The organism is Myxococcus qinghaiensis, from assembly GCF_024198215.1.
Classification (GTDB): domain Bacteria; phylum Myxococcota; class Myxococcia; order Myxococcales; family Myxococcaceae; genus Myxococcus; species Myxococcus qinghaiensis.
In genome coordinates this window covers 1-112,145 of sequence record NZ_JAKCFA010000029.1, presented here as the reverse complement: position 1 = coordinate 112,145, position 112,145 = coordinate 1, and the positions used below count along the sequence as shown (strand labels likewise).

The 112,145-nt window shown below is 69.5% G+C and carries 101 protein-coding genes and 1 pseudogene (1 of these 102 running past the window's edge); 46 read left to right on the top strand and 56 right to left on the bottom strand.

The genetic code is table 11. From position 1 onward, the window contains the following. Positions 1 to 445, bottom strand: the start of a protein-coding gene (locus LZ199_RS39350; protein WP_253998945.1) for a glycosyltransferase family 4 protein. It extends 782 nt beyond the left edge of the window; only the first 445 of its 1,227 coding nucleotides appear in the window; it begins with the start codon at positions 443 to 445; the stop codon falls past the left edge of the window. A gap of 113 nt (positions 446 to 558) precedes the next feature. On the opposite strand from LZ199_RS39350, the gene LZ199_RS39345 reads away from it, so the two are divergent. The 4 genes from LZ199_RS39345 to LZ199_RS39330 are packed head-to-tail and all read left to right on the top strand — an operon-like array spanning position 559 to position 3,549. Continuing rightward, entirely contained in the window at positions 559 to 1,488 is a 930-nt protein-coding gene (locus LZ199_RS39345) for a hypothetical protein (protein WP_253998944.1), read from the top strand. After that, entirely contained in the window at positions 1,485 to 2,138 is a 654-nt protein-coding gene (locus tag LZ199_RS39340; protein ID WP_253998943.1) for a hypothetical protein, read from the top strand. The genes LZ199_RS39345 and LZ199_RS39340 overlap by 4 nt, the downstream gene beginning before the upstream one ends. After that, positions 2,135 to 2,512, top strand: a complete 378-nt coding sequence (locus LZ199_RS39335) for a hypothetical protein (RefSeq protein ID WP_253998942.1) — start codon at positions 2,135 to 2,137, stop codon at positions 2,510 to 2,512. Before LZ199_RS39340 ends, LZ199_RS39335 begins: the two co-directional genes overlap by 4 nt. Beyond that, the gene (locus LZ199_RS39330) at positions 2,512 to 3,549 is read left to right on the top strand and encodes a hypothetical protein (protein WP_253998941.1); all 1,038 of its coding nucleotides are present in this window, start codon (positions 2,512 to 2,514) and stop codon (positions 3,547 to 3,549) included. Before LZ199_RS39335 ends, LZ199_RS39330 begins: the two co-directional genes overlap by 1 nt. Here the strand turns inward: LZ199_RS39330 and LZ199_RS39325 are convergent. Then, a complete protein-coding gene (locus LZ199_RS39325) occupies positions 3,539 to 3,922 on the bottom strand; it encodes a serine/threonine protein kinase (RefSeq protein ID WP_253998940.1) in 384 nt (127 codons plus the stop codon). The genes LZ199_RS39330 and LZ199_RS39325 overlap by 11 nt on opposite strands. 282 nt (positions 3,923 to 4,204) lie before the next feature. Between LZ199_RS39325 and LZ199_RS39320 the strand changes: the two genes are divergently transcribed. The 3 genes from LZ199_RS39320 to LZ199_RS39310 all read left to right on the top strand — a co-directional run bounded on the left by LZ199_RS39320 (position 4,205) and on the right by LZ199_RS39310 (position 7,447). Beyond that, entirely contained in the window at positions 4,205 to 5,695 is a 1,491-nt protein-coding gene (locus LZ199_RS39320) for an ATP-binding protein (RefSeq protein ID WP_253998939.1), read from the top strand. 100 nt (positions 5,696 to 5,795) lie between these two features. Beyond that, positions 5,796 to 6,401 (top strand): hypothetical protein, encoded by a 606-nt coding sequence (locus LZ199_RS39315; protein ID WP_253998938.1) that lies wholly within the window; start codon positions 5,796 to 5,798, stop codon positions 6,399 to 6,401. A 56-nt stretch (positions 6,402 to 6,457) separates the two neighbouring features. Next, a complete protein-coding gene (locus tag LZ199_RS39310; protein ID WP_253998937.1) occupies positions 6,458 to 7,447 on the top strand; it encodes a LysR family transcriptional regulator in 990 nt (329 codons plus the stop codon). Between the two features lie 53 nt (positions 7,448 to 7,500). Here LZ199_RS39310 and LZ199_RS39305 read toward each other — a convergent pair whose 3' ends face one another. The 3 genes from LZ199_RS39305 to LZ199_RS39295 are packed head-to-tail and all read right to left on the bottom strand — an operon-like array spanning position 7,501 to position 10,074. After that, entirely contained in the window at positions 7,501 to 8,442 is a 942-nt protein-coding gene (locus tag LZ199_RS39305; RefSeq protein WP_253998936.1) for a pirin family protein, read from the bottom strand. A gap of 60 nt (positions 8,443 to 8,502) precedes the next feature. After that, a complete protein-coding gene (locus LZ199_RS39300; protein ID WP_253998935.1) occupies positions 8,503 to 9,432 on the bottom strand; it encodes a LysR family transcriptional regulator in 930 nt (309 codons plus the stop codon). Positions 9,433 to 9,483: 51 nt separating this feature from the next. Next, positions 9,484 to 10,074 carry a TetR/AcrR family transcriptional regulator gene (locus tag LZ199_RS39295; RefSeq protein ID WP_253998934.1) on the bottom strand — a complete coding sequence of 197 codons (591 nt, stop codon included), beginning with the start codon at positions 10,072 to 10,074 and terminating at the stop codon, positions 9,484 to 9,486. 190 nt (positions 10,075 to 10,264) lie between these two features. Here LZ199_RS39295 and LZ199_RS39290 point away from each other — a divergent pair, with 190 nt between their 5' ends. The 3 genes from LZ199_RS39290 to LZ199_RS39280 all read left to right on the top strand — a co-directional run bounded on the left by LZ199_RS39290 (position 10,265) and on the right by LZ199_RS39280 (position 12,891). Next, positions 10,265 to 11,272 (top strand): NAD(P)-dependent oxidoreductase, encoded by a 1,008-nt coding sequence (locus LZ199_RS39290; RefSeq protein WP_253998933.1) that lies wholly within the window; start codon positions 10,265 to 10,267, stop codon positions 11,270 to 11,272. Positions 11,273 to 11,306: 34 nt separating this feature from the next. Further along, complete coding sequence (locus tag LZ199_RS39285) at positions 11,307 to 12,320, top strand: Rossmann-fold NAD(P)-binding domain-containing protein (RefSeq protein WP_253998932.1); 1,014 nt, start codon at positions 11,307 to 11,309, stop codon at positions 12,318 to 12,320. A gap of 151 nt (positions 12,321 to 12,471) precedes the next feature. After that, positions 12,472 to 12,891, top strand: a complete 420-nt coding sequence (locus tag LZ199_RS39280; RefSeq protein WP_253998931.1) for an ATP-dependent helicase HrpB — start codon at positions 12,472 to 12,474, stop codon at positions 12,889 to 12,891. Here LZ199_RS39280 and LZ199_RS39275 read toward each other — a convergent pair whose 3' ends face one another. From LZ199_RS39275 to LZ199_RS39265, 3 genes are all read right to left on the bottom strand, one after another. Continuing rightward, complete coding sequence (locus tag LZ199_RS39275) at positions 12,892 to 13,392, bottom strand: MarR family winged helix-turn-helix transcriptional regulator (protein ID WP_253998930.1); 501 nt, start codon at positions 13,390 to 13,392, stop codon at positions 12,892 to 12,894. It abuts the gene before it with no gap. 57 nt (positions 13,393 to 13,449) lie between these two features. Continuing rightward, on the bottom strand, positions 13,450 to 13,833 hold the full coding sequence (locus LZ199_RS39270; RefSeq protein ID WP_253998929.1) for a response regulator: 384 nt from the start codon (positions 13,831 to 13,833) through the stop codon (positions 13,450 to 13,452). Positions 13,834 to 13,910: 77 nt separating this feature from the next. Beyond that, positions 13,911 to 14,264, bottom strand: coding sequence for a helix-turn-helix domain-containing protein (locus tag LZ199_RS39265; RefSeq protein ID WP_253998928.1), 354 nt, complete (start codon positions 14,262 to 14,264; stop codon positions 13,911 to 13,913). Between the two features lie 272 nt (positions 14,265 to 14,536). Here LZ199_RS39265 and LZ199_RS39260 point away from each other — a divergent pair, with 272 nt between their 5' ends. From LZ199_RS39260 to LZ199_RS46845, 3 genes are all read left to right on the top strand, one after another. Continuing rightward, on the top strand, positions 14,537 to 15,982 hold the full coding sequence (locus LZ199_RS39260) for an SGNH/GDSL hydrolase family protein (RefSeq protein ID WP_407667326.1): 1,446 nt from the start codon (positions 14,537 to 14,539) through the stop codon (positions 15,980 to 15,982). Further along, entirely contained in the window at positions 15,979 to 18,204 is a 2,226-nt protein-coding gene (locus tag LZ199_RS39255; protein ID WP_253998926.1) for a serine hydrolase, read from the top strand. Before LZ199_RS39260 ends, LZ199_RS39255 begins: the two co-directional genes overlap by 4 nt. Positions 18,205 to 18,342: 138 nt before the next feature. Then, positions 18,343 to 19,227, top strand: coding sequence for a YIP1 family protein (locus LZ199_RS46845; RefSeq protein ID WP_253998925.1), 885 nt, complete (start codon positions 18,343 to 18,345; stop codon positions 19,225 to 19,227). A gap of 13 nt (positions 19,228 to 19,240) precedes the next feature. Here LZ199_RS46845 and LZ199_RS39245 read toward each other — a convergent pair whose 3' ends face one another. The 3 genes from LZ199_RS39245 to LZ199_RS39235 form a co-directional block, all read right to left on the bottom strand. Continuing rightward, entirely contained in the window at positions 19,241 to 19,666 is a 426-nt protein-coding gene (locus LZ199_RS39245; protein WP_253998924.1) for a low affinity iron permease family protein, read from the bottom strand. 83 nt (positions 19,667 to 19,749) lie between these two features. Beyond that, a complete protein-coding gene (locus LZ199_RS39240) occupies positions 19,750 to 20,850 on the bottom strand; it encodes an SMP-30/gluconolactonase/LRE family protein (protein WP_253998923.1) in 1,101 nt (366 codons plus the stop codon). Positions 20,851 to 21,033: 183 nt separating this feature from the next. Then, a complete protein-coding gene (locus LZ199_RS39235) occupies positions 21,034 to 21,510 on the bottom strand; it encodes an amidohydrolase family protein (protein WP_253998922.1) in 477 nt (158 codons plus the stop codon). Positions 21,511 to 21,629: 119 nt separating this feature from the next. Here LZ199_RS39235 and LZ199_RS39230 point away from each other — a divergent pair, with 119 nt between their 5' ends. Then, positions 21,630 to 22,457: a trimeric intracellular cation channel family protein gene (locus LZ199_RS39230; protein ID WP_253998921.1), complete on the top strand. Its 828-nt coding sequence runs from the start codon at positions 21,630 to 21,632 to the stop codon at positions 22,455 to 22,457. A 152-nt stretch (positions 22,458 to 22,609) separates the two neighbouring features. Here the strand turns inward: LZ199_RS39230 and LZ199_RS39225 are convergent, their stop codons facing one another. The 7 genes from LZ199_RS39225 to LZ199_RS39195 form a co-directional block, all read right to left on the bottom strand. Continuing rightward, a complete protein-coding gene (locus LZ199_RS39225; protein ID WP_253998962.1) occupies positions 22,610 to 23,368 on the bottom strand; it encodes an SMI1/KNR4 family protein in 759 nt (252 codons plus the stop codon). 38 nt (positions 23,369 to 23,406) lie between these two features. Then, positions 23,407 to 24,741: a DUF4150 domain-containing protein gene (locus LZ199_RS39220; protein ID WP_253998920.1), complete on the bottom strand. Its 1,335-nt coding sequence runs from the start codon at positions 24,739 to 24,741 to the stop codon at positions 23,407 to 23,409. A gap of 12 nt (positions 24,742 to 24,753) precedes the next feature. Then, positions 24,754 to 25,794 (bottom strand): 3-oxoacyl-ACP synthase, encoded by a 1,041-nt coding sequence (locus LZ199_RS39215; RefSeq protein ID WP_253998919.1) that lies wholly within the window; start codon positions 25,792 to 25,794, stop codon positions 24,754 to 24,756. After that, positions 25,791 to 26,813, bottom strand: a complete 1,023-nt coding sequence (locus LZ199_RS39210) for a DUF2169 family type VI secretion system accessory protein (RefSeq protein ID WP_253998918.1) — start codon at positions 26,811 to 26,813, stop codon at positions 25,791 to 25,793. The genes LZ199_RS39215 and LZ199_RS39210 overlap by 4 nt, the downstream gene beginning before the upstream one ends. Positions 26,814 to 26,834: 21 nt before the next feature. After that, complete coding sequence (locus LZ199_RS39205) at positions 26,835 to 28,103, bottom strand: TIGR02270 family protein (protein WP_253998917.1); 1,269 nt, start codon at positions 28,101 to 28,103, stop codon at positions 26,835 to 26,837. Between the two features lie 327 nt (positions 28,104 to 28,430). Next, entirely contained in the window at positions 28,431 to 28,571 is a 141-nt protein-coding gene (locus LZ199_RS39200) for a hypothetical protein (RefSeq protein WP_253998916.1), read from the bottom strand. Between the two features lie 62 nt (positions 28,572 to 28,633). Then, positions 28,634 to 29,746: a Kelch repeat-containing protein gene (locus LZ199_RS39195; protein WP_253998915.1), complete on the bottom strand. Its 1,113-nt coding sequence runs from the start codon at positions 29,744 to 29,746 to the stop codon at positions 28,634 to 28,636. A gap of 131 nt (positions 29,747 to 29,877) precedes the next feature. Between LZ199_RS39195 and LZ199_RS39190 the strand changes: the two genes are divergently transcribed. Next, the gene (locus LZ199_RS39190) at positions 29,878 to 30,858 is read left to right on the top strand and encodes a LysR family transcriptional regulator (RefSeq protein WP_253998914.1); all 981 of its coding nucleotides are present in this window, start codon (positions 29,878 to 29,880) and stop codon (positions 30,856 to 30,858) included. 121 nt (positions 30,859 to 30,979) lie between these two features. Next, entirely contained in the window at positions 30,980 to 31,435 is a 456-nt protein-coding gene (locus LZ199_RS39185; RefSeq protein WP_253998913.1) for a DoxX family protein, read from the top strand. On the opposite strand, the gene LZ199_RS39180 is transcribed toward LZ199_RS39185, so the two are convergent. Both LZ199_RS39180 and LZ199_RS39175 read right to left on the bottom strand, forming a co-directional pair. Further along, entirely contained in the window at positions 31,402 to 32,742 is a 1,341-nt protein-coding gene (locus LZ199_RS39180) for a nicotinate phosphoribosyltransferase (RefSeq protein ID WP_253998912.1), read from the bottom strand. The genes LZ199_RS39185 and LZ199_RS39180 overlap by 34 nt on opposite strands. Positions 32,743 to 32,790: 48 nt before the next feature. Then, positions 32,791 to 33,243: a thioredoxin family protein gene (locus tag LZ199_RS39175; RefSeq protein WP_253998911.1), complete on the bottom strand. Its 453-nt coding sequence runs from the start codon at positions 33,241 to 33,243 to the stop codon at positions 32,791 to 32,793. A gap of 257 nt (positions 33,244 to 33,500) precedes the next feature. On the opposite strand from LZ199_RS39175, the gene LZ199_RS39170 reads away from it, so the two are divergent. The 4 genes from LZ199_RS39170 to LZ199_RS39155 all read left to right on the top strand — a co-directional run bounded on the left by LZ199_RS39170 (position 33,501) and on the right by LZ199_RS39155 (position 36,980). Continuing rightward, positions 33,501 to 34,520, top strand: coding sequence for a 2-hydroxyacid dehydrogenase (locus LZ199_RS39170; protein ID WP_253998910.1), 1,020 nt, complete (start codon positions 33,501 to 33,503; stop codon positions 34,518 to 34,520). A 58-nt stretch (positions 34,521 to 34,578) separates the two neighbouring features. Beyond that, positions 34,579 to 35,871 (top strand): universal stress protein, encoded by a 1,293-nt coding sequence (locus tag LZ199_RS39165; RefSeq protein ID WP_253998909.1) that lies wholly within the window; start codon positions 34,579 to 34,581, stop codon positions 35,869 to 35,871. Positions 35,872 to 36,071: 200 nt separating this feature from the next. After that, complete coding sequence (locus tag LZ199_RS39160; RefSeq protein ID WP_253998908.1) at positions 36,072 to 36,656, top strand: superoxide dismutase; 585 nt, start codon at positions 36,072 to 36,074, stop codon at positions 36,654 to 36,656. 54 nt (positions 36,657 to 36,710) lie between these two features. Further along, entirely contained in the window at positions 36,711 to 36,980 is a 270-nt protein-coding gene (locus tag LZ199_RS39155; RefSeq protein WP_253998907.1) for a hypothetical protein, read from the top strand. 18 nt (positions 36,981 to 36,998) lie between these two features. On the opposite strand, the gene LZ199_RS39150 is transcribed toward LZ199_RS39155, so the two are convergent. The 4 genes from LZ199_RS39150 to LZ199_RS39135 all read right to left on the bottom strand — a co-directional run bounded on the left by LZ199_RS39150 (position 36,999) and on the right by LZ199_RS39135 (position 42,991). Next, complete coding sequence (locus LZ199_RS39150; protein ID WP_253998906.1) at positions 36,999 to 37,670, bottom strand: hypothetical protein; 672 nt, start codon at positions 37,668 to 37,670, stop codon at positions 36,999 to 37,001. Between the two features lie 131 nt (positions 37,671 to 37,801). Next, the gene (locus LZ199_RS39145) at positions 37,802 to 38,860 is read right to left on the bottom strand and encodes an SMP-30/gluconolactonase/LRE family protein (protein ID WP_253998905.1); all 1,059 of its coding nucleotides are present in this window, start codon (positions 38,858 to 38,860) and stop codon (positions 37,802 to 37,804) included. Positions 38,861 to 38,956: 96 nt separating this feature from the next. After that, entirely contained in the window at positions 38,957 to 39,754 is a 798-nt protein-coding gene (locus LZ199_RS39140; RefSeq protein WP_253998904.1) for an alpha/beta hydrolase, read from the bottom strand. A 114-nt stretch (positions 39,755 to 39,868) separates the two neighbouring features. Further along, a complete protein-coding gene (locus tag LZ199_RS39135; protein ID WP_253998903.1) occupies positions 39,869 to 42,991 on the bottom strand; it encodes a sensor histidine kinase in 3,123 nt (1,040 codons plus the stop codon). A gap of 423 nt (positions 42,992 to 43,414) precedes the next feature. Between LZ199_RS39135 and LZ199_RS39130 the strand changes: the two genes are divergently transcribed. Beyond that, the gene (locus LZ199_RS39130) at positions 43,415 to 43,648 is read left to right on the top strand and encodes a hypothetical protein (RefSeq protein WP_253998902.1); all 234 of its coding nucleotides are present in this window, start codon (positions 43,415 to 43,417) and stop codon (positions 43,646 to 43,648) included. A gap of 208 nt (positions 43,649 to 43,856) precedes the next feature. Here the strand turns inward: LZ199_RS39130 and LZ199_RS39125 are convergent, their stop codons facing one another. The 3 genes and pseudogenes from LZ199_RS39125 to LZ199_RS39115 all read right to left on the bottom strand — a co-directional run. Then, a complete protein-coding gene (locus LZ199_RS39125; RefSeq protein WP_253998901.1) occupies positions 43,857 to 44,315 on the bottom strand; it encodes a hypothetical protein in 459 nt (152 codons plus the stop codon). Between the two features lie 50 nt (positions 44,316 to 44,365). Further along, on the bottom strand, positions 44,366 to 44,833 hold the full coding sequence (locus LZ199_RS39120; RefSeq protein WP_253998900.1) for an NUDIX hydrolase: 468 nt from the start codon (positions 44,831 to 44,833) through the stop codon (positions 44,366 to 44,368). Then, positions 44,830 to 45,075: pseudogene (locus LZ199_RS39115) on the bottom strand (DUF2380 domain-containing protein); the annotation flags it as partial. The pseudogene LZ199_RS39115 and the gene LZ199_RS39120, both read right to left, overlap by 4 nt. Positions 45,076 to 45,102: 27 nt before the next feature. On the opposite strand from LZ199_RS39115, the gene LZ199_RS39110 reads away from it, so the two are divergent. From LZ199_RS39110 to LZ199_RS39090, 5 genes are all read left to right on the top strand, one after another. After that, entirely contained in the window at positions 45,103 to 45,432 is a 330-nt protein-coding gene (locus tag LZ199_RS39110; protein ID WP_253998899.1) for a CHRD domain-containing protein, read from the top strand. 34 nt (positions 45,433 to 45,466) lie between these two features. Continuing rightward, positions 45,467 to 45,925 (top strand): ribosomal maturation YjgA family protein, encoded by a 459-nt coding sequence (locus tag LZ199_RS39105; RefSeq protein ID WP_253998898.1) that lies wholly within the window; start codon positions 45,467 to 45,469, stop codon positions 45,923 to 45,925. 51 nt (positions 45,926 to 45,976) lie between these two features. Continuing rightward, positions 45,977 to 47,578 carry an LVIVD repeat-containing protein gene (locus LZ199_RS39100; protein WP_253998897.1) on the top strand — a complete coding sequence of 534 codons (1,602 nt, stop codon included), beginning with the start codon at positions 45,977 to 45,979 and terminating at the stop codon, positions 47,576 to 47,578. A gap of 221 nt (positions 47,579 to 47,799) precedes the next feature. Next, entirely contained in the window at positions 47,800 to 48,906 is a 1,107-nt protein-coding gene (locus LZ199_RS39095) for a hypothetical protein (RefSeq protein WP_253998896.1), read from the top strand. Between the two features lie 176 nt (positions 48,907 to 49,082). Then, the gene (locus LZ199_RS39090; protein ID WP_253998895.1) at positions 49,083 to 49,823 is read left to right on the top strand and encodes an SDR family oxidoreductase; all 741 of its coding nucleotides are present in this window, start codon (positions 49,083 to 49,085) and stop codon (positions 49,821 to 49,823) included. A 36-nt stretch (positions 49,824 to 49,859) separates the two neighbouring features. Here the strand turns inward: LZ199_RS39090 and LZ199_RS39085 are convergent, their stop codons facing one another. Next, positions 49,860 to 50,528, bottom strand: coding sequence for a metallophosphoesterase (locus LZ199_RS39085; RefSeq protein ID WP_253998894.1), 669 nt, complete (start codon positions 50,526 to 50,528; stop codon positions 49,860 to 49,862). Between the two features lie 100 nt (positions 50,529 to 50,628). After that, positions 50,629 to 51,528: a transcriptional regulator gene (locus LZ199_RS39080; RefSeq protein ID WP_253998893.1), complete on the bottom strand. Its 900-nt coding sequence runs from the start codon at positions 51,526 to 51,528 to the stop codon at positions 50,629 to 50,631. 225 nt (positions 51,529 to 51,753) lie between these two features. Between LZ199_RS39080 and alr the strand changes: the two genes are divergently transcribed. Next, the gene (gene alr, locus LZ199_RS39075) at positions 51,754 to 52,974 is read left to right on the top strand and encodes an alanine racemase (RefSeq protein ID WP_253998961.1); all 1,221 of its coding nucleotides are present in this window, start codon (positions 51,754 to 51,756) and stop codon (positions 52,972 to 52,974) included. A 6-nt stretch (positions 52,975 to 52,980) separates the two neighbouring features. Here alr and LZ199_RS39070 read toward each other — a convergent pair whose 3' ends face one another. After that, positions 52,981 to 53,982: a lysophospholipid acyltransferase family protein gene (locus LZ199_RS39070; RefSeq protein ID WP_253998892.1), complete on the bottom strand. Its 1,002-nt coding sequence runs from the start codon at positions 53,980 to 53,982 to the stop codon at positions 52,981 to 52,983. A 92-nt stretch (positions 53,983 to 54,074) separates the two neighbouring features. Between LZ199_RS39070 and LZ199_RS39065 the strand changes: the two genes are divergently transcribed. After that, positions 54,075 to 56,831, top strand: coding sequence for a M1 family metallopeptidase (locus LZ199_RS39065; RefSeq protein WP_253998891.1), 2,757 nt, complete (start codon positions 54,075 to 54,077; stop codon positions 56,829 to 56,831). 81 nt (positions 56,832 to 56,912) lie between these two features. On the opposite strand, the gene LZ199_RS39060 is transcribed toward LZ199_RS39065, so the two are convergent. Continuing rightward, positions 56,913 to 57,668, bottom strand: a complete 756-nt coding sequence (locus LZ199_RS39060; RefSeq protein WP_253998890.1) for an enoyl-CoA hydratase — start codon at positions 57,666 to 57,668, stop codon at positions 56,913 to 56,915. A 116-nt stretch (positions 57,669 to 57,784) separates the two neighbouring features. Then, the gene (locus LZ199_RS39055; protein ID WP_253998889.1) at positions 57,785 to 58,681 is read right to left on the bottom strand and encodes a ribose-phosphate diphosphokinase; all 897 of its coding nucleotides are present in this window, start codon (positions 58,679 to 58,681) and stop codon (positions 57,785 to 57,787) included. Between the two features lie 142 nt (positions 58,682 to 58,823). On the opposite strand from LZ199_RS39055, the gene LZ199_RS39050 reads away from it, so the two are divergent. The 3 genes from LZ199_RS39050 to orn all read left to right on the top strand — a co-directional run bounded on the left by LZ199_RS39050 (position 58,824) and on the right by orn (position 60,973). Then, complete coding sequence (locus tag LZ199_RS39050; RefSeq protein WP_253998888.1) at positions 58,824 to 59,510, top strand: phosphoribosyltransferase; 687 nt, start codon at positions 58,824 to 58,826, stop codon at positions 59,508 to 59,510. 84 nt (positions 59,511 to 59,594) lie between these two features. After that, positions 59,595 to 60,287 carry a dienelactone hydrolase family protein gene (locus tag LZ199_RS39045; RefSeq protein WP_253998887.1) on the top strand — a complete coding sequence of 231 codons (693 nt, stop codon included), beginning with the start codon at positions 59,595 to 59,597 and terminating at the stop codon, positions 60,285 to 60,287. A gap of 134 nt (positions 60,288 to 60,421) precedes the next feature. After that, positions 60,422 to 60,973 (top strand): oligoribonuclease, encoded by a 552-nt coding sequence (gene orn / locus LZ199_RS39040; RefSeq protein ID WP_253998886.1) that lies wholly within the window; start codon positions 60,422 to 60,424, stop codon positions 60,971 to 60,973. 23 nt (positions 60,974 to 60,996) lie between these two features. On the opposite strand, the gene LZ199_RS39035 is transcribed toward orn, so the two are convergent. Next, a complete protein-coding gene (locus tag LZ199_RS39035; protein WP_253998885.1) occupies positions 60,997 to 61,389 on the bottom strand; it encodes a response regulator in 393 nt (130 codons plus the stop codon). Between the two features lie 157 nt (positions 61,390 to 61,546). Then, complete coding sequence (locus LZ199_RS39030) at positions 61,547 to 63,091, bottom strand: AMP-binding protein (protein WP_407667324.1); 1,545 nt, start codon at positions 63,089 to 63,091, stop codon at positions 61,547 to 61,549. Between the two features lie 170 nt (positions 63,092 to 63,261). Between LZ199_RS39030 and LZ199_RS39025 the strand changes: the two genes are divergently transcribed. The 10 genes from LZ199_RS39025 (at position 63,262) to LZ199_RS46550 (ending at position 80,366) form a co-directional block, all read left to right on the top strand. Then, a complete protein-coding gene (locus tag LZ199_RS39025) occupies positions 63,262 to 64,842 on the top strand; it encodes a DUF5722 domain-containing protein (protein ID WP_253998884.1) in 1,581 nt (526 codons plus the stop codon). Positions 64,843 to 65,030: 188 nt separating this feature from the next. Next, positions 65,031 to 66,275: an HlyD family secretion protein gene (locus tag LZ199_RS39020; protein WP_253998883.1), complete on the top strand. Its 1,245-nt coding sequence runs from the start codon at positions 65,031 to 65,033 to the stop codon at positions 66,273 to 66,275. Beyond that, the gene (locus LZ199_RS39015) at positions 66,272 to 67,039 is read left to right on the top strand and encodes an ABC transporter ATP-binding protein (RefSeq protein WP_253998882.1); all 768 of its coding nucleotides are present in this window, start codon (positions 66,272 to 66,274) and stop codon (positions 67,037 to 67,039) included. The genes LZ199_RS39020 and LZ199_RS39015 overlap by 4 nt, the downstream gene beginning before the upstream one ends. Positions 67,040 to 67,125: 86 nt before the next feature. Further along, the gene (locus LZ199_RS39010; RefSeq protein ID WP_253998881.1) at positions 67,126 to 69,546 is read left to right on the top strand and encodes an ABC transporter permease; all 2,421 of its coding nucleotides are present in this window, start codon (positions 67,126 to 67,128) and stop codon (positions 69,544 to 69,546) included. A 12-nt stretch (positions 69,547 to 69,558) separates the two neighbouring features. Further along, the gene (locus LZ199_RS39005) at positions 69,559 to 71,976 is read left to right on the top strand and encodes an ABC transporter permease (RefSeq protein ID WP_253998880.1); all 2,418 of its coding nucleotides are present in this window, start codon (positions 69,559 to 69,561) and stop codon (positions 71,974 to 71,976) included. A gap of 7 nt (positions 71,977 to 71,983) precedes the next feature. Further along, a complete protein-coding gene (locus LZ199_RS39000; protein ID WP_253998879.1) occupies positions 71,984 to 74,392 on the top strand; it encodes an ABC transporter permease in 2,409 nt (802 codons plus the stop codon). 17 nt (positions 74,393 to 74,409) lie between these two features. Next, positions 74,410 to 75,087: an ABC transporter ATP-binding protein gene (locus LZ199_RS38995; protein ID WP_253998878.1), complete on the top strand. Its 678-nt coding sequence runs from the start codon at positions 74,410 to 74,412 to the stop codon at positions 75,085 to 75,087. 22 nt (positions 75,088 to 75,109) lie between these two features. Next, positions 75,110 to 77,515 carry an ABC transporter permease gene (locus LZ199_RS38990; RefSeq protein WP_253998877.1) on the top strand — a complete coding sequence of 802 codons (2,406 nt, stop codon included), beginning with the start codon at positions 75,110 to 75,112 and terminating at the stop codon, positions 77,513 to 77,515. Positions 77,516 to 77,556: 41 nt separating this feature from the next. Next, positions 77,557 to 78,996, top strand: a complete 1,440-nt coding sequence (locus LZ199_RS38985) for a sigma-54-dependent transcriptional regulator (RefSeq protein ID WP_253998876.1) — start codon at positions 77,557 to 77,559, stop codon at positions 78,994 to 78,996. Then, positions 78,993 to 80,366, top strand: coding sequence for a sensor histidine kinase (locus LZ199_RS46550; protein WP_323390211.1), 1,374 nt, complete (start codon positions 78,993 to 78,995; stop codon positions 80,364 to 80,366). Before LZ199_RS38985 ends, LZ199_RS46550 begins: the two co-directional genes overlap by 4 nt. A 61-nt stretch (positions 80,367 to 80,427) precedes the next feature. Here the strand turns inward: LZ199_RS46550 and LZ199_RS38970 are convergent, their stop codons facing one another. The 3 genes from LZ199_RS38970 to LZ199_RS38960 all read right to left on the bottom strand — a co-directional run bounded on the left by LZ199_RS38970 (position 80,428) and on the right by LZ199_RS38960 (position 82,038). Continuing rightward, entirely contained in the window at positions 80,428 to 80,697 is a 270-nt protein-coding gene (locus tag LZ199_RS38970) for a hypothetical protein (RefSeq protein WP_253998875.1), read from the bottom strand. A gap of 149 nt (positions 80,698 to 80,846) precedes the next feature. Continuing rightward, the gene (locus LZ199_RS38965) at positions 80,847 to 81,368 is read right to left on the bottom strand and encodes a hypothetical protein (RefSeq protein ID WP_253998874.1); all 522 of its coding nucleotides are present in this window, start codon (positions 81,366 to 81,368) and stop codon (positions 80,847 to 80,849) included. A 223-nt stretch (positions 81,369 to 81,591) separates the two neighbouring features. Further along, positions 81,592 to 82,038 carry a methyltransferase family protein gene (locus LZ199_RS38960; RefSeq protein ID WP_253998873.1) on the bottom strand — a complete coding sequence of 149 codons (447 nt, stop codon included), beginning with the start codon at positions 82,036 to 82,038 and terminating at the stop codon, positions 81,592 to 81,594. 87 nt (positions 82,039 to 82,125) lie between these two features. Here LZ199_RS38960 and LZ199_RS38955 point away from each other — a divergent pair, with 87 nt between their 5' ends. Then, positions 82,126 to 82,710 carry a Crp/Fnr family transcriptional regulator gene (locus tag LZ199_RS38955; RefSeq protein WP_253998872.1) on the top strand — a complete coding sequence of 195 codons (585 nt, stop codon included), beginning with the start codon at positions 82,126 to 82,128 and terminating at the stop codon, positions 82,708 to 82,710. On the opposite strand, the gene LZ199_RS38950 is transcribed toward LZ199_RS38955, so the two are convergent. Beyond that, positions 82,681 to 85,071, bottom strand: coding sequence for a P-loop NTPase fold protein (locus LZ199_RS38950; protein WP_253998871.1), 2,391 nt, complete (start codon positions 85,069 to 85,071; stop codon positions 82,681 to 82,683). The two genes, LZ199_RS38955 and LZ199_RS38950, sit on opposite strands and share 30 nt — an antisense overlap. Positions 85,072 to 85,946: 875 nt before the next feature. Beyond that, on the bottom strand, positions 85,947 to 88,691 hold the full coding sequence (locus tag LZ199_RS38945) for a YncE family protein (protein WP_253998870.1): 2,745 nt from the start codon (positions 88,689 to 88,691) through the stop codon (positions 85,947 to 85,949). Between the two features lie 273 nt (positions 88,692 to 88,964). Here LZ199_RS38945 and LZ199_RS38940 point away from each other — a divergent pair, with 273 nt between their 5' ends. Continuing rightward, positions 88,965 to 91,493, top strand: a complete 2,529-nt coding sequence (locus LZ199_RS38940; protein WP_323390210.1) for a glycoside hydrolase family 15 protein — start codon at positions 88,965 to 88,967, stop codon at positions 91,491 to 91,493. 109 nt (positions 91,494 to 91,602) lie between these two features. On the opposite strand, the gene LZ199_RS38935 is transcribed toward LZ199_RS38940, so the two are convergent. From LZ199_RS38935 to LZ199_RS38920, 4 genes are all read right to left on the bottom strand, one after another. Next, positions 91,603 to 93,873, bottom strand: a complete 2,271-nt coding sequence (locus tag LZ199_RS38935) for a zinc-dependent metalloprotease (protein WP_253998868.1) — start codon at positions 93,871 to 93,873, stop codon at positions 91,603 to 91,605. 193 nt (positions 93,874 to 94,066) lie between these two features. Further along, positions 94,067 to 94,666: a hypothetical protein gene (locus LZ199_RS38930; RefSeq protein ID WP_253998867.1), complete on the bottom strand. Its 600-nt coding sequence runs from the start codon at positions 94,664 to 94,666 to the stop codon at positions 94,067 to 94,069. A gap of 99 nt (positions 94,667 to 94,765) precedes the next feature. Beyond that, positions 94,766 to 96,058: a hypothetical protein gene (locus LZ199_RS38925; protein WP_253998866.1), complete on the bottom strand. Its 1,293-nt coding sequence runs from the start codon at positions 96,056 to 96,058 to the stop codon at positions 94,766 to 94,768. A 1-nt stretch (position 96,059) separates the two neighbouring features. Next, entirely contained in the window at positions 96,060 to 98,822 is a 2,763-nt protein-coding gene (locus LZ199_RS38920) for a TonB-dependent receptor domain-containing protein (RefSeq protein ID WP_253998865.1), read from the bottom strand. A 267-nt stretch (positions 98,823 to 99,089) separates the two neighbouring features. Between LZ199_RS38920 and LZ199_RS38915 the strand changes: the two genes are divergently transcribed. From LZ199_RS38915 to LZ199_RS38905, 3 genes are all read left to right on the top strand, one after another. Further along, positions 99,090 to 100,205, top strand: a complete 1,116-nt coding sequence (locus LZ199_RS38915; RefSeq protein WP_253998864.1) for a GRAS family protein — start codon at positions 99,090 to 99,092, stop codon at positions 100,203 to 100,205. Positions 100,206 to 100,222: 17 nt separating this feature from the next. After that, positions 100,223 to 100,741 (top strand): CinA family protein, encoded by a 519-nt coding sequence (locus LZ199_RS38910; RefSeq protein WP_253998959.1) that lies wholly within the window; start codon positions 100,223 to 100,225, stop codon positions 100,739 to 100,741. A 114-nt stretch (positions 100,742 to 100,855) separates the two neighbouring features. Then, positions 100,856 to 101,245 (top strand): hypothetical protein, encoded by a 390-nt coding sequence (locus tag LZ199_RS38905; protein ID WP_253998863.1) that lies wholly within the window; start codon positions 100,856 to 100,858, stop codon positions 101,243 to 101,245. An 8-nt stretch (positions 101,246 to 101,253) separates the two neighbouring features. Here LZ199_RS38905 and LZ199_RS38900 read toward each other — a convergent pair whose 3' ends face one another. The 13 genes from LZ199_RS38900 to LZ199_RS38840 all read right to left on the bottom strand — a co-directional run bounded on the left by LZ199_RS38900 (position 101,254) and on the right by LZ199_RS38840 (position 112,004). Beyond that, positions 101,254 to 102,582 carry a TIGR02270 family protein gene (locus tag LZ199_RS38900; protein WP_253998862.1) on the bottom strand — a complete coding sequence of 443 codons (1,329 nt, stop codon included), beginning with the start codon at positions 102,580 to 102,582 and terminating at the stop codon, positions 101,254 to 101,256. Further along, the gene (locus LZ199_RS38895; protein WP_253998861.1) at positions 102,579 to 103,397 is read right to left on the bottom strand and encodes an immunity 49 family protein; all 819 of its coding nucleotides are present in this window, start codon (positions 103,395 to 103,397) and stop codon (positions 102,579 to 102,581) included. Before LZ199_RS38895 ends, LZ199_RS38900 begins: the two co-directional genes overlap by 4 nt. 11 nt (positions 103,398 to 103,408) lie before the next feature. Beyond that, the gene (locus LZ199_RS38890; protein WP_253998860.1) at positions 103,409 to 103,996 is read right to left on the bottom strand and encodes an imm11 family protein; all 588 of its coding nucleotides are present in this window, start codon (positions 103,994 to 103,996) and stop codon (positions 103,409 to 103,411) included. Positions 103,997 to 104,005: 9 nt separating this feature from the next. Continuing rightward, positions 104,006 to 104,776: an AHH domain-containing protein gene (locus LZ199_RS38885; protein WP_253998859.1), complete on the bottom strand. Its 771-nt coding sequence runs from the start codon at positions 104,774 to 104,776 to the stop codon at positions 104,006 to 104,008. A gap of 39 nt (positions 104,777 to 104,815) precedes the next feature. After that, the gene (locus tag LZ199_RS38880; protein ID WP_253998858.1) at positions 104,816 to 106,006 is read right to left on the bottom strand and encodes a hypothetical protein; all 1,191 of its coding nucleotides are present in this window, start codon (positions 106,004 to 106,006) and stop codon (positions 104,816 to 104,818) included. A gap of 21 nt (positions 106,007 to 106,027) precedes the next feature. Then, positions 106,028 to 106,492, bottom strand: coding sequence for a DUF4150 domain-containing protein (locus LZ199_RS38875; protein ID WP_253998857.1), 465 nt, complete (start codon positions 106,490 to 106,492; stop codon positions 106,028 to 106,030). A 75-nt stretch (positions 106,493 to 106,567) separates the two neighbouring features. Beyond that, positions 106,568 to 107,086 carry a DUF6484 domain-containing protein gene (locus tag LZ199_RS38870; RefSeq protein WP_253998856.1) on the bottom strand — a complete coding sequence of 173 codons (519 nt, stop codon included), beginning with the start codon at positions 107,084 to 107,086 and terminating at the stop codon, positions 106,568 to 106,570. A 95-nt stretch (positions 107,087 to 107,181) separates the two neighbouring features. After that, on the bottom strand, positions 107,182 to 107,646 hold the full coding sequence (locus tag LZ199_RS38865; protein WP_253998855.1) for a DUF4150 domain-containing protein: 465 nt from the start codon (positions 107,644 to 107,646) through the stop codon (positions 107,182 to 107,184). Between the two features lie 100 nt (positions 107,647 to 107,746). Beyond that, a complete protein-coding gene (locus LZ199_RS38860) occupies positions 107,747 to 108,784 on the bottom strand; it encodes a hypothetical protein (protein WP_253998854.1) in 1,038 nt (345 codons plus the stop codon). A 16-nt stretch (positions 108,785 to 108,800) separates the two neighbouring features. After that, positions 108,801 to 109,874, bottom strand: coding sequence for a hypothetical protein (locus LZ199_RS38855; RefSeq protein ID WP_253998853.1), 1,074 nt, complete (start codon positions 109,872 to 109,874; stop codon positions 108,801 to 108,803). Positions 109,875 to 109,878: 4 nt separating this feature from the next. Further along, positions 109,879 to 110,697: a hypothetical protein gene (locus tag LZ199_RS38850; protein ID WP_253998852.1), complete on the bottom strand. Its 819-nt coding sequence runs from the start codon at positions 110,695 to 110,697 to the stop codon at positions 109,879 to 109,881. Between the two features lie 27 nt (positions 110,698 to 110,724). Continuing rightward, entirely contained in the window at positions 110,725 to 111,315 is a 591-nt protein-coding gene (locus LZ199_RS38845) for an imm11 family protein (protein ID WP_253998851.1), read from the bottom strand. Further along, positions 111,312 to 112,004 carry an AHH domain-containing protein gene (locus tag LZ199_RS38840; protein WP_253998850.1) on the bottom strand — a complete coding sequence of 231 codons (693 nt, stop codon included), beginning with the start codon at positions 112,002 to 112,004 and terminating at the stop codon, positions 111,312 to 111,314. Before LZ199_RS38840 ends, LZ199_RS38845 begins: the two co-directional genes overlap by 4 nt. Positions 112,005 to 112,145: the final 141 nt, after the last annotated feature.

Sequence of the window (112,145 nt, the reverse complement as noted above, 5' to 3'; positions counted from 1 at the left end):
CCAGCTTGAGCATCAGCTCCGCGTCCTCCGCCACATCCGGGTGGTGATACTTCAGCTCAATCGACGGCAGCCCGTTCACCTCGAACACCAGCGCGTCCGTCAGCGCTTCCTTCCTCCGCGCCACCGGATAGCCCTCGAAGATGGAGCGCACGTGGACCACCTGGGCCCGGGGTCTGTTCCTCCACCACGCCGCCAGGTGCGTGCGGAACGACAGCGCCTGCGCCACCAGGTCCCGACCCCGCGCGTCCAGCGGGTGATACGTCACTCCCTCCACGAGTGGATGCGGGGCCGCGCTCGCGGTGGGGCCGTCCCGGAGTGCCAGCAGGTCCACATCCCCGAAGGCCGCGCCCAAGGCCTCCACGAAGGCCCGGATGTGCACGGCGGCTCCCTTGGGAGCAGGGAAGCGGTCAAAAGAGGCGTAGATGATGCCGGACGCGGAGGCCACGCCCGCGTGGTATCGCGGCTCACCCGGCTCGGCAAACCGGACGGTTTGCCCCGCCCCTCGCCGACCCATACACTCCGCGCTCGTTCCGTGGCTCCGAGGGGGAGCTTCCCGCCGTGACCTTCGACATCGACCGCTTCCGTGTGGAGAAGCGCTACCGCAACACCGCGCCCGTCTCCGAGCTGATGGAAGACCTGGGTGTCCTCACGGTCTTCGACGCGGAGATGAACGTCTTCAAGCATCGCTGGCAGCGGCGGGCCTTCATCGTGGGCGGCGTGGGCGCGGGCCTGTTCGTCCTGTCGAAACTCCTCGACAACGTCCTCGACTCTGAACTCACCCCAAAATTGACGGACGGCTTGCTGCTCGCGAGCATCGGCCTGCTCGTCGTCATGGTCGTCTTCCTGGTCAGGGCCTCCCGGTTCGGCCGGTGCGACCTGGAGAACCGCCGCTACGAACTGCCTTCCTCATTGCTGCGACGGCTGGGCCGCGACATCGCTCCCGAGGAGCCCGTGTCGCTGGAGCTGGACTTCCAGCCCATCGACCACAAGGCCAAGTGGACGCGAAAGGGCATGGCGGGCACGTGGACGACGAATGAGTTCGAGGACCCCTGGCTGTCGCTCCAGGCCCGCCTGCGCGACGGCACGCACCTGCGCCTGTCGATGACCGAGTGGCTCCAGAAGCGCTCTCGCACCCGCAGCAATGGCCGAGGCAAGTACAAGACGAAGTACAAGCAGAAGAGCGGCACGTACCTCCAGGCCCAGCTTCGCGTGAAGCCCGAGCGACACCCCGGGCTCGGTCAGCTCGAGAAGGCGGCCCGCGAGGCGGTGAAGCTCCCTCCCACAGTGGCGCTCACCCGGCTGGAGGTGTCCGACGACCGGCTCGGCCTGCGCGCCCGGATGGACTCCGACTGGGAGGCGAATGCGGACGTCGAGTCTCCCGGGCAGGATGCGACGCGCACCTGTCTCATGATGCTGCTGAGCCTCTACCAGGTGCTCAACTTCTCCACCTCCCAGCGCAAGCAACTCCCCGCGAGGGCCTCCCGATGATGTTCCGCGCGCTCCTGCTGAGCCTCCTCCTCGTCACGGCCTGTTCGCGTCCGTCGGGCTCCGAGGCCCCGTCCTCCCAGGCGCAGTCCGCCACCGCGGGCGACGAGGTCCCCCTTCCGGGCAAGCTCAAGTTCAAGGACGCCGACGACCGCGAGCGCTTCTCCCTCAAGCCCAAGGACGACGGCGCCAAGCTGGTGGACGGCGAGGACCGCGAGCTGGCCCGCTTCAAGTGGAAGGGCACTGCCCTCAAGGTGTCCGGCCCGGATGACACGGCGCTGGGCTACGTCGTCGGCTCCGCGGGCGGCGCGCTCACCGTGAGGGACGGCGAGCAGCGGCAGGTGCTCTACACCCTCGCGCGACAGGGCTCCGGCTGGCGGCTCACCGACGCGAAGGGCGCGCTGCTCTACACCGTGTCCTCGGACAACGAGGGCGCGCGCATCGAAGATGCCTCCGGCACCGAAGTGGCTCGCGTGAAGGTGCGCGAGGGCAAGGTGTCCCTCCGCGAGCCCGGCGGCAAGACGCTGCTCGCCACCAAGTCGCTGGTGAGCGCGGACGCGGCGGCATGCCTCGCCTTCGAGAAGCTGGACCTGCCCTTCCGCGTGGCGCTGCTCCACCAACTCCAGACGCCGCCGTCCGAGTCCGCGCCATGAGTCCCTTCTCCACCGACGGCTGCGAGGTGAGCACGGGCTTCCTGTTCTCCCACCCGTGCGGCCTGCCCGCCGGCGCGCTGTGCCCGCGCTGCGGCAAGAGCGTCTGTGACGCGCACCTCTCGTCGAACCAGGAGGGTGCGCTCGTCTGCACGAGCTGCGCGGCCGCGGGTGACGACGACTCCGAGGGCGACGACTCGACGAACGAGGACTCCGAGGACCCGAGCTCCTACTACGAGGACTACGGCTACTACGGCTCGGGCTCCTCGTGGTCTCGTGGCTCCTCGAAGGACCCGCACGACTTCACCGAGGCCGACGGCGAGAGCCTGCGGCACGAGCAAGATGCCTCCTTCGAGGAGGACCTGGGCGGAAGCTGATGGGCACGCGCTGGCTCATCTACGCGTTGGGCGGAGGCATGGGTCACTTCACCCGCGCCTGTGGACTCGCGCGCGTGGCGGCCCGACGCGGACACCGCGTCACCGTGGTGACGAACAGCGTGTTCGCTCCGGCTGTCCCGCTGGAGGACGTGCTGGGCGCGGGGGCCCATGTGCACCGGCTCAACCCGGACCTGGCCAAGGCCGCGGTGCGCGAGGCGGTGGAGTGCCTGCTCGACGGCGTGCGTCCCGAGGTCCTCGTGGTGGACACCTTCCCTCGGGGACTCGCGGGGGAGCTGGCGCCGCTGTTGCCCGGGCTGCGCATGGGCAAGGTGCTGGTGCACCGGGACTTGAACCCCACGTACGTGGAGCGCTTCAACGTCGCGGCGGCGGTGGAGGACTTCGACCTGCTGCTCGTCCCCGGCGAGGACGCGCCCTTCTCCCAGCACCCTCGCGCCGTGCGCACCGCGCCCTGGCTCCTGCTGGAGCGTGACGAGTGGCTGGGCCGCGCGCAGGCGAGGCAGCAGCTCGGCGTGGACCCGGAGGACGCCCGGCCGCTGGTGGCGGTGATGGGCAGCGGCAACGCGGAGGAGGTGGCGGAGGCGGGCGCCATCGCCACGCGGCTCCAGGCGCGGCTCGGGGCTTCGGCGCCGGTGCGGTGGCTGGCGCCTCCCGGACCCTGGTTCCCCGTGCGACCCGCGAAGTCCGGCGCGCCCGCGCGAAACATGCTCCAGCCCGTGCGCGTGTGGCCGGCGCTGGCGGTGATGCCGGGGGTGGACATCCTGGTGGGCGCCGGCGGGTACAACACCGTGCAGGAGGCGCGCGTGACGGGCACTCCGCTGGTGGCCCTGGCGCGGGCCCGACGCTACGACAGGCAGGCGGTGCGGCTGCGTCCGGAGGAGCTGGCCCGCACCGAGGCGGAGCTGATGGAGCGAGTCGTCGCGCTGGTGGGCCCTCGCGTCGCGCGCGCGCCGGAGACGTACTCCGGGGGCGCCAGGGACGCGGTGGCGCTCATCGAGCGCACCGTGCTCAGTGCTTGAGGTCCTTGTGGCCCGGCGCCGGGTCGATGCCGTGCGCCATGATGAAGTGGTAGACGACCTGCGGGTCCTCCTTCGGCCCGCTCATCAGCTCCACCAGGAAGTGGCCCTGCGTGCCCGAGTCCGGGTCCGGCGCCACGTTCACCTCGGTGACTTCGCGGCCCGCTATCACCAGCTCGCCCACGAGCACCTTGCCCTTGAGGACCTGGATGATGTGCTGGCGGTCCTCTTCCAGGAGCAGCCAGTGGAAGTCGTCGTGGTCATACAGCATCGCGTCGACGGAGCCGCACCGGAGGATGCATTGGGTGTGTTCCTGGAGCCAGCGCCAGAAACCATCGAACTTCAGGGTACGTACCGGCTGGGGGAGCATGTCCATGGTGGCCTCGCACGCGGCCAGGGGAGCTCACGCTCGCCCGCCACGTCCGACCTTCCCTAGCACGATTGCCCTCTCCCGGCGCTGATGCCGTGCGGGGAACCCCCCCCACCACGCCCGGTTGCTGTCCACCCGGTGAATCCCCATCGTCCTGTCCTTGTTCCTCCAGTCATGAAGGGGGCGTTCCATCCACACCGCCCCCGGCTTCAGCGAGGTCCCAACCGTGAGCTTCCCCGCCCAGAGCCAGGTCCTTCGCGGCGTCCGTCCGACGCACCCGGAGGCGACATGAGTCTGCGCGCCTGGCTTGCCGCCATCATGGGTGGCCTCGCCCTGCTGACGCTCGTGGCCGCCACCGCGCTCATCGTCCTGACGAACGCGCAGAACCACTCGGCGAACACGCTCGGCAACTCCGTGGAGGGGCTCCACCTGGCGGAGGAGCTGGAAATCGACCTGCTCATCCACTTCCGGCTCAGCGGCGTGGCGGCCCCCGTGGAGGCGACGTCGACGCTCATCCGGGGACGGACACTCGAGAGCATCGAGGCCTCGTTCCCTCGCCTGCTGGACGGCCTCAACAGCACGGCCTCCAGCACCGCCGAGCAGGGGCTCATCCGGGAGGTGGACCAGCATTTCGAAGCGTACCTCGCCGCCCAGCGCGAGGCCGCCGAGCTGCCCCAGCGTCAGCGCGCGCAGCGGGCCATCCCCGCGCTGGACGCCGCGCTGGACTCGCTGGAGCGCCTGGTCCAGCTCAACGTGGAGGAGGCCCGGTCGGCACGGGAGTCCTCGGCGGACCTCAACCGGATGGGCAACGCCGTGGGGCTGGTGCTGTGCGGCCTGCTGCTGGTGAGCCTGGTGACGGGCACCTTCCTCTTGCGCCGTATCGCCTGGCAGCCCCTGCGCGACATCAGCCAGGCCATGCGCCGCTTCGGCGCGGGCCGCAAGCGCACCCGCGCGCCGGTGGCGGGGCCCACGGAGCTGCGCGACATGGCGCGCACCTTCAACGAGATGGCCAACAGCCTCACGCACCAGCAGGAGCAGCAGCTCGCCTTCCTCGCCGGCGTGGCCCATGAGCTGCGCAATCCGCTGTCCGCGCTGAAGCTGTCCACCGCCCTCACCGAGCGCAGCCGCGCGCAGCTCACGCCGGAGCGCATGCAGCGCACGCTGGCGCTGGTGGGACGGCAGGTGGAGCGGTTGGACCGGATGGTGGGTGATTTGCTCGACTCCACCCGGATTGAGGCGGGCAAGCTGGAGCTGCGGCCGGAGGTGCGCGACTCGCGCGAGCTGGCGCGGAACGTGGTGGAGCTGTACCGCTCCAGCGACAGTGGACACGTGTTGCAGCTCGACGTGCCGGAGGCGCCCCTGCTGGTGCGCGGGGACCCGGACCGGCTGGAGCAGGTGATGGCCAACCTGGTCAGCAACGCGCTGAAGTACTCGCCGGCCGGCAGCCGCGTGGAGGTGGGGGTGCGCCGCGAGGCGGACGACGTGCTCCTGTTCGTGAAGGACCAGGGCATCGGCATCACCGAGGACGAGAAGAGCATGCTGTTCGCCCCCTTCCAGCGACTGGGGGATGCCCGGAGCAAGCGCGCGCCGGGCGTGGGGCTGGGGCTGTCCGTCGCGCGGCGCATCGTCGAGGCCCATGGCGGGCACATCGAGGTGGAGAGCACGCCCGGCGCCGGCTCCCTGTTCTGTGTCCGGCTGGCCCTCGCCTCTTCGGAGGCGGGGGGCGCCGTGGAGCCTCGGGAAGAGGGGGGCGTGGTGCCTCCGGACGCCCTGCACTAGACGCAAAGCGTTGCGTCCCGTGCTTCCGTCGGAGTCTCTGGGTGCGCCAGGGAGGCGTCGGACGTACCTTCCGGGCTCCATGACAGGAGTCGCCTGGAACATGAAGATTTCGCGCCGAGTCGCGCCACTCGCCATCCTGCTGTCCGTGGGGGGACTGGGGGCGTGTGCCTCCCGCCAGCCGGCGCCCGAGGCCCAGGCCGCGAAGCCTGCCTCCGCCAAGCCCGCCTCTGTCGTCCAGTCCACGGAGGGCGGCTTCTCCGTCGCGCTGCCGGGGCCGGTGAGCGAGGAGCGCCGCTCCCAGCTGACGGATGTGGGCGAGGTGACACTCCACACGTTCATCGCCGTCCGTCCGGAGTCGGACACGGCGTACTACGTCTCGTACACGGACTTCCCCGCGGCGGCGGTGTCGCAGGCGAAGCCGAGTGACGTGGTGTCCCGCGCCAGCCTGGGCGCGCTGGAGGCCCTGGGCGCCACGGGCGTCTCCTCGAAGCCGCTGACGCTGGAGGGCTTCCCGGGCTGGGAGGTGGAGGGTGTCTCCGGGCCGCGCCGGCTGCGAGGCCGCTTCTACCTGGTGGGCCCCCGGCTCTATCAGCAGCTCCTCCTGCACCCGGAGGGCAAGCCGCCCCAGGACGCGGAGGGCTTCTTCGAGTCGTTCCGCCTGGACCCACAGGTGGCGGCCATGCTCTCGGGCGCGCAGCGCTCCTGAGCGCGGGTGGGCCCCAGGTGTCCCGGTGAGGGCGGGTGCGGTATGCCAGCCCCGCCATGAATCTCTCGGCCATCGACCTCAACCTGTTCCTCGTGCTGCACGCGGTGCTGGAGACGGGGAGCGCCACGGGCGCGGCGCGGCAGCTCCACGTCACGCAGTCGGCGGTGAGCAACGCGCTGGCGCGGCTGCGGGAGCTGTTGGGAGACCCGCTGCTGGTGCGGCAGGGCAAGGGGCTGGTGCCCACGCCTCGCTGCGAGGAGCTGAGGCCGCTGCTCGTCAACGCGGTGGCGCAGCTCCAGGTGGCCGTGGATGGCCAGCGCTTCCTGCCGGAGGAGAGCACGCGCCGCTTCACGCTGGCCTGCGGTGACAACCAGGACGTCTGCGACGTGCCCCGGGTCGTGGAGGCCTTCGCGCGCCGCATGCCGCTGGCGCAGCTGCGCGTGGTGAGCATCGACTTCCTCGTCGCATCGGATGGCCTGGCGACGGGCGAGGTGGACGTCGCGCTGGGGCCTCGGCTGGTGGCCACGCGGGAGGGCTTCTGCGCGGAGGACCTCTACCTGGAAGAGGTGGCCTTCGTCGTCCGAAAGGACCACCCGCTCATCCCCGGGACGGTGCTGACGCGGGAGGCGTTCAACGCCTGCAAGCACATCGACATCGTCATCACCCAGGGCCGTCCAGGCGTGGGGCGCTCCATGTTCGAGCGGTTCCGCAAGGAGAACGGCCTGGAGTACAGCTCGGCGCTCGCCGTCTCCCACTTCATCGCCGCGGGCATGGCCGCGACCCGCACGGACTACATCGCGGGCATGCCGGGACGCACCGCGGAAGTCCTGTGCGCCATGCTGCCCTTGAAGCGCCTGCAGTTCATGCCCGTGCCTCCGCCCATGACGATGTCGCTCATGTGGCACACCCGCACGGACGCGGACCCCGGCTCGCGCTGCTTCCGGCAGCTGCTGCTCGACGTGCTGAAGGACCTGCCGCCGACTCGAGCGGAGCCGCGCGCGAAGGCCCCATCGTCGGGACCCTCGCGCCGAGCGCGGAGCCGCTGACACCCGCTGGACTCGGGGGTCCAGGGGCGTCAGCGCGCTTTCTTCTCACCTCGTCACGGGGACGCGACGGGGGCGTCCTCGGGGATTTCGCCGAAGCCGCCGGACTCGAAGTCGTGGATGGCCTGGAACACTTCGCGCTGGCTGTTCATGACGAACGGGCCCATGTGGAAGATGGGCTCGCGGAGGGGCTCACCCGCGAGGATGATGAAGTGCGTGTCCGCTTCGGCACGCAGGGACAGGAACTCGCCGTCGTTGGCGAAGAGGGCGAGCTCCCCCTCGGTGGCCGTCTCACCACCGGACGACACGCGGCCGGAGGCGATGAGGACGATGGCGTTGTGGTGCTTCGGCAGGGGGACTCGGAGGTCCGTCCCCGCGCGCAGCCGCACGTCCAGCAGGGAGATGGGCGTGAAGGTCCGCGCGGGCCCCTGGGTGTCGTTGAAGCTGCCCGCGATGACTCGCACCGAGCCGCCCTCGACGGGGACGGTGGGAATCTGGGCCGCGGTGATGGGCTGGTAGCCCGGGGCGGCCTTCTTGTGGGCGCGGGGCAGGTTCACCCAGATTTGAAGCATCTCGAAGACGCCACCGCGTCGGGAGAAGGCATGCTCATGGTACTCCTCGTGGAGGATGCCGGACGCCGCCGTCATCCATTGCACGTCGCCCGGGCCGATGACGCCCGCGTGGCCCGCGTTGTCGCGATGCGCGACGTTGCCTTCGAACGCGAGCGTGACGGTTTCAAAGCCGCGATGCGGATGCCAGCCGACGCCCCGCTGACCCTTCGCGAGGGGCGGGTAGTGATGCGGCGGATGGTGGTCCAGCAGCAGGAAGGGGCTGACGCGCTCCTGAGGCAGGCCCCCGCTGGGGACGAGCGTCTTGACGCGGAAGCCGTCACCGACCCAGTGGAAGGGCCCGCCGCCGTGGACGCTCTCGAGCGTCCGCGCACGGGGAGTCGCGTGGGGAACGGTGGGGGGAGTCAGTGTCTGGGTCGTGGTGCTCATGACTCAGAACGTAAGGGCCAGGGCGGGTGTGTAAATCGCTCCCGCGCATGATGCTTATCATCACGTCGTGTGATGGTCCGCGAGCGCGAGCTGGCAGAGCGAGGTGAGCCGGTTGGAGGCCCACGTCGCCACCGGGCCCAGCGGTGTGCCCTTGCGGCGCAACAGGGCGAGGGGACGCTGGGGTGGAGGCCCGCCCTCATAGGCCGCGAGCCGCAAGCGCACCAGCCTCCCCGCCGCCAGGTCCTCGCTCACCAGGTGCTCGGGCTCATGGCCCCAGCCGAGCCCACCGAGGATGAGGGCATGTTTCGTCATCAGGTCCGCGACGCGCCAGCTTTTCGCCGAGAAGACGCCGCGGTCCGCCGTGCCCGTCTTTCCGGTGGGCAGCCGCTCGCTGAGGACGAGCTGCGTGGTGGTGGCGAGGTGCTCGTCGGTGATGACGCCCTTCACCTTCGCGAGAGGGTGTGACGGCGCGGCGACGGGGAGCATGCGCAGGAGCGCGATGGGACGCTGCTCCAGGCCGGTGAGGTCCAGGTCCGCGCCGGCGATGGCGAGCGTGGCCTTGCGCTCGCGCAGGCGCTCCGTCACGGCCGCGAGCAGCTCCACCTCCAGCGTCAGCTCCACCTCCGGGTGCGCCTGTGCCAGCTCCTTCACGAAGGACAGCAGCGCGGCCGTGGGGAACATGGCGTCGACGACGAGCGCGAGCTTGGTCTCCTCGCCGCTCTTGAGGCGGCCGACGACGGTCTGGAACGTCGCGAGGTCGTCATGCAGTCGCTGCGCGGCGGCGACCACGGCCTCGCCCTTCATCGTCAGGCGGGGGACGCGGCTGCTGCGGTCGAAGAGGCGCAGGCCGAGCTGCTTCTCCAGGCGCTGCATGGCCTGACTGACGGCGGGTTGTCCCTGGCCCAGGCGCCGGGCCGCCGCGGAGAAGCTGCCTTCTTCGGCCACCGCGCGGAGCGTCCGGAGCTGGTCGATGGTGACGCTGTCGAGCACCGCGCGACTGCATCACATCGACGCGGGCGTTGCACGCGTGGCGGGCTGGCCCTACTTGCGCGCGGACAGCCAGGAGACGATGAGCGAGCTCAGCGCCGAGGCGGCGGAGCTCTCGGAGATGGCGCCCCGGAGCATGTCGCGGGAGAGCGCCTCCGCCGCGCCGATGATGCCCACGCAGCGCAGGCGCAGCGTCTCCTTCGGCAGCTCGCAGTAGGGCGCGAGCGTGTCCCGGTAGAAGTCCACGTAGCCGTCCAGCACCCCTTGATGGAAGTTCTCCATCTGCCCGTCGCCCTTGAGCGCGGCGGTGATGGCGTGCTGCTCGGGGCCGAGCGTCGCATAGCAGTTCATGTACGCGCCGCTCATCACCTTGGCGACGTCCTCCAGCTTGCGCCGCGTGCGCTGGAGCGCCTCCTGGAGCTGGGTGACCTGCTTCGCGTCGAGGCGCTCATACAGGGCCATCAACAGCCCGGCGCGTGACTGGAAGTGCTCGTAGGGGATGGGCTTGCTGACGCCCGCGCGCTCGGCGAGGTGACCCAGCGTCAGCGCATCCGTGCCTTCCTCCCTCACCACGGCCAACGCCACGTCGAGCAGCTGCTCGCGTCGCTGGGCCTTGGGAAGCTTCTTGGAGGTGGGCTCACTCATGGGACGTCGCGGCGGCACCCTGAGGGCTTAGCCGCCTCGACACGCACGCGCAACCGCACCCCCGCCTCGTCGAAATCGTGGCGAACCTACTTTTGGTAACTTACTTTGAGTAGGGTCAACGCAGCGCCATTTCCGCCGGCCCGCCGGCACCCTCAACCACTGCCCCCTGGGGCAGGGGAGCGCACCCGTCATGTCTTTGAACCCTCGGAAACCCGTCCTCATCATTGGTGGCTCGGGCGTCGTCGGCTCCCTGGCCGCCAAGGCCCTGCGTCGGCTGCAGCCGGACCTGCCGCTCACGATTGGCGGCCGGGACTTGTCCCGCGCCCAGGCCGTGGCTCGCGAAGTCGGCCTCGCCGACGCGGCGACGGTGGACCTGTCGCGGCCCGATTTGGGCCAACCCGCGAGCCGCGCCTACAGCGCCGTCGTCCTGTTCGTGAAGGACGACACGCTGAACTCGCTGCGGTACGCGCAGACACACGGGCTGCCGTACCTGGGCATCTCGACGAGCTTGTTCGAGGTCGCTCCCGAGGTCGCCCTCTACATGCACCAGCCCACGCGCTCGCCCATCCTCCTGGGCAGCTCCTGGCTGGTGGGCACGGCCACGCTGCCCGTGCTCCAGTTCGCTCGGGAGTTCCGCGCGCTGGAGTCCATCGCCATTGGCGCCGTGCTCGACGAGCAGGACGTGGGCGGGGCCGCCGCGTACGTGGACCTGGACCGGCAGAAGGCCGCGCCCAACAACCTCATCCTGGAGGACGGACAGTGGCGCTGGGTGGGCGGCGCCGCGGCGCTGCGCACCTTCCGCGACACCGAGGGGAATGACCTCCAGGGCCAGGCATATTCGCTGATGGACGCCCCGAGCCTCGCCGCCGCGACGCAGGCGAAGTCCATCCGCTTCGATGTCGCCATCGGCACCACCGCGCCGCGCCGCCGTGGCGAGCCCTTCTCCACCGAAATCATCTTCGAGCTCGAAGGCACGCTGCACGACGGAACCCGGGCGCGCGTGCGCCACGAGCTGCTGCACCCGGAGGGGCAGGCTCCGGTGACGGCGGTGGGCGTCGCCGTGGGTGTCGAGCGGTTGCTCGGCCTCGCGGGAGGCGCGCCCGTCGCACCGGGGCTCTACCTCCCCCATGTCCTCATCGAGCCGGAGTACCTGCTGCGCCGACTCCAGGAAGCCGGCACCCGGCTTCGTCGCGCGTGACGTCCCCCCTTCTTCTCCCCACAGGAGTCCCCACATGAACGCATCCAACCTGAAGCCCGTCCTCGTCATCGGTGGCTCCGGCGTCGTCGGACGCCGCGCCGTGAAGGCCCTTCGCGAGCTGCACCCTGAATTGGTCCTCCATCTCGGAGGACGTGATGTGAACAAGGCCGCGGCGCTCGCGCGGGAGCTGGGCCGTGCGGAGGCCGTGCGCATCGACCTGGAGCGCGAGGACCTGGGGCTGCCACCGGATGCCGCCTTCAGCGCGGTGGTGGTGCTGCTCAAGGACGACTCGCTGCGCACGATGAAGTACGCGCAGGGCAAGGGCGTGCCGTACGTCTCCTTCTCCGACTTCGTCTTCGACATCGGCCCGGAGGTCGCCCTCCACATCCAGCACCCCACCGCCTCGCCCGTGCTCTTCCTGGGGCACTTCCTGGGCGGCACCGTGGCCCTGGCCACCCTCCAGTTCGCGCGCGAGCTGAAGAAGGTCCACGCCATCCAGATTGGCGCCGTCTTCGACGAAGATGACGTGGGAGGTCCGGCGGCCAACGGGGACATGGAGCGCCTGACGAAGGGCGTGCCCAGCCCGCTGATTCGCAAGGACGGGAAGTTCCTCTGGGCCACCGCGGAGGAGGACGTGACGCGGACCTTCCAGGGCGCGGATGGCACGCACTGGCAGGGCCGGGCCTATCCCCTGTTGGATGTGGCCACGCTCGCGGCGGTGACGGACGCGAGTACGGTGCGGCTCGACTTCGCGCTGCGGGCCGCGTCCAGCCGGAAGCCTGGCGAGGGGCCGGGCCACGAGGTCGTCATCGAGCTGACCGGTGAGCTGCCGGACGGGACGACGGCGCACGTGCGCCACACGCTGGTGGATGGGGACGTGCACTCGGGGCTGAGCGGGAAGGGCGTGGCGCTCGCGGTGGAGCGGCTGCTGGGACTCGTGGGCGGCGCGCCTGTGGGCCCCGGACTTTATTCGCCCGAAGGCGTGTTGGATTCGGCCCACGTCGTCGAGCGCCTGAAGGCGTGGGGCACACGGATTCAGCGCGCGTGACGTGGGAGTGGGGCTCGCGTGGCCGCGCGAGGACGACTCTGGAGGAAGGCTCGTGCGCCGCCCCTCGTGTGTCGCGCCAGGAGGCTGTCAGCCCTGGCGCGGATACTCGCGGCTGGCGCCCCCGCTCCGCATCCGAAAGAGACCGCATCCCATGACGAGCCCGCTGTCCGCCGTCCCCATGTCGCTTCCTCCGCAGCCCGCGCCGCCGCACGCGCGTGTCGAGAAGTTCGAGGCCTCCCGGTTCGATGGCGTCCTCGCGGACAAGGCAAGTCACGTCCCGAGCCCGAGCGCTCCCCAGGAGGTCGCCTTCGTGGGCGTGGTGCCCCCGGTGGCGAAGATGGACGGGACGGTGCTCAACGGCATCTCCCGCTTCGTCCAGGAGCTGGAGCAGGGCCAGCGCGTGCTGGACCACATCATCCGGTCCGCGTCCTCCGGCTCGCGCTACTCCAACGCGGAGCTGCTGTCGCTCCAGGCGTCCATGTACCGCTACGCGCAGGTGTTGGACCTGGTGAGCCGCATCGTCGAGAAGGGCACCAACGGGCTGAAGGACGTCCTCAAGACGCAGGTGTAGCTACCCCGTCTTGTGACGCCTGCTCGCGGTTGGGGGAGGGGGCTCCTCTTCCAGCCGCGCGCTCAGCGCCTCGCGGATGGCGAGGACGCGCTCCTTCAAGTCCCGCAGCTCCTCCACGTCGAGCCCCGACGCCTCCAGGATGGACACGGGCACGCACTCCGCCTTCGCGCGCAGCGCGCGACCCGTGGCCGTCAGCCGGATGCGCACCTGGCGCTCGTCCAGCACGTCCCGCTCGCGCTTGACGAGCCCCGCCGCCTCCAGCCGCTTGAGCAGCGGCGTCAGCGTCCCCGAGTCCAGGAGCATCCGCTCCCCCAGCGCCTTCACCGTGACGTCGTCCTCCTCCCACAGCACCAGCATCGCCAGGTACTGGGGATAGGTGAGGCCCAACTCCTCCAGGAGCGGCCGGTACGTCCGGTTGAGCAGGTGCACCGTCGAATAGAGGGTGAAGCACAGCTGCTCGTCGAGGTGGAGCGCGTCGACACGCTTCTTGGACTGGGCCATGGCGGTTCCTGCCTGGAACATGCGGCCCAGGTGCATTGCGCGCAATGGAATCGTGCTTCAGGGCTTTCCGGGAGGGCGCGAGCGACGCAGCCAGTGGGGCACGTGCTCCAGGAGGGCGTGCCCGTCGAAGGGCTTGAGCAGGGTGTCGAGCACGGCCGGATGGTCCACCTGGCGGGACGTCACGGCGACCACGGTCAGCCCGGCCCAGGCGGGGTGGCGGGTGATGCGCTCCAGGAAGGCGCGCCCGTCCATGCGAGGCATTTCCATGTCCAGCAGCACCAGCGAAGGCCGCCCGTGTACCTCCAGCCAGGTGAGCGCCTCCAGTCCGTCCTTCGCGACGGCGCTGCGGTAGCCAGCACTCGTGAGGACGTCGACCACCGAGGCTCGCAGGTCCGCGTCATCCTCCACGACGAGCAGGGTTCCTTCGGAGTCTCCTGGCATGAGAGGTCATCTCCCTAGGTCAGGGTGGGCGTGAGGTACAGGGAACATCTGCCGGTTCGCACCGGCAGAAGAGGTCCTCAGGTCTCCTCGAACATGGCCTGGAGTACCCTCCAGGCGAGTTTCACTTCCGGGCCAGACAGGCCCGAAAGGTAGTCGCAGATCTCCGCCACTTCTTCGGTGCGTTCCTGCTCGAAGCCGTTGAAGAGCGTCTTGAGCGACACATCCAGGCCTGCTGTCAGCTTGCCGAGCGTATCCAGTGACGGAGAGAACGCTCCGCGTTCAATGCGGCGGATGGCGTCCACCGAGAGGTCGCATCGCTCCGCGAGGGCCTCCTGGGTGAGCGCGCGGTTGTTGCGAAGCTGGCGCACATGACCGCCGAATTTGCGATGGAACCTCGTCCAGGTCGCTACCTTGTTCTTCTCTTTCTCCATATTGGGTGACGACTAATCTGGGGACTCCGCGGCCCAAGTGAAGTGAAGGTGTTGGCGGGTGGACCCTGGAATTCGCCTGGACGCCAAGTCGGGGGCCCTGTGTGTCGCAGGGTTGCGGGAAACCAGGTGGCAAGGTGCGAGCGTGTCCCAGCCCGAAGCTCCCCCGAGGAGCAGGGAGGCTGGCGTGCCGGGAAAATGCGCGGGCGGAAGAGTTCGTCTACGCTGCACGCCGCATGACGCATTCGGAAGTCGGGTGGGGTGGACGGCGGGTCGTGTTCCACGTCCTGGCCTGCTGTGGCCTCTTGGCCGCCTGTGAAATTGGTTCCGAGGTCCGCCCCCTCACCGCCGCTCCGGCGCCCGCGACGGCCGCTCCGGCGGCGGTGGCCCGGCCCGTGCCGGACGTCCCGACGCCTCCCGAGCCCGCCCCACGGCGGGTGGCGCCGGAGCCCACGGAGCGCACGCGCGCGACGCAGGCGCTGGCGGTGAAGCTGGGGGCGCTCGGGGCGAAGGTGGATGACCCGTGCGTGGCGCCCGCGGGTCCGGGCTGCGCGCGCACCGCGCTGGCGCCCTTCTTCGAGTCGCTGGACGCGCTGTCCTCGGGCACGGCGACGGGGCCCACCGTCATCGAGGCCTTCGGCAACTCGCTCATCGCGGGGGACCGAATCGTGGACATCCTCCGGGATGATTTGGGCGCGGGCTTCGGCGCCGCGGGCCGGGGCGTGCTGCTGGTGGACCGGATGGCGCCCTACGGTGGGCGCGGACGCACCGGCTACAGCAAGGGCGGGTGGGAGCCCCGCACGCTGGGCGAGTTGCGCAAGCCCCCGCACCCGTTCGGAATCACCGGCGTGTACCACGTGGCCACCGTGGCCAGGGCGCGCAGCCGCTTCAAGCTGGAGGGCGAGCCGCGCGGCACGCTGTGGTGGCTGGACGTCCCGAAGGGCGGCGCGCTCACGGTGCTGAGTGGAGACACGGTGCTGGCGCGGACGGAGCCCGTGGGGAGTGGCGAGTCGAAGGCCACGCGCTTCGAGCTGCCCCCGGGCGCGACGTCGGTGGACATCGTCGCCGAGGCGAAGGGCGCGGTGGTGCAGGGCGTGGTGTTGCAGCAGGCGCGGCCCGGCATCGTCCTGGACATGCTCGGGGTGCCGTCCGCGGATGCGAGCCTCTATGCGCGCCTGGATGACGCGGCGCTGCGCTCGCAGCTGGCGGAGCGCGAGCCCCGGCTGCTGGTCTTCTTCCTGGGCGGCAACGAGTCCAAACGCCTGGAGTGGAAGCGCACGGACCTGGAGACGCTGCGCACGGACCTGGGCGCGCTCTTGCGTCGCGCGCGCGTGGCCGCGCCGAACAGCGCCTGTCTGGTGGTGGGGCCCATGGACGCGGTGCGGGACTCGAAGGACCAGGGCAAGGCCTTCACGCAGCGCCCCTTCCTGGAGGCCGTCGTCGACGCGGAGCGCCAGGTGACGCAGGCGGAGGGGTGCGCCTTCTTCAACCTCTACGAGGCCATGGGAGGCAAGGGCGCGCTGTCGCGCTTCCACCAGGCCGGTTTCATGCACGAGGACCTGGTGCACCCGCGCGGCCGGGGGCTGGATGTGCTGGGGCACCTGGTGACGGACGCGCTGCTGCGCGCCTGGGTGGAGACGCCGCCCGCCTCCCGTCGCGTGGCCTCGCTGTCGCCCGCTGCTGGAAGTCCGCCCACTTCCACCGTGGAGGCCGCGCCATGATGACGCAGAGGTGGCTCTTCGCCGCGCTGTGGTTGCTGGCGACTCCAGCGCTGTCCGCGCCGCGCCTCGCGCCGGTGTGCGAGCCCGTCAACGCGGAGGCTGTCGACGGCCCTCGCGAGTTCGCTCCCGAGGTGACGCAGGCGCTGGACGCCATCGTCCGCGCGGAGCTGTCCCAGGGGCCCGTCGCGGGGCTGACGGTGGGTGTCACGCGGGGGGCCCAGCGCTGGGTGTGTGGCTATGGCCTGCGGGATGTCGCCAAGCGCCTGCCCGCGACGCCGCGCACGACGTACCGCATGGCGTCCGTCACCAAGTCCTTCACCGCCGTGGCCGTGTTGCAGCTGGTGGAGCAGGGGAAGCTGGACCTGGACGCGGACATCCACACGCTGGTGCCGGGCTACCCGGCGAAGCAGTGGACCGTCACGGTGAAGGATTTGCTGGGACACCTGAGCGGAGTGCCCACGTACGACGGAGTGGCCTCCAGCAACAACGTGAAGCCGGTGAGCACGGGCGAGGCCATCCTGGCCTTCTCCGGGAAGCCGTTGGCCTTCGAGCCGCGCACCCGCTACCTGTACAGCACCTGGGGCTACAACCTGCTGGGCGCGGCGGTGGAGGCCGCGTCGGGGAAGTCCTACCGCGACTACCTGCGCGAGCATGTCTTCCAGCCCTCGGGCATGGAGCACGCGGACCTGGACGTCACCGCGACGCGCGACGAGCACCAGGCGGTGGGCTACCGCGTGAAGGACGGCGTGCTGAAGCCCTCGCGCTTCCTGGACGTGTCCAGCCGCTTCGGTGGCGGTGGGACGCGGGCCACGGTGGGGGACATGCTCGGCTTCGGCCGCGCGGTGCTGGCCCACCGGCTGGTGAAGCGCGACACCATGGGGAAGATGCAGGCGTCCATGGCGACGAGCGACGGGCGCCTCACGGACTACGGCATGGGCTTCGCCACCTATCCCTTGCGCGGCCACTACCTGGTGGCGCACGCGGGCGGGCAGCCGGAGACGACGACGCTGCTGGTGATGTTCCCCGCCGAGGACACGGTGATTGCGCTGGCCACCAACATCGAGGGCGAGGCGAAGCGGCTGCGGCGCCTGTCCATCCGGTTGATGGAGGGCGTGCTGGAGGGCGGCGTCACGCGCAGGGACGCGCACTTCACGGACCCGGTGGACTCGGTGGTGTACGAGGGCCTGGGCCGCATCGCCAGCTATGGCCTGGCGTACCACCTGTGGGCCACGCGTGGACCGGGCACGCTGCCGCCGGACGAGGACCCGGCGGGCGCCTTCGCGCGGGTGTCGGAGCTGTTGGACCGCAAGCTCATCGGCAAGGACGGGAAGGGAGCGCTGGAGCGCATCCGGAGCGGGCATGACCCGAAGCTGGGCTCCGTCTTCATCCGCGTGGGCGCGCGGATGGCGCGCACGCTGGAGAAGGCCCACGGCCCGGAGCGGCTGCTGGCGTACCCGGCGGAGGGGCCGCTGTCGTTCTTCGCGGACTACCTGGCGGCGTGTGAAGCGCAGGGCGTGCCGGACACGGAGCGCTTTGGGGAGCCGCTGCGCGGGGATTTGCTGCGCTTCGTCGCGGGGTGGAAGCGCGCGGAGGTGCCGGCGCTGCTCCGCCTGCGGCTGGACGAGGAGCAGAACCCGGAGCCGCACTGGCCCACGCTGAAGAAGGCGGCGGCGCTGTCGCCGGACGTGCGGCCGGACTACTCGGATGAGCTGCTGCGCATCGCCGAGGGGTTCGCCTGGCGCAAGCAGGCCGTGAATCGCGTGCGCTGGCTGGAGCGGGCGGTGGAGCTCCAGCCCAGGAGCGTGGATGCGCGGTGGGCGCTGTCGCAGGCGCTGCTCACGGTGAAGCGGGACGGCGAGGTGCTGGCGCACCTTCAGGAGGCCCTGGCGACGCCGCAGGGCGCGGTGTCCCTGGCGCCGCTGTCGTTCATCAAGCGCGTGGCGATGGACTCGGAGTCGCCGCCGCGCGTGGGGCTGGGCCTGCTGCGCGCGGGCGTGGCGCTGCACCCGGAGTCGCCCGAGCTGTGGGATGCGCTGGCGAAGCGGGAGAAGGCCCAGGGCCACAAGGCGGAGGCGAAGGCGGCCCTGCGGCAGGCGCGCCGTGCTCGCGAGTCGCGTCCGGAGCCGTCCTCGTCCGAGCCAGCCAACCGGGCAGGCGCGGACCGTGGCTCGGGCCCCGTGCCGGATGACCACGGGCTTCTGCGCCCGCGCCAGACGCTCTGAGCGGAGGGCCTTCGAGCCGTGTCCGGAGCCAGTCTATCGGGCGGGGATGGCCCCGTGCTGGATGACCCCGGGCTCGTGAGTCTGCGTCAGCCACCCTGAGCCGAGGCCCTTCGGGAGGACTGTGCGAGGATGCCTCACGTGTCCGGCATCCCGTGTCCCTTCTGTCAGGCCCCCTTCGCACCCGGCGCTCGGCGCTGCGCGGCGTGTGGCGCCTCCCTCCTGGTCGCTCCCCCCTCCGACTCACAGGTGGCCGTCTGCGCCATCCATCCGGAGTGGATGAGCTTTCATGCGTGCACTCGCTGCGGCGCGTTCGCGTGCTCGGAGTGTCTGCGCGAGGGGCCTCGCGGCGAACTCGTCTGCGCGCGGTGCCATGAGCGCTCGCCGTACTCGCCGCTCGCATGGGACCAGCGCGCGGAGCTGGGCTGGGCGAAGGCGTTCTGGAAGACGTGCGTCGATGTGATGCTGCGTCCGGGCGCGACGTTCGGGCGGATGTCACCGGAGGGGAGCGTGGGCAGCTCGCTCCTCTTCGCGCTGCTCACGGCGCTCGTCGGCTACTTCGTCACCACGCTCTTCTACTTCGCCGTCCTGCTGGCGGTTCCCTACGAGAACCTCGCGTCCCGAGGGGTGGAGGTGCCGGGCCCCAGCTTCTTCCAGGGCGTCGTCGTGTTCGCCTTCTTCGTCTGGATGGTGGTGATGCCCCTCTTCAGCGTGGGCCTCACCGTGGCTGCGTCCGCGCTGGACCACGTGGTGCTGCGGATGGCGGGCGCGCCGAGCACGTTCTCCGCGACGCTGCGCGGACATGCCCTGTCCCAGGGCGTCTACCTGATGGGCCTGGTGCCCTTCTGCGGCATGTATGTGATGCCTTTCTGGAGCGCCGGTGTGCGGGTGGCCGCGTACCAGAAGCTGTTCCGCGTGGGTTGGGGGCAGGCCGCGTTCGGCGCGCTCTTCGTGCCCGTCGTCACCTGCTGCCTGGGCGTGGGTGGCTATGCCGCGATGATGGCGAGCCTGGTGAAGTCTCCGTAGGAAATCCGGAGCCTCAGTGCTTCGAGTCGGCGTCCGGCGGGGCCTCGCGCCGGTCATCGTGTCCCCGGGCGAGGTGGCGTTGTCGGGCGCGCTCATGCACGCGCTTGAACTGCTGGGCCAGCTCCGCGAGCTCCTCCTCGGTGGCGTCCTCCAGGTCCGTGAACTCATTGCGCGCGTGCTTCTGCGCGCGGATGAGCTCGTCGAGCTTGAGGTGGATGGCCTTCGCGTCGCGGTTCTGCGTGGCCTGGATGACGAACACCATCAGGAAGGTGATGATGGTCGTCGAGGTGTTGATGACGAGCTGCCAGGTGTCGCTGAAGTCGAACAGCGGCCCCGACACCGCCCAGAGCAGGACGACGGACACCGCGAGCAGCAGGGCCTGCACGGAGCCCACGCGCTCTGACACGCCCTGGGCGAACTTGTGGAAGCGCTCATGCATCCCTGGAGAAATGGGTATGAGCGCGAGGGTTGGCTTGCTTGTCCGGCCGGTGCCCGAGGGCCTGCTCGCCCTCCAGCCAGACGCTACTGTCCGGCCGAAGTCCCCGAGGACGGGAGGGCGGCGGTGACGGTGCGCTGCTTGGGCCAGAAGCGCGCGCCATGCACGCCGTCGAGCTGGGCGAGGCGCTTCTTGCTCCGCGCGTCGTAGATGCGCGCGCTGTGGTCCGACGCCACGAGCAGCAGGGCTCCCCGCACGCGCAGCTCCACCGCCGACGTGGGCTCCAGCGACAGGGCCTCCGGCTCGGCGAGGCGGTCATTCGCCTCCCAACGCAGCGGCGGCATCAGCACCGGCAGCTCGCGCGCCGCCCGCCAGGCGTACAGCGGGCCGCCATGCGTCTCCAGGGAGACCCAGGCGCCGTACTCGGTGTGGCCCTTGTCCTTCACCACCGCGTCCAGGCGCGCCGCGTCCTCGCTGTCCTCGGCCAGCTCCGTCGCAGCGGGAGCATCCGGGTCCGCGCCGAACGTCGAGGACACGAGCTGACTCGAGGTGGCGAGCGCCGTCGTGCCCGGCGCATCCTCCCTCTCGTACACCGTCGCCACGGATTCGATTCGCTTCCACGTCTCGCCCTCGCGGCGGTACGCGTGAGCAAGACCCGCCGGGCTGCCCTCCGTCTCTTCTGGCACCGGCAGCCGACGGCCGTCCACGACGAAGACCTCCTCGCCGCGCTCCTCCTTGCGCGTCAGCCCCTCCAACTGGGACACGAGCGCGACGACATGGCCCTGTGCGTCAAAGCCAAGTGAGTCCGTATGGCCCTCGTCTGGGAGTGCGAGCGGGGCGAGGCCCTGGGGGGTGTCGAAGTCCACCTTCCAGGCTCGGGGCGGCAGGCTGCCGTGGCCCCGGTCCACCAGCGCGCCCTGCTTGCCGTCCGGGCTCCAGGCCAGGCCCAGGCGCTCGCAAGGGGCATCCACGGTGGCCAGGGCCTTGCGTATGCCCGTGGGGTCCTGGCGTATCCAGGTACAGCCGGAAGGAGAGGCGTCCTGCAGGAGCGAGAGCGCGAACGGAGGCGCGGGCTCCGCGGAGGGAGGGGGCGCCGGAGTCGCGGGCGCGGGGTCCTGTGACTTCTTGCAGGCACCCCCAAGCAGCAGGGTTCCGAGGAAGAACGCGGGGCCAAGGCGGCGGAGCATGAGGCTCTCCGGTGCGGGTTCTCACCCACCATCGCAGAACGCCGGGAGTGGGAGGAAGTCACCCCAGGAGTACATGGCCGGAACTTTCAGATAGCCCACGCGAGCCTGGGTACCGTGCAACCCGCCTGGCACCCCGAGGTGCCCTGTCGTGGACACTCGCTCGGGGTGCCGCGTGTGCATGGCTCAGACGAGCCAGCCGCTCTCGTCGAGGAAGAGGGCCTCGTTGAAGGGCTCTTCGTCCTTCTTCTCGCGCGCGGGAGGGGTGTCCGCGAAGTAGAGGCTGCGGCCGTCCTTGACGACGTGCAGCACGCGCAGGTCCTCGCGGGCGCGGGGTGTGACGACGAGCGGGTTGCCGGAGAGGACGACGAAGTTGGCGCGCTGGCCTGGGGCGAGGGTGCCCTGGGGTTCCGGCTCCTCTTCTTCCGCGTTGCTGTTGTTGTTGTTCGACAGCTTGTCGACGACGGCGGGAATCACCGTGCCGCCCTGGAGGGGGACGATTTCCGTGTCGGGGCCGCGGAGCGCGAGGACCTCGGCGCGGGTGCCCACGGCGAGGATGTGGCCGTCCTGGAGGGCCAGCGCCTCGGCGGTGGGCTGGTGCTCGTTCATGGTGAGCAGGGTTCCGCCCTCGAAGATGCGGTCGGCGAATCGGGAAGGGTTCATGGCCTTCGCTCCGGGGGACACGCGGGTGGACCCTTAAGGTGAGCCCGCGGGGAGGAGGCGTCCATGGGGGGCAGGAAGATGTTGTCCTGTCGCCCGAGTGCCAGCCCGCTGGGGTGGGAATGCCGAGCGAGCGGTCTCCGTGTGACTCCGGGCGCGGGTTGCTGGCGAGGGGCGCCGTCCTCACGCTGGAGGGTGGCGGTGTGCTGACGGGCCGCCTCGCGCGCGCCATGTCCTTCGACCTGACTGAACCGAATGTGCAGGAGCAGGTCATCTCCTTAGGGACGCTGGTCGCGGACCTGTTGGGGGTGTTCTCCGGCTCGGTGCTGGGGGCGCTCTTGGCCGAGCGGCGGAAGATGGACCTGATGGGCTTCCTGGTGCTGGGGCTCGTGTCCGGCGTGGGGGGCGGAATCTTGCGCGACACGCTGCTGCAGGTGGGGCCGCCGTTGGTGTTGGTGAAGCCCGCCTATCTGGTCGCGGCCTTCTCGGGGGCGTTCGCGGCGTTCATCTTCGAGTTGAGGCATGGGCCGACGGTGAAGATGTTGTCGGCGTTGGATGCGCTGACGCTCGGTTCGTTCGCGGTGGCGGGGACGCAGCGGACGCTGGAGGTGGGGCTGAGTCCCGGGACGGCGGTGCTCATCGGCATCATCACCGCGGCGGGGGGCGGCATCATCCGCGACGTGCTCATCCGGCGCACGCCGACGGTGATGCGGCCGGAGCCTGGGTACTACGCGCTCGCTGCCTTCGCGGCGAGCCTGGTGTGTCTGGCGTTCTCGCTGACGGGGCACCGGCGTCTGGCCCTGGTGGCGGGGATGGCGGTGGGTGCGGCGGTGCGGCTCATCTCCGTGCGGTGGGGATGGAGGCTGCCCGTCAAGCGCACGCGCGAGGCGCCCCGGAAGGGCGACGGCTTCGGCGGGCCTGGCGAGGACGAGAGCTGGACGAAGCCGTGAGGCGTGGGGTCAGGGCTGCTTCTTGTGGAGACGGTGAAGGGGCACTGTGCCGGGCGTAGCGGACCCGCTCAGGCGAGCGCGGGGGAGAGGTGGTTGAGTCCCGTCTTCTCGAGGAGGCAGTCGAGGTCCTCGACAGATGGACGAAGACCTTGTCAACCACCACTCAAGGCCTTCTCGTGGTCGCTGAAGATCTCCTCGAGAAGCCGTTGCTGGGTCTTGTCGCGTGCGCGCAGTTGCACGCCCGTTCTTGGAATCCATGTTGAAGGAGCACTGAGGAGTGCAATCGCACCGCGCTCTGGTTGTTCGAGAAGAACAACGTCCGCCGAGGCTCCGAGCTCGGTGAGCGAGAATCCCAACCGGGTGAAGAACTCGTAGGCCCTGGCTGGAGTCCCAGGTTGCTCTCCGAGACTGTAATACTGCGTTTGCTTCTCCGGTTCGGTCTCAAAGACGACTCGGGACGCAACAATGGAACGTAGCCAGTCGGAGAACGTCGGGAAGAGTCGCTCGGCATTGCTCTTGCGACTTACGAGGTCCTCTTCGCGGATGCTCAGAATTGCCGCATCACGTCCGTCGGGCGTTGGACGAGTGAGCTCGAAGAATTCGTCCGGCTGGCGGCCGTTATCGTCATCCTCGCCGATGGCGAACTTGAGGAAATGGCGAGAGTCGGGCCGCTCTCGTTGTGGAGCCGCGAGATCCGCTAGCAGTGCCGAAATGGAGGTCGTGCCGAACGTCAACCGCAAGTCGCCAGTCGATGCGCCCATTGTCTCAAGGAACTCGCGATACACGGGAGGCAACGCATGGAGTCCTCCATGTGGCTTCGCCAAGGCGACAATCTGCTCGGCAGTGGCCGGTTCGAATCCCTCAGTACTTCCGGGCTTCCATCGCTCCATGAACGCAAGCAGGCCCGTCATCGACAAGGGTGGGGGGGACTCAAGAAGCTCTGGCCAGGTCATCCGCACGTCTGCTCTCCGAGTTCGCACCGGGCCATGAAAAGTGTGTCCTGACAGGACTGGCAGGAGAGCACGGTTTCCTCCGACTTGCGTCGCATGTTGACGCGCTCGTTGACACCTTCGCCGCCCTTTCCCTCATGAATGTCGGCGCCGCTCGGCGGCTTCCATGCTCCCGGCCCCTTGCCATCAGGTCCATCTGCCTGACTCTTGGAGGGGGAGTAGTCGACGGGACCGCGATAGAAGACCTCGAAGCTCAATTTCCTTGTGCCAGGGAACGAGAAGTAGATTTCAGTCAGGGAGTGCGCGACGTGACCGCTCTTGCCGATGAGCTTCGCGCCCGCGCAGGTTCCAGGTTTGTTGTTGTACCCGGTCCTCTTGTCCCTGGACTTTCTCATCGTGCTGTCCCATTGCGTGTTCATCTTTTGGATGGACTCGGAGTCCCCTGCTGCACACCTGGGGTTCCTGGCCATGAAGTCCTCCAGCGTGGCGGCCTCTTCAACTAGCTCGCAACCGTGCGTTCTGGCGATGGTCTTGAATCCGAGAGGCGTTTCGCCACCCGATATCGCGGCGAACCGCTTGCCGTTGCGACAGACCATGACCCCGAGCATGTACCCGCTAGACCCCGCGCGACGGTGAGTCTCAAGCCCACCGCGCTTCTCCTCCAGTCCCTGGATATGCGCCATCCGCGCATCCAAGGTCGCTTGTCTGGGTGGAGGAGTTTGACCTTCAAGGCGCTTGAGCTCGGCTGCTCTCGTTCTGATTTCCTGGTCGACCTCCGCCCAGGACTCCTCGCGTGCCTTGAGGTCCTTGAGAATCTTGTTGGCGATGTCGAGGCTCCCTTCTGGGCGCTCGAGCACCGCGTGGCTGTCCGCATCCTTCTGGCAGATGATACACAGCCCCTCGAAGTCGTCCCCGTAGGCGAAGCCTGTCCCGCCACGTCCATTTGACATGAACGTGGTGTTGAACGAGTTCCCGTTGTGCAGGGTGACGTCAAGGTAGCGGACCACTCCCTTCCCCTCGACCTTCACGTCCATGCTGCCGCTGCCCCAGGCCATCTTCCCCTTGAACTTGGAGGAGATGAGGCCTCCCGCCGTCCCCGGCTCGTCTCCCATGCTCGTGCTCAGCTCCGAGCTCGTGAGCGCCACGGGGTTGCCCTCAATCGTGACGCTCTTGCTCCCCTTCGTGAGCATCGAGTCCTGCGCGGAGTTGACGAAGGGCGTCGGCACAGGTCCTCCCGGTGTCGGTACCTTACAAACATCGGGCGCCGCCGAGGTGTGCGTGTTGCCGTCACCCTTGTGGAGAATCGAACGGCCATTCGCATAGACGCGACCCATGGTTCCTCCTCTTCACGCCTTCGGAATCATCTCCACGACGCATGCCCCCACCCGACCCCCATCCGCACTCCCGTAGATGAGCGTCCTCCTCGCCGCCGGCTCCCTCCACCGCGCTCGATGCAAGGCCACGCCCAACATCACCGGCCCCGCGCCGGCCCCCGCATCCCCCAGCCCCTCTCCCGCAAGGTGGACCCGCAGCGGCTCGGGCATCAGCCCCGCGTTTCTCAAATACGCCCGCGAGAACTCCGTCCCCCACCAGGTCTCTCCCGGCTGACAGGCCAACACTCCGTCCACCCGTCGCCCTCCCATCACCCCGTCACTCCGCACGCTCCTCAACACCTCCGTCAGCCCATCCGCGAGACTCGGCTCCAACCGCGCGAAGGGATGAGGGTCGATTGCCAATGCCGTCCCCAGCACGACCCCGGTCTCCTCCAGCCCCAGTGCCTTCGATGCCCCTGGCCGCGTGAGCGCGATGAAGCCCGCGGCCTCTCCAGGAATCCGCCCGTCCGGGTTCTGTCGCCCCAGATGCAGCCGCGCTTTCGACAACGCCTCCAGCGAAGCCGCATCCCCCAGTGAGTCCACCGCCCCCACCAGGGCCAGGGCGCCCGCTCGACCGGATTGGAGGTCTCTCGTCGCCGTGGCCAGTGCTTCGAAGAAGGCTGCTCTGCCTCCCTCGTGCAGCTTCGCCAGCTCCAACCGTCCCGCACCCTCCGCCAGAATCGCGGCCTCAAGGGCCTTCCGGTCCACCTCCGCCCCCAACCCCTGCTCCGGGAGCCCCAGGTACACAGGCACACGTCCCCTCGGTGGCAAGCGCTCCAGCACGGGCCTCACGCCCACCAACGCCTGACGTGCCAATGCGCTCATTCGCTCCGTTCGCGTCGACGCGACGTCCAAGAGGCTCAACCGCGAGGCCCGCACGGGCTCCCCCAGGTCGTCCTCGACTTGGGTCTCCGCGAAGCGCACGAGCCCCGCTCGCAGTGAAGCCAACGTCAGGTGTGTCGTCGTGCCGATGGGCGTGCACAACCCGACCCCCACCACTCGCGCCCCGCTCATGTCACGTCCTCCCACGGCTCCAGCAGTCGCACCGTGCTCACCTCGTGCGTCGCCAATCGCCGGTGCGCCGGAAACATCGCGCGCCAGGTGAGCACCACCCGGTGCTCCTCGGGCTCCAATCGCACCGTGTCCAACGTCATGCGCCGCTTCTCCCGCTTCCCCGCGAACGTGCAGCGCGCCTGGAGCCTGTACTCGGGGAGGTGGAACGCCAGCGGCCCGTCTGGAGACACTCCCTCCAGCACCACGGGCTCGCCTCCTCGCAAGTGAGGCGAGGCCTGCATCCCCTCCGGAGCCACCTGGAAGAAGCGCTCGTCGAAGTCCATGGGCCACAGCGGTGCGCGCCGCTCCACCCATGCGGCGTCATATGTCCCCGCCCAACCCAACCGTGGCTGCCAGTGCCGAGCCACCGGTCCGAAGCCACACGGCGGCGGCCTGTCCGCCCAACCTCGCACCAGTGCCTCCGGCGCCTCGATGGACGGCAGCGGTTGCTCCAACGCCTCCTTCGCGCTCGTGTAGTAGCCGCGCCCTACCGGGTTGCGTGGCTCGTATCCCGACGCGCGTGTGCCTCCGAAGCTGTACTCGTAGCGCAGTGGGAGTGACTCGAACGGCAACGGGTCCGAGGCACTCAGTCCGACCAACCCCCGATACCAGACGCGCGTGCCCCAGACCTGTGCCCGCTTCTCCAGGGGCCCCACGCGCACTCGCACCTGGGCCCCCGTCACCTTGCGGCCACGTGGTGCCCAGGCTCGCCCGTCCAACAACACGTCCGTCGCTCGCCGCGCATAGGACGACGGTGCTTCATGGCGAAGACTCGAGGTCTCCGGTGCTCCCCAGTACGCATCTGTTTTCAGTGGCGACGTCTGGACCTCGCTCAACGCCAGTGGTGCCGCCGAGGCACGTCCGGGCCTGGACAGGGTGAAGCTGCCAGACACGATGATGACGAGACCGTCCTCGCCCTCCTTCGTCTGGGTCAGGAAGTCGGTGGCCGCGAATGGCGTGAGGTTCTCGAGAGCGGGCATGGTGACGTGTCCTCGTCGCGCTCAGCGAAGCGTGGAGACAAGCGGGCCGCTTCCCAACACCAGCCTCGCTCCTCGGGCCCGAGAGAGTGCCTCCCGCTGACGCGCGGTAAAGGCTCGCGTGGGGATGACGTGCTGCCCCTTCGTGCGGATGGACAGCTCTCGCGCCAGCACGTGCCGGCGTCTCATCGAGCTCGTCTCCAGGGCTTCCAGCAGCACGGCGCCACTGAAAGGCTTCCCCAGCAGATATCGCTGTCCCTTCACGAAGCGGCTCCGTGCCTCCTCCCACCAACCCCGGACCGCCGACACGTTCGGCCACGGCAGGTCATCCTCGGGGCGCACCGTGAGCTCCGCCTCGGGGTCATCGGACTCCTCGGGCTCTTCTCCTTCGAGCAGGGCGTACGGTCCCTCCAACTCGAGCCCCGTCATGGCCGAGAATGCCTCCCCCGCGAGCCGGGCCACGCGAGGCACATGGAGCAGCCTCGCGCAGACCTCCATCGCCGCGAGCCGTCCGCTGAACCCCAGCGCCCACAAGGCCTCGGCACGAAGCGCGTCTTCCTTCGCCAGTCCCACCAGGAAGTCCGTGTCCTCCTCCCCGCCACCCAGCGCGAGCAACATCATCGCCTCCGGACTCGAGGCCTCCGCCTTCCGTGCCTCTTTGATGCACGCCTCCCATCCCATCCGCAGCCCCGCGGTCAGCCCCGCCTCCATGGCCGCCAGCCGGATACCGGGATGCGCGGAGTCGAGCAGCGCGGGCAACACCTTCCGCGCAAGCTCCTCGGGCAGCGGCCTCGCCCCACCGAGCGCGGCGATTCGCGCCCTCGGCTCGTCATGCAGGAGGTACCGCCCAAGCACCTCGGGTGACGCGGACTGTCGGAAGGCCAGGACCTCCAACACGTGCGCTTGAAGGTCCAGGTCGCCTGTTTTCAGCAGGGACTCGACCGCCGTGCTCACTCTCGTGACTTCGCTGACCTCCAGCGCGCGGCGCATGGCGGCACGGGATTCGACCTCCGCCCCTCGCAGTCTCGACACCACTTCGTCCACGACACCCTGGCTCAACAGCGCGTGGGTGGCGACGGAGATGCGAGCCGCTTCCTCCGAGTCGAACGCCGGCCTCACCACCGCGTCGAGTGCTTCCCGCTCCGCCAGTCCTTCCAGATTCCCCAACAGGCGTTCTTCCCGCTCCGCCGTCTCCGATAGCGTCGCATCCGGAGCCACGAGCGCTCGCTCCCATTGCTCCCATCGGAAAACCGCCTCGTCGAGGTGCTCTTCCCAGACATCCACCAACAGCATTTGAAGCCTCCCCCACCGGGCACCCAAATCCTCGCGTGGCGCTCTGACAAAGGACTTGCGGGTCCGGAGCGCCTCACGCGTGTCGTGAGGAACCACAGGTGGTCCGCCAGGTTGTTGAGTTTGAGCAGGGCTTACAGCCCTGGAGGCCCGGCATTCAATTCACTGGCCAGTCGCCACCGGGACACGGGCGCTACGACTTCGCGTCTGTCGTCCACGCCGCGGGCCTTGGACACACAGGTCCCTTGGCACATCTCTCGTCCACGACGCAGGACGGACCATGCCGCGACCCGGACCGGTGGGCCCGGCGAGCACAGTGAACGCCTGCGCCTACACCATGTCGATGAAGTGGTAGGCGGAGCTGCGTCCTGGCGGCTCACGCACCACGAAGCCCCGCCGCTCCAGCACCCGTCTCAGCTTGAGGTTCGGGTTGGAGGTCAACTTACGCGCGCTCGCCAGTTGACGCGCCAAGCGCCATGGCGCCGCCTGTCTCGACTCGAAAGACAGGCGGGCCGGAAGTCACGAACCGCTCGCTACTCGGTGAACAGCTCGCCGGACGAGTACATCTCCGGCTCCTCCTGGCTGGTGCCACCGACGACGAGCACCTTGCCGTTGGTCAGCAGCGTGGCCGTATGTCCATACGTCGGCGTGTCATTGCCCACGACGGAGAGCTGCCACGTGGCCGGGGTGAACAGCTCCGTGGTGCCGCCAATCTGGTTGCGCGTGCCGCGCGCGACGAGCACGTTGCCCGACGGCAGCAGCGTCATCGAGTGGTGCCGCCGCCGCTCCTCGGTGGCATACGAGACGTACTCCCACTCGTTGTCCTCCGGCCAGAACAGCCACGCGCCGCTCGCGTACTGTCCCGTCTCCTGTCCCGTGGCCAGCACCGCGCCCTGGTTCAGCAGCAGCGCCGCGTGTCCGTAGAAGGCCGGCGGGTCCGACACCCGGCTCCACGTGCCAGTGCTCGTGTTGTACACCTCCGCCGCGCCCGTGACGCCGTCGTCGTTGATGACCAGCACGTTGCCCGAGGGCAGCAGCGTGGCGCTGACCTTCCCCGAGACAACGGACGTGGAGCCTGTCGCCGTCCACGTCCCCGTCACCGGGTTGTACAGCTCCGCGCTCTTCAGCGCCGTCGCGCCAAAGCCGCCGAACACCAGCACCTTGCCCGATGCCAGCAGCACCGCCTGATGAGCCCTGCGCGCCGTGCCCAGGCTGCCCGTGGCGGTCCACGTGTTCGTGGTGGGGTCGTACAGCTCCGCGCTCGCCAGCGTGCCCGCCCCCTGGCCTCCGACGACGAGCACCTGGCCCGATGCCAGCAACGTCGCCGTGTGGTGCGCCCGCGTCTGGCTCATCGTCGCCGCCGCGCTCCAGGTGTTGGTGGCCGCGTCATATGTCTCCGTCGACGCCGTCACCGAGCCCCAGCCGTTGCCGCCCGTGACGAGCACCTTGCCCGACGGCAGCCGCGTCGCCGTGTGGAACGCGCGAATCTGGCTCATCGAGGCCGCTTGAGACCAGGGGGAGATGAAGGCCGTACGTGCCTCGGCGCGTGGCGCTTCCGCGACCGCCGTGGAAGCTCCGGCCACCGTCGCCAGTGCTCCGCACAGTCCCAGGCCAAGCCACGTCTTCGCTGTGGTTGCTCGTGTCATCCGTTCCTCGTGGTGAAGGGTGAGGTCCGCATTGTGCCGAGGGGGACCGACGCTCCGCCCGTCCCTCCTCGTCAACATCGCGTGACGGCGCGGCTTAACAGTTACCGTGTTACACTGGAAATACAGTGGTCATGAGTCCCACTCGTGGGACCGTGAGCCGCTCCTCTGCCCGCTGGTCCTACACCTGCGCCCATGGCAGCCTGCGTCGGGTGACGGAGCCTTTGTTCGATGACCTGCTGGGCCTCGCGTGCTTCGCGCGCGTGGTGGAGCACCGCTCGTTCACCCAGGCCGCGGCCGTGCTCGGTGTGTCGAAGTCCGTGGTCAGCTCCCGTGTCTCGCGACTGGAGGCCCGCGTGGGGGAGCGGTTGCTCATCCGCACCACGCGCAAGCTCTCCGTCACCGACGCGGGCCTGGGCGTCTACGCCCACTGCGCGCGGCTGCTCCAGGAGGCGAGCGCCGCCACGCGCGGGGCCTCCGACGCTGGCCGAGGCACGCTGCGCATCAACGCGCCCATCAGCTTCGCGCAGATGTACCTCGCGGCCCCGCTGGCCCGCTTCCTCGCAGCCCACCCGGGCACGTCGGTGGAGGTCATGCTGAGTGACAAGCTGGTCGACCTCGTCGAGGAGCGGGTGGATGTCGCCCTGCGAATCACGCGCTTGCGCGACTCCAGTCTCGTGGCGCGGAAGCTCGCCACCACCGCGCTGTGCGTCTGCGCTTCACCTGCCTACCTGAAGCGCCGGGGCACCCCCGAGCATCCCGAGGACCTGCTGCGCCACGACTGTCTCCGTTACCAGCACCTGCGCGCCGAGGACGAGTGGCGCTTCCGCGGCCCCAAGGGACGCATCCCCGTGCCCGTGTCGGGCCCGCTGTCCGTCTCGAATGGGACGATGCTGCGCGAAGCCGTGGCCCACGGCATCGGCCTCGCCGTGCTGCCCCGCTTCATGGTGGACGAGGACCTGCGCTCGGGTCGCCTTGTCACCGTGCTGGAGCGCTTCGCTCCCAGGCCCGTCGGCATCCACGCCGTCCACGCGGCGGGCCGCTCTCCGCCGCCCCTGGTCCGAGCCCTGCTCGACACGCTGGCCTCCGAGTTCCGCTCCACCCGCTGGGAGTGAGCCGCACACCCCACGCGGATTGTCCTCGCTCCAGAACGATTCGTTCGGGAGGCTGGCCTTCCGCCGCGCCTCCCTGGCGCGCATTCCATGAAGCGTTCCTCCAACCCCAGGAGCCGTCTTCATGCGCCGCGATGATTCACTTCCTCACTCCTCCGACCTGGCCGCCACCGTACTTCGCGTGGCGCTGGGCGCTGTCTTCCTCGCGCACGCGGGGGCCAAGGCGTTCATCTTCACCTTCGACGGCACCGCCCGCTTCTTCGAGGCCCATGGCTTCCCTGGCTGGGCGGCCGGGCCCGTGTTCGCGATGGAGCTGCTCGGCGGCCTCGCGTTGCTCGCGGGTCTGCGCGTCCGGTGGGTGGCGCTCGCGCTGCTGCCGGTGATGCTCGGCGCGCTCAAGCCTCACGCCTCCCAGGGCTGGATGTTCACCAACGAGGGAGGAGGCTGGGAGTACGTCGCGTTCCTCCTCCTGTCGCTCATCTCCCAGGCCCTGCTGGGCAGTGGCGCGTTCGCGGTGGATGGCCTCCTGGCGCGCAAGGGCGACGCTCAGGGCTCGGCCGCCCAGACCTCGACTTCGTGAGCCCGGGCCCGCGCGAGCCCGTCACCGACGACGACGGAGTAGGGCGGCCTCGCGGGCTCCAGCCCACGTACCTCCGCGGGGAGTCGATCCAGCTCCCGCCGCGAGTACTGGCGGACCTCCTCCAGCGACGGAGACGCGTCGGGCAGGCGCTGGCCCGCGCGCATCACTGGCCGCAGCAGCGGGCGCCCGCTCGCGACGTCTCCGCGCCGCACGAGCAAATCCCTTCGCGCCACGCCGTCCTCGTCCTGGCGATACACCTGCTTGGCGCCAGGCAGCAGCGCCTTGCCCGCGGACAGCTTCATGCGGCCCTTGCCCGCGTACTCCACCAGCTTGTAGGCCATGTCCAGCGAGGGCGCGTCCGCGGACACCCCCATCGCAGTGCCCACGCCGAAGCCATCCAACGGCGCGCCTCGCGCGAGCAGCTTCGCCACCGAGTCCTCGTCCAGCCCGCCGCTCCCAATCAGTCGCACACGCTCCAGGCCCGCCTCGTCCAACAGCTCGCGCGCCGCCAGCGACAGCGCCAGCAAGTCCCCCGAGTCCAGCCGCAGCGCTCGCACGCGGAAGTCCTCACCCAGCTCGCGCGCCAGTCGAATCACGTGCTGCACGCCGCGCAGCGTGTCGTAGGTGTCCACCAGCAGCGTCGCGTCGGGGTAGACGCGGGTGAAGGCGCGGAACGCCTCCAGCTCATCGTCGTGCGACTGCACGTAGCTGTGCGCCATGGTGCCCGACAGCGGAATCCCATACAGCCTTCCCGCGAGCACGTTGGAGGTGGACTCCACGCCGGCCAGATACGACGCGCGAGCGACCTTCAGCCCCGCGTCCGTGCCATGGATGCGCCGCAGGCCGAACTCCATCACCGGCCGCCCCGCCGCCGCTGTCACCACGCGCGAGGCCTTGGACGCCGCGAGCGTCTGGAGGTGCACCTGGTTGAGCAGGTACGTCTCCACCAGCTGCGCCTCGGGCAGCGGCGCGCGCACCTCCAGCAAGGGCTCCTGACCGAAGACCGGAGTTCCCTCCGGCATCGCGTCCACGTCGCCACTGAACTTGAAGCGCTCCAGCCACCCGAGCAGCCGGTCCGAGAACCGTCCCTGTGAGGCCAGCCACTCCAGGTCTTCCGGGCGGAAGCGCAGCTGCTCCAACGTGTCGAGCACGCTCTCCAGGCCCGCCGCCAGCAGGTAGTTGCGCCTGGACGGAAGCCCGCGGGCGAAGAGGCTGAAGACCGCCTCGTCCCACTGGCCCTCGGCGAGATACGCCTCCGTCATCGTGAGCTGGTAGAGGTCCGTCAGCAGCGCGGCCTCGGGCTCCATGGCTGGCCTCCTTCCAGGCGCGACGCGAGCGCGCCGTGCTTGCGGGACTCAGGCCGTGGCGCCTGCTCCGGGTGGGCCCGCCGTCGCGCTCGACACCCACCGCTCCAGCTCCGGCCTGGGCAGCACGCCGCTGCGCCGCGCCACCTCGCGCCCGCCGGAGAAGACGATGAACGTAGGAATGCCTTGCACGCCCAGGCTGCTCGCGGGACGTGGGTGCTGCTCCGTGTTCAGCTTGAGCACCAGCAGCCGGCCCGCCTGCGCGCGGCCCACCTCATCCAGGATGGGACCCGCCACGCGACAGGGCGCGCACCACGGCGCCCACAAGTCGAGGAGGACGGGCACCGGAGAGCCAAGCACCGCGCGGTCCAGCGCCTCGCCGTCCACCTCCTGTGGCGCGCCCGACAAATCCAGGGCCTTGTGGCAGCGGCCACACTCCGGTGCCCCGGTAGGGCGGGGCTCTCGTACGCGGTTGAACGCACCACAGGCAGCACAGCGGAACATGACGCCTCCTCGGAGCCTCGTTCCGAAAAGGTAGGCCGTGTCGGCTCCGGACGCGGCTCGCGCGCCGTGCTTCTAACGGCGGCCCTGCCTGGTCGCCAGCCCCCGGAGCGCGCGTGGTTTTTTGCGTCCACTCCTCTACGTGTGCAGCTTTTGCACGGTCCTCTACCTCGCTCCTCCGCGCCCGTGCGTGGCGCGGACGATGCAGTGGCAACTGACCGGACGCGGCGGGCACACGGCCCGTCGGCGGGAGAGCAGGCATGCGGCTGGCCGTCTTCGACACCCATCGGTATGACCGGAGCGCGCTGGAGGATGCCAACGCGGAGTTCGGCCATGCGCTGACGTTCCTGGAGCCTCGGCTGACGCTTCAGACGGCGCGGCTGGCGGAGGGCTTTCATGCGGTGTGCTCGTTCGTCAACGATCGCCTGGATGCGCCCACGCTGGAGGTTCTGCGCGCCGGGGGCGTGCGGCTCGTGGCCACGCGCTCCGCGGGCTACAACCACATCGACCTGGAAGCCGCGCGGCGCCTGGACGTGCGGGTGACGCGCGTGCCGGAGTACTCGCCGCACGCGGTGGCCGAGCATGCCGTGACGCTGGTGCTCTCCCTCAACCGCCACATCCCCCGTGCCTTCGCGCGCGTGCGCGACTGGAACTTCTCGCTGGATGGGCTGGTGGGCTTCGACATGGCGGGCAAGACGGTGGGCGTGGTGGGCACGGGCCGCATCGGCCGGGTGGCAGCGCGCATCTTCAAGGGCTTCGGCTGCGACATCGTCTGCTTCGACGCCGCGCCCGACCAGGCGTTCGCCCGGGAAGTCGGCGCGCGCTACGTGTCGCTGGACGCGCTGTACTCGGCCTCGGACATCATCTCGCTCCACGTGCCGCTCACCCCGGGCACACGACACATGGTGGACGCGAAGGCGCTGACGCGGATGAAGCGCGGCGTGATGCTCATCAACACGGGCCGGGGCGCGCTCATCGACAGCCGCGCGCTCATCGACGCGCTCAAATCCGGCCACATCGGCGCGGCGGGCCTGGACGTGTACGAGGAAGAGGAGGGCATCTTCTTCCAGGACCTCTCCGGACAGGTGCTCCAGGACGATGTGCTGGCGCGCCTGCTCACGTTTCCCAACGTGCTCGTCACCTCGCACCAGGCCTTCCTCACCCGCGAGGCGCTGGTGAGCATCGCCCGCACCACGCTGGCGAGCGTCCGGGCCTTCGAGCATGGCGAGCCCCTGGTGAACGAGGTGCGCGTCGAGCAGGTGCGGCCCGCCGGAGCGTGAGCCCTTGTGTGCAGGGCGGATGGGCATGACGCCCGTCCGACTCGTGGAGGAACCCCCCATGTCCATTGTCTGCGCCACCAACTTCTCCGACGCCGCGCGCCGCGCCAGTGACTTCGCCGCCGAGCTGGCCCGGAAGGCGAACGTACCGCTGTACCTGGTGCACGTGCTCAACCCCAACTCCGCGCGCGCCTTCGGCAAGGCCCTGCTCCAGGCGGCCGAGGCGGCGCTGGGAGACGAGGCCCGTCGACTGACGAAGTCGGGCGCCCGGGTGGAGCAGGAGCTGCGCACCGGCGAGGCGGCGGTGGAGGTCGCGGAGGTGGCCCGGGAGCGCATGGCCACGCTGGTGGTGACGGCGCCCCCCACGCAGGAGGCGCCGTTCCTCGGCGTCGGTGGGACGGTGGACCGGCTGGCGCAGTCGCTGGACGCGCCGCTGCTGGCGGTCCGCGACGCGGACGTGCTGGAGGCCTGGGCGCGGGGCAAGCATCCGTTGCGCGTGGTGCTCGGCGTGGACCGCTCGGTGCCCTTCGAGGCCGCGCGGGAATGGGTGCGCGGGCTGCGCGCGTGGGGGCCGGTGGAAATCATCGGCGCGCGCCTGTTGTGGCCGGACGAGGAGTACCGGCGCCTGGGCTTGCCGCGCCCGCTGGAGCTGGCCGCGATGACGCCGGAGCTGCGCTCGGTGCTGGACCGGGAGACGGAGGCGTTGCTGGCGCCGCTGGCCTTGGGCGGCACCGCGCCGCGCCGCGTGCTGGAGCCCTCGCTGGGGCGCGTCGCGGACCACCTGGTGGAGGTGGCCGAGCGCGAGCGCGCGGACCTGCTCGTGGTGGGGTCGCATCACCGGCGCGCGCTCGGGAAGATGTGGAGCGTGTCGTACCATGCGCTGCGGCTGGCGCGGATGTCCGTGGCCTGCGTGTCCTCGCACGCGGTGCCCACGGGCGTGGACGCGCCCCTGCCGTCGTTCCACGACGTGCTGGTGGCCACCGACTTCTCGGAGACGGGCAACCGCGCGGTGGCGCACGCCTTCGGCCTGGTGGCGCCGGGCGGCACCGTGCACCTGCTCCACGTCGCGGAGGCGGGTCAGCCGGTGGAGACCGAGCGACGGAAGCTGGAGGCGCTGGTGCCTCGCGAGGCCGAGGCCACCGGACGTCACGCGCGGGTGGAGGTCATCACCGACAGCAAGGACGTGGTGACGGCGCTGGCCCAGGCGGCGGAGCGACTCGCCGTGGATGCGCTCGTGCTCGGGACGCATGGACGCACGGGGCTGAAGCGCGCGGTGCTCGGCTCCGTGACGCAGGCCGTCCTCGCGCGCACCGAGCGGCCGGTGCTGCTGGTGCGTCCGCCCCTGGCCGGGTGACCCGGGGTGTCCAGTTCCGAAATGTGCCCGGGGTCACCTGATACATCGCGCCTCCGGGGGGCCCGCGCGGAGTGTTGACCCGTCGGTATCCGGGGCGTCCAGTACTTTGGCGGCGTGCCAATGCATTGGAGTCGTGCCCCTTTCGCGGGTAGGAGGGTGATAGTTCTCCGCATCCCTTTACCCTGGAAAGGACACGACTCATGGCCTTCACGCTGCCTGAACTTCCGTACCGCAAGGACGCGCTCGCTCCCCACATCAGCGAGGAGACGCTCGAGTACCACTACGGCAAGCACCACCAGGCGTACGTGACGAACCTGAACAAGCTCGTCGCCGGCAAGCCCGAGGAGAGCAAGTCCCTCGAGGAGATCATCCTCTCCAGCGACGGCGGCGTGTTCAACAACGCGGCGCAGGTGTGGAACCACACCTTCTACTGGCACTGCATGAAGCCGAGCGGTGGCGGGCAGCCGACGGGCGACCTCGCCGACGCCATCACCCGCGACTTCGGCTCCTTCGACAAGTTCAAGGAGGAGTTCTCCCAGGCCGCCGCGACGCAGTTCGGCTCCGGCTGGGCGTGGCTGGCGCGGCAGAACGACAAGCTCGTCATCACGAAGACGGGCAACGCGGACCTGCCGATGAAGCATGGCCAGAAGGCGCTGCTCACCATCGACGTGTGGGAGCACGCGTACTACATCGACTTCCGCAACCAGCGTCCCAAGTACATCGAGACCTTCCTCACCAGCCTGGTCAACTGGGACTTCGTCGCCAAGAACCTCAAGGAGCGCTGAAGTCCTCCTGACGACGGATTCCCCACAGGCCCTGTTCCTGGGTTGAATGGGGGCATGTCCGTGAAGAAGAACCTGGCCGTCGCCGTGCTCTCACTGCTGGTGGGAGCCGGAGCGGCGGTCACCTCGCTCCGCCAGAAGGCCCAGTGGGAGGAGGAGATGGCAAGACACCAGGCCGAGTGGGGCCGCGCGCCCTCGCGCAAGGTCCTCTGCCAGGGCCCTCCGCCCGCCGAGGAGACGACTCGCTACAACCAGCGCCGCTTCATCGAGCTCGCGACGAGCAAGGTGAAGCGGCTCTGGACCGGCACCGGGAAAGAGAGCCCGTGAGGCCCGTGGCGAGAGTCGTCAGAAGGCGATGCCCGTCTGGATTTGGGGCGAGAAGCTGAAGCCCCCGTCATCCGGCGCTCCGGTGACGAAGAAGGGCAGGTCCAGCTCCACGAAGAACTTCAGGTGCTCGGTGATGGGGAAGCCCTTGATGATGATGGGGACGATGCCCCCGTTGAAGGGAACGCCCTCACCCACCTGCATGGCCAGCCGCAGGCCGCCCTTGAACCCGCCGAAGTCGTAGATGACGCCCGGGTCCAGCACGAAGCTGGTGCTGACGCTCGCCGGGGTGCCGTCGTCCTCGAACCGCCAGCGGCTGAAGGCGATGAACTCGAAGTCGAGGGCCCAGCGCTCGTTGAGGTGCAGGGTGATGCCCGGCGCGAGGCCCAAGGTGAAGAAGTCGCCGAAGATGACGGTGGTGTCCTCATCCGTGATGCTCAGGAAGGGAATCACCGCGGCCACGTGGCCACCCACGCGAGGCCCCATCATCGCCGCCGCGCCCGAGCCACCCGTGGCGGCCGCCTCCCGTCGCGCCTTCTCCTCTTCCTTCTTCTTGTGCTTGTCCTTGTGGTGATGCCCCAGGGCCAGGGCCTCATCCACGTCCGCCTCCGCGCTCCCCGGAGCGAACGCCGCGAGCGCCGCGCACAGCCCACCCAGCCCAACCTTCCCCCTCCAACTCAGCCCACCGCCCATGTCGCCGTTCTCTCCCGGGCGAAAGCGTCCGCCCCCTGTCTTGTGGCAGCCAGGAGGGGGGGGAGGCTCTCAACTCAGGACAAGCCGGCTGGGACTCGGGGGCGAGGGGTCGTTGGATTCCGACGACGCGCTCAGGGCAGCTCGCAGTCGAGGAAGTCCTTTTCGAACACGGGACCCAGGAGCATCCGCTTGCCGAAGACGGCGGCGGTGGCCGTGCCGGACGTCTGGCTTCCGTCGTCCAGGTAGACTTCCGTGGCCTTCAGGTCCGCGCCCGTGCCCGTCACGCGCAGCACCTGGGCGGGCGCCCGGCTCTTGCCCGTCAGGTCGCCCGCATAGGAGGCGAAGTCGAGCATCTTGGGGTGGGAGGCAATCCAGAGGTTGCCCTCGGCATCCAGCTCGATGTTGTCCGGGCCGGACTTCAAATCCAGCGTGTTGAGCAGCGTCAGCGCGCCCGTCTCCGGATTGCGCTCGTAGCTGCGCAGCGAGCGGCCCACTGACTCCGCCAGGTACACGGTGCGCCCGTCCGCGGAGCGGTTGATGCCGTTGGCGTACTTCGTGCCCTGGATGACCTCCTGGAAGCGCTGGCCGTCGAAGTAGAGGACGTTGCCCAGGGCGAGCTGGAGGTAGTCCTCCAGCACCTGCATCGCGCCCGGCGGGTAGCCGTGGTCGTTCGTCACGTAGAAGCGCTGCGCGTCCACGGCGACCACGTCGTTGGGTGACACGAGCAGCGCGTCATGCAGCGAGGCGCGGTGAACGAGCAGGCCGTCCTCGCCGACCTCGAAGCGCTCGATGCGCTGGCCTTCGGACCGGGAGTGGTTCACCACGAAGAGCGTCTGCGCGCCGGACGAAGGGTCCACGTGCAGGCCGATGCCGTGCGGATGGAAGTCGGGGGAGAAGCTCCCCGTCAGCAGCACGGGAGGCGTGGTGCCGGAGAGGTCATAGCGGTAGATGCCGCCAGCCACGGGACGCCCCGCCAGCGTCGCGCGCCGGTCGTCCGAGGAGACGTAGGCGTAGCCCAGGCTCGGGTGGAAGGTGATGTCCTCCGCGCCGGGCATGCCGGACACCGGCGTGCACTTGCCGGGCGCGTGGGGGGAGAGGTGCTTGAACTGTCCGGCGTCGGAGAGCGTCTTGAGGACGAAGCCCCCCAGCGCCACGAACAGCACACCCGCGATGATGAGGAGCTTCTTCATGGAGCCTGGAGCCTCGCCGGGAAAAAGACGCGGCGACGCTAGCAGGGCGCGAGGAGCGTCACATCCCCGGGGCGACGGAACGCGCGGCGTGCGCGCTCACGCCGTGGGGTTCAGGGCCCAGGAGAGCGCGTGGTCAGCGACCTCCTCCCAGCCCTCCTGACCGCAGATGTAGTGCGAGCGGCCGGGGAACTCCTTGTAGGCCACGACGCCGCTGTTGTAGTGCCGCGCGTTCGACTTGTTGAGCGACGCCGGCATGATGTTGTCCTCGCTCCCGGCGATGAACAGCAGCGGCGCGCGGTCCTCCTTGTCGAAGTCCACCCTGGTGGCCGCGTGCGGGTTGAAGTTGGCCAGCGCCCCGTCGAACAGGAAGCGGCCCGGCGCGGGGACGTGGTAGCGCTCGTAGACGGCCCGGGACTGCGCCTCCGTGAGCGTGTTGGTGAAGGCGTAGCGGAACTGCTCGTGGGTGAAGGGCACCGCGCGGTGTCGGTTGGCGGGGTTGGCCAGGATGGGGAAGGTGGCCCTGAGCGTGGTGAACGGCAGCCGCAGCACGCCCTTCACCTGCACGGAGTCGATGGCCACGCCCGCGGCCCCGAGCCCCCGGTCCAACAGAATCTGCACCATGGCGCCGCCGAACGAGTGGCCGATGAGGATGGGCGGGCTCGAAAGCCCCCGGATGACGGTCTCCAGGTGGTGGGCCGTCTCCTCAATCGTGAGCTTCTCGATGGGGGACGGGTCCTCGCGCAGCGCTTCGACCTCCACCTCCAGGCCCGGATAGGCGGGCGCGAGCACCTTGTAGCCCCGGGCCTTGAAGCGCTCCACCCAGTGTTCCCAGCTCCGGGGCGTCATCCAGAGGCCGTGAATCAAGACAATCGTATCGGGGGACGTCGTGCTCATCGTGCGCTCGGGGCAGGTGGGGAGACCGCGCGCGGTACAGTGCGCCTGCGTCCGCTCGCGCGCCTCCCCTGATGGAGGGAGGCGCGACTGCCTCGGACCGGCGTGGCGCGGGCTTCAGCGCAGGCCGCTCACGAGCCGCCGCAGCCGGTGCCGGGTGCCCTTCGGGGAGTCCTCGTACGCCGTCGCCGCGGGGACGCGCAGCTCCACCTCCGTCCCCGCCTTCTCCCGGCCGCGGAGGTCGAGTGAGGCGCCCAGCTTCAGGGCGCGCTCGCGCATGCCCGACAGGCCCCAGTGGCCGGGCTTGCCGCCGGCCTGGAGGAACGCCTCTTCGATTCCTCGCCCGTCGTCGCGCACCCGCAGGCGCAGCTGGGTGAAGTCATACGTCAGCTCCACCTCGATGCGCCGGGCGTTGGCGTGCTGGAACGCGTTCAACAGGGCCTCACGGCCGATGTGGAAGACCTCGTCATGCACCAGCGGGTCCAATGCGGTGGGCGTGCCCTCCACCACCACCTGGAACGCGATGGGCTGCCCCTGCCCCAGCTCTTCTCCCAATCGGGTGAAGGCCGTGGACAGCTCGCCCGGGTCCACCATCGCGGTGCGCAGGTCCATCACCCTGTCCCGCCCCTCGACGAGCACCTGGTCGGCGCGCTCCAGGGACTTCTCCATGGCCACTCGCGCGGGGTGTCCCTCGGGCACCAGCTCCGACGCCGCCTGGAAGCGCAGCACCAGCCCGTGCACGCCCTGCAGCAGCGTGTCGTGCAGCTCGCGCGCGATGCGCTCCCGCTCGTGGTGACGCTCCTCCAGCAGCCGCCGCAGCCGGGCTCGCACCTGGCGCAGCCGCAGCAGGTAGAGGAGCCACAGCGCCACCACGACGACGGCGCCACACAGCGCGCGGAACCACCACGTCTGGAAGAAGGCGGGGGGCAGGATGAACTCGAGCGTCGCGCCCGTCTCGTTCCAGACGCCGTCGTTGTTCGTGGCGAGCACCTGGAAGCGGTAGTTCCCCGGGGGCAGATGCGAGTAGTACGCCTCGCGCCGTCCGCCCACGTCCTGCCACGCCGTGTCCACGCCCTCCAGCCGGTAGCGGAACCTCACGCGCTCGGGGATGGAGAGGCTCAGCGCCGTGTAGTCGATTTCGATGTTCGTCGTCTGCTCACGCAGGGTGAGCGCGCCGGGCCCCAGGGGGAGCCACTGGCCGTCGACTCGCACCGCGTGGATGGCCACGGGCGGGGGCAGCGGATTTCGGAAGATGCGCGTCGGGTCTATCCACACCACGCCGTTGCTGGTGGCGAACCACAGCCGCCCGTCCGTTCCCTGCACCGCCGTGGGCAACGGACGCAGCAGCGTGGGGCGCGCCGGAAGGCCATCCAGGAAGTCGAAGCGCTCGCATCGCAACGCGGCGCTGTCGGGCGTGGCCAGGACACGGGCCAGCTCCTTCGCGCTCAGGTGCAGGATGCCGGAGACCGCGTGGACCCACAGGCTTGCGTCGGGCAGCTCGATGATGGCGGAGACACCGCGCAGGGGCTCGTCGTCCTCCACCGCGAGCGTGTGGAAGCGCAGCCCGTCGAAGTACGCCAGTCCGAACTGACCGCCCACCCATAGTCGCTGGCCCGCGCTCAGTGAGGTGACGATGCCCACCTCCAGTCCGTCCGCGCGGCCATGGCGACGGACGTCCTTCCCCTCGACGCGGAGGAGCTCCTGCGTCTGCCCCAGCCAGACCCGGCCCTGGGCATCGGTGGCCAGGGCCATGATGCGCTCCCGGGCCCGGAGCTCCGCTCGTGCCTCCAGCGACGTCCACTTCCCCTCGCGCAGCTGGAACAGGCCCCCTCCGATGAGCGCGGCCCAGAGCGTGCCTTCCGCGTCCTTCGTCATCGCATGGATGTATGCGGGCGCGGGCGCCGGGAGGTCCGCGATGCGCACGGGCTTGTCGTCCTGGATGCGCCAGAGGCCGTTCTCCGCGCCCAGCCACACCTGACCGTCCCTGTCACGGTAGGAGGCGAGGATGGGGGCGCCGATGTCGAAGGTGTCCACCGTCCTGTCGCGCAGCCGCATCAGCGGCCGGTTGGTGGTTCCCGCCCAGAGCGCGCCGTCGTCGCCCACCGCGATGGCGAAGTCATGCGAGCCACGAGGGAACTCGGCCAGCACCAGGGTGCTGTGACGGAAGCGGTCCAGCCCGCCGCTGGTGCCCACCCAGAGGTTGCCCTCCCGGTCCTCCAGGATGGGCCATGTGTAGTCGGAGCTGAGGCCGTCCTTCTCGGTGAAGGGCTCCCCGGCCTCGTCGAGCCGGGAGATGCGCCGCTCACCCCAATGTTCGGGATGCGCGATGCGGCGCACGCCGTCACCGAGCGAGGTGACCCACAGGCTCCCCTCCCGGTCGAACAGCAGGCCCGCGGACTGGACCTCCAGGCTCCCCGCGCCAGGGTAGGGCTTGCCGCCCGGCAGGCCGATGGGACGCACCGGGCCCGTGGGGTCGGCGACCCAGAGGGCGCCATCGGGGGCCTGCGTCAACCGGCTCGCCCACTTCACGGCAATGCCCGTGTCGCGGAACGCGCGGCCGTGCTGCTCCAGGTAGTAGACCTTGTCGGCGAGCGCGAGCCAGAGGGCACCGTCCTGGTCGACCAACATCGCGCGGCCCCGGCCCTCCGCCGCGGGCAGGCCCCAGGGCTCGGCGATGCGCTCCCACTGACTCCCATTCAGGCGGTACACGCCGCGAAGGCTGGTGGAGGCCCAGAGGTCTCCCCGGGCATCGGTGGCGAACGACACCACCTGGGACAAGGGCAGGCCCTGGGCTTCACCATACCGGGTGACCTGGCCGTCCTTCAGGCTTGCCACGGCGCCATGGATGAAGCCCATCCACAGCGCGCCGTCGGGGGCGACATACAGCGTCTGGATGCTGCTGAAGGGGTGGCCATCGGGTGGCTCGAAGCGCCGGAAGTGGACGCCGTCGAAGCTGTACAGCGCCGCCGCCGAGGCCATCCACAGGAAGCCATCCGGCGTCTGCGCCAGGGCGGAGACCTGACCGGGGGCGCCGTCCTTCACCGTCCAGCGCGAGTGATAGAACTGACCGATGCGGCGCTCGCGCCCGTTCACCTGCGCGACGGCGACGGTGCTCCACAGGAGCGTGAGCAGGGCCAGGGCGCGCCTCCCCCTGCTCCCGTGAAGCGAGGTTCTTGCTCGCCTGGGCGCGCGCGTCGTGGCTTCGGCGGAGTGGGCGAGCGCTGAAGGAGCGGGGGCCATGGAGACTTCCAGGGTAGCACCCACGCTCCGGCGGCGAGGACAGGCAGCCTCAGTCCTCCAGTGCCTGCCGAGCGAGCCTGCGCGCTTTCCTGTTTTTCACCCCCACGCCGAAGCCGCCGGAGCAGGTGCCGTTGCTGGCGGCGTCCAGGGGCGCGTCGAGCGTCAATGCAATGGCATCAGATGATTCCGTTTGGATTCAACCGCAAACGACAACTGTCCAACTCGGGCACAAGGCATGGTGCGGGGGCGCTTTATTCACAGACTCCAAAGCGTATTCTCTCATGCGTCTGGATTTGAGGTTCCATGTAGATGTAGAACGAAGCGGAGGCCACAATGACAGTCGTTGGACTGCGTCGTTATGTGTTGTCGGTCGGGCTCATGATGATGGCCGCGTGTGGGGGCCCTCTCCCCGAGGAGCAGGGGATGCCCGACGCACTCATCAGCGAGGAAGCGTCTGACCCGAGCGAGAAGCCAGGAGCGGACCTCGCGTGCTTCGAGTTCGCGGAAGCATGTGTGCCAGGATGGCGCACGTGCGAGGTGCGTTGTTGTGACGGAGACCTGGACAGCTCCTACCAGGTCTGCGGCAACTGCCTCGACTGGGCGCAGGGCAGGTGCGGCAACCACGGTGGCGTTCGGCGCGTTCGCTGGTCGCCGTAGCTCATCCAGCAGCGCCCGCCCGGAGCCATGGCCTGACGCAGGTCCGGGCGGGTGCTTTGCCCTTCAGAGATGAGGGAGCAACACCCGGCTCTCATGTTTGGCTTTCCAGCCCCGCCTGACGAGGCGTCACCCGAGGCAATGATTGGCGATGCTGTTTCGCCGACGAGCGCCGCCGGCCACGGACGTGGCGTACAGAGTGAGCCTGGGGCTACATCGTGAAGAGGGAGAGCACGAAGGTGTTTGTGCCCGGCACATGGAGCACCGTCCCGTGTTGGAGCGGAGGCCGGTAGAAGGCGGAGGCGTCGTAGGCACGGGCGCCAGCGAGGGACTTGCGCGTGGCGGCCGGCAGCCAGCCTCCGTCGTCCAGCGTGGGCGGAGGGAGGTCCGTGGGTTTCAGCGTGGCCAGGAGCGCCTGGGTCTCCGCCTCCGAGTATTCGAGGACCGCCAGCACTTCCCAGTCGGTGGGACCGATGCCCGGCGCTCCGCGAATGGCCTTGCGCCACTGGACGGATACGGGGCGACGGGGAAGGTTGACCATCCGCTCCAGGGACGCGAGGTCCGTGCCTGTCCTGGCGGGCTGGCTCGTGGGCGCGGAGCTTGAGTCCTTGCAGCCGAGGCCGCTCCACCCGAGGACGAGGATTGCTGCGAGGACACGTGGCGTGGCCATTCGGGAAGGACGTCGACGTGGCATTCTCGGTGTCCTCTCTGTCCTGTCGGTCAGGCTTCTTCGTCAGGGAGGAGCGTACGGAGCAGCTCGTCGTCGGGCCCGAGTGGACGCCACCCGGGCGGCGGTGGATTCGCGAGGAGCGCATCGCCGACCTGACTGACGCGCTCTTCGTGGGTTTCTGGAGTGTATGCGGACCAAGAACCGAGCGCCTTGGCCACCTTGAATCGGTTCGCATCATCCAGGACGGCCGGCCAACCGTTGGGGAGGCTCTGAGACAGGAGGCGCACGAGCACATCGCGGACGAAGCGTGTGACCTGCTTTCTCTGTTCCGCCTCTGCGAGCAAACCGCTCAGCACCTGTACGGCAGCAACGTCGTTTCCAAGCTGGTCAGCCAGGGCATACAGCGGAGCGGCAGGACGTGCCTCGGCAAACGCGGTGAGTGAGTCGCAGCCTCGCTCGCGCACCCGTTCGTACAGGCGTGCCTTGATGTTGCCCTTCCAGGCATCCCCGCCGCTCATCGCATTCTCCCGGGAGTGAAGTTGATCGGGATTCTGTAGTCCGTCATTCGCTCGGCAACGATGTCCAGGACCTCATTCCGCGTCAACATCCGGCCAGCCTTCGCCTCGGCTTCGCGTAAAGCCTTCATGATCATCCGGTTCCACTCATCGGGCCATGTGCGCCCCAGCTTCCAGTTTCCCCCTCCGTGAATGGCCTCGTGGTGGGCTTGCTCCAGCTTCACGCAGAACTGGTCGATGTTCATAAGGGCGTCAACCGCGCCGACATCCTCATGTTCCACATCCACTGCGGCCCGCCCGGAGTGCTGGGCCCGGTGGTGGTGGACTTCGGGGAGCTGGGCAACCTGTCGAAGACGCTCGCGGAGGGAAAGCTGTCGGTGGAGCTGACCCACGCGAATGTCGTCTTCATCAAGGACATGAAGGGTATGAAGCCAGGACTGCCGGAGAGCTGTCCCGCGGAGCTGGGCTTCCTGGCGCAGACGAAGACGCTGGCCAGCCTGGAGTCGCTCGCGCGCAAGGGCGTGCTCTACTTCAACCTCCACACCAAGGCGCATACCTACTACGGCGAGATGCGCGGGCAGCTCTACGCCGCCCAGCCCTGAGGCCCCGTGTCGCGGCTCGGGTAGGCTGGGGCGCGTGACGTCCACTCCGCGCTCCTCCCCTGGTTCCTCCTCCGTACCTCGCACCCGTCTGCTCTCGCTGGGGCTGGCGGTGTTGGTGATACCGCTGGGGCTCGCGTCGCGCCGGAGGTCGCTGCCGTGGCCCGCCTTCTTCGCCACGTATGCAGGGGACACGCTGTGGGCGCTGCTCGTGTTCCTGCTGCTGCGCTTCCTCGCCCCGCGCCGCTCCGCGCTCGTGGTGGCCGCCGTCGCGCTCGCGTTCTCCTTCGGCATCGAGTTCAGCCAGGACTTTCACGCGCCCTGGCTGGATGCCGCGCGCCGCACGCTGCCGGGCCGACTGGTGCTGGGCGCGGGGTTCCTCTGGAGTGACCTCGTCTGCTACTCCGTCGGCGTGCTCCTGGGCGTGGGGCTCGACGTGGCACTGCTGACGCGGCGATGTCCGGAAATATCCGCACCCTCCAACGATATGGCCTGACTTCCACCACGTTGGTGGGGGGCCGGGGCCAACACCGTTGGATGGAGCATCATGACGAATGTCGTGAGAGGTGCGCTCGTTGCCTCGTTGTGCCTGGGTATCGGCAGTGGTTGTTCCCGAGAAGTCGCCGATGTGGTGGAAGTGCCCGTCAACCAGGGGCCCTCGCAGGTACTCGAGGACCATGGAGACTGGGCCCCGGAGCCCCTGGCCGCCTGTTCTCTACTGCCCCGTGACGGCGCCGCCGCCGAGTGCGGTACCCCGGAGTCCTTTGACGTGTCGGCGTGTGAGCTCGGCTCGCTGACGGGCCTGGATGCCAATGGCCACTTCACCGTGCATGTTCTTGAAAAGAACATCCGCGAGCTCCCCAACAGCCATCTCACCGGCGCGCTGAACTTCGTGTCGGGGGGGCAGGTGCTCTCCGGCGGCGTCCCCCTGAGCGAGGCCCGCGTGGAGGGGAGCACGTTCTTCATCACCAACTACGGCACGCTCCCGGATGGACGCACGTTCCGCTCATCCTTCATGGGGTGCAAGGCCCCGAGCCCCAGCCGGGTGACGGGGTGCTACGTGACGTGTCTGGCGGGGAAGCCCTTCTACGAGGCCACCTTCGAGGCGGAGAAGGTCCAGCGGCGCGCGGGAGAGGAGGAGGCCTCGGGGCTCACCCTCGTGGGAGAGGGCGTGGTGCCCCAGGGCATCGTCGCGGATGTCTTCGTCGCCAAGGAGCATGCGTATGTCGTCTCGTTGGAGCATGCGCTCGCGGGGCCCGGCGGCCTGTACGTCTTCGACTTGAGTGACCGCACCGCGCCCCGGCTCGTGAGCACCATCACCTATCCGGGCGACAGCTATTGGAATGGCGTGTGGGCCAAGGGCGATGCGCTCTATGTCGCGAGCGCGGCCCGGGGACTGCTCGTCTTCGACATCTCCGAGCCGGCCAACCCGAAGCTCTTGCGCTCGCTGCCCGATGGCCGCGCCATCAACGCGCACACCATCCACGGCGACAACAACCGGCTCTATGTCATGTCCGCCTCGCCCACGCCGGAGACGCTCATCTTCGACGTGAAGAACGAGCGGGAGCCGGTGCTGCTCGGCCGCTACGCGGACCCGAGCGTGAATCCGCTGGTCGCCTCCTTCCCGCATGACGCCACGTCGTGGGGGCCGCGCCTCTTCGTCAATCACTGGGCCGCGGGGCTGCTGGTGCTCGACGTGAGCGACCCGACGAACGTGGTGAAGAAGGGCGAGTATGTCTATCCGCGCGCCACCAGCCACACCAACCGCTGGCACTACGTGAACAACCGCCTCATCGTCTTCGAGGGCGGCGAGGACTGGGGGGCGCATGTCCGCGCGCTCGACATGACGGACCTGGAGAACCCCGTGCTCATCGGCGAGTACCGCCTGTCCCCGGGCGTCTCCATCCACAACATGGAGCTGAAGGGAAACCTGCTCTACCTCGCCCACTATCAGCACGGAGTGCGCGTGCTGGACGTGTCCCGTCCCTCACGGATGCGCGAGGTCGCCCACTTCAACACCTGGCGAGGCACGGACCGGGCTCGCGGCACCTTGTTCCATGACGGCGCCATCGGCATGCGTGTCCCGGACGATGGCCATGTCTATGTCATCGACACCTCGCGCGGCCTGCTCATCTTCGAGGAGCTGTAGCCGGTAGGCGGAAGTCCTTCACCGGAGGCGGGTGAGCGCCCTGCCTCCGGTGTTGAACGAATGGGCCGGGCGCGGGTACGAGGCGCGTCCGGACGCGTAGCCCTTTCCAGGCCATCTGCCATACGCTGCGAAGCAGGGTGCCGGTGGTCGAACATGGATTCCTCGGGGGGATTGCCGCGGGCCGAGGTCCCGGACGCCATCCTTTCGCAGGAAACGGAAAGATGGCCTCGATGCTTCGCAATGGGTGTTTGTCGTTGGTGTTGTTCGTGCTCGTCGGCTGCGGCTCGCGACACCACGGTCCGAAGGTGCATGAGCGCCGGGCCGCCATCCGCGCCGTGCATGCGGAGAAGTACGGCTCGGGTGACGGCTTCCAGTCCACGTCCTGGGGCATGACGCGCGACCAGGTCCGGGCGATGTATCCGGGGACGGAGGAGACCTCTCACGGGGACCTGGTCCTCACCACGAAGCTCGCGGAGCACCCGGCCCGGGTGTTCTTCCTCTTCGCGGACGGGCGCCTGGGCTCCGTCTTCGTGCGCTTCGCGACGCCCACCAACGTCCGCGTCGACCATCAGGAGGTGGTGGAACTGCTGACCGCCAAGTACGGCCGCGCTTCGAAGCGGGGCTCGTCACGGCGCGTGCACAAGTACCGCGAGTCGCTCGACCTCGCCTGGCTGCTCACCCAGAGCGCTCCGCTCGCATCCACGAACTTCCCCGCCGCTTCGGAGTCTCGGGACGAGGAGTCCATGAGTGCTCCCGCGCCGACGGAGTCGGGAGCCCAGGTCGCCGAGGGCGCTCCGCGCGACGATGTGCCCAATGACTTCCCCGCGCCGTCTGGTGCCCAGGTCGCGGGGACTCCACCCGATGGTGCGCCCAACGACTTCCCCGCGCCGACCGGTGCCCAGGTCGCGGGGACTCCGCCTGATGGTGCGCCCAATGACTTCCCCGCGCCCGCGCGGTCCGGTTCCCAGGTGGCCGAAGGTCAGCCTCCGTTGGTCGAGGCGCGCCCGGATGGGACCTCGCTGGACGAGGACGCCTTGCGGGACACGGCGGTGGCCTCGGCGCCCGACGCGAGCGCCGCTGAGTCGGAGGAGGAAGCCCCGCTGTTTGGCCCCATCTCCGAGCCCGAGGTGAACATCTCCCGTCGCGGCCTCGTGGTCGTCGCCAACTGGAAGGCGCCGGGGACGACCGTCCGCCTCGTGGGCTACCAGTTCCCCCGGGAGCGGCTGCTCACGCTCCACTACGAGAGCCCCGAGTACGCGTGGGAGATTCGCAACGGGCTGACGCGCCTCATGAGGCTGCAGCGCCGCGCCCAGGCCCGGGACTTCTAGCCGTCCCCCTCGTGCCCCTCGCTTGGACGGGAGGGGCACCCCCTGGAGGGCCGCTGTCTGGCTTGATTGTTCGAAGTACTGGAACAGTGATGCCCATCCCCGGGGCATTATTTCGGCCCTGCGAAAGCACATTGTTCCCCCATGCCGGTGACGAAACGCCGGCCAGGAGGAACGACATGAACGCGAAGACCCAGAAAGTGGCGCTCGTCACCGGCGCTGCTCGCGGTATCGGCGCCGCCATCGCGGAGCGACTCGCCCAGGACGGCTTCACCGTCATCGTGAACTACGCGGAGTCGGCCGGGCCCGCGGAGGCGCTCGTCCGGAAGATTGAGCAGGCGGGCGGCAAGGCGCTGGCCGCCAAGGCCGATGTCAGCAAGAGCGCGGAGGTGCGGCGCCTGTTCGACGCGGCCGAGACGGCCTTCGGCGGCGTGGATGTACTCGTCAACAACGCCGGCATCATGAGCCTCGCCACGCTGGCGGACACCGACGACGCCACGTTCGAGCGGCAAGTCGCCGTCAACCTCCAGGGTACCTTCAACACCCTGCGCGAGGCCTCGCGGCGACTGCGTGACGGCGGGCGCATCATCAACCTCTCCTCCAGCGTGGTGGGCCTGCTCCAGCCGACCTACGGCGTGTACGCGGGCACCAAGGCCGCGGTGGAGGCGATGACGAGCGTGCTGGCCAAGGAGCTGCGCGGCCGGAACATCACCGTCAACGCCGTCGCCCCCGGCCCCACCGCCACGGACCTGTTCCTCAAGGGCAAGCCGCAGGAAGTCGTCGACCGCATGGCGAAGCTCTCGCCACTGGAGCGGCTGGGCCAGCCCGTCGATATCGCCGCTACCGTCGCCTTCCTCGCCAGTCCTGACGCGGGCTGGGTCAACGGTCAGGTGCTGCGCGCCAACGGCGGAATCATCTGAGCAAGCGATTGCGCGTCACCTGAGCGCGTCACGGGCTCACGGCGACGCATTCACATCCACGTACGCACGGCGGGCCGGCACGGAGACGAGGCGGCCCTCCGGCATCACATAGGCCGTGAGTCTCCCGCCGTACACGCAGCCCGAGTCCAGGCCCACCGCATGCGGATGTCGCTGCACGCCGCGCATGGCGTCGTGGCCGAAGATGACCAGCTCCGGGCCCTTCCAGCAGCTCGCCCAGGGCACGCCGCCATCCACGCGCTTCGACGGCGTCCCATCCGGGGCGATGCTGCGCAGGTTGAGCAGCTCGTCCGTGCGCTGCGCCTCCAGCGGGACACCGGGCACCAGTCCGCCATGCACCGCGAGGGCATTCAGGTCCGGGAAGCGGCGGTACAGCGGCTGCGCCTCCAGGTACGCCCAGTCCTCGGGCGCCAGCGTCTCCAGCACCTGGCGGTGCTCCTTGCCCAGCTTCTTGCCCTCGGGCGCCCGGCCCGCATGCCAGCGCAGCACGTGCGCGTCGTGGTTGCCCCTCACCGCGAGCAGCCCCTTCTCGCGAGCGCACCGCACCACGCCCGCCGAGTCCGGCCCCTTCGCCACCAGGTCGCCCACCAGCACCACGCGGTCGTCCGGCCGCCAGCCACACTCGGCCAGCAGCGCGTGCAGCTCCTCCGCGCAGCCATGGACGTCTCCGATGAAGAGCGTTCGCATCCCGCCTCTCCTTTAATTCGCTTCGACGCTCCGGGGAATCCTCCCGAAAGGGGCTCCCCTCCGCCTGCCTCCACCTCCAGGGAGGTGCGGGGCCCGCGCGTCAGTCCGCCTTCGAGCGCAACAGGCGACTGAGGTTCACGTCGAGCTGGCTGGAGATGAGGCGCAGCACGCTGTCGAGCTGGGAGCCGGTGAGGCGCAGTCGCTCGGTGAGCAGCCGTCGCGTCTCCTGGAGGAGCGCGTCCTGCGCGGCCACCACCCAGCGCGCCGCGGTGGAGCGGTGCACGCCGTAGAGCGCGCCGAGCTGGTCGATGCTCAGCCCGTCCAGGTACTTCAGGCGCAGGAAGTTGCGCTGACGCGGCTCCAGGATGCCGAGCGCCGCGGAGAACGAGGTGCTGAACTCCGCGCGGTACGTGTTCTTGAGGTACAGCAGCTCCGGGTCGTCCCCCGGCGCCACGAGCATCGACAAGTCCCCGTCATCCGCCTGGGGATGTCCGCTGCGCTGGCGCTGCCAGTCCAGCGCGAGCCACAGCGCCGCGGCCCGCACCCACCCGCTGAGCGGACCCGTGCCGGGGTAGGCGGCCAGCCGGGCGGGTGCGTCCTGGCTGCCCACGAGCATGCGCTGGCGCAGCAGCTGACGGACCTCGTCGAGCCCCGTGGGTGGCAGCTTCAGCCGCGCGACGGCCGCGTTCACCTCGGGGAGGAAGCTCGACTCGAAGGCGTTCAGCGCGGAGGGCAGTTGGTCCGCGGCGGCGCGCGCCAGGTACACGTCCGGGAGGTGGAACTTCTCCACGTCCTCGGAGGGCGCCTGGGTGGGCAGCAGCCTCGCGAGGTGGCTGACGAAGCGCGTTCCTTCCAACTCCACTCCGGGCCAGGCCGAGCGCCCGGTGGACAGCGCGCGCGCCAGCCGCTCCTGAAGCAGGGGCAGCGACGGCTCCGGCGCGGAGGAGACGCCACGCGCCGCGATGAAGGCCTGGGCCAGGGAAACGTCCGGGGGGGACACGCCGTGGGACGATAGCACCCCCCTCGCGTAATCCGGATTCAACCATTTCCGAAGCGAACTCTTGTCTCCCTCGGTTCGCTGGTGGAGGAGGCACCCGGGACGACAGGTATGACAAGGGGCGGGCCCGGGCGCCTGGTGCGCCTGCTCCTCACGCGGGCGCCTGTGTCCCGGGGGCCGCGAAATCCATGGCCCGGCCATTGCTGGTATGGGGCGGGAGTCGACGTGTTGTCGGAGGTGAACGTGGAGTCCATTGGCGGCGGGCCCGGGGATGCGGCCCATACCTCGTGGTTGGAGCTGAGCGCGGGTGCGCTGCGGCACAACGTGGAGGTGTTCCGGGTGCTGGAGGGGCGGGACGGGACGCGGCCTCCGCTGGGCGTGGTGCTCAAGGGCAACGCCTACGGGCACGGGCTGGCGCAGGTGCTGCCGCTGGTGCACGGGCTGGTGGACATCCTCTATTTCATCGCGCCGCAGGACGCGCTGAAGGTGCGCGAGCACGAGCGGGCCCAGGGCCTGTCACCCCGGCAGGTGGTGGTGCTGGGCGCGGTGGCGCCGCACGAGGCGGTGGTGCTGGCGCGCGAGGGCGTGGAGGTGGTGGTGGCGGACCGTGGCTGGGAGGACGCGGTGCCGGTGCTGCGCGCGGCGAAGCTGGAGCGGCCCCTGCGGGTGCACGTCCACATCGACACGGGCCTGGGGCGCGAGGGCTTCACGCTGGAGCAGATTCCGCGCGAGACGAGCTTCCTCGTCGACGCGCGGGACGTGCTGGAGGTGGTGGGCGGGCTGAGCCACTTCGCGAACACGGAGGACGTGACGGAGCAGGGCTACGCGCTCGCGCAGGTGGACGCGTTCGAGACGGGGCTGCGCCTCCTGGAGGGACAGCTGGGGAAGGGGGGGCCGTTGCAGCGGCACATCGCCGCGAGCGCCGCGACGCTGGTGCTGCCCCGGGCGCGCTACGAGGCGCAGCGGGTGGGGATTTCGCTGTATGGGCTGTGGCCGTCGGCGGAGACGCGGCTGTCGGCGCGGCTGGTGCTGGGCGAGGTGCCGGTGCTCAAGCCCGTGCTGTCCTGGCGGTGCCGCAGCCAGGTGGTGAAGTGGCTGCCCGCGGACAGCTACGTGGGCTACGGCTGTACGTACCGGACGTCGGAGCCCACGCGCATCGCCGTGCTGCCGGTGGGCTACTACGACGGTTATCCGAGGCTGGCGTCGGGCAAGGCGCACGTGCTGGTGAACGGGCGGCGGTGCGCGGTGCTGGGGCGGGTGATGATGAACCACCTCATCGTCGACGTGACGCGCGCCACGCATGACGAGCGCCCGGTGACGGCCACGCTGATGGGGCGCGACGGAGACGAGTCCGTCAGCGCCGAGTCGCTCGCCAACTGGGCGCAGACGCTGCACTACGAGATTGTCGCGCGCCTGGGCACGCACCTGCGCCGCGTGGTGGTGGAGTAGGGCTTCTCAGCTCTTCGCGTCCGTCGCGCTGCTGGGGGGCTGCACCTTCCAGCGGCGGTGCAGCCACATCCACTGGTGCGGGTACTTGCGGATGCAGCGCTCCAGCGCCGCGGTGACGCGCGCGGTGTGCTCCGTAATCGGGTCCTCGCACTCGCCCGGCGCGGGCGGGAGGATGGGGCCCTCCACTTCCATCCGCAGGCGCGCGCCGGGCTTGCCGTTGCGCACGCCCATCACCACGAACACCGGTGCGCCCGTGCGCTGCGCGGTCACCGCCATGGCGGGCGTCGTGGACGCGAGCCTTCCGAAGAACGGCACGAACACCGCGGCCTTCGCCGGCAGCGCCTGGTCCAGCAGCATGAAGGGCGACTCGCCGCGCTCCACTGCGTCCTTGAGCTCCTGGATGGCGCCGCGCGGATAGATGAGCCCCGCGGGAATGCCCAACCGGTTCTCCGCGATGCGCGTGTTCAGCGCGCCCTTCAACGGACGCACCAGCGCATCAATCGGCACGCCCAAACGCACCACCATGTCTCCCAGCAACTCCCAGTTGCCGAAGTGCGCCGTCACCAGCAGCGCGCCCTTGCCCGTGGCCACGCGCGCCTTCAGCGCCTCCCAGGCCTCCGTGCCCTCGATGCCCTGCTCGGCCCAGTCGGACGGCAGCCGGTCTCCCGAGGGCAGCGACTCCAGCACCACGCGCGACATGTTGAGGTACGCGCCGCGCGCGATGTCCCGCCGCTCCGCTTCGGTCTTCTCCGGCAGCGCGTGCGCCAGGTTGTCCAGCACGACGCGGCGACGGATGCCCAGCGTGTACGCCAGATTGCCCACGAAGCGAGCGATGGCGTCACGCGACTCGGGCGACAGCCACGTGAGGAACGCGAAGACGAAGCGCGTCACGAACTTCACCACCGGACCCGGAGGCGTGCCGATGATGCGGCGCAGGTGCTCGGGGGGCAGCTTCACGGCGTTCGCTTGCGGGACGGCCTGGTCGGAAATGGGAGCGGGCGAGGACACGGCGGCACTCCACCCCGAAGTGAAGTTTACGGCAAGAACACACTCATGCTCGGCGCTACCCTGGCTGCCCGCCATGGGCCACTATGCGCGCCATGCCCAACCTGCTCCGACCGGTGGTGATTGCCACCGTAGCCCTGCTCTCCGCGTGCGGTGCCCGGCAGAACCCTCCGGCCCCCGAGCCCGCAGCGACTCCTCCTGCTGCTTCCGCCGCGGCCTCGGCCGCGCCCACGCCGCCCACGCTGCGTCTGCCCAAGGACGTCCGTCCCAATGGCTATGCGGTGGAGCTGACGCTGGACCCGAAGGCCTCCGCCTTCCAGGGCACGGCGGACATCGGCCTCGACGTGGCGAAGCCCACCTCCGTCGTGTGGCTGCACGGAAAGAACCTCACCGTGAAGCAGGCCTCGCTGATGCAAGCGGGCAGCGCCATCGACGTGACGCCGCTGAAGAGCGAGAAGGGTGACTTCCTCGGCTTCTCGCTCGCGAAGCCGCTGGCCGTCGGCACCGCGAAGCTGCGCGTGGTGTACGAGGCCACCGCCTCCGAGAAGGAGACGGACGGCGCCTTCCGCGTCAACGAGGGAGGCGACTGGTACATCTACACGCAGTTCGAGCCCATCGACGCGCGGCGCGTCTTCCCGTGCTTCGACGAGCCCGAGTTCAAGGTGCCCTGGCAGCTGACGTTCCACGTGCCCGCGGGCAACGTGGCCGTCACCAACACGCCGCAGCTCGCCGAGGAGGCCCGTCCGGACGGGGGCCACACCTACCGCTTCGCGCGCACCAAGCCGCTGCCCAGCTACCTCATCGCCTTCGGCGTGGGCCCGTTCGACTTCCTCGCCGCCGCCGACTCCGGTCAGAACAAGGTGAAGACGCGCATCATCACCCCGAAGGGCCGCGCCGTCGAAGGCACCTACGCCGCCAAGGTGACGCCTGAAATCCTCGCCGCGCTGGAGGGCTACTTCGGCATCCCCTACGCGTACGAGAAGCTGGACGTCATCGCGGTGCCGCTGCTCGGCGGCGCCATGGAGCACCCGGGCCTGGTGACGTTCAACTCGCGGATGATGCTGGCCAAGCCCGAGGAGGACTCGCTCGGCCGCCAGCGCGGTTTCGCGGACACGCAGGTGCACGAGCTGGGGCACCAGTGGTTCGGCAACCTCGTCACCCTGGCGTGGTGGGATGACCTGTGGCTCAACGAGTCCTTCGCGACCTGGGTGACCCCGCGCATCATCGAGACGTGGCAGCCGTCGTGGGACGCGCCGGTGGAGCGCGTGCAGGACCGCAGCCGCTCGCTGGACGCCGACAGCCTCCTGTCCGCGCGCCGCATCCGCCAGCCCATCGACACGGCCAACGACATCCACAACGCCTTCGACGGCATCACCTACGGCAAGGGCTCCGCGGTCCTCTCCATGACGGAGGAGTGGCTGGGACGAGAGGTGTTCCGCAAGGGCATCCAGCGCTACCTGCGCAAGCACGCGCACGGCAACGCCACGGCGAAGGACTTCCTGGACGCGCTGTCCGCCGAGGCGGGCCAGGACGTGACGGGCGTGCTGGGCACGTTCCTGGACCAGGGCGGCGCGCCGCTCGTCACCGCGACGCTGGAGTGTGGCGCGGGGCAGCCCAAGGTGGTCCTCACCCAGCAGCGCTACCTGCGGCTGGGCTCGCAGGCGCCGGGGCCGCAGACGTGGAAGGTGCCCGTGTGCGTGGAGTACGCGGCGGGCAACAAGGACGCACGCGCCTGCACGGTGCTGGAGGGCGAGCGCGCCGAAGTCGCCCTGACGGAGGCGAAGACGTGCCCGGCCTGGGTGTTCCCCAACGCGGAGGGCGCGGGCTTCTTCCGCATGCAGCTTTCGGGGGACGCGGCGACGAAGCTGCTGAAGACGGGCGTGACGAAGCTGTCGCGCACGGAGCGCGTGGCGCTGCTGGGCGACGTGAAGGCGCTGGCCCTGGCCGGAGCGCTGCCGGCCTCCGAGGCGCTGACGCTTTCGGCCCGCATGGCGCAGGACCCGGACCGGGCCATCGTCGAGACCTCGATGGAGATGCTGGAGCTGTCGAGCGCGCGGCTGTTGCCGGAGGCCCGGCTGCCGGACAGGGCGCGCTTCCTGCGTGAGACGTACGGGCCTCGCGCCCGGGAGCTGGGCTTCACCTCGCGCAAGGGCGAGAGCGAGGACACGCGCCTGCTGCGTCCGCGCGTGGTGCGGGTGTCGGGCCGCGACGGCGCGGACCCGAAGATTGTCGCGGAGGCCCGGGCGCTCGCGGACAAGTGGCTCACGAACAAGCAGGCCATTGAGCCGGAGATGGTGGAGACGGTGCTCTCCGTCGCCGCGGCCCATGGCGACGCGGCCTTCCACCAGAAGCTCGTCGCGGCGGTGCGCACGGAGAAGGACCGGGCCATCCGTCAGCGCCTGCTGGGAGCGCTGAGCAGCTTCACGGACCCGGAGCTGGTGAAGCAGGGCCTGCCGCTGGTGTTCGACAAGGCGTTGGACCCGCGCGAGTCGATGTGGATGGTGTTCGGCGCCACGCAGCACGTGCGCACGCAGGGCGTGGCGTTCGACTTCGTGAAGGAGAACTACGACCGGCTGGTGGGTGACTCGCCCGACGCGCTCCTGCCGAAGGACGCGGCGGGCCGGCTGGCCTTCGTGGGCGGCGGCTTCTGCAGCCCGGAGCGGCGCAAGGAGGTGGAGGAGTTCTTCACGCCTCGCAACGCGAACGCGCCGGGCGGGCCTCGCATGCTGACGCAGCTCCTGGAGTCGATGGACCAGTGCGTCGCGCTGAAGACGGCGCAGGCGGCCAGCATCGAGTCGTTCCTCACCGGCCGCGCCGCGCCGCGTCCGCCGCAGGCCCCGACGACGCGCTGACCGGGCCCTGAAGCTCGGACGTCCGGAAGTGGGAGCCCGGGGCCGTGCTGGCTCCGGGCTCACCTACGTGACTCGGGGTGGCTACTTCTTGCTGCCGCGCGACATGAAGGCCATGAAGGCCTCCTGCGCTTCCTGGGAGCCCAGGCGCTCGATGAACTGGGCGCCCTCGCGCGCCAGGGTGGCGTGCGTCTCCTCGCGGCGCGGTCCGCGAATCAGCTCCTTCGTCACGCGCACGGCCTCGGCGGGACGGGAGGCCAGGGTGCGGGCGCGCTCGGCGGCCACCTCCTGGAGGCTCTCCGCGGGCACCACCTTGTTGATGATGCCGGCGCGCAGCGCGGTCGCCGCGTCGAACGGCTCTCCGAAGAGCAGCAGCTCGCTGGCCAGCGCGTAGCCGGCCATGCGCGGAATCAGCAGGCTGCTGGCGCCTTCCGCGCACAGGCCCAGCTGGACGAAGGGCATGTGGAAGCGCACGCGCTCGCTGGCCACGACGTAGTCACAGTGCAGCAGCATCGTCGTGCCGATGCCCACCGCGGGGCCGTCCACGGCCGCCAGCACCGGCTTGGGCGCGTCCACCAGCGCCTTGAGGAAGAGGAACACGGCGCTGTCCTCGCCCGCGGGCGGGTGCTCCATGAAGTCGCCGATGTCATTGCCCGCGGTGAAGACGTTGCCCGCGCCGGTGAGCAGCACCACGCGGACCTCGGCGTCCGTCGCCGCCTGCTTGAGCGCGGCGGTGGCCGCCTCGTACATCGCATGCGTGAAGGCGTTCTTCTTCTCGGGTCGGTTGAAGGTGAGGGTGAGGACCCCCGCTTCCCGCTTCGTCAGCAACGTGTCGGACATGGGCCAAGCCTAGACCGACTCCACCCTGGACGCGGGCTCAACTTGCATCCCCCCAGGCCCGCGCCGCGCCCCCCACCCGGAGGCGCCGGGCCCTCGTATGCCCACCCTCCCTCACCTCACGGCCGCAGCGCGCGGGCCACCAGCGGCGCCAGCGTCACCACCCGGTGCTCGAACGGCAGCCCCGAGGGAGGCTCCACGCTGTCGGTGCCGACGAGCAGCCGCACCGGCAGCGCCCCCAGCCGCTCCACCGCGGGCCCCACCAGCAGCGCGTGCGTCGTCACCACCGTCAGGTCCTCCGCGCAGCCCGCCGCGAGCAGCGTGCCGGCCGCCGCGACGAGGGTGCCCCCCGTGGACACCATGTCGTCCACCAGGATGGGCCGCTTGCCGCGCACCTCGCCCATGAGGCCGCTGGCGTGCACCTCGTCGCCGCTCAGCCGCACCTTGTGAATCACCGCCCACGGACGGCCCAACAGCCGCGCCAGCGCCTCCGCGCGCTTGACCGCGCCCAGGTCCGGCGCCACCACCACCGACGTGTCAGTCACCTCCGGCCGCAGCGCCTCCGCCAGCACCGGCAGCGCGGTGAGGTGCTCCAGCGGCGCGCCGAAGCACCCCTCCAGCGCGGGGCTGTGCAGGTCCACCACCATCACCCGTGCGAAGCGGCCCTGGGACAGCATGTCCGCCACCAGCCGGCCACCCAGGGGCTCGCCCGGCCGCGCGCGCCGGTCCTGTCGTGCGTAGCCCAGGTACGGCACCACCGCCTCCAGCCGCGCGGCGCCCGCCCGCCAGCACGCATCCGCCATCAGCAGCAGCTCCAGCAGGTGCTCTCCGGCGGGAGGCGTCAGGGACTGCACCAGCACCACGGTGCGCCCGCGCACGGAGGTGGGGACCTCCAGGTGCATCTCTCCGTCGGGGAACCGCTCGAAGTGGCAGTCGGTGGGCGCCACGCCCAGGGCCAGGGCGAGCTCCCGTCCCAGGCGGGGACTGGCGGTGCCGATGAGGAGGATGGGGTCCATTTCCCAACCCTAGCGCGCCCGGTGGCCTGAGGGCGCGGCGCTCGCTGTCTCCCCTGGTGACATGCCTTCGGGAGAGCCTTTGCCCGCCTCTTCGCCGCCAGCGAGCCCGGCCGTGCTTTCCCTTGGGACAAGGAGAGTGACGATGCGCTTTCGCGACAGAGCAGACGCCGGGCGCCGGCTGGCGGCGGTGCTCCTCCCCTACCGGGGCTCGGAGGTCCGCGTGCTGGGGCTGGCCCGGGGAGGGCTGAGGGTGGCGTACGAGGTGGCCCGCGCGCTGGAAGTCCCGCTGGACGTCTGGGTGTCCAGGCGCCTGAGCATCCCCGGGCGGGTGCTGACGATGGGCGCGGTGTCCGAGGGCGGAGGCCAGTACCTGCTCTCGGATGCGCTGCGCCTGGCGCCCCTGCCCCGAAGCGAGGTGGACTCGCTCATCCGCGAGGAGGCCAGCGTGGTGGAGGAGCAGGCGCGACGGCTGCGCGGGCATCCCCTGTCGGGGCTGGGTGGCCGCACCGTGGTGCTGGTGGATGACGGCGTGCTGACGGGCGCCACCGCCGCCGCCGCGCTGAGGGCCCTGCGGCGGTTTCACCCGGCCCGACTGGTGATGGGTACCCCGGTGGCCTCGCCCCAGGGGCTGGCGGTGCTGCGGGCCGAGGCGGACACGGTGGCCTGCGTGCAGACCGAGCCCGGGCTGCGCACGGTGGCCGAGGTGTATGACGACTTCCGCGCGTTCCCCGACGTGGAGCTGCGAAGCCTGGTCGAGCGCTCCCGTGAGCCGCCCTGGCGCTCGCAGGAGGTGGTGGAGGCCGCGGACTCGGGTGGGACCTGGATGTGACGACGTGAAGCCGTGAGGCCGTGTGAGGCCGTGAAGCCGTGTCGTTGTGACGACGTGCACCCGTGACGCGAGGAGAGCGGCCCCATGAGGCAGGATGACGCGAAGGACCTGGAGGTCCACGAGGTGAGGGTGCGCTCCGGACGCGCGGAGCTGGGCGGCAGCCTGGGCCTTCCTCCAGGCGCGCGCGGGCTGGTCATCTTCGCGCACGGCAGCGGCAGCAGCCGCTTCAGTCCGCGCAACCGCGCCGTCGCGCGCCGCCTGCGTGAAGCCGGCCTGGGCACGCTGCTGTTCGATTTGCTCGCCGCGGACGAGGAGGCGATGGACGTGGGCACCGGCGAGCTGCGCTTCGACATCCCGTTCCTCGCGCGGCGGCTCATCGCCGTGACGCAGTGGGCGCAGGCCCAGCCGGAGCTGTCCGGGCTGGGGCTGGGCTACTTCGGCTCCAGCACGGGCGCGGCGGCGGCGCTGCTGGCGGCGGCGCTGCATCCGGAGTGGGTGCAGTCGGTGGTGTCTCGCGGCGGCAGGCCGGACCTGGCCGGGCCCGCGCTGGCCCGGGTGCGCGCGCCCACGCTGCTGTTGGTAGGCAGCCTGGACGTGGACGTGCTGGAGCTGAACCAGGACGCGTTCGACGAGCTGTCCTCGGCCAAGTCCCTCATCGTCATCCCCGGGGCCACCCACCTGTTCGAGGAGCCTGGCACGCTGGAGGAGGTGGCGCGCCGCGCGGCGGACTGGTTCACGCGCCACCTGGAGGCGCCTCAGCTGGAGGCTCGCGAATGAGCACGGCGCCCGGGGCGACCGGACCGACGGTGCGCCGGAGCGCGGACGGACGGTGGACCGCCGAATGCGAAGTGGAGGTCTGAAGCGGAGTATTGAGGCCCCGCATGGGCGCGCGGGCTGGTATAGGCATCGGCATGCGCTCGCGTGAACCCCGCTTTGTCTGGCTGGACCTGGAGATGACCGGGTTGGACCCCGAGTCCTGCGCCATCATCGAGATTGGCGTCATCATCACCGGGCCGGATTTGCGCCCGATTGCCGAGATTGAGCGCGTCATCTGGCAGCCGGAAGAGGTGCTCCTGCGCATGGAGCCCGTGGTGCGGGAGATGCACACGCGCAACGGCCTGCTCGAGAAGGTGCGCGCCTCCAGCACGTCGCTGCGGGTGGCGGAGCGGGAGGTGACGGCGCTGGTGGCCGACCACTGTCCGATGGGCGAGGGCGTGCTGGCGGGCAACTCCATCCACACCGACCGCCGCTTCCTGTTCCAGTACATGCCGCTCCTGGAGCGCTACCTGCACTACCGCATGGTGGACGTGACGAGCCTCAAGGTCCTCACGCGCGCCTGGTACCCGAACCTGGTGGAGCCGCGGAAGCCGCCCAGCGGGCACACCGCGCTCGCGGACCTGCGCTCCAGCATCAACGAGCTGCAGTACTACCGCGACACCCTGTTCCGCGCGACGCCGGGCTGAGCTTCAAGCCCGGCGGCGTGGCTTCAGCCCGTCGTCCCGGTGCTGCCCGGCGTGGGCCCGTTGGGGCCGCCGAGCAGCTCGGAGATGGTCTCCAGCAGCAGGTCGAGCTCGAAGGGCTTGGCCAGGAAGCGCGCGCTGGAGCGGCGCTCCTCCTCGGAGATGCGGCCCGCGCTCATCACGACGACGGGGATGGTGCGCAGCGCCGGGTCATCGCGCATGCGGCGCAGCATCTCCCGGCCGTCCATCACCGGCATCATCAAGTCCAGCAGCACCAGGTCCGGACGCACCTCCGCCATCCGTTGCAGGCCCTCCGAGCCGTTGAAGGCCGTGAGGATGCCGTAGCCCTCCACGGAGAGGATGTCCTGGAGTGCCTCGACGATGGCCAGCTCGTCATCGACGATGAGCAGCCGCTTCATCGACTCACGCCCTCTCTTCGTCCACGGTCACCACCCGGGGTCTCGCTCGGCCGGGCCATCCCAGCCGCCGCCATCCCAGGGCGGGACGGTAGGACACAAGCCGGCGCAAGCCACGGAATTGAGCGCGGTGTGTTCGGAATGTTGCGGACCAGGAGTCTCACCGCAGTCGGGCTCTCAGCAGGTGTTTCTGGACCTTGCCCAGCGCGTTGCGAGGCAGCGAGTCCATGAAGACGACGCGACGGGGTTTCTTGAAGCTGGCGAGCCTGTCCTTACACCAATCCACCAGCTCCTGCGCGTCCGGTGCGTGCATGCCGGGCGGATGCACCACGACGGCCACCACCTGCTCGCCGTAGTCCGCGTCCGGCAGGCCCAGCACGGCGACCTCGGCCACGCCCGGGTGGGAGGCGAGCACCTCCTCCACCTCGCGCGGGTACACGTTGAAGCCGCCGCTGATGATGAGCTCGCGCGCCCGCCCGGTGATGCGCAGGTAGCCGTCCGCGTCCAGCTCGCCCAAGTCGCCCGTGCGGAACCAACCCTCCGAGTCGAAGGACTCCGACGTGGCATCCGGCCGTCGCCAGTAGCCCGCGAAGACGTGGGGGCCGCGGACCTCGATTTCCCCCGTCTCGCCCTGGGGCAGGTGGCGGCGCGTGCGCACGTCGACGACGCGCGCCTCCTGGCCCGGGAAGGGAAAGCCCACCGTGCCCGGACGGCGCTCGCCGTCGAACGGGTTGGTGGTGTTCATGATGGTCTCCGTCATCCCGTAGCGCTCGAGGATGCGCGTGCCGAAGTCCTTCTCGATGTCGTGGAAGAGCTGGGGGCTCAAGGGCGCGGAGCCGGAGACCCACAGGCGCAGCTCGCGGGGCTTCACCCCCGTGCGCCGCGACTCCTCCAGCAGCCTTCCGTACATGGTGGGCACACCGAAGAACATCGTCAGCGACGCGTCATCGCGCAACGTCGCCAGCGCGTCCGTGGCCACGAAGCGCCGGTGCAGCTCCAGGCTCGAGCCGGTGTACAGCGTGCCGTGCAGGCCCACCATGAGGCCGTGCGTGTGGAACAACGGCAGGGCGAGCAGCAGCCGGTCCGCCGCCGTCCAGCGCCACGCCTCGGTGACGGCCTTCACGTTGGCCAGCAGGTTGCGGTGCAGCAGCATGGCGCCCTTGGACCGCCCCGTCGTCCCGGAGGTGTAGCCCAGCACCGCCAGGTCCTCCGGACGCGGCACCGCGAGCCCCACAGGTGACGTCGCGCCCTCCTCCAGCAGCACGTCGAAGTCGATGACCGCGAGCGAGGCCGGCGGCGCGAGGGTGGACGGCTCCACGGTGACGAGCCATTGCAGCGACGGGAGCTGGTCCTTGAGCGGAATCAGCTCCGCCACCCCCGACGCGCCGGTGACGCAGGTGTGCACCTCCGCGTCCGCGAGGATGTGGGCCAGCTCCACCTGGCGGTACGCCGTGTTGACGAGCACCACGACGCAGCCCGCGTGCTGCACACCCAGGTAGGCGACGATGAACTGGGGGCTGTTCTCCAGGAAGAGCGCCACGCGCTCGCCGGGCTGCAGGCCGCGCTGACGCAGGCCCTTCGCGAAGGCCGCGATGTGCGTGGCCAGCTCGCCGTAGGAAGTCGACTCACGCTCGAACGTGAGCAGCGGCCGCTCCGGCGCGCCGTGGGCGTGGTCCAGGAAGGCTTCGAGGAGGGACGAAGACATATGAGCCGCACAGACTACTTCCCTCACTTCCAAACAGGACAAGCTGTGAGTCAATTTTGACGGCAAAGAGTGGCTTTAACTGCATAGTCTGACTAACTCGTTGAGTTGGCCCGAGGACGCGAGACAGGGAGTGGGTCTTCGGGGGGCTCGGCGCGCACGGGAGGTGTCACTTGCGTGAAGGACTGTGTGGTGGACGTTGGACCTTGGGGCCCGCGTTGGCCGTGGCGTTGCTGGTGGCGGGGCTGTTGTCGCCCGCGGTGGCGGAGGCGAACCTGCCGTATCCGACGCGCACCGCGTATCGCCTGAAGGGCGTGCAGCCGGACTTCTGGCCCAGCTACGACGAGCTCGCGGGCAACAACACCGGCGGCGTGGCGATGAACCTGGTGTGGGCCTCGTGGGAGCCGTCGGTGCAGGCGCCGCCGTGTACCGGAGGGCGCGTGGAGTACGCGGGGCACTGCTTCGCGGTGGAGGCGAGCGTGGACGCGGCCATCCGCGAGTGGACGGCGCGCGGCGTGGTGGTGACGGCGGTGGTGTACGGCGTGCCCGCGTGGGCGCGCGCGGGGCGCACGTGCACCCCCGCGGCGGCGGGCTTCGACATCTTCTGCGCGCCCAACAACGCGGCGGACTACGGCCGCTTCGTGGGCCTGCTCGCGCAGCGCTACAACGGGCTCAACGGCCATGGCCGCGTCGCCGACTTCGTCATCCACAACGAGGTCAACTCCAACGACTGGTTCGACATCGGCTGTGGCCAGGGCGCGGGCGCGTGCAACACGGCGGCGTGGCTGGACACGTACGCGGCCAGCTACAACGCGGCCTATGACCAGGTGATGGCGTGGCAGTCGGCGGCGAAAGTCCTCATCTCGCTGACGCACCACTTCGGCCCGGAGCTGGACGCGCCCGGCGCGAGCAGTCCGACCTTGTCCGCCACCACCTTCCTGACGGGCTTCGCGGCGCGCGTGGGCTCGCGGGCGTGGCGCGTGGCGTACCACCCCTACGCGCCCGACCTGTTCCGTCCCCAGTTCTCCGCGGATGACTACCCGCGCGTGACGTACGGCAACCTGGGCGTGCTGGCGGGCTGGCTGCGCAAGACGTTCCCCACCCGGCCGCACGCGTGGGAAATCCAGCTCACGGAGAGCGGCATCCACTCCGGCAGCCCGCAGTCGTCGGAGGCCGCGCAGCAGGCGGCCGTGTGCGACTCGTTCCGCAACGTGCTGGGGACGCCCGGCATCGAGAGCTACATCTACCACCGCATGCACGACAACGCGGCGGAGGGCGGACTGGCGCTCGGGCTGCGTCGCGTCGATGGAAGCGCGAAGCCGTCGTGGAGCACGTGGGCGCTGGCCAACCGCAATGACTTGAATCCGCCCCAGCTCTCCTGCGGCTTCGAGGAGCTGCCTTACACGCGGCTGCGCCGGGGCTACCACGCCACGCGAGGCCACTGGGCATCGTCGCGACTGTTGCCTCCGGGCTTCCGGCAGGAGTCCTCGTGGCGGCTGTGGCGAGAGCCCGTGGCGGGCACGCGGATGCTGTACGAGTGCCGCGTGGGCAACCACAACCTGCTCAGCCCGGACGTGGGCTGCGAGGGCCTCCTGCCCCTGGGGCCGGTGGGCTACATCCACACGACGCAGGTGGCGGGCACGGTGCCGCTCTACCGGTGCAACCTGGGCCAGGGGAAGGACCACTTCGTCTCCCCCGCGTCGAACTGCGAGGGCCAGGTGACGGAGCAGCTGTTGGGCTACGCCTTCCCCTGACGGTGAACCCGGCCTGGGTGCCTGGAGACCGGGCGGGTTGATCCACTCGGCCGGGGCGTTGTCCGCTTATGGGACAGCACTTCGCGGAACCGGGCACGCCCTGGGGAGGGGGCGGGGGTGTTCCGAGCAATTCCCTGGGGTTGGGCCGCGTGAGACGGTTGGCACGCGGCTCGCTCTAGGGGTGGCCCGTGGACATTCCCAAAGCCAAGAAGCCTCGCCGCAAGCCCTGGTTGCTCGCCATTGGTGGTGCGTTCGCGCTCATTCTCGTCACCGTGGGTCTGGGGCGGCTGCGGCCGGCGGCGCCGTCGGTGGACCGGGCCTCGGTGTGGCTGGACACGGTGAAGCGCGGCCCCATGGTGCGCCAGGTGAAGGGCGCGGGCACGCTGGTTCCCGAGTACATCCGCTGGCTGACGGCGGACACGGCGGGCCGGGTGGAGCGCATCCACGTGCGGCCGGGCGCGACGGTGAAGGCGGACACGCTGCTGATGGAGCTGTCCAACCCGGACGTGCAGCTGCAGATGCTGGAGGCGGAGCGACAGCTCGCGAGCGCCGAGGCCGAGTTCATCCAGATGCGCATGACGCTGGAGACGCAGCGGCTGGCGCAGGAGGCGTCGGTGGCCACCCTCACCGCGGAGTCCTCTGACGCGGAGCGCCGCGCCACCGCCAACACCGCCCTGGTGGAGAAGGACCTCATCCCCACGCTGGAGGCGCGGCAGGCGGGAGAGCGGGCGGGAGAGCTGACGCGCCGGCTGGAGCTGGAGCGCAAGAAGCTGTCCGTCGTCGCCTCCTCCATGCGGGACCAGCTGATAGCGCTGCAGGGACAGGTGGAACGATTGAAAGCGGTGGCCCGGTTCCGTCGTACCCAGGTGGAGTCCATGAAGGTGCTCGCCGGGGAGGACGGAGTGCTGCAGGAGCTTCCGCTGGAGCTGGGTCAGTGGGTGACGCCGGGGGTGCTGCTGGCGAAGGTGGTGAAGCCGGAGCGGCTCAAGGCGGAGCTGCGCATCGCCGAGACGCAGGCGCGCGACATCGTCCAGGGCCAGAAGGCGCTGATAGACACGCGCAACGGCGTGGTGGAGGGCACGGTGGCGCGAGTGGCGCCGGCGGCGAGCCAGGGCACGGTGCGGGTGGAGGTGTCGCTCCCCGACGAGCTGCCCAAGGGCGCGCGGCCCGACCTCACGGTGGAGGGCACCGTGGAGCTGGAGCGGCTGGGCAACGTGCTGTCGGTGGGGCGCCCGGCCGGTGCGCAGCCCAACGGGACGATGTCGCTCTTCCGGTTGATGCCGGGCAGTGACGAGGCGGTCCGGGTGCCGGTGCAGCTGGGCCGGGGCTCGGTGAATGCCGTGGAGGTGCTGCAGGGCCTCGCGGAAGGTGACCAGGTGGTGCTGTCGGACATGGCCGCGTGGGATGCGGTCGAGCGGGTGAGGCTGCGATGATGACGACGAACAACAATGCGGAGACGCCTGCTTCCGAGGACGCGGCGGTGCTGTCGGGTGCGGCCAAGGTGGAGACGGGCAAGTCCCTCATCACGCTGGAAGGACTGACGAAGGTCTTCGAGACGGAGGAGGTGGAGACGCACGCGCTCTCCAACATCCACCTCAACATCCGCCAAGGTGAGTGGGTGGCGATTGTCGGCCCCTCGGGCTCCGGCAAGTCCACGCTGCTCGCCGTGCTGGGGCTGCTCGACACGACGACGCGGGGCACGTACCTGCTCGACGGCAAGAGCGTGCTCGACTTGTCAGCGTCGGACCGCGCGCTGGTGCGCAACCGGCACATCGGCTTCATCTTCCAGAGCTTCAACCTCATCGGCGACCTGACGGTGTTCGAGAACGTGGAGCTGCCCCTGACGTACCGGGGCATGCCCGCCGCCGAGCGCAAGCAGCGGGTGGAGAAGGCGCTGGACAAGGTCGGCATGGCGCACCGTGCGCGGCACATGCCGGGGCAGCTCTCCGGCGGTCAGCAGCAGCGCGTCGCCGTGGCGCGCGCCGTGGCCGGAGACCCGCTCATCCTCCTGGCGGACGAGCCCACCGGTAACCTCGACTCCAAGAATGGCGAGGCGGTGATGCAGTTGCTGTCCGAGCTGCACAAGGCTGGCGCCACCATCTGCATGGTGACGCACGACCCGGCGCACGCGCGAGTCGCCACGCGCACGGTGAGCCTCTTCGACGGCCGCGTCGTCCAGGACGAGCAGCGCCGCTAACCCTTCTCCTCTCGCGGGCCTCGCCCGGGTCGCTCCTGGCGGGGCGGCCCTCGGGAGGCGTGCGTCCTGAATCACCGGGAGTCGTCGTGGAAACCTTCCTCCAGAATGTCCGTTACGCGCTGCGCTCCTTGCGCAAGAGCCCGGGCTTCACGTTGATGGCGGTGCTGGCGCTGGCGCTGGGCATCGGCGCGAACAGCGCGGTGTTCAGCGTGGTGAATGGCGTGCTGCTCAAGCCGCCGCCCTTCACCCAGCCGGAGCGACTGGTCCACCTCTGGGGCAACTACGCCAAGGCGAACATCCACGACATCGTCGTGTCGGTGCCCGAGTACCGGGACTACCTCACGATGCCCAGGGCCTTCAGCTCGCTGGCGGCCTTCGAGGCGAGCAACGTCACGCTCACCGGGGGCGACGCGCCGGAGCGGCTCCAGTTGACGCTCTCCACGGCCTCGCTGTTCCCCACGCTGGGCGTGGCTCCGGTGCTGGGCCGAGCCTTCTCCGAGGAGGAGGAGACGCTGGGGCGCGACAAGGTGCTCGTGTTGACGCACAAGACGTGGCGCACGCGCTTCGCGCAGGACCCGGGCGTGCTGGGCCGCGAGCTCCGGCTCGACGGCGACACGTACACGGTGGTGGGCGTGCTGCCGCCCGGCGTCGAGTACCCGGCGGACACGGACCTGTACGCGCCCTTCGCGCCCACGGCGGAGCGGGCGGCGGCCGTCTCCCGCGGCTACCGCTTCCTCAGCGTGGTGGGGCGGTTGAAGCCCGGCCTGACGCTGGAGGCGGCGAAGGCGGACATGGACCGGGTGGGGCGGGAGATGGAGACCCTGCACGAGGAGTATTACAAGGGCTACGGCTGGGCCATCAGCGTGAAGTCGCTGGAGGACGAGGTGGTGGGCCAGGTGCGAGGGACGCTGTGGCTCCTCCTGGGCGCGGTGGGCTTCGTGTTGCTGGTGGCGTGCAGCAGCGTGGCGAACCTGCTCCTGGCCCGGGCGACGGCGCGTCAGCGCGAGGTGTCCATCCGCGCGGCGCTGGGCGCGGGGCGGGCGCAGTTGGTGGGGCAGTTCCTCGCCGAGAGCCTGGTGCTGTCGGCGGCGGGCGGCGGACTGGGGCTGCTGCTGGCGAAATGGGGCACGGACGCGCTGGTGGCGATGGTGGGGGACGGGTTGCCTCGCGCGGCGGCGGTGGGGCTGGACGTCTCCTCGGTGCTCTTCACCGTGGGACTCTCCGTGCTCACGGGCGTCGGCTTCGGGCTGGTGCCGGCGCTCCAGGCGAGCCGCGTGGACCTGAGCTCGACGATGCGCGAGGGCTCGCGGGGGACGGAGGGTGGCAAGGCGGGCCGTCTGCGCTCGGGGCTGGTGGTGGGGCAGGTGGCCTTCGCGCTGGTGCTGCTGGTGGGCGCGGGCCTCTTCCTGCGCAGCTTCCAGGCGCTGACCCAGGTGGATGCGGGCTTCACGCCGGAGGGAGTGCTCACCGGTCAGCTCGCGTTGCCGGCCGTAGGCTACGCGAAGCCGGAGGACCAGCGGGCCTTCCAGCAGGAGCTGCTCCGCCGCGTCCAGGCGCTGCCCGGCGTGGAGTCCGCGGGGGTGACGAACATGTTGCCCCTGGGCGGCAAGACGAACATCAGCTTCGACGTGGAGGGGCGGACGCGAGCCGCGGGGGAGATGTGGCCGGCGGTGGAGTCGCGCTTCGCCAGCGCGGACTACCTGCGCACGCTCAAGGTGCGGCTGCGTGACGGGCGCATGCTCCAGGAGACGGACGGACCGGACGCGGCGTGGGCGGTGGTCATCAACCAGACCTTCGCGGACCTCTACTGGCCGAAGGGGGACGCGCTGGGCCAGCGAGTGAAGCTGCACCAGTCCGATGCTCAGTGGACCACGGTGGTGGGCATCGTCGACGACCTGCGCGAGTGGGGCCTGGACACGCCCGCGCGCCCGACGGCGTACTACTCGGCGCTGCAGGTGCCCCTCACCCACCTCTACCTGACGGTGCGCGTGAAGGCGGGTGAGCCGGAGTCCCTGCGCACGGCGATTGAATCCGAGGTGCGCGCGCTCGACGGCAACCTGCCCCTGTTCAAGGTGACGTCCATGGTGCGCCTGGTGGATGAGTCCATCGGCTCGCGCAGGCTGACGGCGCTGTTGATGGGGCTGTTCGCGGGTACGGCGCTGCTCTTGGCGGCGCTCGGAATCTCGGGCGTCATCGGCTACTCGGTGGCGCAGCGTACGCGGGAGATGGGCATCCGGATGGCGCTGGGCGCGGCGAAGTCGGACGTGCTGGTGCTGGTGCTGCGCCAGGGCGTGAAGCTGGCGGGGCTGGGCGTGGGGTTGGGGCTGGTGTTGTCGCTGGTGCTGGCGCGGCTCTTGAGCACGCTGCTGTACGGCGTGACGGCGTATGACCCGTGGACCTTCGTGGGAGTGGCGGCGCTCTTGAGCGGCGTGGCCCTGGGGGCGACGTGGCTGCCGGCGCACCGCGCGACGCGGGTGGACCCCATCATCGCCTTGAAGGCGGAGTAGGAGCGCGCGTCGATGGAGACCTTCCTTCAAGACCTGCGGTATGCGCTGCGCACGCTGGGCAAGAGCCCCGGCTTCACGCTGGTGGCGGTGCTGGCGCTGGCACTGGGCATCGGCGCGAACAGCGCGGTGTTCAGCGTGGTGAATGGCGTGCTCTTGAGACCGCCGCCCTTCGCCGAGCCGGACCGGCTGATGGACGTGTCGAACGACTTCGGTCGGGCGGGGCGCAAGGGCTTGTCGTCCTCGGTGGTGGAGTACCGGGAGTACGCGGAGCTGCCGAGCGTCTTCTCCTCGGTCGCCGCCTTCACCGATGACGACGTGACATTGACGGGCGTGGACACGCCGCAGCACCTGCGCGTGGTGGAGGCCACCGCGTCCTTCTTCCCGACGCTGGGCGTGCGGCCCGCGCTGGGACGCGACTTCACGCGGGACGAGGAGACGGCGGGCAACGACAGGGTGGTGATGCTCACGCACCAGACGTGGCGTACGCACTTCTCGCAAGACCCGGAGGTGCTGGGCCGCACGCTCCAGCTCGACGGCGAGCCGTACACGGTGGTGGGCGTGCTGCCGCGCGGCGTGACGTACCCGGCGGACGCGGACCTCTACAAGCCCTTCGCGCCCTCGGCGGAGCTGGCCTCCGAGGACCTGCGCGAGACGCGCTTCCTGGAGGTCATCGCGCGGCTGAAGCCCGGCGTGACGATGGAGGCCGCGGCGCGGGATTTGGCCCGCGTGTCCCAGGCGCTGGCGGAGGCGCATCCGAAGTACGCGCAGGGCAAGCGCACCATCGGCCTGAAGTCGCTGGAGGACGAGGTGGTGGGCGACGTGCGCGGCACGCTGTGGCTCCTGCTCGGCGCGGTGGGCTTCGTGCTGCTGGTGGCGTGCGGCAGCGTGGCGAATCTCCTGCTGGCGCGCGCGGCGGCCCGTGAGCGAGAGGTGTCCATCCGCGCGGCGCTGGGCGCGGGGCGCGGCAGGCTGTTGGCGCAGTTCCTCACGGAGAGCCTGTTGCTGTCGCTGATGGGCGGCGCGCTCGGGTTGCTGCTGGCGATGTGGGGAACGGACGTGTTGCTGGCGCTGGTGGGGGAGAGCCTGCCGCGCGCGGCGGACGTCCGCTTGGACACGCGCTCGCTGCTGTTCACCGGTGGGGTGAGCCTGCTGTCGGGACTGCTCTTCGGACTGGTGCCGGCGCTCCAGGCGAGCCGCGCGGACCTGAACGCGGCCATGCGCGGGACTTCGCGAGGCACGACGGGAGGGCGCTCGGGACGGCTTCGCTCGGGGCTGGTGGTGGGCCAGGTCGCCTTCGCGCTGGTGTTGCTGGTAGGCGCGGGGCTCTTCGGCAGGAGTCTGCTGGTGTTGCTGTCGGTGGACCCGGGCTTCAGGCCGGAGGGTGTGCTCACCGCGCAGCTCTCGCTGCCGGACACCCGCTACGACACGCCCGAGCGACAAGGCGCCTTCCAGCGCGAGCTGCTGGGGCGGCTCCAGGCGTTGCCCGGCGTGGAGTCCGTGGGCTTCACGAATCTCCTACCCCTGGGGCGCTCGATGACGTTCGGCTTCGCCATCGACGGGCGCACGAAGGGGCCCGACGAGGTGTGGCCCGCGGTGCAGTTTCGCACCGTCAGCCCCGACTACCCGCGCACGCTGGGCCTCAAGCTTCGCGAGGGCCGCCTGCTGGAGGAGACGGACGGCCCGGGCGCGGCGTGGGCGGTGGTCATCAACAAGACCTTCGCGGACGGGTACTGGCCCCAGGGCAACGCGCTGGGGCAGCGGCTGCGGCTGAACCGTACCGGAGCGCAGTGGGCCACGGTGGTGGGCATCGTCGAGGACGCGCGCGAGTGGTCCTTGGACAAGCCGATGGTGCCCATGGCGTATTACTCGCTCGCGCAGCTCGGCGGCGCGAACCTGGCGCTCGCCGTCCGCTCCAAGGCGGGCAACCCGGAGTCGCTGCGCGGCGGCGTCGAGGCGGCGCTGCGCGAGGTGGACCGGAACGTGCCGCTGTTCGGCGTGGCGCCGCTGACGCGGCTGGTGGACGAGTCCATCGGCTCCCGACGGCTGGCCGCGCTGCTGATGGGCCTGTTCGCGGGCACGGCGCTGCTCCTCGCCTCGCTGGGGCTGGCGGGCGTCATCGGCTATTCGGTGGCGCAGCGCACGCGGGAGCTGGGCATCCGCATGGCGCTGGGCGCGGCGAAGTCGGACGTGCTGGTGCTGGTGCTGCGCCAGGGCGTGAAGCTGGCGGGGCTGGGCGTGCTGCTGGGCCTGGGGCTGTCGTTGGGCCTCGCGCATCTGCTGCGGACGCTGCTCTACGGCGTGACGGCGTATGACCCGTGGACCTTCGCGGGTGTGGCGGCGCTCTTGAGCGCGGTGGCGCTGCTGGCGACGTGGCTGCCGGCCCGCCGCGCGACGCGCGTGGACCCCATCATCGCCCTCCGGGCGGACTAGGCACGAGATGGAAACGCTCCTTCGAGACCTTCGCTTCACCCTGCGCTCGCTGCGCGCGAGCCCGGGCTTCACGCTGGTGGCGGTGCTGGCGCTGGCGTTGGGCATCGGCGCCAACAGCGCGGTGTTCAGCGTGGTGAACGGCGTGCTGCTCACGCCGCCGCCGCTCGCGGAGCCGGAGCGCCTGGTCACCCTGTCCAATGACATCCAGGCGGCGGACCTGGAGGGCATCTCCGTCTCGACGCCCGAGTACCGGGACTTCAGCACGCTGCCGCGCGTCTTCAGCTCGGTGGCGGCGTACACCTGGCGAGACATGACGCTGACCGGTGGCGGGGCGGCGCAGCGCTTCGGCGTGGTGCATGGCTCCGCCACGTTGTTCACCACGCTCGGCGTGACGCCGATGCTGGGGCGAGGCTTCACCGAAGCGGAGGCCTCACCCGGTGGAGACCCGGTGGTGGTGCTGACGCACAAGGTGTGGCGCGCGCACTTCGCCGAGGACCCGGGGGTGCTGGGCAAGACGATGCAGCTCGATGGCAGGCCCTACACGGTGGTGGGCGTGCTGCCCCGAGGCGTGGCGCATCCGGAGAGCGCCGACCTCTATGTTCCCTTCATTCCGTCACCGGAGCATGCCGCGCAGCGCACCATGCGCTACCTGTTCTGCCTGGCGCGGATGAAGCCGGGCGTGACGCTGGAGCAGGCGCGCGCGGACATGGCGCGAGTCGCCCGCGACATGCAGACGGTGGAGCCTCGCTACAGCGGCATCGGCTGGTCCATCCGCGTCACCTCGCTGGAGGACAGGCTGGTGGGAGACGTGCGCGGCACGCTGTGGCTCCTCCTGGGCGCGGTGGGCTGCGTGCTGCTGGTGGCGTGCGGCAGCGTGGCGAACCTCCTGCTGGCGCGCGCGGCGGCCCGTGAGCGCGAGGTGTCCATCCGCGCGGCGCTGGGCGCGAGCCGGGGCCGGCTGGTGGCGCAGTTCCTCACCGAGAGCCTGGTGTTGTCGCTGGTGGGCGGAGCGCTGGGGTTGCTGCTGGCGCTGTGGGGCACGGATGCGCTCCTGGCCTTCATGGGAGACGGACTGCCGCGCATGTCGCACGTGAAGCTGGACGTGACGTCGGTGCTCTTCACGATGGGCGTCTCCGTGCTCACGGGCCTCGTGTTCGGCCTGGTGCCCGCGCTCCAGTCGAGCAGCGTGGACCTGAACGCGACGATGCGCGAGGGCTCGCGCGGCACGGAGGGCGGGCGCTCGGGGCGGCTGCGCTCGGGGCTGGTGGTGGCGCAGGTGGCCTTCGCGCTGATGCTGCTGGTGGGCGCGGGCCTGTTCATGAAGAGCCTGCTCGCGCTGCGCGGCGTCGACGCGGGCTTCCAGCCCGTGGGGGTGCTCACCGGTCAGCTCGTGCTGCCGGACGCGCGCTATTCGGAGCCCGCGCGCAAGCTGGCGTTCCAGCGCGACTTGCTGGAGCGTCTGGAGGCCATGCCCGGCGTGGAGTCAGTGGGGCTCACGAATCTCCTGCCCCTGGGAGGCATCTCCACGAGCGGCCTGGAGTTCGAGAGCCGGCCCGAGGTGAAGGGCGAGCTGCTGCCCGCGGTGGAGTTCAGGCTGGCGAGCCCGGGCTACCTGAGCGCGCTGGGCGTGAAGCTGCACCAGGGCCGCCTGCACCAGGGCCTCGGCGAGGTGGGCGGGATTCCGGAGGTCGTCATCAACAGGCGCTTCGCGGACGTGTACTGGCCGAAGGGCAACGCGCTGGGCCAGCGACTGTCGCTGGAGCCGATGAAGCAATGGTCGACGGTGGTGGGAATCGTCGAGGACCTGCGCGAGTGGGGCCTGTCCTCGCCCGCGCGGCCCGCGGCCTACTGGTCGCTGCCCGCGGCGCCCGCGTCGTACCTGAGCCTGGTGGTCCGGGCGAAGGCCGGGGACCCGGAGGCGCTGCGCACGTCCATCGAGGCGGAGCTGCGCGTGGTGGACGCGGACGTGCCGCTGTTCAACGTGGCGCCGCTGACGCAGCTGGTGGACGAGTCCATCAGCTCGCGCAGCCTGTCGGCCCTGTTGATGGGACTGTTCGCTGGGACGGCGCTGTTGCTGGCGGCGCTGGGAATCGCCGGCGTCGTGGGCTACTCGGTGACGCGGCGCACGCGGGAGATGGGCATCCGCATGGCGCTGGGGGCGGACAGCTCCGACGTGCTGGTGATGGTGCTGCGACAGGGCTTGAAGCTGGCGGGGCTGGGCGTGGCGGTGGGGCTGGTGATGTCGCTGGGCCTGGCCCGCTTCCTGGGCGGCATGCTGTACGGCGTGACGGCGTATGACCCGTGGACCTTCACGGCGGTGGCGGTGCTCCTGGGCGGCGTGACGCTGCTGGCGACGTGGCTGCCGGCGCGGCGAGCCTCTCGCGTGGACCCCATCGTCTCCTTGCGCTCCGAGTGAGCACGAAAGCACCTCTCATGTCCTCACCTCTCATCTCCTTGCGTCAGGTCGAAAAGTCGTACCCGTTGGCGGGGGGCCGCAGCTGGGTGCTGCGCAACATCGACCTGGATATCCAGCAGGGTGAGTTCGTCACGCTGATGGGCCCATCCGGCGCGGGCAAGTCCACGCTGCTGGCCGTGATGGGCATGCTCGATGCGGAGTGGAAGGGCGAGTACGTCCTGGACGGGCAGGCCGTGCACGCGATGAAGCCGAAGGAGCGCGGCGAGCTGTCCCGGCGCACCATCGGCTTCGTCTTCCAGCAGTACCACCTGCTGGACAACCTCACGGTGGCGGAGAACCTGGAGGTGCCGCTCTCCTACCGCAACCTCAAGCGCGGGGAGCGCGAGGCGCTGGTGGGCGACATGCTGGACCGCTTCCAGCTGGTGGGGAAGAAGGACCTGTTCCCCTCGCAGCTCTCCGGTGGACAGCAGCAGCTGGTGGGAATCGCCCGCGCGCTCATCGCCTCGCCGAAAATCCTGCTGGCGGACGAGCCCACCGGCAACCTCCACTCGCAGCAGGCGAAGCACATCATGGAGGTGTTCCAGACGCTCAACAAAGCGGGCACCACCATCATCCAGGTGACGCACTCGGAGGCCAACGCGGCCTTCGGCCACCGCATCATCCAGCTGGCGGACGGCTGGCTCCAGAAGACCTGAGCAGGGCCAGGGGAGGGACACCATGCTGAGCGACGTGTCGATGGACGTGCGGTACGCCCTGCGGACGATGCGCCAGTCGCCCGTCTTCACCGTGGCGGCGGTGCTGGTGCTGGCTTTGGGCATCGGGGTGACGACGGCGCTATTCAGCGTGGTGGACGCGGTGCTCCTGCGTCCGCTGCCCTTCCCGGAGCCGGAGCGGCTGGTGGTGATGTCCACCGAGCGCCCCGGGAAGCTGCTGGCGCGCTACAGCCTGCCCAACTACGAGGACGTCGCGCGGAGCTCCACGCAGCTGCGCTCGATGACCGCGTACGGCCATCGGTTGATGAACCTCACCGGCCAGGGAGACGCCGAGCAGCTTCGCGGCGCGGTGGTGGTGGGGGACTTCTTCGGGGCGTTCGGCACGAAGCCGCTGCTGGGGCGGACCTTCGCGGCCGAGGAGCGCACCGCGCGGCTGACCGTCATCTCGCACGCGCGCTGGATGAAGGAGGGCGGCGGCGCGGGCATCCTGGGCCGCACGCTGACCCTGGGCGGCCAGCCCTACACGGTGATTGGGGTGATGCCGCCGTCCTTCGACGTGCCCGCCCACAACACCGAGGTCTGGGTGCCCTTCGACAGCCTGCCCGGCGCGGCCACGTCGGACGAGCGCACGCAGCGCGGCTTCCGCTCCTTCGCCGTCGCGGCGAGGCTGGCCCCGGGCGCGACGCTCGAGTCGGCCCGGCATGAGCTGAAGGGCATGCGGGAGGAGCTGCTCTCGCAGGACGACGCCACCCTGTCGCTGGGGGTGGCCCGCTACGCCGACTCCCTTACCCAGGGCGTCAGCCTGCTCCTGTGGGTGTTGCTGGGCGCGGTCTCCCTGGTGTTGCTGCTGGCGGCGGCCAACGTGGCGCACCTGCAGCTCGCGCGGGCAGCGGCTCGGCAGCGGGAGCTGGGCATCCGCGTGGCGCTGGGCGCCGGGCGCGGCCGGCTGGTGCGTCAGCTCCTCACGGAGAGCGTGCTGCTGGCGCTGATGGGCGGCGTGGGCGGCGTGCTGCTGGCGCTGTGGGCCACCGACTTGTTGATGATGCTGGGAGCCAACGCGCTGCCCCGGGCGGGTGAGGTGGTGGTGCATGGCCGGGTGCTGCTCTTCTCGTTGGCGGTGACGCTGACGACGGGCGTGGGCGTGGGGCTGGTCCCGGCGCTCCAGCGCTCGCAGCTCTCGCCGGCGACGGTGCTGGGGCGCGGGGCGACGGAGAAGTCGCGGGGCCGCACGCACGCGGTGCTGGTGGTGGCGGAGGTGGCGCTCGCGCTGATGCTCGTCACCGGCGCGGGGCTGATGCTCAAGAGCTTCTGGCGGATGTACCAGGCCGACCCGGGCCTGGACCCGGTGGGCGTCTTCGTGGCCCGACTGGCGCTGCCGCAGAGCCGCTATGACACGCCGGAGCGGACGGAGGCCTTTCATCGGGAGCTGACGGCGCGGCTCGCCGCGCGTCCGGAGGTCGCTGGCGTGGGCGTGGGCGACAGCCTCCCGGCGGGCGGCTCCATCTCCCGCTCGGGCTACTGGAAGGAGGGAACCGAGGACCCGCCGGCGCGGCCCGACGCGCTCATCAACGCCACCACGCCGGGCTTCCTGGAGGCGCTGCGCGTGCCGCTGCTCGCGGGGCGCCTGCTGACGGAGTCGGACGGAGCGAACGCGCCACGGGTCATGGTGGTGAGCGAGCGCTTCGCCCGCGAGGTCTTCGCCGGCGAGGACGCGCTGGGCCGCCGTGTCTCCTTCGGGGGCAACGACGCGCAGGGCAACCCGCTGTGGACGACGGTGGTGGGCGTGGTGGCGGACGTGGCGTACGCGGGCGTGGAGGCGGGGCACGAGCCCACCGTGTACTTCCCCATGGCGCAGGAGCCGACGACGGACGGGCAGCTCGCGGTGCGGGCGGCGCCGGGCCTGGACCCGAGGAAGCTGGAGTCGGTGGTGCGCGAGGAGCTGCGCGCGGTGGACTCCATGGTGGCGCTCGCGCGCGTGGGCACGCTGGAGGACCGGCTGGCGACGGATTTGGGACAGCCTCGCTTCCGGGCGGTGTTGCTGGGGGCCTTCGGCGTGCTGGCGCTGGTGCTGGCCGCGGTGGGCATCTACGGCGTGATGTCCTACTCGGTGACGCAGCGCGCGCAGGAGATGGGCATCCGGATGGCGCTGGGCGCCCGCGCGGCGGACGTCCTGCGCATGGTGGTGGGACAGGCGCTGAGGCGGGTGGGGCTGGGCCTGGGGCTGGGCCTGCTCGGGGCGCTGGCGGCCCACCGCATCATGGAGGGCCTGCTCTATGGGATGGGCGCGTTGGATGTTTCGGTCTTGGCTTCTGTCTCGCTGCTGCTATTGGGCACCGCCTGGCTGGCGAGCTGGCTTCCGGCGCGCAGGGCGGCCAGCGTGGACCCCGCCTCCGTCCTGCGGCGCGGCTGAGCCTCTTCGTTTCTGGCACTCTTTCTTCCGGGATGTCCTCCGTGTCCGAACCTCTCCCTGTCGCTGTCATCAACCCCGCCCCTGTCTCCCCGCCGGTCGCCGCCGCGCGTCCTTCGCGCATCCTCATCGCGGATGACCAGGCCGACGTGCTGGAGGCCCTGCGCCTGCTGTTGAAGCGGGATGGCCACACGGTCGTCACGGCGCAGTCGCCCGCGGGAGCGCTCGCCACGCTGGAAGCCGAGGACGTGGACCTGGTGCTGATGGACCTGAACTACGCGCGGGACACCACGTCCGGGCGGGAGGGCATGGACCTGCTCGGCCGCATCCGCGCGCAGGACGCGTCGCTGCCCGTCGTGGTGATGACGGCGTGGAGCAGCGTGGAGGGCGCGGTGGAGGCGATGCGCGGCGGCGCGCGCGACTACGTGCAGAAGCCGTGGGACAACACGCGCCTGCTCGCCACGCTGCGCACGCAGCTGGAGCTGGGCCGCGCGCTCAAGCGCAGCCGTCGGCTGGAGGAGGAGAACCAGCACCTGCGGCGCGGCCAGGGCGGCCTGCCCACCATGGTGTCCGAGTCGCGCGCCATGGTGCCGGTGCGCCGGATGATTGAGCGCGTGGCGCCGTCCGGGGCCAACGTGCTGGTGACGGGCGAGCACGGCACGGGCAAGGAGGTGGTGGCCAGGCTGCTGCACGCGTCCTCCACGCGCGCGGACCGGGCCTTCGTGGCGGTCAACTCCGGCGGCCTGTCCGAGGGCGTCTTCGAGAGCGAGCTGTTCGGCCACGTGAAGGGCGCCTTCACCGACGCGAAGGCGGACCGCATCGGCTGCTTCGAGCTGGCGGACGGCGGCACGCTGTTCCTGGATGAGATTGGGAACATGCCGTTGTCGCAGCAGGCGAAGCTGTTGCGCGTGCTCCAGACGGGGGAGCTGCACCCGGTGGGCTCGTCCAAGACGCGGCGGGTGGACGTGCGGGTGGTGAGCGCCACCAACGTGGACCTGTCCAAGGCGGTGGCCGAGGGCCGCTTCCGCGAGGATTTGCTGTACCGCCTCAACACGGTGGAAGTCCCGCTGCCGCCGCTGCGGGAGCGTCGCGAGGACATCCCGCTGCTCGCGTCGCACTTCCTGGCCGAGCACGGCAAGCGCTACGGGCGCAACGGGATGCGGCTGACGGCCGGGGCGCTGGAGGCGCTGCTGTCCTATCCGTGGCCGGGCAACGTGCGCGAGCTGGAGCACGCGGTGGAGCGCTCGCTGCTGATGGCGGCGGGGGACGAGGTGTCGGCGGAGGACCTGCTCCTTCGCCGGTCGGGGCGTGAGGGCCTGTCGCGGCTGGAGGAGATGACGCTGGAGGAGGTGGAGCGCTACCTCATCGAGCGCGCGCTGGCACGGCACGAGGGCAACGTGAGCGAGGCGGCGAAGGGACTGGGCCTGTCGCGCAGCGCGCTGTACCGTCGGCTCCAGTACTACGGAATCAAGGGAGCCCGGTGAGACGTACGCGTGAGCCCTGGCCACATGACCTGCAGGTGCTGGCCCTGACGTGGCTGGCGGGCCTGCCTGGGGGAGTGGCCTCGCTCGCGCTGGTGTGGACGGGAGACTTCTCGTCCAAGGTCCGCTGGACGTTGACGACGCTGGTGGTGGGCGTCTTCCTGGGCGTGGGGCTCCTCGTCCGCGAGCGGGTGATGCGGCCCCTGCACGCGCTGGCGAACCTGTTGGCGGCGCTGCGCGAGGGCGACTACTCGACGCGCGGGCGTGGCGCGCGGGTGGGTGACGCGCTGGGCGAGGTGCTGCTGGAGGTGAACGCCCTGGGCGACACCCTGCGTGAGCAGCGGCTGGGGGCGCTGGAGGCGGGAGCGCTGCTCGAGCAGGTGATGGAGGAGATTGACGTCACGGTGCTGGCCTTCGATGTGGCGGGCACGCTGCGGCTGGTGAACCGCGCGGGTGAGAAGCTCCTGGGCCAGTCGCGCTCGCAGTTGATGGGCAAGGGGGCCGGTTCGCTGGGGCTGTCGGACCTGCTGGAGGGCCCGGCGCCTCGGAGGTTGTCGCGCTCCTTCGCGGAGGAGGGCGGGCCGTACGAGCTGCGGCGCGGGGGCTTCCGTCAGGGCGGCCTGCCGCATCACCTGGTGGTGCTGGCGGACCTGCGGCTGGCGTTGCGCGAGCAGGAGCGCGAGGCCTGGCGCCGGCTGGTGCGCGTGCTGAGTCATGAAATCAACAACTCGCTGGCGCCGATTCAATCGATTGCGGAGGCGCTGCGCGACACGCTGTTGATGGAGCCGCGTCCCTCCGACTGGGAGGACGATGCGAAGAGCGGCCTGGGCATCGTCGCGAGGCGCTCCGAGGCGCTGGCGCGCTTCATGTCTGCCTATGCGCGGCTGGCGCGCCTGCCTCCTCCGGTGTTGGCGGGGGTGGAGGTGGACGGCTGGGTGAGGCGGGTGGCGGCGCTGGAGCATCGGCGGCCGGTGGCGGTGCGGGCGGGGCCGGCCCTGGCGGTGCGTGGGGACTCGGACCAGTTGGAGCAGCTGCTCATCAACCTGGTGCGCAACGCGGTGGACGCGGTGCTGGGCGAGGCCCCGGGCGCACGGGTCTGGGTGTCGTGGGCGGTGCTGACGCCGGGCGCGGTGGAGGTCTGGGTGGAGGACGAGGGACCGGGCCTCGCGGACACGGGCAACCTCTTCGTGCCCTTCTTCACCACGAAGCCGCAGGGCAGCGGCATCGGCCTCGCGCTGTGTCGGCAGATTGCCGAGGCGCACGGTGGCACGCTGCGCCTGGAGAATCGCCCCGAGGGCCGTGGCTGCCGGGCGCGACTGAAGCTGCCATTGGAAGCTCACGGCGGGAGCGCCGCGGTGACGGCCACGGGCTGAACCCGGGCAGGTGGCACACCGCCTTCACGGGTGCCACCGGACTTGCGTCAGGCGCCCTCGGCTACGGGCGGTTGCAACAGCTGATGTAGTAGTCGAAGCAGCTGGAGCCGCACACGGGGTCTCCCATGCAATCCGCGACGCACTCGTTCCGCATGACTTCGCAGAGCTTGCGACAGACGGCGGTGGGGCCCGGGGGCGTGAGCTCCGAGGCCAGGGCGACACAGAGGGGCTCTTCCCCTTCCAGGCTCGCGGCCTCGTTGCCTTGCGTGGCCAGGACGGCCAACGCGCTCACCGACATCACCACGGCGGACAGGAACAGCTTGTTCAACATGGGGTCTCCTCCAGGTTGCGTGGAATCACGCTCACCTTGCCTCGCGCGGACCGGGGCCAGACGCCGGCCCCACGGTGTTCGCGCGGACTCCATGTCGTGTGTTCACTCCACGGCGACGCATGGCCCTGGAGGGCCGGGTTGCCGGAGACTCAGGCCACCTGCGCGCCGGTATCCGGGGGCGCGTCATAGGTGGGCGTGAGGTCGACCACATTCACGGTGACGAGGTGGTAGACGATGACGTTGCTGACCCAGAAGAAGATGGCGGCGTAGTGCACGTAGACGAGCGGCGAGCCGGGCCACACCTGCAGCGGGTGGTTGAAGACGTTGGCCGCCATGTAGCCGCCGAACCACTCGCCCATCCAGCAGACCATGGCGCCCACGGCCACGCGGGTCCACACCTTGACGCGGCGCGGGTAGAACCAGAAGTAGTGCAGGGTCCACAGCAGGCCGACGCAGCCCGCCCAGAGCATCATGCTGCCGAAGGAGAACCAGTGGTACGGGGACTCGGGGTAGTACCAGCCCCAGTCCTTGTTCATCCAGCGCCAGGCCACGTTCTGGGACAGCTCCATGAACCAGAAGAGCGGTGCCACATAGAGCACCTGCGTCATGAGGACTCGGAGGAAGCAGCTGAGCGTCTTCCAGAGACTCGTGGACCCGTCGAGCGAAACCATGTGTTCCCCCCCCGCGCTTCGGCCTGGGCGACCGAGGGCTGTTCATGTGACAGAACGCGATGAGTCCCATGTCTTGAAACATCGTGGGCGACAACCGCTTGTGTCCTGACGCCACGGGGTGGCGCCGGGCTGAACGCGGATGCAGCCGTCGGCGCCGGGCCCCAGGAGGAAACCCGAGGAGACTCCGGGGGTTGACGCGTCTCGATGGGGACGACGCCGAGCGTCAGAGCCAGCGGCGGACGGCGCGTTGATATTCGACATAGGGCGTGCCGAACTTTCGGAGCAGGGCCTGCTCCTCGACGCGGATGTACCAGAAATGGGTGAGCAGGCCGAAGGCGAGAGGCACGACGAAGGGGGAGGCGGACCCCAGGGCGATTCCCAGGCCGAAGAGGCTTGTGACGAAGCCCAGGTACATGGGGTTGCGGGTGAAGCGGAACAGGCCCTCGCGCGTGAGGGTGCCCGGGTCCGCGAAGGTGTTGATGTTGGTGCCCAGCTTCTTGAAGAGTCGGGCGTGCCACTGTGCGACCGCGATGCCCGCGAACAGCAAGATGCCTCCGAGCCAGCTCCAGGGGCGTCCCCACAGCTCATGCAGCGGGGCTGTCTTGTGGAGGAGGACCATGAGGCCCATGGATGCCAGCAGGACCACGGGGGGAAGGAAGAGGGCTCGCATCGTGAGGGTCTCCGTTGAGTCGGCGCGAGGAGTCTTCCGGGGCGCGGGCGCGGCGTCGTTAACCCGGGTTTACGTCGAGAGGTGTCGGTGACGACGGCGAGAGAGGTGCTGCGAGGGCTGGCGGGGAGCGCGCTGCCCGGATGGGACGCGGTGGCGCCGCTGCTGCGCGCGAGGACGCTGTGCAAGGGCGAGTATCTCTTCCACGTGGGAGAGGAGCGGCCGAGCATCTTCATCGTCACGCGAGGGCTGGTGAAGATGGTCTACGGGACGAGCGAGGGTGGCGCCTGGGTGAAGGCCTTCGCGGGGGAGGGGACGTGCTTCGCGAGCCTGGTGGCGCTGGCGCCGGGGGGCGTCACCAGCTTCTCCACGCAGGCGGTGGTGGAGTCGCGGGTGGAGCAGCTCGACTACGGCGAGGTGCGGCGGCTGGCGGCGCGACACCTGGAGTGGCAGCGGGCGGTGAGCCGGGCCTTCGAGGTCTATGGGCTGCGCAAGGAGAAGCGGGAGATGGAGTTGCTCACGCTGTCCGCGGAGGAGCGCTACCAGCGGTTCCTGGACGAGCACCCGGACCTGGCGCCGCTGCTGTCGCAGCGGGATATCGCGAGCTACATCCGTGTCACGCCCGTGGCGCTGAGCCGCATCCGCTCACGGTTGCGCAGGCGACGGGCGTCGTGAGGCCTCTTTTGCCTGTGCCTGCCAGAAGCTGAATCTGGTGACCCAGGGGACGAGCTTGCGGACCACTGAGAGCGGGGTGCTCTGGAACGCGGGGGGCATGGTGTGGAGCCAGGCGAACAGCTCCGGGATGATGGGCTCCTGCTCAGTGGAGAGGGTGCTGAGCTCTCGGAGCGTCATGAGCCGCTCCTTCTCGCGTTCATGGAGCTTGAGCAGCGCGAAGAACTCCGCGGCGAGCTCCGGCTTCGAGGTGACGAGCGTCAGCAGCAACAGGCACACCTGGGACGGAGAGGTTCCTTCATGTCCCTCGCCCATGAACTCGGCCTGTCCGTCACTCGGAACACACGCCTTGATGAGGCGATAGGTGTTCGCGAAGCGCTTGAGCACGCGAGGCGTGGGGCTCAGCAGGGGGCCCAGACAGTCGATGAAGGCCAGCTCCTTCTCACCGATGACGAGGCTGGGAGGATTGAGTTCCTCCTGTTCAGCCGACGTGCTCCGGGTGCCATTGGAGGATGCGGAGGACTTCGGCTTGCCGTGTCTGGACGCGGCTTGCGGAGCGGAGCTCGCGGCCTGCGGGGGCTTCGTCGGACGCTGTGCATCCTGTTCGCCGTCGTCCCGGGCGACGGTGCCACGGTTGTCCGCGGCGAGCCCGGGCTTCAGCTCCAGGACCTTGGCCTCCTGCGAGTGCTCCTCGGAGGAAGGACGGGTCAACAGCCCGCGCACCATGCTGGAGCGGTGGTCATTGCTCACGGGCCGCAGCCAGATGGGAATCTGGAAGATCTTCTCCAGATAATCGTAGGCCGTTGCTCCCGGCGTCATCGCGTCCAGGGACAGCGCCTTCGCATCCTCCTGCTTCAGCAGGTCCTTGAAGGTGTGGTTCAGACAGCGCGCCACCCAGCGTGAGTCCACGCCCACCACGACGACGAACAATGGGAAGGCGAGGAGCAGGTGCACGGCCTGGAGCACCTTCACCACGGTGTCTTCCGAGCAGCGGTCCAGGTCGTCGATGTAGAGGACGATGCGGTTGATGACGGGGACATTCGGGTCCGTCTGCTCATCGCGGTTGACCGCCTCCATCAGCCGGGACAGCTCCTCGAAGTCCCTGCGGATGAGCGCGACGAGCCCCAGGTGCTTGCGGTAGTCGTCGCTGCCGGTGCGGTTCTCGATGAACTTGTCCAGCAGTCGCGCGCTGGAGAGCTCGGCGATGGCCTGCCTCAGTTGGAGGACTTCGTCCTGGGCCTTGGCCATGGACGCTCGCTGCTGTTCCTCCGCCTGGGTCAGTGCGGCGACCTGCTCGCGTGCGGCCTGCGCGGCATCGTCGAGCGGCTTGAGTCGATTCTGGAGCTCGGTCTCGATGGCCTGCTCGACTTCGCGCAATCGCTGCTCGTTCTGCTCCCGCCGCTCTCGCAGCCACGCTGTCTGCCGCTGGAGCCAGACCGTCACCGAAGACACGAGCCCGGTCAGTGTCGTGAGTCCGGCCGTCAGGCCCGCGAGGTCCTGCTTGCCGAACCAGTCGAGCACGAACGGAAGCGCCAGGCTCAAGGCGAGGGAGCCAATCAGGATGATGGCGGGAGGACGCAGTCGCTTGTTCCCGCTCCGCGTGTCCAGGAGGGATGCGACGAATCCACCGGTCCGTCGCAGCTCCGCCTGGGCATTGGCGAGAGCATCCCGCAGCTCGAAGGCCGTACGCCCCAGCGAGCTGAAGCCGGTTTCGTCCAGCCATGCGGTGGCCTTCTTCTGGACACCTTCGTCGAGCTTCAGGGTGGCGGGCATCATCTCCAGCAGGGTGCGCTTCTCGGAGAGGGCCTGTTCCAGCTCGGCGCGCTTTGATTCCTTCTGCTGCTCCAGTTCACCGACCTTCTGCTGCGCCTGGGTGACCTCGGCCTCTTTCGCGGTGACCTCGGCCTGCTTCTTGAGCAATTCCGCTTCCCGCTGGGCGAGCCGCGTCAGCAGGTCATCCCTGCGCTTGCCGATGTCCGTCTCGGACTCGTCGTGTCGTTTGCGGAGGTTGCGGAAGATGTGCTCGACGAGGCTGGCCCACAGGTTGCCCTCCGCGTAGTGCCAGGCGTTGAACTCAATCTGGATGATGTTCTTGTAGAAGGCGACTTCCCGCTGGGGACGTTGGGATTTCACGGCCCGGTCCGCGAGCTCTTCCACCCGCTTGCGCAGGTGGTGCATGAAGAACGACTTGCCCGAGCCCCATTCTCCGAACACACCGAGGGACAGTGGCGGCGCCATGGTGCGCGAGGCAATCAGCGCACTGAGCGCATCGACGTCACGGTCGATGTCCAGCAGGTCTTCGTTCTCTCGCCCATCCGCGTCGTAGCGAGGTGAATAGAGGGTGCGCTGCGTGTCGTTGTCCAACCAGCTCAGGGGATGGGTTGGCGCGGTGGGCGGTGGCGGAATTGGTTCCGATGGTGTGGGAGCGTGATTTTGTTCAGCGGAACTCTCCCGACGAAGGAGTTCATGCCAATGCTCCGCCTCGTCGGGGTGCAGCGAGGAAATGAACTGAACGAACGGCTTGCGGAGTTCCCGTCGGTCCAGTCGCATCTTGTGGAAGTCGCTGTCATGGAATTTGGGTAGCCACAGAATCGCCGCGATGAGATGGCGCACGTCAAGCATCAGCCGAGGTGCGTTGAAGACCCTAGTGTGAAGCCGCTCGGCTTCCATGAGCGCGAGTCGTGCCGATGCTGTCCCCGTGAGAGGGGACCCCATCATTGCCATGGGGTGTTCCATCGACCCAAGTCGCTCAAGCTCCTCGGGAGAAAGGTGAGCCATCGACAAGAGGGGAGGCAGTTCCCCTCCATTGGACTGCGCAGCAATCTTCTGCACCCAGTCACAAACCGGGTCTGCGGAGTCGCCAATGGCGCCCATCAGTGTCGCGAAGGACAGATCGGCTTGGGCCTGAACGACGGACAAAGCGACGTTGGGTAGCTCAGTAGCTGCTGAGAGCTGTGCTGCGCGTCCCAGCAGCGTGGCGAGGTCGCTGGAAACAGGGCTCAGCGTTGTCACCGCACCCGTATCCATGTGTTTGATGCGGACTAGGTGAGGCCCAGAGTCCTCGGCTGCCTCGACGCTCTCGTTCTCTGCCTGTCGCTGCATGTCCCCCCCTGCGCGGATTCACAGCACCAACCATGTTGGCACCGTCCCGCGCACGAAGGAAAGCCAGGCCCCCAACTCCCTCTGAAGCGGCACCGTGGACCCAGTCATCCCAGGTCCACGGCGCACCTCACACGGGCCTACCGGCTCGTCGCATCATCCGGCCGGGTGCCACGGTCCAGCTCATCGCGGTCCAAAGCCCCGTCCAAATCCCGGTCGATGCCGATGCGCACCTCCGAGCCCTTCGGCACCACCGTGTACGTCAGCTCGTTCCCAGCAACCGCCAGCGTCTGGAGCAGTGACGCGGCGACGGTCTCCAGCGCGCGGTCCGTCTGGAACATCCCGCCGCCCATGTACGTGGCCCCACGAGCGATGCCGCCCTGGTTCCCCTTCACCACCAGGCCCACCTTCCCGCTGTCCGCCAGCGCCAGGAACGTGGACAACGTGCTCGCCTGCGCGGGAGTGGGGCTCGCCGTGGTCAGCGTCACCTGTCTCCCCACCGCCGCGTGCGTGTCCTTGCTGTCCGGCCCGGGCGGCTCCAACACCGTGGTCGCCGTGCCCTTGGGCAGGTCCGAACCCGAGAACGCCAGCATGAACGCCACCATGTCCGCGACCTCCTGGTTGCTCTGGAGCGTGAACACCGGCTCGGTGATGAAGCGCGCAATCGTGTCCACGCTGCCGTCGTGCGAGAACCCGAAGCCCGCCAGGTTCGACGTCTGCGTGAAGTCCATGCCCACCTTCTCGTAGAGATTCCGCAGCTGCGAAATCTTCATCGTCACGTTCGTGAACCCATCCACGGACACGAGCCCCGTGTGACGCTCGCCGCTCGGGCCCGCGCTGACGGAAACGAACTGGCTCCCCGTCCACCGCACATCCGCCCCCAGGCCCGTGGGCAGCGTGTGACACGTCGAGCAGGCGAACGCCCCCGAGTCCAACAGCCGCGGCGGCCGATACATCTGCAGCCCTCTCACCGCGTTCCCGTTCGGCAACTGCAGCCCCGCCGTGCCGAACCGCCCCGTCGTGAAGTGCCCCGGAAGCGGCAGGCTCGTGGGCAGTGTGTTGTCGATGTTCCGGAACGGATTCGGGGCGTACGTCAGCGTGGCGAGGAAGTCCTCGAACTGCTGCATCTCGATGAAGGTGAGCTGCGTGTCATCCCCCTGGAGGCTGAGGAAGGCGCCGTTGAACTCCTCGATGCCCGCGCGGTCTCCTCGCCAGTGCAGCGGCTCCTTGCCGATGATGTCCTGGAGCGTCTGCGTCGTCATGGGCCCCTTCATCGCGTGCCACGGCTGGAAGTTCGTGGTCAGCCCGGGGATGCCCATGCCCAGGTTCTGTCCCGTCACGGCCTTGTCGGCCCCGGCCGGGTCTCCCAAATCCCATGCGAGCCGGTCCAGCCTTCCATCGATGTGGCACGACGCGCATGACACGTGTCCCAGCCCCGAGCCCTTGTGCGTGTCATACAGGTGCTTGCGGCCGACCTTGATGGCGCCCGGAGACGGGTCGAAGAACGGTACCCGAGCCACCTCGGTATTGGAAACCGTGTCCACCACGGACACGCTCGCCGCGAACTTGTTGAGCACGTAGAGCCGCGTCCCGGAAATCACCACACCCGTGGGGCCCTCACCCACCGCCACCTGCGTAATCCGGCCGCCCGAGTCGTTCATGACGGCGACGTTGTTGGAGCCCATGCCCGTGATGTAGACGCGGCTCCCATCCGCATTCCACGCGAGTCCCCGGGGGTCTCCGAGCGCGAGCTGCCGCGTCGCCTGCGGCACCGTTCTGGTCTGGTACGTCAGGTGCGGATTGAGGTCGAAGCGGGAGACGACGGACGGAATCGCCGGGTCGAACGACGCGGCCAGGACGCGCAGGAAGGTGCCATTGACGTTGGGCTCGAAGCGGACCTCGTTCGTCGCATCCGTGCCCACCACGACGACATGGCCTCCCGGGTGGACCGCCAGCGCCATGTCCAGGTTCATCAACCCACTCGCATACGTCACGGCCAGGGTGGACGCGTTGATGATGGCCACGTCCCGGTCCGGCAGGTCCCAACCCGCGCGACGCCCCGAAGCCGCCGCGTTGCTCCCCGAGACGACGCTCGTCCAGTCACGGCTGTTGTCGTCCATCCACCGACCGCTGGCGTCCTTCTTCACGATGAGGCTCACGGGAGGCGGAGGCGTCGTGCTCCCCGTCCTCGCCGGCCTGAACACGCTGCCCGAGTTGGGCGGCGGATTGACGCCCCCATAGGGCCCCACGCTGCTGCTCACCACGTTGGGAGGAAACCCTCCGCCCCCCATCGCGTTGCCACCGCCGAGCACCGTGCTGCGATTGCCAGACTCGAAGAACGCCACATAGACCTGCGTGCCCGCAGCGTTGACGGCGAGCGCACGGGGCTCTTCTCCCTGGAGCGCAATCCGAGTGGGCGTGGCGAGCGGACTGGCCGCGTCCACCACCAGCACGCGGTTGACCTGCGAGCAGGAGATGAACGCGCGCTGCGGTGAGCCCGCGAAGATGACGTCCGCGGGCTCGTCATCCGTGGGCACGGTGGTCTTCACGTTGAGCGTGGTGAGGTCCACGATGCTGACGCTGTCGGAGACGTGGTTGACCACCCACGCCTCGGTGTTGCTCCGGGCTCGCACGGAGACGGGGTCCAGGCCTACGGGGATGGACGCGGTGAGCACGGGCGTGCCGCTCGCCACGGAGAACACCAACAGGCGGTTGTCCGCTGTGTTCACCGCGAGCAGGCGCGTGCCATCCGGCGTCAGCTCCAACGGGTGGACGTGCGGATGCTCCCAGTTCACGAACGCGCCGGGCGACTGCGCCCCAGCAGGGCTCGCCAGCAGCGCGAGACACGGCAACAACGAGAGCAGCAACCCTCGGACACGGGACATGCGACCTCCTGTGCGAACCCTCCGGCTCGCCCTGGATGGAGATTTCCGCTAAATCTGTTAAGTCTGTTTATTCTGACAAAGATGAACCTGTAACACGAGTGGCTGACTCGGGTTGCGGCCTGGCGCGACGGGTCCTCGGGCACCCTTGGTTCGCGCTGGATGGGAGGTCCTGGGTTGGCCCGGGGCGGGAAGCGCTCCAGAATCCGCCGCATGAAGCGTTTCCCCCACCCGTGTCATGGCCCTGGCCGTGCGACTTCGAGCGTCGCGCGTGCCGTGGCCCTCTTCCTGACCTCCCTGCTGTGTGGCCTGACGTCGGACGCGCGCGCGGAGGTCGCCGTCAAGCGCACCTTCCTGAAGCTGCCGTCGTCGAACGGGCACGGCGCGGTGATGCTGGATTTGGAGCAGAAGAAGGTGTCGCACTTCCGCGAGCACCTCTTCGCGACGGAGGAGCCCGTCATCGACGCGGCGGGCAGCGACGTCTTCGTGCGCGGCCAGCCGCAGGTGGTGCACGCGCGCGACGTGTTGTTCGACGCGTTCTTCGGCCTGCGCTCGGGCGGGACGCAGCGCTGGCTGAGCACGCAGGACGCGGACCTGGACGCCAGCGGCTATGCGGCGTGGGGGCCTGGGAAGACGGGCGGCACGGGCCTGGCGACGATGGTGCAGCGGGTGGGGACGCTGGAGGTGACGACGTATGTCTTCGCGCCCCAGTCCGTCCCGCACGCCTCGTTCGTGATGGCGGTGCGCGTGCGCAACACGGGCGCGGCGGCGTCCACGGGGGTGAGCGTGTTCTCGCTCCACAACTTCCACGTCGGCTTCGGTCGGCCCGGAGTGATGGCGGACCTGGACGAGAACGGCGAGACGGTGGAGGTCAGCGGCAACGACTTCGTGGAGAAGGGCTTCGCGGGCGTGGTGGTGGGACGGCCGCTGGGGGCGGTGACCCGGAAGGCGGCGTGGCTGTCGGCGGCGACGGGAGCGGCCAACGGCTTCAACGTGGTGCAGGGCGGAGGGCAGCAGGACCTGCAGGAGTTCACGGCGCCGCCGGCGGCGGGGACGGGCTGGGCCACGGCGTACCAGTTCAACCTGGGTGACATCGCGGCGGGCGCGGAGAAGTGGGCGGGCGTGGCCTTCGTGCACTTCGGCAATCCCGAGGGCACGGCCACCGCGCGGCAGTGGCTGTCGGACTACGTGGGCGCGCTGGACGCGAAGGCGCTGGTGGAGGCGGAGGTCGCGCGCTGGGCGACGTTCCAGACGGACACGGTGAAGGTGCCGACGGGCGTGGTGGAGAACGAGGAGGCGCTGGTGCGCCAGTCGGCGGTGGTGATGCACATGGCGCAGGTCCGCGAGAGCGAGACGTTCATGCGCGAGTTCCTGACCCGGGACGGCGAGACGCGCCTGACGCGCTTCAAGGCGCCCAATGGCGCGCCGGCGACGCTGCCGGGCATGGTGAAGCACGCGGGCAAGGGCGCGGTGCTGGCGAGCCTCCCGCCGGGCCAGTGGACGTACGCGTGGATTCGAGACGGCGCCTACGCGGCGGCGGCGATGGCCACGCTGGGCATGCGCAGCGACGCGCGCGAGGCACTGGCGTACTACCTGAACGCGGACAGCGGTCGGTTCCAGAACTGGCGCGAGCTGCAGCCGTACTCGATGCCGCCGTACATCATCACGCTCACGCGCTACCACGGGTTTGGCGTGGAGGAGACGGACTTCAACGAGGCGGGGCCCAACCTGGAGTTCGACGGCTTCGGCCTCTTCCTCTGGGCGCTGCGGCACTACGAGCGCACCACGGGGGACCTGACGCTGGTGAACCAGTACTGGCCGACGGTGTCGACGAAGGTGGGCGACGCGCTGGTGGCCATCATCGACCCGGAGACGGGGCTCATCCGTCCGGACTCGTCCATCTGGGAGACGCACTGGAACGGGCGGCAGCGCGCGTGGGCGTACACGAGCCTGACCGCGGCGCGCGGCCTGTGCGACGCGGCGGTGCTGGCCGAGCGCGTGGGCGACGCCGAGCGTGCGACGCGCTACCGCGCCGCGGGCGAGTCCATCCGCCGTGCCATGGCGGAGAAGCTGACGGACAGCAACTTCGCGCTGGCCTCCAACCTGGAGGAGCTGAGGTCGGGCCGGGGGTACTGGGACTCGGCGGTGTTTGACGCGTTCGCGTTCGAGCTGTTCGACCCGGCGGGGAAGATTGCCCGGGAGACGATTCGCGGGTTGGACCTGCGGCTGTCGTCGCCGGCGGGCGCGGGCTGGTCTCGCAACGATGACCGCTATGACCACACGGGCGGCGCGGACATGAGCCCGTGGGGCAGCGAGTACGACAGCGCGGAGTGGGTCATCGTCAGCCTGCGGGGCGCGATGGCGCACCGGATGGCGGGCAACCCGGAGCGCGCGGAGCGGGTGATGAAGTGGGTGACGGACCAGTCGCTGAAGAACTACCTCGCGGTGTCGGAGACGTATGACGAGCTGAACGGCACGTACAAGTTCAACGTGCCGATGGTGGGCTTCGGCGCGGGGGCGTACGCGCTCGCGCTGGCGCACCGCGCGGACGGCACGGCGGACCCGGCGTGCGGCGCGTACCTGGATGAGAGCACGCTGTCCAAGCCTCCGGATGCCGGGCCGGGCACTCCCGACGCGGGACCGGGTGAGACGGATGCGGGCCCGTTCGTGCCGGATGCGGGGAACTCGGAGCAGCCGCTCGTCAGTGGCGGCGGATGCAGTGCCTCGGGTCCTGGCGCGATGGCGGTGTGGCTGATGCTTGCGCTCGGGGGGCTCACCGCGCTGACGCGGCGTCGCCGGGCCTGAGACGAAGGGCTCAGGAGGCCGGACAGCGTCCGCGACTCGTCGCTGGAGTGGCTTGGAGCCGGAGGCGAGCCCGACAAGTGATTCCACCTTGCCGGGCTCGTGACACGGGTCAGCGGTAGTAGGGCGACATGGCCGCGGAGATGCGGGCCACCAAATCCCTCGTCTGCAAGCGCTCGTCGGCGGGCAGTGTCGGGAGGCTGGCGGTCAGCACGTCATGCGCGTTGCTCAAGAGCGTGTACGCCGCCAGCGACTGCTGGGCCTTGAGGATGTCCACCATCGTCCGTCGCGCCGGGTAGCTCCGCACGCCATCCGTGTTGAGCAGGATGCCCTCGACGTCCGCGAGCACCTGCGCCATCAGCGCGGGTGTCGTGGGCGGGTTGGCGGTGAACGAGCCCCGGCTCGTCGTCGGGTCCAGGTACAGCCGCGCGAGCGTGCGCCGGGCCAGCTCATCCGCGCGCGCCGGATAGTCCGCGCGCGAGCCCGGGGGAATCACCAGCGGCGGGCGGACCTTCTCCATCGCCAGTCCATAAGCGGAGACCTGCGCCGCCGGAGTCCCCGCGCGCACGAACTGGAGGACGGGGTTGATGCGCCCGTTGAAGTACGACGCCAGCCGCTCCCAGGTGGACGTGCTCGTCAACATGAAGACCTGACCGCTCTGGAGCGCGGGGCCGTACCACTCGGTGAGCGGGTCATCGAAGCGGTCATATTGGTTGCAGTTCGGGTCCGTGCGCGTCTCCTCGGCCGGGCAGAACGCGGGCACGGGGAGCTGGGACGACAGGCCATGGAGATACCGCACGGCCTGCACGTCGAACGGGCCCGGCTCAATCGCATGGACCGTGTCCTGCGTGTCCACGTACTCCATCACCGAGGACGTCACGAGCCCGCCGGGGCTCCCATCCTGCGCGAGCGAGCCCGCGAAGTTGTGTCGCAGCCCGAGCGTGTGGCCAATCTCATGCAACACGTTGTGCGTGAGGAAGCGCTCCACCTTCTCCTTCCGGGTCAACCCCGTGAGCTGCCGCCGAGCCCCCGTGCTCCGCTTGCGCGAGGCGGCGGTGTCCAAATCACACAGCGGCTGGCTCCGCATCCCCGACCACGACATCTGGGGCGCGGGATGTGACGCCGGCTCCGGCTCGGAGACCAGCGGCTCCATGCCCGCGTCGTCCTCGAACTCGCTCTCGGCGAACAGGATGAAGCTCGCCGCGAAGTAGATGCTCGCGCCGCGAATCTCTCCCGTGTTGGGATTGGTGCGCGAGTCCGCGAAGACGAAGGGCATCAGCTCGTCGGTGTCGAAGATGAAGACGTTCTTGTCATCGTCGGCGAAGCTCACGGATTCATCCGCGACGACGGCCTCCAGCACCGGGAAGCCGAACACCGAGTTCCAGCCCTCGATGCCGCGCTTCACCGTGCCGACCAGGTCGTAGTCCTGGAAGCGCGGGTCCTGTTGCAGCGTGAGGATGTCCCGGCTGATGTGCCACCGGATGGGCGTCATGCCCGGGTGGATGTTCCACTTCGTCGCCACGTACTCCGTCGTACCCGCGGCGTTCGGAACCAGCCGCGCCGCGCTGCGCAGGTAGTACTCACGCGCGGGCATGGGCGTGGGCGTATAGCCCGGGCCCTCCGAGTACCGTCGCAGCGCGATGCCCAGCGTGCCCGAGGCACGGAAGACGTTGGGCTCCAGGAAATCGGTCGCCAGTGCGTCAGGCAGGTCCGCGTAGCCGGTGTACACCTGCTCGAAGGTGATGCCGTCGGAGAGGCGGCGGAAGCGCTGCGCGAAGCTCAGCTCCACCTGGAAGTGGACGCCCGTCGCGCCCGCGGTGTCGCCCAGCACACCGAAGCGGTTGAGGCCCGCCGTCGGGTCGATGAGCACGTACTGACTGGAGCCCGGCAGACGGTTGAACGGGCCATGGTCGCGGATGATGGGGTAGGCCTCGACGAGGACCTCGGGGTCGAACACGTCGCTCAGTTGCTTGCGGTCGTCGACGTCGAAGACGAACAGCTTGCCGTTCTGCTCCTTGAAGCTGACCACCCGCGTGCCCAGCGACGCCCCCGCGCCGCCGAGGATTCCGCCAGGGTGGCGCTGCTTGGAGTACGCGGACAGGAACCACTTCGCGTTCAGCTCGCTCTTGCGCAGGGCCAGATAGAAGCCGCTCCCCGTGGGGTCCATCACGCCTTGGAGCCGCTGGGTGAGCACCTGGCGCTGCGCGGTGCTCAGCTCACGCGGCACGGCGAGGATGGCCTCACCCAGCTCCACCGGGAGGACGGCCTCCGGAGGTGCCGGGACGGAGGCGCTCGGTGCTTCTCCACAGCCCGTGCTCAGGGCCACCGCCAGGGACAGGGCACTCCACCACGGACAGCGCTTGGGGACACTCCAACGGGACATGACGCGCTCCAGACTCCCGAATGGAGACATTCCATTCGGTGCCGGAAGCAACGGGATGGCGCTGGAGTTCCCCTCGCCGCGCGGCGCGAGGGCCTGGGAATACCCCTCACCGTGAGAGGCATCTCGTCACCAGACGATATGCGAGAAGTGGGCGAGCATTTCCGTCGCCCCTCCGATGCGGAACGCGCACGCTTCAGCGCCGGCTGTCGCTCCGGGCCTGGGTGCGGCGGTTGCGGGAGGTGGTGTGAGCGTTGCGACGGACGGCGCCAATGCGCTGCTGCTTGCGCGCCCCCCCTTTGGCGCGCTGGGCCCTCGTCGCGCGCATGGACGTGGTGGCGGTGCGGCCGGCGGTGCGCGCGCGGCGCACGGGCTTGCGGCCCCCGGTGGCTCGCGTGGCCCGACGGACCGACGGCGCCTTGCGGGTAGCCCTCCGCGCGGTGCCCATCTTGCGCGTGGCACGCATGCGCCGGGCCTCCATCTCCTCGCGGCGCTCCATCATGGCCAGACGCTTCTCGAAGCGCATCATGGCCTGACGGAAGTACATGGCCTTGCGCATCGTGTTGGCATTGCCCTCGGCGCGCCGGGAGCGGGTCGGCTGTCGCCGGCCCATCGCCTCACGCTTCTGACGGCGCGCCATGTCCTCGTACTTGGTCATCAGCCGGCGAGCGCGTTGGATGCGACCGCGCAGCTCGCGGGTGGACAGCTCCGTGACGTTGCGGGGCGCGCTGGACAACACGAGCCGGGCTTCGGTTTCCGACAACAGGGACATCTTCTTCGAGGGAATCGTACGCAAGGGCCTGCTCCTTCAAGGCAGTGTGGCTTTCCTCGCGGAACGTCAGCACGTGTCCCCCACGCGGCAACCTGCTCTCCAGGGTGATTGGGGCCGCGCGCCCTATTCGAAGATGGACAGCTCGGCGAGCGCGTAGATGAAGAAGACGGCCGTCCCGTCCGGCGACTTCACCTGCAAGCGCACCCGTCGAGCGGGAGCGTCGCCCGAGAGCGGCACGTCGAGGAAGCGCGCCTTGCGCTGCACATCCAACGGCCCGTCTCCGTAGGGGCTGTCCGCCTCCGTCGAATCGAGCGTGGTGGAGAACACGGGCCCATGGGGGTCGTCCGGGTCGAAGTTCCGATAGGCAACCTCCGCGAGCGTCGACCAGGCGGCACCCTCCAGGCTGCCCTCCACGAGGACCTGCATGACGGGCGCGTAGCCCGCCAGCACCTCCAGGTTCCGGATGACGGCGCGCCGGGGACGGATGGGTGTCTCCCATTCGAGTGTCACGCCGCTCACGCCGGTGTTGTCGTGGTCCGGGTCCGTCCGCATGAGGAGGAGCGAGCCATCCGTATACGGACACGGCGCACCCGTGGGAGACGGCCCGCAGGAGGTGCCTCGGCTGATGGGGCGCAGCGTCCCGGTGGGGACGGGCAGGCGAGGGCTCCGCCACTCCACGCGGTACGACACGTTGCTGCTGTTCGCGGCCAGCGGATAGAAGTTCCACGAGCCCAGCGTCACCGCGCGCACCTGGGCCTCCACGCCCGGGAAGTCCTCCAGGAGATACGGATGGGGCCTCCAGGGTGACGCGGCGTCATGTGCCTCCCACACGCGGCCTCCCGGGCCGTGGAGCTGCACCACCGGGTACGGGGTGAGGGGCTCGACGTACGTCGGGTCACCATTGTCGTGGAAGTAGATTTCAGGGAGCTTCGCGGAGGCGGGCAGCGGAGGCGGAGGCGGCGCGGCGTCGAAGGACAGCTCGGGGCCTTCCGTGCCCTGGCTCAGCGCGAGGTGGGTTGCCCAGGGCCGCAGCGTGGGCAGCTCCACGTCGTCATAGAAGACGAACGAGCTGTAGACGCCGTGGCCGTCCTCCAGCGGCGCGGTGACGCGGAAGCGATACTGGACGAAGTCGGAGAAGCCCTCGTCGATGGAGTCGCCGTAGAGGACCTCCAGCGTGAAGTCCCCCGCGCGTCCGCTGCGGCTCTCCAGGTAGGGCTCGAACGGACCCTCCGAAGCCGGGTCGGGGATGCCCGCGCGCAGGTGCACCTTGCGCTCCAGCGTCAGCGGCGTGTCGACGCTCGGCGAGCCGTCCAGGTGTTTCAGCCGGCCATAGACGAAGATGGGGTCTTCGGGTCTTCGCTCGCAGCCCGTCGAGAGGAGCGCGAGCAGGGCGAGGGGGCGGAGCAGGTGGCGCATGTCAGTAGGTCCCCTTCACGCCGAGGAGCGGGAGGATGATGGGCAGGCGCATGGGCTTGCGCTCCGCCTGGCCCTGCCGGTCAAAGCCATACTCATAGGCAATCACCTCCTGCCGGGCCGACACGTTGAGGACGTCCAGGTAGGCGTCGAGCGTGAAGTCCTCCATCGCCCACGACTTCGCGACGCGCAGGTCCACGCGGAAGAACGCGTCCAACTGCTCGGCCTTGTCCCGGTCCTGTCGCACCCATTCCTGGCGCCCCTCCGGCGTCGTCACCAGGCGCTGGGTGAGGGTGGTGATTTCGCCGGACTCGGGGCGGCCGGTGTTGAAGTGCACCACGGTGCCCACCGTCCAGTTGTTGCCGAACTTGTAGCTGAGCGCGGCGTTGACGACGTGGGCCTGCTCGAAGGCGAAGGGCAGCGTGCCCTCCTCCGTGCTCACCACGCGGTCCTCGTCGCTGTAGCGGTCGAAGCGCACGCGGCGCTTGCTCTGGAGGAAGCTGTAGGAGACCCAGCCGAACCAGTCGCGGCCCAGCGGGTGACGGGCCATCAGCTCGAAGCCATACGCGTAGCCGCTCGCGGACGGGGCCGGGCCGGCGAGTCCCCGGCGGCGGCGATTCTCCACCACCTGCTGGAGGTCCAGCTCCACCGCGCGCGTGAGCGGGTTGTAGAAGGCGTCGCCGCTCAGCTCCAGGCCGTCCAGCGCCTTCCACTCGGCGCCCACGTCGAACTGGAGGCCCTCCTGGAGCCCGTAGCGGAGGCTGGCGGTGTCCACGGCGGGCAAGTGCACCAGCACGGTGGGCGGCTGGTGGAAGACGCCCGCGCCGCCCTTGAGCACGAGCGTGTCATTGAGCTGATGGCGGACGGTGAGCCGAGGCTCCACCACCGTGTGGTTGATGCCCGGAGACAGGTGGTAGTTGTCCACGCGCACGCCGGGCTGGAGCACCCACTTCCCGGTGGGCACCCAGGTCACCGCCGCGTATGCGCCGGCGAAGGTCGCCAGCGAGGAGGGGCTCTTGATGGGGTCCGTCGGGTCCTCGGGTGTGGTGCCTGGAGGGATGCCGGTGCCGGTGATGTCGGTGGCGGCGCGCCGGTGCTCCACGTCACCGCCCACGGCCAGCTCCAGCGTCTCGTCCAGGCGGCGCTTCCAGCCGGCTCGCATCGCGAAGGTCGTCTGGCGCAGCGCGTACTCGCCCACGTCGCGGATGTTCATGCCGCCGCTCGGCAGCCGCTCCGACTCCTGACCGGTGAGGCCGAGCGCGTCCGAGCCCACCGTGACGCCCACCTCCGCGTCGCCGCCCGCGAGCGGATGGGTGCCGCGCAGGTCCACCCGGTGGAAGCGGGACACGATGCTTCCACCGGAGGCGCCGACGTAATGGGTGGACGGGCTGGAGCCCACGTCGTCCGAGCTGCCCAGGGCGAACAGGCGCACGCGGCCCTTGCCCACCTTCTGTTCGATGCGCGCCTGATAGTCCCAGAAGTTGGCGCGCACCTGCTCGGCCTCGGGCTCGCTGAGCAGCTTGGAGCCCAGGGAGATGAGCAGCGCGGAGTAGCTGACGCGGCCCGCGACGCTGACGGAGGTGCCGGTGCTCTCGAAGGGGTACTCGATGAAGCCGCCGCTGTTGAGCAGGTCCGCGTACGCGGTGACGTGCAGCCGGTCCTCGCGCGGTCGGCTCAGCCGTCCCTCCACCGCGCCACCCAGGAGCCGTCCGTACTGCACCGGCGGCGAGCCCGGGAAGAAGTCCACGGTGTCGATGAAGTCCGGGTGAATCACCGCGGGCCCGAGCATCAGGTGGTACAGCATGGGGATGCGCACGCCGTCGAGGAAGAAGCCGGTGGCGGCGGGCTGGCTGCCGCGCACCACCGGATAGCTGATGCCCGAGGCGAGGCTCCCCACGCCCGGCATCAGCATGACGACGCGGAACGGGTCTCCCAGCGTGCCGGGGACCTCGCGGAGCTCCTGCTCATGCAGGGTGATGCGCGTCACCTCCGTGCGAGGCCGGTCATCGCGCACCACCGTCTCGTAGGGATTCACGCGGCCGGGCTGGAGCCGGTAGATGACCTGGAGCGACTGGCCTTCGGAGAGCGACTCCTCGAAGGTGCTCGGCTGGTGTCCTGGAGCGCGGGCCTCCACGCGGTGCGTGCCGGGGCGCAGCTCCAGGGTGAAGCGACCTTGCGCGTCCACGGTGCCCGAGGGCTCGGTGGCGCCGTCGACGAAGAGGGTGGCATCGGCGAGGGGACGGCGTGTGCCTCGCGCGCGCACCTCGCCGGTGAGGCGTGTGGTGGCGATGGGGACGGGCGCGGCGGGAGGCTCGAAGCGGTAGATGAACGGCAGGCGCACCGACACGGGCACGCCGGCGAGCGTCGCAGGGGTGAAGCGCAGGCCCGGTGCCGCCTGGAGCGCGGCCTCGGTGAGGCGGGGCTCGCCGGGCGCGGCGATGACCTTCACCTCGGCGACGGCGCCGTGTTCGTCCACCCGGAGCTCCAGCGCCACTTCGCCGGGCGTTCCCTCCAGTCCCTCGGGCCACGCCGCGGGTGAGTCCGCTACCAACTTGGGTGGCACCAGCGTGGCTTCGCCTCCGTCGGTGGCGAGTCCCAGTCGGGTGGCGTCCTCGGCGGACACGGTGGTGCCACCGTCGGTGGACTGGAGGTCGACTTCGAGGGTGCGGGACTCGGCGGTGGGGACGGGCAGGCCCTGGGCCGGTGCGAGGAAGGGCACTGCCACCAGGACGAGCAGTGTCAGGAGAGAGCTGCGCTCAAGACGCATGGGAACCCTTCAACACCGGACAGGTCGAGAACCGTCACCCCGGCCGGTGCGCTCTCATGCCGGGGCAGCCTCACCGCTCCTGGCGGGGATGTCTATGCGAAAGGTCCAAGAGCGGCGTGCACACGCGGACGGTGGTCTGCCCGTTCGTCCTCCCGCGTGTGTGGCTCTTCACGAAGAGCGCGAGCGGCCGGGCCGCGTGGGTGGAGGCCCCTGGAGGGCACCGCTACGTTGAGTCGACGGGTGTCTTGGGGAAGGAGTCGCGGGGTCATGCGCACGGTGAAGGACGAGCTGCTCTTGCGAGCGGTGGAGCACACCTTGTCGGGTCAGCCCATCGAGGCGGCGCGCGAGCTGGCGTCGCTGGAGACGCTGCTGGACGTGGACTCGGTGCCGGAGGACCTGGACTACCTGCTCTTCGCCACGGCGGTGTCGCATCGCCTGGAAGGCGCGGGAGGAGCGCCGCGCAACCCCTATCTGCATCCACACCCCGAGCAGGGGGCGCGGCAGATTGATTTGTTCCGGCTGTTGATGACGCACATGCCGCTGGCCTCCGCCGCGGATGCGCTGGCGAACGAGGTGTTGGTGGAGCTGTTGGGGAAGCGGGACGAGGCCACGCTGGTGGACGTGGGAATCGGCCAGGGGCGGCAGGAGGGGCGCTTGTTGAAGACGTTGTCCGAGCGCGGGGCGCTGCCGCGCAGGTTGACGCTGGTGGGCGTGGACCCGAGCGGCGCGAGCCTCGCGCAGGCGGAGGAGTCCACGGCGAGGGTGGCGCGCGAGGTGGGCGCGGTGGTGCGCTTCGTGGGAGTGGAGGCGCCGGTGGAGAGTCTGTCCGCGTCGACGTGGTCGGTGTTGCGAGGGTTGCCGGGGCCGAGGGTGGTGAACGCGGCCTTCGCGCTGCACCATGTGGCGGAGGAGCCAGGGAGCGTGGGCGCGGCGCGAGACGGCGTCTTGCGGAACCTGCGCGAGCTGGACCCGTCCGGAATGGTGATGTGTGAGCCGAACACGGACCACTTCCGCGCGCCGCCGCTGGAGCGCTTCCTGAATGCGTGGAAGCACTTCACGCAGGTCTTCCACCTGCTGGACGCGCTGGAGGTTCCTCGCGAGGAGCGCGCCGCAATCAAGCGCTTCTTCGGCAGGGAGGTGGAGGACGTGGTGGGGACGGTGGACGAGTCGGCGCGGTGCGAGCGACACGAGCTCGCGGTGACGTGGATGGCGAGGCTGAAGCGCGCGGGCTTCGTGCCGCTGGAGTTGCTGGAGCAGGTCCGGCCGGAGGGTGTGCACCCGGTGCTGGAGCTGCGGCGTGAGCCGGGGCTCGTGGGGCTGAGCTGGAGGAACGAGGTGCTGGTGGCGGTGCTGAGCGTGCGGCCGGAGGGTGCGCGCGCGTGAAGTCCCGCCGTGCGAGGATGGTGCCTGGAGGCGCACCGGTGACGGACGAGGGACGCGAGGACGTGGCGGTTCAGGTGCTGGAGCGCTGCCGGAGCGCGGGAGTCCGGCTGGTGCTGGCGGAGGCGTGCACGGGCGGACTGATTTGCGCGCGGCTGACGGACATCCCGGGTGCGTCCGCGGTGGTGGAGCGTGGCTTCGTGCCGTACTCGCACGAATCGAAGGTGGAGCAGCTGGGGGTGTCCCTTGCGTTGCTCCAGGCGCACGGCTCGGTGAGCGCGGAGGCGGTGGAGGCGCTGGCGCGAGGGGCGCTCGAGCACTCGCGCGCTGACTGGGCGGTGGCGGAGACGGGCATCGCCGGGCCGACGGGAGGCACGCCCGAGAAGCCGGTGGGGCTCGTGTACATCGCGGTGCTGCGCAGAGGTGGCGCGGCCACGGTGGAGCGGCACGTGTTCGCGGGGAACCGGAGTGAAGTGCGAGGCGCTGTGGTGGAGCGTGCGTTGGCGTTGTTGCTGACGCGGTTGAACGTCGAATCTTGAACTGGACGTTCACCCCGCACTCCCGGGTGCCTGGGCACCCGTCGGAGTGACCCCTACGCTGTGGGACGTCGGAGCGAGGTGCCTCCGTGTGTCCATGTGGCGAAGGAGCGCCCGGTGTTCCGAATCGGGGTGGAGGTCGAGGATTCCATCGTGGAGTTCGTCCTGGAGGGCTACATCCGGGTCGAGGAGATGGAGGTCTTCGTGGGGGAGCTGACGCGGGCGACGGACTCGCTCGCGGGGCGCGACATCAAAATCCTGGCGGACCTGAGGCGCTTCCGCCCCGCGTCACCGGAGGCGACGAACATGATTCGTCGGGTGCAGGAGTACGGCCTGCGCTCGGGCGTGGTGCGCGTGGCGGAGCTGGTGGAGAGCGAGATTGTCGCGCTCCAGCTCAACCGCGTGGCGGAGAACAGCCACACGGACAAGATTCTGCGCCGCTTCTGGGAAGACGCGCCCGCGCGGCGCTGGCTCATCCACGGTGACGCGGAGGATGGGGCGGCGTAGCGCTCGTCTCAGCCCCGAAGTCCTTCCGCGAAGGGCCGATTGATGCTGGACGCGGGGGCCGCGCGGGCACTCTTCCAGGCGAGCACCTGTTGCTCCACGGGCGCGCGCGTCGGGACCTGATGCAGCCCCCGGCTGCGCAGCGCCAGCTCCAGCGCCAGGGCATGGCGCCGACGCAGGGGGGCGCTGAGCAGCGCATCGATGAGCCTCTGTGGAGAAAAGGGCTGACCCGCGAGATAGCGCTGCTTCGGGTCCAGGCGGGGCCTCATCTCCTTCCACCAGGCGGCGACCTGTTCGGCCATGGGTTGTGGCAGGTCGTCCTCGGGCTTGGGGGAGAGGTCTCGTTCGAGGTCTTCCTCCAACGGCGTCAGCGACTCATCCGCCGCGTCCTCTTTCGCGGCGGCGAAGTCCCCCGCGATGACCAGACCGGTGATGGCACTGAAGGACTCCGCCGCGAGCGCCGCCACGGGTTCGAGGCGCATCAGCTCCAGGCAGGCGTCCGCGGCCTGGATGCGTCCGGAGAAGCCGAGGGCCCACAGCACGTCGGGCCGAAGCTTCTCGTGGGGAAGCAGGCCCACCAGCCTGGTCGCCGCCCTCTCGTCACCGCTCAGCCCGAGCAGGAGCAGGGGGAGTCGATTGCCCGGTGCAGTGGAGTCCACCGAAGACTGGCAGGCGGCCCATGCGCCCGCGTGTCCGTTCATCAGCCCCACGGTCAACGCGGCATCGCGGAGGACAGGCTCATCCGAGCCGAGCGCCCGCTGGAGCACGCCGGGTTCCACCGGGAGCCGTGCACGGCCCATGGCGCGCAGGGTGGCGGCGACCACCTGGGGCTCGGGATGGGACAGGAGCGGAGCGCACAGCGCCGAGGAGGCGAGCCCATGGGTTCCCAGGACCTCGATGACCGAGGCCCATAGCTCGAAAGCCGCATCCTCCTTCTTCAGCAGGGACGCGAACTCCCGAGGGATGCATGCGGTGGGCGCCAGCTCGAGCGCCCGTTGGATGGAGCCCAGGCCTTCGGACTCCGCGGTGTGGAGCGCGGTGAGCAACGCGGAAGGGCCAGGAGGTGACTCCGCGCGAAGCAGGGCGAGTGCCGCGGCGAGGACGCGCTCGGGCTCCTCGGAGAGTGCTGGAATGAGCAGCCGATGGGCCACGGGCTCACCGCCCAACACCAAGGCATCGATATGGGCCGCACACGGCTCCTCGAGCTCGGCCAGCTCCGCGAGCGAGAAGTCAGGAGCGTCGAGCGCCTTCTCCCACTGGTTCCACCGGAAGGCCGCTTCGCCGAGATGCTCTTCGTAGAGGTCCCACCGCAAGGGCTGCAAAAGGGATGGGGAACTCATGAGTGATGGGACTCCGTCTCCATCCAGGCTGACGTAGGCGGTGGGGGCATCCCCAGGGGCAGACGCGCCAGGGAAGGAATGGTGACGTATTCGCGCCGCGTCTCGAGGCCCTGCATTTCCGCCAGCCGCAGCAACGCCAGCCCATTCATGAACAAGGCACCCTCGGTCTTTCGGAGTTCGTCGTTGGGCCCGGAGTCCCGCGTCAGCCGGGAGAACTTCAACAAGCGCGCGTCGATGGTCGCCTGGAGTGCTTCGTCAAACGCACTGACCTCGTGGGCGAGCAGCGCCCGGCACATCTCGAGATAGGTATCGGAGCCTCCCTCCAGGACGACGTCCCAGCGCTTCAGGATGGCGGAGAGGTCCGAGGCGCCCACTCCCTTCAGCTTCAGGCAGTACTGATGAAGGAAATGATACAGCAGGAAGTCGTCCTCGTATTCGAGGGTGGGCTCATGCTTTCGCGCGGCGAGCCGCGCCAATGAGACAGCCAGGTCGAGCTGGCCCGCGGCCAGGGCATCGATGAAAGGGAACTCCCGGGTCGCGCAGAGGAAGCGCGGGTCGGCACCGTGGCCATCGGCGACGAGACGGAGGAAGTGATGCCGTGCGTGCGCGGAATGGCAGAGATGATGGAAGAATGCGTGAGGCCGCGCATCCACCAGCAACGCACAGAAGGCGAGCCGACGGTGGCACATGGCGGCGACCACGTAGGCCTGCCCGGACTGCTCCATCGCGTCGCGACGCTGGATGCTACGGACGGTCTCCTCGAGGCCAAAGCGAGAGGAGTCTCGGAGGGTCTCCAGGGTTGTCGAGGCAGGCATGACTCAAGGGCTCAATAGATGGCGCATTTTTCGCCCATCTCGATGTAGCGGACGCCAGAGAGGTTCTCGGCGCTCAGTCGGGCACGCAGCGTCTCTCGAATGAGGATGGCGGGCGGCAGGGGCTTGAGCCTGAAGAGGTTGGCCTCCGCCGGAATCCTGTCCTCGAGCACTTGAAGGCGGAAGAGCCCGGAGAGTCGCGCGGGGTCCGGGTCCAGTTCCTGGACCTCGCTGCGTTCCTTGTCGATGCAGTCCACATGGTCGAGCACGTTGGCGATGAAGTAGTCCTTCGCGGCGATGCGACCCTTGTGATTGGCGATGGAGACGGGCAGGAACTCGATTCGGGCTCCAGAGTGCTGCTCGAGAAGCGTCTTGAGCCTCGTGGAGACGATGGCGATCCGCTCGGTATTGCTGACAAGGTCAGGTACCACCAGCCCCTTGTGCCCTTTGTCCATGGGCAGGACGACGTGGTTTGGATAGCGATGCTCCATGGGGAGCCCCGCGGCGATGCGCCAGACCTTCGAATCGAGTGACTCTGGGACTTCGTCGATGAGGCAATGCCCAGGGTCGTTGCTGGTGGCAAGGATGGAGAAGGAAGGCATGCGCTGGACCTACCGGGGGGCGAGGATGTTCGCCAGTTCGTTGAGATGCGCGCCGGGCTTCAGGACACCTGCCTCGCGAATCTCCTTTCGCATCGTCGCCGAGAAGGTGTTGAGCTGGGTGACGATGTTCGCAATCGTTTTCTGGGTGACGTCGGGGTGGTCCTTCTTCTCGGGGTCAGCGGCCTCATCGAGCCTGTGCTTGATGGACTTCAAGCGAGTGCGGACTTCCATGCTGTAGGTGCTGTGATACTTGGGATGGGTGAGGAGCTGGAACAGCTCTCCATGACGCGGACTCGTGGGCAGATAGAGGATGTTGCCGCCCGCGTTGACGTTGTATTTGGCCTGCTGAAGAATCTTGAGGTGGTCGTATTTGAAGACCTTGCTCAGCGCATCATCCACGGGGATGACGTGGTGTGCATTGTTGCCCCAGGGCCACATGTAACTGCCCTTGAAGTTGAGGTCCTTGTAGGGACCCGCATTCATGTACCAGACCTCGGCGCGTTTGCTGGGGTCTCGCCACGCATGGGCGAAGGGCGTGGTGAAGATGGCTTGGAAGCGCTTCCGGGCCGAGCTGCCTTGCTGGTGGATGGGCAGGTTGTACCAAGCGTCCTCGCCATGACTGACCTGGTAGTCGAAGCCCATCTTCTTGTGGTCGTGGCTCGGGAACTTGTAGACCCGCCTGGCTCCCTTTCCTTCGAAGAGGCACCGCGTCACGCAGCCATCACTGTCTTGCTGATGCGACTCGTCGTGCTCGAGTTCCGGGACATGTTCATCGCTCATGACGACCTCTCGTCCGATGGAGCGGACTCCAAGCAAGGTTCAGGGGATGTCGCTCAGGACGAAGGCGCCCCGGGAGGGTTCGTCATCAAGCAGCGCCACCAGGATACGGGCGCTTCGCGCATAGCGCCTCGCGAAGCCTCGCACGCCCAGGCATACGGCTGCCGCGCCCGTGGCCGCGCCAAGCTCTCCGAAGGATGCGGGCACATACCAGCGCTGGTCGGGTGTGGGCAGCCCCGAGGCCTGCAGACGGACCAGGGTGTGCCCGTACTCCCGGGCACGAGGCTCGTCCCCGTTGAGGTTGACGATGGAGAGCCCGATATCGCCCTGTGCGGGTGCTCCCGCCGGGAAGCAGGCCGAAATCGCCTCGAAGAGCGCCAGCCCCGTGCTGCTCTTTCCCGAGAACCGGTGGCCGCCCTCCGAATGTGACGCCACTTGACCCAGGAATCCCTCGATGCGGGCTCCCCGGGAGCGTGCGGCGGATGCTCGTTCCAGCAGGATGAAGGCCGCCGCTTCACCGGGATATCGGCCCACCGCGCGATTGGGCGTGCGCAGCAGTCCCAGCTCGAAGGCACAACGAAGCGCTTCTTCGTCCACCCAGGAGTCGATGCCCCCAACGATGCACCGGTCCACCGCTCGGCTCTGGATGGCGGCGGTCGCGCTCAAGAGCGCCGACGTGAAGGTGGCGGCTCCCCCGAAGGTATAGGCCCGGTGGGACGGTGCGATGGGGAACGCGCTGAGGGAAAGGAGTTCTGGGATGAGTCGTCGGGTGACATGCGCTCTCCATTCGGCGCGCTCCGCGACCAGGTCTTCGTGGACTTGGGGCCGCTCTTTCTCCGGGAACTGGTCGATCAGGCTCCCCTGGAGGTGAACCTCTTGCATCCAATCGCCAGGAAGCTGGACATGGATGCCCGTTCCTTCGGCGGTGTCCCGCTCCAGTCCTGAGTAGTCGAGCAGGTCGCGCAGCGCGGCGTCCGCGAGTCGGAGCCAGCGCGCGTAGCCTTGAAAGCCCCAGCACAGCGAGGTGACCTCATGCCCCTTCAGGGGCACGGGCTCCAACGTGTCCTCGTCGCTGATGACCAGGTCCAGCTCACTCCAGCGCGTCAGGCCCGCTCGCGCGGCGGCGCAGCTCGAGATGACATCCGAGCCCAGCGCGGACACCATCCCGAGGCCCGTAATGGCGATGGCCTCTTCCGGACGAAGACCGGGCTTCGAGCGTGGGGATGGGCTCATGGCGATTCAGCGGGGACCTCGCTAGAGGTGCTTCTTGCAGATGCCGCACTTGGGTTCCTTCTTGCTCCCCGCGCCCGCGACCACCGGTCCCTGCATGACGGGAAACGGCGGCGTGTTCTTGTCGTTGTGGAGCATGAGGTCGAAGGCGCGGGCCACGTTCTTCCCCTCGAACTTCACGTCGAAGGAGAAGTTGATGAACTCCGCCTTGCCCTTCGTCTTGCTGGAGGCCACGCCGCCGCCGGCCGTGCCCGCCTCGTCGCCCGTGCTCGTCTTGAAGTTCGAGTCCTTCACGCACACCGGGTTGCCGGCGACGGACACCTTCTTCGTGCCCTTGTCCGTGTCAGAGGACTGGGCCACGTTGGGGTAGGGAATGGGGATGGGGCCCGCGGGGCTGGGCGTCTTGCACACGTCAGGGAAGGCCGTGGTCACTCCCCCGCTGTCCTTGGTGACGACGGACAGCTTGTTGACGCCTGTGTTGACGGCCATGGCCCCATCTCCAGGTCCGTCAAGAATACTCTGCCCGTCCGTCTGGAATCGAGTGCCCTCGCCCCTGGACGTTGTCTAGTTGATCTCCACCGAACCGCCCTTGATGCGGTGGGTGCCGGTGGCGCGCGACTCGAGATAGGTCCCCTTGATGATGACCTTGCCATTGCGGCGCAGGGTGATGCTGGCCTCCCCGCACTTGAGGACCACTTCATCCTGTCCCTCGATGACTACGCGCTTGCCATCGACGTGGGCCTCGGTGGGCGCACTCGACGCCTCCGGAGGTTGCTCCAGCAAGGCATCCAGCAGCGGCGTCGGACTGGGCTCGTGGATGAGGCCCATGATGAAGGGCAGCGTCGGGTCCCCGTTCTCGAACAAGAGGACCGCTTTCTGTCGCCGGGCCACGGCCTCCTGAAGCCCGCGAGGCTCCAGGGCGACAGCCAGCCGCGCGGGCACGGGCCCCTGGGTGTTGCCGGCGAAGTCCACGAGCGGCGCCCCCGAGGCGTCGAGCCCCACGAGCTGACCCGAGCGGCTCCCCAGAATGGGCTCCTGTACCTGGAGCGGCGGGACAGACTTGCTGGTTGCTTGAGAGCTCATGAACGAGGACCTGGTGAGGGAGAGGATCGCCACGGGGGAAACACATTCATCCGACAGGTGAGTCCCCTTCTGTGCGGACGCTTCGGCGCAGCGCCTCAGACATCATGGTCGCAGACCAGACACTTGGGCTTGGCCTCCGCCCCCGCCATGGCCACGACGGGACCCTGGAGGAGAGGAAACGGCGGTGTGTTCTTGTCGTTGTGGAGCATCAGGTCGAGGGCACGCGCCACGTTCTTTCCCTCGAACTTCACGTCGAAGGAGAAGTTGACGAACTCCGCTTTGCCCTTCGTCTTGTTGGAGGCCACGCCGCCTCCCGCGGTGCCTGCCTCATCGCCGGTGCTCAGCTTGAAGTGGGAGTCCTTCACGCACACCGGACTGCCCGCGACAGAGACCTTCTTGGTGCCTTTGTCGGTGTCGGAGGATTGCGCGACGTTGGGGTAGGGGAGGGGGACGGGGCCCGCGGGGCTGGGTGTCTTGCAGACGTCAGGGAACGCGACGGTGACACCCCCGCTGTCCTTGGTGACGACGGACATCTTGTTCACACCAGTGTTGACGGGCATGGCGTCCTCCCCAGGAAGGCAGGATACCCCATCCCGAAGGCCCGGAGCGAGGCGGGCCCTGTCCGACTCGGGTGCCATCCCACTCCCGTCGTGTGTGCGCTCAGCGCGGACTTCGCTGGTCGGGGCGCGCTGAATCCGACACGGCTTGTCGAGCGCGCTCCAGCGTGGTGGCATCCACTTCGCCAATCCGGGCGCGAGCGGGAGCCGCCAGCCACCCCTCCACCAGGCGAGCAAGTCCTCGTGTCAGCTCCGCCGGATTCTGATGCCCCGCCACCACGGCGGCCGCACAGGCCTCCTCGTTGCCAAGGAAGGAGTGGGCCAACATCCAGTAGTTCGCGAGCAGCGGGTCCGCTGACAACTCCTGCTTCTCGACCCTCCACTCCGCGTCGCCAGGCGCCTGCTCCAGGTACTCCTTGAGGCGCGGGCTGGGGCGACCCCAGAGGACACTGTGCATCCAGCGCGAGCGGCCATGCAGATGGACGCTGCGGAGGGCGGTGGGCGCCCGCGCGTCAGGGCTCGGTACCGCCAGTCGGGAATCATGCACCCGGGCGACTTCCTGGAGCGCTTCGTAGTGGGGGTCACCGACCCAGCCCGGGGCCTCATCGGGTTCGGGCTCGTTGTCGGAGAGCCAGGCGGTGAGCAGGAAGTTCTTCAACGAGTGCGCCGCCCGCAAGGCGCCTCGCCCATGTGCATAGGGAAAGACGAGCAGTGGCTGCCCTGGCTCTGACAGCAGGCTCATCAAGACCCGGTCTCCCGAGGCTTCTTCGCTGAGGACGAAGAGTCCGGCGAAGAGTCCTTCGGGGTAGGCCTGGAGCAAGGCCGCGAGCGCGTCGAGGTCCGCGGGCATGCGCGAAGGCACGTCGAGCCGGAGTGAGCGGTCCTCCGAATTCCAGAGGGAGTCCGCGGAGTCTCGTGAGTTCAGCGCGTGCTGGATGGCCTCCCACTCCTGGAGTTGCGCGGGAGGCACAATGCCAAGCACGCGCTGGATATCGGTGAGGCGGGCCTGAAGGGCCGCTGGGTCCACGCTGGCCAGTCGAGCACGGAAGCGCGCGGGCTCCCGTGCAACCACTGTTTCGACGACGTCCGCCAGGCTTGCCGACAGCAGCGTCTCGGGGGTCAGGGTTTGAAGGTCCAGCATGACGCCGCTCCGTCTCTCAGGTCGGGGAATCGAGGAGCACGGCACCCTGCGCTCCGTGGTCCGACACGCCCCATACCAGCGTGTGGCCTGGGCGCGCATGTCTTCGGGTCAGGGAGCGTGCCGCGTAGCACAGGCCCACCGCTGTGCTCGCGGCCCCGACGTCACCCAGGCTGACCGCCGGCCAGACCTCGCGGACGTCCGAGGGCAAGGCGGAGCGCGGGGTCTGGGTCAGCGCGAGTCCCCAGGCCGAGGCGCGGTGCTCCTCGCCATTCAGGTTGCCGATGACAGTGCCGACGGGCGCATGGCGGGTCAGGGTGAGCGCCTCGTTGATGGCTTGTGACAGGGCTCGCCCCGTGCCGCGGGCCTTCGATAGCGCCTCCCCGGGGGCTTCCGCCATCCCCACGGCGAGCAGGGTTCCCTCCGGGCGTCCCAGGCAGCGGCGAGGATTCTCGAGCAGCAGGCAGACCCCGGCTTCACCAGGCATCAAGCCCACGGGTTGTTCTGGGCCTTTCAGTCGACGTGTCTCGGCGAGCCAGCGCAGGGAGCTGGTGTCCAGCAGGCTGTCGACCGAGAGCAGCAGGGCTCTGTCCCATCTGCCAGAGGAGAGTTGCTGCCCGGCGGCCTTCAGGGCCATCCAGGTCGCGGACTCTCCCTCGGGAAAGAGGAGCCGGGACTCCAGGGGAATGGGGAGCTTCGCCGCTTGGAGGAGCCTCTCCATGAGCAGGGCTGCTTCCGCGCGGTGGAACGAGAAGCGGTCCGGAGCGAGCGAAGGCGTGCAGAAGAGGAAGCCGCAGCGCTTCCAGGCCTCTTCAGGCCAGGCTTCGAGGGCGGAGTAGCGGATGAGGTCGGCCAGCGCCAGTCGGGCGAGCCGCGACCATCTGCCAAGCCCCTGGAACCCCTCCGTGACACCTTCGACGGGGTGACCGATGAGTGGGACTTCATCCTGGGCATCCACATCCCAGACGACGACATCGCCCACGGGACGTGGACGACTCAGGCCACACCGGATGGCCGCGCAGACGCTCTCCGCGCCTTGCCCCAGGGACGTCATCATCCCCATTCCCGAGAGCTTCAATGATGAGGTGCTCATGAGGTCAGGGGGGCGTCAGGTCGCGCCATGCGTGCGGAGGAGGAAAGGTCTGACGACTCCGTGCGAGCTCGCATAGCTCACCAGGGACCCGGGAATACTCCTGTCGCGAGGAGGCGAGCCCGGACTCCCGTGCCAGGCGGATGATGGCCACCGCTTGCACGTCGATGTAGCGCTCGGTGTGGAGGAGGAGCGGTGGCAGGTCATTGAAGTGCGCGGCCCTGGCGTAGTTGGTGGCACGGCGCTGAACGATGGCCTCCAGGCTGCTCTCGAAAAGGGCGGGAGTTGCCGCGTGGAGTGCCTGGCAGAGCGAGTAGAAGGGGCTTTCTTCTTCGCCAATCACCCGGGCAAAGCGGTCCAGGAGCGCGGGAAGTGTCGGCGTGGCGTGTGGAGCACGTCGCTCCAGGAAGAGGCGCTGCAGGAACTGTGGGAAGAGGAAGTCGTCTTCGTATTCGAGCGCCTCCACCCAGCGGTCATCACACAGCCGAGCCAGCTCCTCCGCGGTCTCAAGGTCGTTGATGGCCAGGCAGTCGAAGAAGGCCCTGTTGCGCGAGGTTCGCCAGAAGCGAGGCGTGCCGGTCACCCCCTGAGCACATCCTCGCAGGTAATAGAGGCGGGCTTGTCCGGCGCGATGAAGGTCCGCGACATAGGGAAGGGCTTCCCCCGTCTCGAGGAATCCCGCGATGGCTCTCAATCGGTAGCAGTGCGCGAGATTGGTCAGGTCGCCCTCTTCGTCGGAGGGCCACGCTCCTGGAGGAGGAAGGCGGCGGAGGAGCGTCCTGAAGTGGGCAGCGAGGGTGTCCTGGACGTATTCGAGTTCTGTCACGGTGCGCGATTCAAGGTCGGTGCGGGTTCACAGGTCGACGGGGGTTCCCACGGGGCTGACACTCACGCCAGCGAGGCCGGCGAGTTCCAGCGCTTGGACCAACTCCCGCCGGGCGACGATGAGCCGGGGCATCGTCGTGAGCCGGAACAGGTTTCGTGATGGCTCGATGCGACTCATGTCCAGCTCGAGCTTGCGCAGCCCGAAGACCTCGCCCTTCCGGAGGGCGCTGGGTTCATATTCGCTTCGCCGCATGTCCATGCAGTCGAGCGTGCCCAGCACGTTGGCGATGAAGAACTCGCCCGGTTCGCGACGCCCCTTGTGATTGATGAGGCGAATGGGGAGGTACTCGATGTCGACTCCGGCGGAGCTTTCGAGGACCTGTCGGAACCGCGCCGAAACGAAGAGGTATCCCAGGGTGTTGCGAAGACAATCGGTGACCCGCTTGCCACCCATCCTACGAGACATGTGGAAGTCGAGCGCTGCCGGGTAGAGGTTCCTGGCTGGGGCCCCTTCCGTGGGTTGCCAGATGCAAGCCAGCTCACGAGGGAACTGGTCGATGACGCAGTCCTCCAGGTCGCTCCGTGCCTGAAGGATGACGTAGGAGGGGGGCGCGGTCATGGCCAGTCGACGCTGTCCAGGCGAAGGTTGTCCAGATTGATGCCGGGGTTCTTCTCCCCGGAAGCAATCAGGAAGGCTCGGATGGCGGTGGACGCCTTCTCCAGCTCCGAGCGGCAGGCATCCTTGTTTTCGTCCGTCAGCTTGTGCTTCTTCGGGTCGGACTCGCCCTTGGCGAGCTTGGCCTTGATGGAGTTCAGCTTCGTTCCCAGGCTCTCGCTGTAGTGCTCATGCTCCGCGGGGCCTTCCGGTGGAACGTGCGTGGGGAGCTTGAGGATGCGAGCGACGACGTATTGCTTCGGGAGGATGATGACGTTGGGCATCTCATTGATGTTCCAACGCGTCGCCAGAATCAGTCGGCGTTCCTCGGGGTCGGGAAAGGCCGTTTCGAGCTCGCCACACGCGATGACGTGGTGAGTGTTGTGCCAGTAGGGCTTCTTCCAGTCCTGGAAGTTGGAGCCTCGGTCCAGGTCCCATGCGCCATCCGAGAGAGGATTGGGAGCGTGTGTTCCTGGCTCGACCTCGCCACTCTTGCGGATGGTGGGGGCCAGGTCCTCTGTCCAGACCGCGACCCACCGCTCGGGAGAGCGCATGTTCGGGACGTCGTAGATGTGCTTCTCCGACGCCTTCGAATAGTCGTGAGCATTCTTGCGGTAGTTGCAGCGTGGGAACTTCTTGTTCTTGTAGTCCACGTGCCGCCACAGGCGTAAGCGTTCAGGGGGGATGGGCGGCTGCAGAAGGAGCAGGCCAGCAGCCGGCGGGAGGCTTGTCGCTCGCTGACGCGGCGTGAGGCATGGGACACGACACGTCGTGGCAAAGGTCGACCCCAAGGA

Coding starts and splice junctions, on each gene's coding strand:
- LZ199_RS39340 (WP_253998943.1), top strand. CDS start 1,485: ATGATGTTCCGCGCGCTCCTGCTGAGCCTCCTCCTCGTCACGGCCTGT.
- LZ199_RS39335 (WP_253998942.1), top strand. CDS start 2,135: ATGAGTCCCTTCTCCACCGACGGCTGCGAGGTGAGCACGGGCTTCCTG.
- LZ199_RS39330 (WP_253998941.1), top strand. CDS start 2,512: ATGGGCACGCGCTGGCTCATCTACGCGTTGGGCGGAGGCATGGGTCAC.
- LZ199_RS39325 (WP_253998940.1), bottom strand. CDS start 3,922: ATGGACATGCTCCCCCAGCCGGTACGTACCCTGAAGTTCGATGGTTTC.
- LZ199_RS39320 (WP_253998939.1), top strand. CDS start 4,205: ATGAGTCTGCGCGCCTGGCTTGCCGCCATCATGGGTGGCCTCGCCCTG.
- LZ199_RS39315 (WP_253998938.1), top strand. CDS start 5,796: ATGAAGATTTCGCGCCGAGTCGCGCCACTCGCCATCCTGCTGTCCGTG.
- LZ199_RS39310 (WP_253998937.1), top strand. CDS start 6,458: ATGAATCTCTCGGCCATCGACCTCAACCTGTTCCTCGTGCTGCACGCG.
- LZ199_RS39305 (WP_253998936.1), bottom strand. CDS start 8,442: ATGAGCACCACGACCCAGACACTGACTCCCCCCACCGTTCCCCACGCG.
- LZ199_RS39295 (WP_253998934.1), bottom strand. CDS start 10,074: ATGAGTGAGCCCACCTCCAAGAAGCTTCCCAAGGCCCAGCGACGCGAG.
- LZ199_RS39290 (WP_253998933.1), top strand. CDS start 10,265: ATGTCTTTGAACCCTCGGAAACCCGTCCTCATCATTGGTGGCTCGGGC.
- LZ199_RS39285 (WP_253998932.1), top strand. CDS start 11,307: ATGAACGCATCCAACCTGAAGCCCGTCCTCGTCATCGGTGGCTCCGGC.
- LZ199_RS39280 (WP_253998931.1), top strand. CDS start 12,472: ATGACGAGCCCGCTGTCCGCCGTCCCCATGTCGCTTCCTCCGCAGCCC.
- LZ199_RS39275 (WP_253998930.1), bottom strand. CDS start 13,392: ATGGCCCAGTCCAAGAAGCGTGTCGACGCGCTCCACCTCGACGAGCAG.
- LZ199_RS39270 (WP_253998929.1), bottom strand. CDS start 13,833: ATGCCAGGAGACTCCGAAGGAACCCTGCTCGTCGTGGAGGATGACGCG.
- LZ199_RS39265 (WP_253998928.1), bottom strand. CDS start 14,264: ATGGAGAAAGAGAAGAACAAGGTAGCGACCTGGACGAGGTTCCATCGC.
- LZ199_RS39255 (WP_253998926.1), top strand. CDS start 15,979: ATGATGACGCAGAGGTGGCTCTTCGCCGCGCTGTGGTTGCTGGCGACT.
- LZ199_RS39245 (WP_253998924.1), bottom strand. CDS start 19,666: ATGCATGAGCGCTTCCACAAGTTCGCCCAGGGCGTGTCAGAGCGCGTG.
- LZ199_RS39240 (WP_253998923.1), bottom strand. CDS start 20,850: ATGCTCCGCCGCCTTGGCCCCGCGTTCTTCCTCGGAACCCTGCTGCTT.
- LZ199_RS39235 (WP_253998922.1), bottom strand. CDS start 21,510: ATGAACCCTTCCCGATTCGCCGACCGCATCTTCGAGGGCGGAACCCTG.
- LZ199_RS39230 (WP_253998921.1), top strand. CDS start 21,630: ATGCCGAGCGAGCGGTCTCCGTGTGACTCCGGGCGCGGGTTGCTGGCG.
- LZ199_RS39225 (WP_253998962.1), bottom strand. CDS start 23,368: ATGACGGGCCTGCTTGCGTTCATGGAGCGATGGAAGCCCGGAAGTACT.
- LZ199_RS39220 (WP_253998920.1), bottom strand. CDS start 24,741: ATGGGTCGCGTCTATGCGAATGGCCGTTCGATTCTCCACAAGGGTGAC.
- LZ199_RS39215 (WP_253998919.1), bottom strand. CDS start 25,794: ATGAGCGGGGCGCGAGTGGTGGGGGTCGGGTTGTGCACGCCCATCGGC.
- LZ199_RS39210 (WP_253998918.1), bottom strand. CDS start 26,813: ATGCCCGCTCTCGAGAACCTCACGCCATTCGCGGCCACCGACTTCCTG.
- LZ199_RS39205 (WP_253998917.1), bottom strand. CDS start 28,103: ATGCTGTTGGTGGATGTCTGGGAAGAGCACCTCGACGAGGCGGTTTTC.
- LZ199_RS39195 (WP_253998915.1), bottom strand. CDS start 29,746: ATGACACGAGCAACCACAGCGAAGACGTGGCTTGGCCTGGGACTGTGC.
- LZ199_RS39190 (WP_253998914.1), top strand. CDS start 29,878: ATGAGTCCCACTCGTGGGACCGTGAGCCGCTCCTCTGCCCGCTGGTCC.
- LZ199_RS39185 (WP_253998913.1), top strand. CDS start 30,980: ATGCGCCGCGATGATTCACTTCCTCACTCCTCCGACCTGGCCGCCACC.
- LZ199_RS39180 (WP_253998912.1), bottom strand. CDS start 32,742: ATGGAGCCCGAGGCCGCGCTGCTGACGGACCTCTACCAGCTCACGATG.
- LZ199_RS39175 (WP_253998911.1), bottom strand. CDS start 33,243: ATGTTCCGCTGTGCTGCCTGTGGTGCGTTCAACCGCGTACGAGAGCCC.
- LZ199_RS39170 (WP_253998910.1), top strand. CDS start 33,501: ATGCGGCTGGCCGTCTTCGACACCCATCGGTATGACCGGAGCGCGCTG.
- LZ199_RS39165 (WP_253998909.1), top strand. CDS start 34,579: ATGTCCATTGTCTGCGCCACCAACTTCTCCGACGCCGCGCGCCGCGCC.
- LZ199_RS39160 (WP_253998908.1), top strand. CDS start 36,072: ATGGCCTTCACGCTGCCTGAACTTCCGTACCGCAAGGACGCGCTCGCT.
- LZ199_RS39155 (WP_253998907.1), top strand. CDS start 36,711: ATGTCCGTGAAGAAGAACCTGGCCGTCGCCGTGCTCTCACTGCTGGTG.
- LZ199_RS39150 (WP_253998906.1), bottom strand. CDS start 37,670: ATGGGCGGTGGGCTGAGTTGGAGGGGGAAGGTTGGGCTGGGTGGGCTG.
- LZ199_RS39145 (WP_253998905.1), bottom strand. CDS start 38,860: ATGAAGAAGCTCCTCATCATCGCGGGTGTGCTGTTCGTGGCGCTGGGG.
- LZ199_RS39140 (WP_253998904.1), bottom strand. CDS start 39,754: ATGAGCACGACGTCCCCCGATACGATTGTCTTGATTCACGGCCTCTGG.
- LZ199_RS39135 (WP_253998903.1), bottom strand. CDS start 42,991: ATGGCCCCCGCTCCTTCAGCGCTCGCCCACTCCGCCGAAGCCACGACG.
- LZ199_RS39130 (WP_253998902.1), top strand. CDS start 43,415: ATGCCCGACGCACTCATCAGCGAGGAAGCGTCTGACCCGAGCGAGAAG.
- LZ199_RS39125 (WP_253998901.1), bottom strand. CDS start 44,315: ATGGCCACGCCACGTGTCCTCGCAGCAATCCTCGTCCTCGGGTGGAGC.
- LZ199_RS39120 (WP_253998900.1), bottom strand. CDS start 44,833: ATGAGCGGCGGGGATGCCTGGAAGGGCAACATCAAGGCACGCCTGTAC.
- LZ199_RS39110 (WP_253998899.1), top strand. CDS start 45,103: ATGTTCCACATCCACTGCGGCCCGCCCGGAGTGCTGGGCCCGGTGGTG.
- LZ199_RS39100 (WP_253998897.1), top strand. CDS start 45,977: ATGACGAATGTCGTGAGAGGTGCGCTCGTTGCCTCGTTGTGCCTGGGT.
- LZ199_RS39095 (WP_253998896.1), top strand. CDS start 47,800: ATGGCCTCGATGCTTCGCAATGGGTGTTTGTCGTTGGTGTTGTTCGTG.
- LZ199_RS39090 (WP_253998895.1), top strand. CDS start 49,083: ATGAACGCGAAGACCCAGAAAGTGGCGCTCGTCACCGGCGCTGCTCGC.
- LZ199_RS39085 (WP_253998894.1), bottom strand. CDS start 50,528: ATGCGAACGCTCTTCATCGGAGACGTCCATGGCTGCGCGGAGGAGCTG.
- LZ199_RS39065 (WP_253998891.1), top strand. CDS start 54,075: ATGCCCAACCTGCTCCGACCGGTGGTGATTGCCACCGTAGCCCTGCTC.
- LZ199_RS39060 (WP_253998890.1), bottom strand. CDS start 57,668: ATGTCCGACACGTTGCTGACGAAGCGGGAAGCGGGGGTCCTCACCCTC.
- LZ199_RS39055 (WP_253998889.1), bottom strand. CDS start 58,681: ATGGACCCCATCCTCCTCATCGGCACCGCCAGTCCCCGCCTGGGACGG.
- LZ199_RS39050 (WP_253998888.1), top strand. CDS start 58,824: ATGCGCTTTCGCGACAGAGCAGACGCCGGGCGCCGGCTGGCGGCGGTG.
- LZ199_RS39045 (WP_253998887.1), top strand. CDS start 59,595: ATGAGGCAGGATGACGCGAAGGACCTGGAGGTCCACGAGGTGAGGGTG.
- orn (WP_253998886.1), top strand. CDS start 60,422: ATGCGCTCGCGTGAACCCCGCTTTGTCTGGCTGGACCTGGAGATGACC.
- LZ199_RS39035 (WP_253998885.1), bottom strand. CDS start 61,389: ATGAAGCGGCTGCTCATCGTCGATGACGAGCTGGCCATCGTCGAGGCA.
- LZ199_RS39030 (WP_407667324.1), bottom strand. CDS start 63,091: ATGTCTTCGTCCCTCCTCGAAGCCTTCCTGGACCACGCCCACGGCGCG.
- LZ199_RS39015 (WP_253998882.1), top strand. CDS start 66,272: ATGATGACGACGAACAACAATGCGGAGACGCCTGCTTCCGAGGACGCG.
- LZ199_RS39005 (WP_253998880.1), top strand. CDS start 69,559: ATGGAGACCTTCCTTCAAGACCTGCGGTATGCGCTGCGCACGCTGGGC.
- LZ199_RS39000 (WP_253998879.1), top strand. CDS start 71,984: ATGGAAACGCTCCTTCGAGACCTTCGCTTCACCCTGCGCTCGCTGCGC.
- LZ199_RS38995 (WP_253998878.1), top strand. CDS start 74,410: ATGTCCTCACCTCTCATCTCCTTGCGTCAGGTCGAAAAGTCGTACCCG.
- LZ199_RS38990 (WP_253998877.1), top strand. CDS start 75,110: ATGCTGAGCGACGTGTCGATGGACGTGCGGTACGCCCTGCGGACGATG.
- LZ199_RS38970 (WP_253998875.1), bottom strand. CDS start 80,697: ATGTTGAACAAGCTGTTCCTGTCCGCCGTGGTGATGTCGGTGAGCGCG.
- LZ199_RS38965 (WP_253998874.1), bottom strand. CDS start 81,368: ATGGTTTCGCTCGACGGGTCCACGAGTCTCTGGAAGACGCTCAGCTGC.
- LZ199_RS38960 (WP_253998873.1), bottom strand. CDS start 82,038: ATGCGAGCCCTCTTCCTTCCCCCCGTGGTCCTGCTGGCATCCATGGGC.
- LZ199_RS38945 (WP_253998870.1), bottom strand. CDS start 88,691: ATGTCCCGTGTCCGAGGGTTGCTGCTCTCGTTGTTGCCGTGTCTCGCG.
- LZ199_RS38935 (WP_253998868.1), bottom strand. CDS start 93,873: ATGTCCCGTTGGAGTGTCCCCAAGCGCTGTCCGTGGTGGAGTGCCCTG.
- LZ199_RS38925 (WP_253998866.1), bottom strand. CDS start 96,058: ATGCGCCACCTGCTCCGCCCCCTCGCCCTGCTCGCGCTCCTCTCGACG.
- LZ199_RS38920 (WP_253998865.1), bottom strand. CDS start 98,822: ATGCGTCTTGAGCGCAGCTCTCTCCTGACACTGCTCGTCCTGGTGGCA.
- LZ199_RS38915 (WP_253998864.1), top strand. CDS start 99,090: ATGCGCACGGTGAAGGACGAGCTGCTCTTGCGAGCGGTGGAGCACACC.
- LZ199_RS38910 (WP_253998959.1), top strand. CDS start 100,223: ATGGTGCCTGGAGGCGCACCGGTGACGGACGAGGGACGCGAGGACGTG.
- LZ199_RS38900 (WP_253998862.1), bottom strand. CDS start 102,582: ATGAGTTCCCCATCCCTTTTGCAGCCCTTGCGGTGGGACCTCTACGAA.
- LZ199_RS38895 (WP_253998861.1), bottom strand. CDS start 103,397: ATGCCTGCCTCGACAACCCTGGAGACCCTCCGAGACTCCTCTCGCTTT.
- LZ199_RS38890 (WP_253998860.1), bottom strand. CDS start 103,996: ATGCCTTCCTTCTCCATCCTTGCCACCAGCAACGACCCTGGGCATTGC.
- LZ199_RS38885 (WP_253998859.1), bottom strand. CDS start 104,776: ATGAGCGATGAACATGTCCCGGAACTCGAGCACGACGAGTCGCATCAG.
- LZ199_RS38880 (WP_253998858.1), bottom strand. CDS start 106,006: ATGAGCCCATCCCCACGCTCGAAGCCCGGTCTTCGTCCGGAAGAGGCC.
- LZ199_RS38875 (WP_253998857.1), bottom strand. CDS start 106,492: ATGGCCGTCAACACAGGCGTCAACAAGCTGTCCGTCGTCACCAAGGAC.
- LZ199_RS38870 (WP_253998856.1), bottom strand. CDS start 107,086: ATGAGCTCTCAAGCAACCAGCAAGTCTGTCCCGCCGCTCCAGGTACAG.
- LZ199_RS38865 (WP_253998855.1), bottom strand. CDS start 107,646: ATGCCCGTCAACACTGGTGTGAACAAGATGTCCGTCGTCACCAAGGAC.
- LZ199_RS38860 (WP_253998854.1), bottom strand. CDS start 108,784: ATGCTGGACCTTCAAACCCTGACCCCCGAGACGCTGCTGTCGGCAAGC.
- LZ199_RS38855 (WP_253998853.1), bottom strand. CDS start 109,874: ATGAGCACCTCATCATTGAAGCTCTCGGGAATGGGGATGATGACGTCC.
- LZ199_RS38845 (WP_253998851.1), bottom strand. CDS start 111,315: ATGACCGCGCCCCCCTCCTACGTCATCCTTCAGGCACGGAGCGACCTG.